At 60.5% G+C, this 115,343-nt stretch carries 95 protein-coding genes, 24 pseudogenes and 1 other annotated feature (1 of these 120 running past the window's edge); of the genes and pseudogenes, 67 read left to right on the top strand and 52 right to left on the bottom strand.

What is annotated here, in order from left to right:
* Positions 1–513, top strand: a pseudogene (gene hmpA, locus H2O14_RS26180) (NO-inducible flavohemoprotein) (it extends 701 nt beyond the left edge of the window).
* Between the two features lie 57 nt (positions 514–570).
* A complete protein-coding gene (locus tag H2O14_RS26175; protein ID WP_246697851.1) occupies positions 571–1,746 on the top strand; it encodes a hypothetical protein in 1,176 nt (391 codons plus the stop codon).
* A gap of 427 nt (positions 1,747–2,173) precedes the next feature.
* Here H2O14_RS26175 and H2O14_RS26170 read toward each other — a convergent pair whose 3' ends face one another.
* On the bottom strand, positions 2,174–3,433 hold the full coding sequence (locus H2O14_RS26170) for an epoxide hydrolase family protein (RefSeq protein WP_409526986.1): 1,260 nt from the start codon (positions 3,431–3,433) through the stop codon (positions 2,174–2,176).
* Positions 3,434–3,757: 324 nt separating this feature from the next.
* On the opposite strand from H2O14_RS26170, the pseudogene H2O14_RS26165 reads away from it, so the two are divergent.
* Both H2O14_RS26165 and H2O14_RS26160 read left to right on the top strand, forming a co-directional pair.
* Positions 3,758–4,164, top strand: a pseudogene (locus tag H2O14_RS26165) (cytochrome P460 family protein); the annotation flags it as partial.
* A 245-nt stretch (positions 4,165–4,409) separates the two neighbouring features.
* A pseudogene (locus H2O14_RS26160) lies at positions 4,410–6,001 on the top strand (ABC-F family ATP-binding cassette domain-containing protein).
* Positions 6,002–6,143: 142 nt separating this feature from the next.
* On the opposite strand, the pseudogene H2O14_RS26155 reads toward H2O14_RS26160, so the two are convergent.
* The 5 genes and pseudogenes from H2O14_RS26155 to H2O14_RS26135 all read right to left on the bottom strand — a co-directional run bounded on the left by H2O14_RS26155 (position 6,144) and on the right by H2O14_RS26135 (position 10,347).
* Positions 6,144–7,514, bottom strand: a pseudogene (locus H2O14_RS26155) (IS1182 family transposase).
* Between the two features lie 11 nt (positions 7,515–7,525).
* Positions 7,526–7,897: a helix-turn-helix domain-containing protein gene (locus H2O14_RS26150; RefSeq protein ID WP_182830227.1), complete on the bottom strand. Its 372-nt coding sequence runs from the start codon at positions 7,895–7,897 to the stop codon at positions 7,526–7,528.
* Between the two features lie 219 nt (positions 7,898–8,116).
* Positions 8,117–8,749 (bottom strand): hypothetical protein, encoded by a 633-nt coding sequence (locus H2O14_RS26145; RefSeq protein WP_182830296.1) that lies wholly within the window; start codon positions 8,747–8,749, stop codon positions 8,117–8,119.
* Positions 8,750–9,381: 632 nt separating this feature from the next.
* Complete coding sequence (xth, locus tag H2O14_RS26140; RefSeq protein WP_182830226.1) at positions 9,382–10,158, bottom strand: exodeoxyribonuclease III; 777 nt, start codon at positions 10,156–10,158, stop codon at positions 9,382–9,384.
* 12 nt (positions 10,159–10,170) lie between these two features.
* Positions 10,171–10,347 (bottom strand): hypothetical protein, encoded by a 177-nt coding sequence (locus H2O14_RS26135; RefSeq protein ID WP_010974312.1) that lies wholly within the window; start codon positions 10,345–10,347, stop codon positions 10,171–10,173.
* A gap of 198 nt (positions 10,348–10,545) precedes the next feature.
* Between H2O14_RS26135 and H2O14_RS26130 the strand changes: the two are divergent.
* The 6 genes and pseudogenes from H2O14_RS26130 (at position 10,546) to H2O14_RS26105 (ending at position 14,599) form a co-directional block, all read left to right on the top strand.
* Positions 10,546–11,443 (top strand): annotated as a pseudogene (locus H2O14_RS26130) (Ku protein).
* 12 nt (positions 11,444–11,455) lie between these two features.
* Positions 11,456–12,270: pseudogene (locus tag H2O14_RS26125) on the top strand (Ku protein).
* Positions 12,267–13,298, top strand: a complete 1,032-nt coding sequence (gene ligD, locus H2O14_RS26120; protein WP_182830225.1) for a non-homologous end-joining DNA ligase — start codon at positions 12,267–12,269, stop codon at positions 13,296–13,298. The pseudogene H2O14_RS26125 and the gene ligD (H2O14_RS26120) overlap by 4 nt, the downstream one beginning before the upstream one ends.
* 170 nt (positions 13,299–13,468) lie before the next feature.
* Positions 13,469–13,942, top strand: a complete 474-nt coding sequence (locus H2O14_RS26115; RefSeq protein WP_182830224.1) for an Hsp20 family protein — start codon at positions 13,469–13,471, stop codon at positions 13,940–13,942.
* 77 nt (positions 13,943–14,019) lie between these two features.
* Positions 14,020–14,319, top strand: coding sequence for a DUF982 domain-containing protein (locus H2O14_RS26110; RefSeq protein ID WP_182830223.1), 300 nt, complete (start codon positions 14,020–14,022; stop codon positions 14,317–14,319).
* Positions 14,320–14,329: 10 nt separating this feature from the next.
* Positions 14,330–14,599: a hypothetical protein gene (locus H2O14_RS26105; protein ID WP_182830222.1), complete on the top strand. Its 270-nt coding sequence runs from the start codon at positions 14,330–14,332 to the stop codon at positions 14,597–14,599.
* 33 nt (positions 14,600–14,632) lie between these two features.
* On the opposite strand, the gene H2O14_RS26100 is transcribed toward H2O14_RS26105, so the two are convergent.
* Both H2O14_RS26100 and ligD (H2O14_RS26095) read right to left on the bottom strand, forming a co-directional pair.
* Complete coding sequence (locus H2O14_RS26100; RefSeq protein WP_182830221.1) at positions 14,633–15,052, bottom strand: DUF4112 domain-containing protein; 420 nt, start codon at positions 15,050–15,052, stop codon at positions 14,633–14,635.
* Positions 15,049–17,705: pseudogene (gene ligD, locus H2O14_RS26095) on the bottom strand (DNA ligase D). Before ligD (H2O14_RS26095) ends, H2O14_RS26100 begins: the two are co-directional and overlap by 4 nt.
* A 586-nt stretch (positions 17,706–18,291) precedes the next feature.
* Between ligD (H2O14_RS26095) and H2O14_RS26090 the strand changes: the two are divergent.
* Positions 18,292–19,200 (top strand): LysR family transcriptional regulator, encoded by a 909-nt coding sequence (locus H2O14_RS26090; protein WP_182830220.1) that lies wholly within the window; start codon positions 18,292–18,294, stop codon positions 19,198–19,200.
* 199 nt (positions 19,201–19,399) lie between these two features.
* Complete coding sequence (locus tag H2O14_RS26085; protein ID WP_182830219.1) at positions 19,400–20,155, top strand: SDR family NAD(P)-dependent oxidoreductase; 756 nt, start codon at positions 19,400–19,402, stop codon at positions 20,153–20,155.
* A 244-nt stretch (positions 20,156–20,399) separates the two neighbouring features.
* Here the strand turns inward: H2O14_RS26085 and H2O14_RS26080 are convergent, their stop codons facing one another.
* From H2O14_RS26080 to H2O14_RS26060, 5 genes are all read right to left on the bottom strand, one after another.
* Positions 20,400–21,107 carry an SOS response-associated peptidase family protein gene (locus tag H2O14_RS26080; protein WP_182830218.1) on the bottom strand — a complete coding sequence of 236 codons (708 nt, stop codon included), beginning with the start codon at positions 21,105–21,107 and terminating at the stop codon, positions 20,400–20,402.
* Positions 21,107–21,421 (bottom strand): hypothetical protein, encoded by a 315-nt coding sequence (locus H2O14_RS26075; protein ID WP_182830217.1) that lies wholly within the window; start codon positions 21,419–21,421, stop codon positions 21,107–21,109. Before H2O14_RS26075 ends, H2O14_RS26080 begins: the two co-directional genes overlap by 1 nt.
* A complete protein-coding gene (locus tag H2O14_RS26070; RefSeq protein ID WP_182830216.1) occupies positions 21,421–21,705 on the bottom strand; it encodes a hypothetical protein in 285 nt (94 codons plus the stop codon). The genes H2O14_RS26075 and H2O14_RS26070 overlap by 1 nt, the downstream gene beginning before the upstream one ends.
* A gap of 8 nt (positions 21,706–21,713) precedes the next feature.
* On the bottom strand, positions 21,714–21,995 hold the full coding sequence (locus tag H2O14_RS26065) for a hypothetical protein (RefSeq protein WP_182830303.1): 282 nt from the start codon (positions 21,993–21,995) through the stop codon (positions 21,714–21,716).
* A gap of 387 nt (positions 21,996–22,382) precedes the next feature.
* Positions 22,383–22,898, bottom strand: a complete 516-nt coding sequence (locus H2O14_RS26060; protein WP_182830215.1) for a hypothetical protein — start codon at positions 22,896–22,898, stop codon at positions 22,383–22,385.
* A gap of 444 nt (positions 22,899–23,342) precedes the next feature.
* Here H2O14_RS26060 and H2O14_RS26055 point away from each other — a divergent pair, with 444 nt between their 5' ends.
* Positions 23,343–23,573, top strand: coding sequence for a hypothetical protein (locus tag H2O14_RS26055; RefSeq protein ID WP_182830214.1), 231 nt, complete (start codon positions 23,343–23,345; stop codon positions 23,571–23,573).
* Between the two features lie 86 nt (positions 23,574–23,659).
* On the opposite strand, the gene H2O14_RS26050 is transcribed toward H2O14_RS26055, so the two are convergent.
* Complete coding sequence (locus tag H2O14_RS26050) at positions 23,660–23,917, bottom strand: hypothetical protein (protein WP_182830302.1); 258 nt, start codon at positions 23,915–23,917, stop codon at positions 23,660–23,662.
* Between the two features lie 35 nt (positions 23,918–23,952).
* On the opposite strand from H2O14_RS26050, the gene H2O14_RS26045 reads away from it, so the two are divergent.
* Positions 23,953–24,537: a hypothetical protein gene (locus tag H2O14_RS26045; protein WP_312858748.1), complete on the top strand. Its 585-nt coding sequence runs from the start codon at positions 23,953–23,955 to the stop codon at positions 24,535–24,537.
* Positions 24,538–24,866: 329 nt separating this feature from the next.
* Here H2O14_RS26045 and mnhG read toward each other — a convergent pair.
* The 7 genes and pseudogenes from mnhG to H2O14_RS29685 form a co-directional block, all read right to left on the bottom strand.
* A pseudogene (mnhG, locus tag H2O14_RS26040) lies at positions 24,867–25,272 on the bottom strand (monovalent cation/H(+) antiporter subunit G).
* A 10-nt stretch (positions 25,273–25,282) separates the two neighbouring features.
* Positions 25,283–25,552, bottom strand: a pseudogene (locus tag H2O14_RS26035) (K+/H+ antiporter subunit F); the annotation flags it as partial.
* On the bottom strand, positions 25,549–26,025 hold the full coding sequence (locus tag H2O14_RS26030; RefSeq protein WP_182830213.1) for a Na+/H+ antiporter subunit E: 477 nt from the start codon (positions 26,023–26,025) through the stop codon (positions 25,549–25,551). The gene H2O14_RS26030 and the pseudogene H2O14_RS26035, both read right to left, overlap by 4 nt.
* Positions 26,022–27,654 (bottom strand): annotated as a pseudogene (locus H2O14_RS26025) (monovalent cation/H+ antiporter subunit D). Before H2O14_RS26025 ends, H2O14_RS26030 begins: the two are co-directional and overlap by 4 nt.
* 2 nt (positions 27,655–27,656) lie before the next feature.
* Positions 27,657–27,988 (bottom strand): annotated as a pseudogene (locus H2O14_RS26020) (Na+/H+ antiporter subunit C).
* Positions 27,988–28,979: pseudogene (mbhE, locus tag H2O14_RS29690) on the bottom strand (hydrogen gas-evolving membrane-bound hydrogenase subunit E). Before mbhE ends, H2O14_RS26020 begins: the two co-directional pseudogenes overlap by 1 nt.
* A complete protein-coding gene (locus H2O14_RS29685) occupies positions 28,973–30,898 on the bottom strand; it encodes a proton-conducting transporter membrane subunit (RefSeq protein ID WP_409526982.1) in 1,926 nt (641 codons plus the stop codon). Before H2O14_RS29685 ends, mbhE begins: the two are co-directional and overlap by 7 nt.
* Before the next feature lie 114 nt (positions 30,899–31,012).
* On the opposite strand from H2O14_RS29685, the gene H2O14_RS26010 reads away from it, so the two are divergent.
* Entirely contained in the window at positions 31,013–31,273 is a 261-nt protein-coding gene (locus H2O14_RS26010; protein WP_182830212.1) for a DNA-binding transcriptional regulator, read from the top strand.
* A 41-nt stretch (positions 31,274–31,314) separates the two neighbouring features.
* Here the strand turns inward: H2O14_RS26010 and secD are convergent, their stop codons facing one another.
* The 5 genes from secD to H2O14_RS25985 all read right to left on the bottom strand — a co-directional run bounded on the left by secD (position 31,315) and on the right by H2O14_RS25985 (position 36,489).
* On the bottom strand, positions 31,315–33,828 hold the full coding sequence (secD, locus tag H2O14_RS26005; protein WP_182830211.1) for a protein translocase subunit SecD: 2,514 nt from the start codon (positions 33,826–33,828) through the stop codon (positions 31,315–31,317).
* 83 nt (positions 33,829–33,911) lie between these two features.
* The gene (locus H2O14_RS26000) at positions 33,912–34,313 is read right to left on the bottom strand and encodes a hypothetical protein (RefSeq protein WP_182830210.1); all 402 of its coding nucleotides are present in this window, start codon (positions 34,311–34,313) and stop codon (positions 33,912–33,914) included.
* A 437-nt stretch (positions 34,314–34,750) separates the two neighbouring features.
* On the bottom strand, positions 34,751–35,275 hold the full coding sequence (locus H2O14_RS25995; protein ID WP_182830209.1) for a 2'-5' RNA ligase family protein: 525 nt from the start codon (positions 35,273–35,275) through the stop codon (positions 34,751–34,753).
* Entirely contained in the window at positions 35,276–35,644 is a 369-nt protein-coding gene (locus H2O14_RS25990; protein WP_182830208.1) for a hypothetical protein, read from the bottom strand.
* The gene (locus H2O14_RS25985) at positions 35,641–36,489 is read right to left on the bottom strand and encodes an exonuclease domain-containing protein (protein ID WP_246697850.1); all 849 of its coding nucleotides are present in this window, start codon (positions 36,487–36,489) and stop codon (positions 35,641–35,643) included. Before H2O14_RS25985 ends, H2O14_RS25990 begins: the two co-directional genes overlap by 4 nt.
* Before the next feature lie 44 nt (positions 36,490–36,533).
* On the opposite strand from H2O14_RS25985, the gene H2O14_RS25980 reads away from it, so the two are divergent.
* Positions 36,534–36,812: a hypothetical protein gene (locus H2O14_RS25980; protein ID WP_182830207.1), complete on the top strand. Its 279-nt coding sequence runs from the start codon at positions 36,534–36,536 to the stop codon at positions 36,810–36,812.
* On the opposite strand, the gene H2O14_RS25975 is transcribed toward H2O14_RS25980, so the two are convergent.
* Genes H2O14_RS25975 through H2O14_RS25965 form a run of 3 tightly spaced genes read right to left on the bottom strand, consistent with a single transcriptional unit; the run spans position 36,787 to position 38,934 of the window.
* Positions 36,787–37,320: a dihydrofolate reductase family protein gene (locus H2O14_RS25975; RefSeq protein WP_182830294.1), complete on the bottom strand. Its 534-nt coding sequence runs from the start codon at positions 37,318–37,320 to the stop codon at positions 36,787–36,789. The two genes, H2O14_RS25980 and H2O14_RS25975, sit on opposite strands and share 26 nt — an antisense overlap.
* A gap of 53 nt (positions 37,321–37,373) precedes the next feature.
* Complete coding sequence (locus tag H2O14_RS25970) at positions 37,374–38,294, bottom strand: GNAT family N-acetyltransferase (protein WP_182830206.1); 921 nt, start codon at positions 38,292–38,294, stop codon at positions 37,374–37,376.
* A gap of 28 nt (positions 38,295–38,322) precedes the next feature.
* Positions 38,323–38,934, bottom strand: a complete 612-nt coding sequence (locus H2O14_RS25965; protein WP_182830205.1) for a CGNR zinc finger domain-containing protein — start codon at positions 38,932–38,934, stop codon at positions 38,323–38,325.
* Positions 38,935–39,223: 289 nt separating this feature from the next.
* Between H2O14_RS25965 and H2O14_RS29680 the strand changes: the two genes are divergently transcribed.
* Positions 39,224–39,478 (top strand): hypothetical protein, encoded by a 255-nt coding sequence (locus tag H2O14_RS29680; protein WP_409526985.1) that lies wholly within the window; start codon positions 39,224–39,226, stop codon positions 39,476–39,478.
* Between the two features lie 86 nt (positions 39,479–39,564).
* Positions 39,565–39,840 carry a hypothetical protein gene (locus tag H2O14_RS29675; protein ID WP_409526981.1) on the top strand — a complete coding sequence of 92 codons (276 nt, stop codon included), beginning with the start codon at positions 39,565–39,567 and terminating at the stop codon, positions 39,838–39,840.
* 549 nt (positions 39,841–40,389) lie between these two features.
* Here H2O14_RS29675 and H2O14_RS25950 read toward each other — a convergent pair.
* Positions 40,390–41,425, bottom strand: a pseudogene (locus H2O14_RS25950) (IS110 family transposase).
* Between the two features lie 115 nt (positions 41,426–41,540).
* Positions 41,541–42,374 carry an IS5 family transposase gene (locus H2O14_RS25945; RefSeq protein ID WP_182830204.1) on the bottom strand — a complete coding sequence of 278 codons (834 nt, stop codon included), beginning with the start codon at positions 42,372–42,374 and terminating at the stop codon, positions 41,541–41,543.
* A 435-nt stretch (positions 42,375–42,809) separates the two neighbouring features.
* Here H2O14_RS25945 and H2O14_RS25940 point away from each other — a divergent pair, with 435 nt between their 5' ends.
* Positions 42,810–42,959 (top strand): hypothetical protein, encoded by a 150-nt coding sequence (locus H2O14_RS25940; RefSeq protein ID WP_182830203.1) that lies wholly within the window; start codon positions 42,810–42,812, stop codon positions 42,957–42,959.
* Between the two features lie 282 nt (positions 42,960–43,241).
* Here the strand turns inward: H2O14_RS25940 and H2O14_RS25935 are convergent, their stop codons facing one another.
* The 7 genes and pseudogenes from H2O14_RS25935 to H2O14_RS25905 form a co-directional block, all read right to left on the bottom strand.
* Entirely contained in the window at positions 43,242–43,994 is a 753-nt protein-coding gene (locus H2O14_RS25935; RefSeq protein ID WP_182830202.1) for an IS6 family transposase, read from the bottom strand.
* A 103-nt stretch (positions 43,995–44,097) separates the two neighbouring features.
* Positions 44,098–44,452, bottom strand: a pseudogene (locus H2O14_RS25930) (transposase); the annotation flags it as partial.
* 93 nt (positions 44,453–44,545) lie between these two features.
* On the bottom strand, positions 44,546–45,319 hold the full coding sequence (locus H2O14_RS25925; RefSeq protein ID WP_182830201.1) for a hypothetical protein: 774 nt from the start codon (positions 45,317–45,319) through the stop codon (positions 44,546–44,548).
* Positions 45,316–47,520 carry a tandem-95 repeat protein gene (locus H2O14_RS25920; protein WP_182830200.1) on the bottom strand — a complete coding sequence of 735 codons (2,205 nt, stop codon included), beginning with the start codon at positions 47,518–47,520 and terminating at the stop codon, positions 45,316–45,318. Before H2O14_RS25920 ends, H2O14_RS25925 begins: the two co-directional genes overlap by 4 nt.
* A 44-nt stretch (positions 47,521–47,564) precedes the next feature.
* Positions 47,565–50,042, bottom strand: coding sequence for a calcium-binding protein (locus H2O14_RS28690; protein ID WP_182830199.1), 2,478 nt, complete (start codon positions 50,040–50,042; stop codon positions 47,565–47,567).
* Positions 49,955–51,565 (bottom strand): calcium-binding protein, encoded by a 1,611-nt coding sequence (locus tag H2O14_RS25910; protein WP_182830198.1) that lies wholly within the window; start codon positions 51,563–51,565, stop codon positions 49,955–49,957. The genes H2O14_RS28690 and H2O14_RS25910 overlap by 88 nt, the downstream gene beginning before the upstream one ends.
* Entirely contained in the window at positions 51,549–53,105 is a 1,557-nt protein-coding gene (locus H2O14_RS25905) for a hypothetical protein (RefSeq protein WP_182830197.1), read from the bottom strand. Before H2O14_RS25905 ends, H2O14_RS25910 begins: the two co-directional genes overlap by 17 nt.
* Positions 53,106–53,509: 404 nt before the next feature.
* On the opposite strand from H2O14_RS25905, the gene H2O14_RS25900 reads away from it, so the two are divergent.
* Positions 53,510–53,752, top strand: a complete 243-nt coding sequence (locus H2O14_RS25900; protein WP_182830196.1) for a hypothetical protein — start codon at positions 53,510–53,512, stop codon at positions 53,750–53,752.
* A 220-nt stretch (positions 53,753–53,972) separates the two neighbouring features.
* Here the strand turns inward: H2O14_RS25900 and H2O14_RS25895 are convergent, their stop codons facing one another.
* The gene (locus H2O14_RS25895) at positions 53,973–54,701 is read right to left on the bottom strand and encodes an AraC family transcriptional regulator (RefSeq protein WP_312858742.1); all 729 of its coding nucleotides are present in this window, start codon (positions 54,699–54,701) and stop codon (positions 53,973–53,975) included.
* Positions 54,702–54,988: 287 nt separating this feature from the next.
* Here H2O14_RS25895 and H2O14_RS25890 point away from each other — a divergent pair, with 287 nt between their 5' ends.
* From H2O14_RS25890 to H2O14_RS25860, 8 genes are all read left to right on the top strand, one after another.
* Positions 54,989–55,765, top strand: a complete 777-nt coding sequence (locus H2O14_RS25890) for a phytanoyl-CoA dioxygenase family protein (protein ID WP_182830194.1) — start codon at positions 54,989–54,991, stop codon at positions 55,763–55,765.
* A gap of 131 nt (positions 55,766–55,896) precedes the next feature.
* The gene (locus H2O14_RS25885; RefSeq protein ID WP_182830193.1) at positions 55,897–56,919 is read left to right on the top strand and encodes an ABC transporter permease; all 1,023 of its coding nucleotides are present in this window, start codon (positions 55,897–55,899) and stop codon (positions 56,917–56,919) included.
* A 100-nt stretch (positions 56,920–57,019) separates the two neighbouring features.
* Positions 57,020–57,940, top strand: coding sequence for a sugar ABC transporter substrate-binding protein (locus H2O14_RS25880; RefSeq protein ID WP_246697849.1), 921 nt, complete (start codon positions 57,020–57,022; stop codon positions 57,938–57,940).
* Positions 57,941–58,004: 64 nt separating this feature from the next.
* A complete protein-coding gene (locus H2O14_RS28285) occupies positions 58,005–58,724 on the top strand; it encodes an ATP-binding cassette domain-containing protein (RefSeq protein ID WP_246697848.1) in 720 nt (239 codons plus the stop codon).
* A complete protein-coding gene (locus H2O14_RS28280; RefSeq protein ID WP_246697847.1) occupies positions 58,664–59,512 on the top strand; it encodes an ATP-binding cassette domain-containing protein in 849 nt (282 codons plus the stop codon). The genes H2O14_RS28285 and H2O14_RS28280 overlap by 61 nt, the downstream gene beginning before the upstream one ends.
* Positions 59,513–59,523: 11 nt before the next feature.
* Positions 59,524–60,474: a ribokinase gene (locus tag H2O14_RS25870; protein WP_246697846.1), complete on the top strand. Its 951-nt coding sequence runs from the start codon at positions 59,524–59,526 to the stop codon at positions 60,472–60,474.
* The gene (gene rbsD, locus H2O14_RS25865) at positions 60,471–60,926 is read left to right on the top strand and encodes a D-ribose pyranase (RefSeq protein WP_182830190.1); all 456 of its coding nucleotides are present in this window, start codon (positions 60,471–60,473) and stop codon (positions 60,924–60,926) included. Before H2O14_RS25870 ends, rbsD begins: the two co-directional genes overlap by 4 nt.
* The gene (locus H2O14_RS25860; RefSeq protein ID WP_182830189.1) at positions 60,926–61,747 is read left to right on the top strand and encodes a 3-methyl-2-oxobutanoate hydroxymethyltransferase; all 822 of its coding nucleotides are present in this window, start codon (positions 60,926–60,928) and stop codon (positions 61,745–61,747) included. The genes rbsD and H2O14_RS25860 overlap by 1 nt, the downstream gene beginning before the upstream one ends.
* Positions 61,748–61,853: 106 nt before the next feature.
* Here the strand turns inward: H2O14_RS25860 and H2O14_RS25855 are convergent, their stop codons facing one another.
* Both H2O14_RS25855 and H2O14_RS25850 read right to left on the bottom strand, forming a co-directional pair.
* Entirely contained in the window at positions 61,854–62,267 is a 414-nt protein-coding gene (locus H2O14_RS25855; protein WP_182830188.1) for a transposase, read from the bottom strand.
* A 55-nt stretch (positions 62,268–62,322) separates the two neighbouring features.
* Positions 62,323–64,803: a TOTE conflict system archaeo-eukaryotic primase domain-containing protein gene (locus H2O14_RS25850; protein ID WP_246697845.1), complete on the bottom strand. Its 2,481-nt coding sequence runs from the start codon at positions 64,801–64,803 to the stop codon at positions 62,323–62,325.
* A gap of 159 nt (positions 64,804–64,962) precedes the next feature.
* Here H2O14_RS25850 and H2O14_RS25845 point away from each other — a divergent pair.
* Positions 64,963–65,130: pseudogene (locus tag H2O14_RS25845) on the top strand (DUF736 domain-containing protein); the annotation flags it as partial.
* A 23-nt stretch (positions 65,131–65,153) separates the two neighbouring features.
* Positions 65,154–65,309: pseudogene (locus H2O14_RS25840) on the top strand (IS5/IS1182 family transposase); the annotation flags it as partial.
* Between the two features lie 215 nt (positions 65,310–65,524).
* Here the strand turns inward: H2O14_RS25840 and H2O14_RS25835 are convergent.
* The gene (locus H2O14_RS25835) at positions 65,525–65,713 is read right to left on the bottom strand and encodes a hypothetical protein (protein ID WP_182830187.1); all 189 of its coding nucleotides are present in this window, start codon (positions 65,711–65,713) and stop codon (positions 65,525–65,527) included.
* Between the two features lie 210 nt (positions 65,714–65,923).
* On the opposite strand from H2O14_RS25835, the gene H2O14_RS25830 reads away from it, so the two are divergent.
* The 8 genes and pseudogenes from H2O14_RS25830 (at position 65,924) to H2O14_RS25800 (ending at position 78,503) form a co-directional block, all read left to right on the top strand.
* Positions 65,924–66,910 (top strand): DUF3991 and toprim domain-containing protein, encoded by a 987-nt coding sequence (locus tag H2O14_RS25830; RefSeq protein ID WP_182830186.1) that lies wholly within the window; start codon positions 65,924–65,926, stop codon positions 66,908–66,910.
* 114 nt (positions 66,911–67,024) lie between these two features.
* Entirely contained in the window at positions 67,025–67,630 is a 606-nt protein-coding gene (locus tag H2O14_RS25825; protein ID WP_182830185.1) for a DUF1419 domain-containing protein, read from the top strand.
* Positions 67,631–67,720: 90 nt separating this feature from the next.
* Positions 67,721–72,825: pseudogene (locus H2O14_RS25820) on the top strand (DEAD/DEAH box helicase family protein).
* 546 nt (positions 72,826–73,371) lie between these two features.
* On the top strand, positions 73,372–75,123 hold the full coding sequence (locus tag H2O14_RS25815) for a ParB N-terminal domain-containing protein (protein WP_182830184.1): 1,752 nt from the start codon (positions 73,372–73,374) through the stop codon (positions 75,121–75,123).
* On the top strand, positions 75,120–75,728 hold the full coding sequence (locus H2O14_RS25810; RefSeq protein WP_409526980.1) for a DUF7007 domain-containing protein: 609 nt from the start codon (positions 75,120–75,122) through the stop codon (positions 75,726–75,728). The genes H2O14_RS25815 and H2O14_RS25810 overlap by 4 nt, the downstream gene beginning before the upstream one ends.
* 96 nt (positions 75,729–75,824) lie before the next feature.
* Positions 75,825–76,013, top strand: a complete 189-nt coding sequence (locus tag H2O14_RS29670) for a hypothetical protein (protein WP_409526979.1) — start codon at positions 75,825–75,827, stop codon at positions 76,011–76,013.
* Positions 76,014–76,715: 702 nt separating this feature from the next.
* Positions 76,716–77,303, top strand: a complete 588-nt coding sequence (locus tag H2O14_RS25805) for a hypothetical protein (RefSeq protein WP_182830183.1) — start codon at positions 76,716–76,718, stop codon at positions 77,301–77,303.
* A 276-nt stretch (positions 77,304–77,579) separates the two neighbouring features.
* Positions 77,580–78,503 carry an ArdC family protein gene (locus tag H2O14_RS25800; RefSeq protein WP_182830182.1) on the top strand — a complete coding sequence of 308 codons (924 nt, stop codon included), beginning with the start codon at positions 77,580–77,582 and terminating at the stop codon, positions 78,501–78,503.
* Between the two features lie 3 nt (positions 78,504–78,506).
* Here H2O14_RS25800 and H2O14_RS25795 read toward each other — a convergent pair whose 3' ends face one another.
* A complete protein-coding gene (locus H2O14_RS25795) occupies positions 78,507–78,680 on the bottom strand; it encodes a hypothetical protein (RefSeq protein ID WP_182830181.1) in 174 nt (57 codons plus the stop codon).
* A gap of 498 nt (positions 78,681–79,178) precedes the next feature.
* On the opposite strand from H2O14_RS25795, the gene H2O14_RS25790 reads away from it, so the two are divergent.
* A complete protein-coding gene (locus tag H2O14_RS25790) occupies positions 79,179–79,487 on the top strand; it encodes a DUF736 domain-containing protein (RefSeq protein ID WP_113462179.1) in 309 nt (102 codons plus the stop codon).
* 290 nt (positions 79,488–79,777) lie between these two features.
* On the opposite strand, the gene H2O14_RS25785 is transcribed toward H2O14_RS25790, so the two are convergent.
* Positions 79,778–80,020: a hypothetical protein gene (locus tag H2O14_RS25785; RefSeq protein WP_182830180.1), complete on the bottom strand. Its 243-nt coding sequence runs from the start codon at positions 80,018–80,020 to the stop codon at positions 79,778–79,780.
* A gap of 218 nt (positions 80,021–80,238) precedes the next feature.
* Here H2O14_RS25785 and H2O14_RS25780 point away from each other — a divergent pair, with 218 nt between their 5' ends.
* Positions 80,239–80,421 (top strand): hypothetical protein, encoded by a 183-nt coding sequence (locus tag H2O14_RS25780; RefSeq protein ID WP_182830179.1) that lies wholly within the window; start codon positions 80,239–80,241, stop codon positions 80,419–80,421.
* Positions 80,378–80,491 (top strand) — a sequence feature (AL1L pseudoknot). Its footprint overlaps the gene before it by 44 nt.
* 60 nt (positions 80,492–80,551) lie before the next feature.
* Here the strand turns inward: H2O14_RS25780 and ampC are convergent.
* Entirely contained in the window at positions 80,552–81,721 is a 1,170-nt protein-coding gene (gene ampC / locus H2O14_RS25775) for a class C beta-lactamase (protein WP_182830178.1), read from the bottom strand.
* Positions 81,722–82,061: 340 nt separating this feature from the next.
* Between ampC and H2O14_RS25770 the strand changes: the two genes are divergently transcribed.
* The 10 genes and pseudogenes from H2O14_RS25770 to cysG all read left to right on the top strand — a co-directional run bounded on the left by H2O14_RS25770 (position 82,062) and on the right by cysG (position 94,673).
* The gene (locus H2O14_RS25770; protein ID WP_182830177.1) at positions 82,062–82,364 is read left to right on the top strand and encodes a hypothetical protein; all 303 of its coding nucleotides are present in this window, start codon (positions 82,062–82,064) and stop codon (positions 82,362–82,364) included.
* Positions 82,361–82,960: an ANTAR domain-containing response regulator gene (locus H2O14_RS25765; protein WP_182830176.1), complete on the top strand. Its 600-nt coding sequence runs from the start codon at positions 82,361–82,363 to the stop codon at positions 82,958–82,960. Before H2O14_RS25770 ends, H2O14_RS25765 begins: the two co-directional genes overlap by 4 nt.
* A 34-nt stretch (positions 82,961–82,994) precedes the next feature.
* Positions 82,995–84,265, top strand: a pseudogene (locus H2O14_RS25760) (CmpA/NrtA family ABC transporter substrate-binding protein).
* A gap of 346 nt (positions 84,266–84,611) precedes the next feature.
* Entirely contained in the window at positions 84,612–85,910 is a 1,299-nt protein-coding gene (locus tag H2O14_RS25755; protein WP_182830175.1) for a CmpA/NrtA family ABC transporter substrate-binding protein, read from the top strand.
* Between the two features lie 157 nt (positions 85,911–86,067).
* Positions 86,068–86,889, top strand: coding sequence for a nitrate ABC transporter permease (gene ntrB, locus H2O14_RS25750; protein WP_409526978.1), 822 nt, complete (start codon positions 86,068–86,070; stop codon positions 86,887–86,889).
* Positions 86,890–86,901: 12 nt separating this feature from the next.
* A complete protein-coding gene (locus H2O14_RS25745; RefSeq protein WP_182830173.1) occupies positions 86,902–87,699 on the top strand; it encodes an ABC transporter ATP-binding protein in 798 nt (265 codons plus the stop codon).
* Between the two features lie 5 nt (positions 87,700–87,704).
* A pseudogene (nirB, locus tag H2O14_RS25740) lies at positions 87,705–90,151 on the top strand (nitrite reductase large subunit NirB).
* A gap of 4 nt (positions 90,152–90,155) precedes the next feature.
* Positions 90,156–90,491 (top strand): nitrite reductase small subunit NirD, encoded by a 336-nt coding sequence (gene nirD / locus H2O14_RS25735; protein WP_182830172.1) that lies wholly within the window; start codon positions 90,156–90,158, stop codon positions 90,489–90,491.
* A 78-nt stretch (positions 90,492–90,569) separates the two neighbouring features.
* A pseudogene (locus tag H2O14_RS25730) lies at positions 90,570–93,226 on the top strand (molybdopterin-dependent oxidoreductase).
* Entirely contained in the window at positions 93,198–94,673 is a 1,476-nt protein-coding gene (cysG, locus tag H2O14_RS25725) for a siroheme synthase CysG (RefSeq protein ID WP_182830171.1), read from the top strand. Before H2O14_RS25730 ends, cysG begins: the two are co-directional and overlap by 29 nt.
* A gap of 222 nt (positions 94,674–94,895) precedes the next feature.
* Here cysG and H2O14_RS25720 read toward each other — a convergent pair.
* Positions 94,896–95,566, bottom strand: a pseudogene (locus H2O14_RS25720) (NnrU family protein).
* A gap of 13 nt (positions 95,567–95,579) precedes the next feature.
* Complete coding sequence (locus tag H2O14_RS25715; RefSeq protein WP_182830170.1) at positions 95,580–95,735, bottom strand: hypothetical protein; 156 nt, start codon at positions 95,733–95,735, stop codon at positions 95,580–95,582.
* Positions 95,736–95,851: 116 nt separating this feature from the next.
* Here H2O14_RS25715 and H2O14_RS25710 point away from each other — a divergent pair, with 116 nt between their 5' ends.
* From H2O14_RS25710 to H2O14_RS25685, 6 genes are all read left to right on the top strand, one after another.
* Positions 95,852–96,397 (top strand): cytochrome c oxidase subunit 3, encoded by a 546-nt coding sequence (locus H2O14_RS25710; RefSeq protein ID WP_182830169.1) that lies wholly within the window; start codon positions 95,852–95,854, stop codon positions 96,395–96,397.
* A gap of 4 nt (positions 96,398–96,401) precedes the next feature.
* Positions 96,402–96,686 carry a cytochrome C oxidase subunit IV family protein gene (locus H2O14_RS25705; protein ID WP_182830168.1) on the top strand — a complete coding sequence of 95 codons (285 nt, stop codon included), beginning with the start codon at positions 96,402–96,404 and terminating at the stop codon, positions 96,684–96,686.
* Between the two features lie 163 nt (positions 96,687–96,849).
* On the top strand, positions 96,850–97,302 hold the full coding sequence (locus H2O14_RS25700; RefSeq protein WP_182830167.1) for a cytochrome c: 453 nt from the start codon (positions 96,850–96,852) through the stop codon (positions 97,300–97,302).
* Positions 97,303–97,323: 21 nt separating this feature from the next.
* Positions 97,324–98,667, top strand: a complete 1,344-nt coding sequence (locus H2O14_RS25695; RefSeq protein WP_182830166.1) for a cbb3-type cytochrome c oxidase subunit I — start codon at positions 97,324–97,326, stop codon at positions 98,665–98,667.
* A 58-nt stretch (positions 98,668–98,725) separates the two neighbouring features.
* A complete protein-coding gene (locus H2O14_RS25690; protein WP_182830165.1) occupies positions 98,726–99,538 on the top strand; it encodes a CbbQ/NirQ/NorQ/GpvN family protein in 813 nt (270 codons plus the stop codon).
* Positions 99,539–99,545: 7 nt separating this feature from the next.
* The gene (locus H2O14_RS25685) at positions 99,546–101,441 is read left to right on the top strand and encodes a nitric oxide reductase activation protein NorD (protein WP_182830164.1); all 1,896 of its coding nucleotides are present in this window, start codon (positions 99,546–99,548) and stop codon (positions 101,439–101,441) included.
* Positions 101,442–101,522: 81 nt separating this feature from the next.
* On the opposite strand, the pseudogene hemN reads toward H2O14_RS25685, so the two are convergent.
* Positions 101,523–102,871, bottom strand: a pseudogene (gene hemN, locus H2O14_RS25680) (oxygen-independent coproporphyrinogen III oxidase).
* A 188-nt stretch (positions 102,872–103,059) separates the two neighbouring features.
* Here hemN and H2O14_RS25675 point away from each other — a divergent pair.
* From H2O14_RS25675 to H2O14_RS25660, 4 genes are read left to right on the top strand one after another with little or no spacing between them, the layout of a single operon-like run.
* Entirely contained in the window at positions 103,060–103,329 is a 270-nt protein-coding gene (locus H2O14_RS25675; RefSeq protein ID WP_182830163.1) for a DUF2249 domain-containing protein, read from the top strand.
* Positions 103,330–103,338: 9 nt separating this feature from the next.
* Positions 103,339–104,685, top strand: coding sequence for a hypothetical protein (locus H2O14_RS25670; RefSeq protein WP_182830162.1), 1,347 nt, complete (start codon positions 103,339–103,341; stop codon positions 104,683–104,685).
* A gap of 11 nt (positions 104,686–104,696) precedes the next feature.
* Positions 104,697–105,212 (top strand): DUF2249 domain-containing protein, encoded by a 516-nt coding sequence (locus H2O14_RS25665; RefSeq protein ID WP_182830161.1) that lies wholly within the window; start codon positions 104,697–104,699, stop codon positions 105,210–105,212.
* The gene (locus H2O14_RS25660) at positions 105,209–105,490 is read left to right on the top strand and encodes a metal-sulfur cluster assembly factor (protein WP_182830160.1); all 282 of its coding nucleotides are present in this window, start codon (positions 105,209–105,211) and stop codon (positions 105,488–105,490) included. The genes H2O14_RS25665 and H2O14_RS25660 overlap by 4 nt, the downstream gene beginning before the upstream one ends.
* A 62-nt stretch (positions 105,491–105,552) precedes the next feature.
* Here H2O14_RS25660 and H2O14_RS25655 read toward each other — a convergent pair whose 3' ends face one another.
* Positions 105,553–106,770 carry an NnrS family protein gene (locus tag H2O14_RS25655; RefSeq protein WP_182830159.1) on the bottom strand — a complete coding sequence of 406 codons (1,218 nt, stop codon included), beginning with the start codon at positions 106,768–106,770 and terminating at the stop codon, positions 105,553–105,555.
* A 188-nt stretch (positions 106,771–106,958) separates the two neighbouring features.
* On the opposite strand from H2O14_RS25655, the gene nirK reads away from it, so the two are divergent.
* From nirK to cobA, 5 genes and pseudogenes are all read left to right on the top strand, one after another.
* Positions 106,959–108,092, top strand: a complete 1,134-nt coding sequence (nirK, locus tag H2O14_RS25650; RefSeq protein WP_182830158.1) for a copper-containing nitrite reductase — start codon at positions 106,959–106,961, stop codon at positions 108,090–108,092.
* A 27-nt stretch (positions 108,093–108,119) separates the two neighbouring features.
* Positions 108,120–109,028, top strand: a complete 909-nt coding sequence (locus H2O14_RS25645; RefSeq protein WP_182830157.1) for an SUMF1/EgtB/PvdO family nonheme iron enzyme — start codon at positions 108,120–108,122, stop codon at positions 109,026–109,028.
* A 70-nt stretch (positions 109,029–109,098) separates the two neighbouring features.
* Positions 109,099–109,793: pseudogene (locus tag H2O14_RS25640) on the top strand (Crp/Fnr family transcriptional regulator).
* A 106-nt stretch (positions 109,794–109,899) separates the two neighbouring features.
* The gene (locus tag H2O14_RS25635) at positions 109,900–110,346 is read left to right on the top strand and encodes a pseudoazurin (protein WP_182830156.1); all 447 of its coding nucleotides are present in this window, start codon (positions 109,900–109,902) and stop codon (positions 110,344–110,346) included.
* A 97-nt stretch (positions 110,347–110,443) separates the two neighbouring features.
* A pseudogene (cobA, locus tag H2O14_RS25630) lies at positions 110,444–111,460 on the top strand (uroporphyrinogen-III C-methyltransferase); the annotation flags it as partial.
* Between the two features lie 93 nt (positions 111,461–111,553).
* Here cobA and H2O14_RS25625 read toward each other — a convergent pair.
* On the bottom strand, positions 111,554–111,955 hold the full coding sequence (locus H2O14_RS25625) for a response regulator (protein ID WP_182830155.1): 402 nt from the start codon (positions 111,953–111,955) through the stop codon (positions 111,554–111,556).
* 366 nt (positions 111,956–112,321) lie between these two features.
* On the opposite strand from H2O14_RS25625, the gene H2O14_RS29135 reads away from it, so the two are divergent.
* On the top strand, positions 112,322–113,953 hold the full coding sequence (locus tag H2O14_RS29135; RefSeq protein WP_312858746.1) for a sensor histidine kinase: 1,632 nt from the start codon (positions 112,322–112,324) through the stop codon (positions 113,951–113,953).
* Positions 113,954–114,039: 86 nt separating this feature from the next.
* On the opposite strand, the gene H2O14_RS25615 is transcribed toward H2O14_RS29135, so the two are convergent.
* Positions 114,040–114,363, bottom strand: coding sequence for a WGR domain-containing protein (locus tag H2O14_RS25615; RefSeq protein WP_409526984.1), 324 nt, complete (start codon positions 114,361–114,363; stop codon positions 114,040–114,042).
* Between the two features lie 134 nt (positions 114,364–114,497).
* Between H2O14_RS25615 and H2O14_RS25610 the strand changes: the two genes are divergently transcribed.
* Positions 114,498–114,719 carry a hypothetical protein gene (locus tag H2O14_RS25610; RefSeq protein WP_182830153.1) on the top strand — a complete coding sequence of 74 codons (222 nt, stop codon included), beginning with the start codon at positions 114,498–114,500 and terminating at the stop codon, positions 114,717–114,719.
* A gap of 169 nt (positions 114,720–114,888) precedes the next feature.
* Here H2O14_RS25610 and H2O14_RS25605 read toward each other — a convergent pair.
* On the bottom strand, positions 114,889–115,343 hold a 455-nt coding region (locus H2O14_RS25605), incomplete at its 5' end, for a type IV secretory system conjugative DNA transfer family protein (RefSeq protein ID WP_182830152.1).

Here is a 115,343-nt window from a genome sequence, read left to right as displayed (position 1 = left end):
TCGCGGTTCCTGCACGATACCGCGCGGGTCGGAGACACGATCGAGGCGACGCCGCCGGCTGGAGATTTCTTCCTGCCAGAAGAGCCCGTCCGGCCGGTGATTCTGCTCTCCGCTGGTGTCGGTCTCACCCCAATGGTCAGCATGGTGGAAACGATCGGCGCGCATTATCCTGACGTGCATGCCCATTACGTTCATGCTGCATTGAACAGTTCGACCCATGCCATGGATCGCCACGTCAGGTCGATCGCCAGAGACCACGGACGCATTTCGGTCGCAACGTTCTATAGTGAACCTGCTCCGAGCGATATGGTCGGTTTTACGCACGACCATGACGGCTTTATTCACGTGGACTGGCTCAAGCACAATACGCCGTTTGCGACGGGAGATTTCTACCTTTGCGGCCCGAAGCCGTTTCTGAAGTCGCTTGTGACTGGCCTCTGGAACGCGGGTGTTGAAGCCGATCGCATTCACTTTGAATTCTTCGGACCAGCCGACGACTTACTGGCAGCCTGATCTTCGAAAGTGGGGCAAGCCCTAACCCGCCCCACACGCTCCACGAAAGAAACCGCCATGTTCGATAATCTCAAACGCGCAGCACCTCTCATTATCGCTCTCCTGCTTCTCCCGGCCAGTGCATCCGCGCACGTCAAATGGTTCGCGCCCTATATTGTCGGAGCGCCTCCAGAGCCGATCGGGAAAACGCTTACTGACACATGGTTCTGGGTTGGCCTCGGATTGGTGTTGTTGTTCTTCTTGTTGACCCGCCTTGTTGAGCTGAGCAAATGGGGTGGCGCAACGATCGCGGCCTTGAACAAGGCAACGAACCCCATATGGCTGCGGCAGGACGATTACATCCGATGCATCATCGCCGCGTTTTTCGTCGCTATATTCTCTGTCGGCAACGTCTACCTGACGCCTGATTTGAAGACGCCGCACGAATGGGTATCCTGGCTGCAACTCGTCATCGCGTGCTGCATCTTCTGGCGCGCGACGATGCCGCTTGCAGGCGTTGGAATCATAGCTCTATGGGTGCTCGCCCTACGCGACTATGAACTGTTTCATCTTTTCGACTATCTTGCCCTCGGCCTGGGCGTTGCCGCGTATCTCATCCTCGAACCCCAGAAGAACGAAGCCCTCAGGGAACGCCGCTTTGAAGCCCTGCGATGGGGGCTTGCCGTTGCGCTGATGTGGTCAAGCCTCGAGAAATTCGCCTTTCCAAGCTGGTTCTATCCGCTGGTCGTAGAAAAACCGTTCCTGACATTTGGTATGCCACGCGACGTCTTCATCCCTATGGCTGGGGTCACCGAGTTCACCCTGGGATTCGGGCTCCTCTGGACGCCTCTGATCCGACGCCTCTCAGCGATAGCCCTCCTCGTGATCTTCACGGCCGCCGTGTGGCCCTTCGGGCGAATAGATCTGATAGGCCATGGCCTCATAATGGCGATCCTCATTGCGGTGGCTGCCGAACAGCGTTCAGGCCTTGATCTATTCACAGGGCTGAAGCGCAAGTTGATCAACGTGCCCGTCGGATTGTCAGGCGCTCTGATTGTCTTTTGCACTGCCTACTGGGGACTGCATGTGGCATTCTTCGGCATTAACGGAATTGACCCGAACGAGTTTCAGACGAAGACGACCCACTCCTACAGCAGCGAACATCCACACGGTCCGGGGGACCGTCGGACACGCAAACGCATGGACACTGACGACAGAAGAGAACTGGATTATGCAGCTTCACCCGCTATGTGAAACATCGATTGAACTGCTCGGTTCGATCGATGTTGTCGCCTGCAACGGACGTCTTTTGCAGGTGAGAGAGTACCAATACCGATTGAGACAGCAAACCAAACAAGGCGAGCGCTGGTTTCCCCGGCGCTCGGTTTTGGAAGACGAGCGAGGGTGAGAAGGTGAAGGTGGTGGATCTGACGATGTTTGAGGTCATTGCAACCGGCGAGATTTTGTTCTCATTGGGCTAGGGTGCAATGTTTCGCTCAAAGTGATAGCCGACTGGTAACAAATCTGAACAACGTTTTGCCACGAAGCAGAAACTCCGCCTAAGCAATGAGAGGTCTGCGGTTCGTGTACCTTCAAGAGCGTTGGATTTGACGCAAAGTGCCATCAGCTGGATGAGATGTTCATGCGATGCCATCTGTCACCGCATGAACGAGGTGCGCGATCAGCGCATGGATTTGAACGCGGCGCGCAGCTCTTCGGCGAAAATCTGGGGCTGCTCCCACGCTGCGAAGTGACCGCCTTTCGCCGCCTGGCTGTAATAGACCAGAGAAGGGTAGGCCTGTCTGCTCCAGCTTTCAGGTGCTTTGTAGATTTCCTTCGGAAAGGCCGTGATGGCGACCGGGACCTTGATGTCCTTTGTCTTCTGCGTCTCCGAGCTGAAATTGTTGTTGTTGTTTTCCCAGTAGAAACGCGACGAGGACGCACCAACATTGGTCAGCCAGTAGAGCGTAATGTCGTTGAGCATGTCGTCTCGGGAGAGGACCCGCTCAGGGACACTGTCGCTATCGCTCCATTGCGCAAACTTCTCGTAGATCCGGGCCGCGAGACCGGACGGGGAGTCGGCCAGCGAGTAACCAATGGTCTGTGGACGGGTAACCATCATCGCACCATAGGCGGCATTCCGGCCAAAGAACGTGCTAAGCGACTGGTAAGCGTCGCGTTCAGGCTGCGACAGGCTCGCCGGAGCCGGATCGCCGGCATTGATACCCTTCATGAGGTCGCCGGGGACGGTTGCCGGCATGTTCAGGTGAATGCCGAGCAGGCCTTGTGGGGCTTGCCGGGCCAGCGCATCCGAGATGACCGAACCGTGGTCGCCGCCCTGGGAGACATAGCTTGTGTAGCCGAGGCGCTTCATCAACACGTCCCAAGCCTTGGCAACACGATCCGGTCCCCAGCCGAGTTCAGTCGGCTTACCCGAAAACCCATGTCCGGGAATAGAGGGAATGACCACGTCGAAAGCATCTTCCGCGCGACCGCCATATGCAGTCGGATCGGTGAGCGGGCCAATGGCCTTGATGAACTCGAACTGCGATCCAGGCCACCCATGGGTCAGAATGAGGGGCAAAGCGTTTGGATGGCGCGACCGAACGTGAATGAACTGGATATCCACGCCGTCTATCGTCGTGATGAATTCCGGCAGCGCGTTCAGTTCCTGCTCCGCCTTGCGCCAGTCATAGTCGGTTCCCCAGTACCGAACCAAGTTCTGGACCCGTTCAAGCTGAATGCCTTGAGAGATATCCCCGACAGTCTCCTTGTCGGGCCAACGCGTGCCGGCGATGCGGCGACGCAGGTCGTCGAGCTGTGACTGGTCGACATGGATCTTGAAGGGCCTGATACTTTCATCGGCCTTCTGCTCGGTGGCAGTAATTGCGGCCGTTTCCGCAGCGCTTGCTTGCCGTGGCCCCAAGACCGGTAGCAACATCAGAGAGCCGATCGCAAAAGCCGAGACGAGATGCAGATTGCGGCGGGATAACGTGATAATCGAAGTCATTCAACCCTCTCCTTCTTAAAGTCGTCGGTGACGACATCTGGGTGCAGGAGGGATTTACGGAGCCAACGTATCCGGCATGCATCGTGAACAAGCCGAATTGTATCGAGACTGTAGGTGTAATTTTGGCCGATACAATCCAGTGGCCGCAACGCCGAGGCTACAGTGAGATACAAAGAAGGGTATCCGTGGAAACATGCCAGATACATGGACCGACAAATAAGGTCTGATCGAAATCAGAACGTGAAGGCTGAATCCATGAGAAGCGCACTCTTCTGTTCCATCGCACTGTCGCTTGCGGCGACCGGCGGACGCGGCGACATTCTCGGCCGCAGCTGGCAGCGGCCCTGAAAATGCCTCTCCCATATACGGTGTCACCATACCCGAAGGCTATCGGGACTGGAGATTTATCGCGCCGGCACAAGAGGAGCCGCCGCTCGATGAATTGCGAGCGGTGTTGGGGGAACGATATTGCGATCAACGCCTATAAAAGCGGTACGCTCCCTTTCCCCGATGGCTCGATCTTGGTGAAGCTCGCTTACAAACGAAAACAATCGACCGAGTTTACCCCTGCGACGGTTCCCGGCGCGCCGACCACTGTTCAAGTCATGGTGAAGGATACTAAAAAATATCCTGACAGCCATGGATGGGGTTTCGGGCGCTTCGATACGCGCCGTAACGGTTCCAAAAGCTTATTTGGGGAACCGCGATCATACGCGAACATAAGCCCAGGTGACCTCCAGTTCCGTTTTGGCTCTTCCATCGCGTCTCGTCGCGACTGTCACGGAACTTGAGCGCATCGCATATTGCGCTTATATAGCAGCCGTGAATTTCAAAACAGGATCATCGACAATGGATTTCAACCCGATCGCAACGCCACTTTGCCTTGCCATACGGGAAAACCTTGTCCATGCCTTACATCACTCTTTCCAACCTATCCTGGTCCACGCCTGACGGGCGCCCACTTTTCTCCAATCTGAATACCATCTTCGGTCCTGAACGCGCTGGACTTGTTGGCCGCAACGGCATCGGCAAGACGACGCTTCTGAAGCTGATATCAGGCGAATTGTCGCCGTCTCAGGGATCTGTCACTGCGCCGTCATGCATCCATGTCCTGCGGCAAAGTGTGCAGGTGGCCGAGGAGGAAACGGTTGCCGACCTCTTCGGCGCGCGGCATGCGCTGGTTCTGCTCGCGCGGGCCCAGGCAGGGAGTGCAACGCTGGAGGAACTAGCGGACATCGACTGGATGCTTGAGGCGAATATCGAGGCGGCCCTGGCGCGTTTCGGCTTGTCCATGCCCTTGACCGCGCCGCTTGCAAGGCTCTCAGGTGGACAGCGGACGCGCGCTGCACTTGCTGCCCAAGTTTATCACGCGCCCGATTTCCTGATCCTTGACGAGCTCACCAATAATCTCGACCGGGATGGCCGGGCGGCGGTGATCGAGCTTGTCGCGAGCTGGCGACAGGGCGCGATCATCGTCAGCCATGACCGAGAATTGCTCGAAATCGTCGATGCCGTGGTCGAACTGACCTCGCTTGGCATCAGCCGCTACGGCGGCAACTGGAGCCATTACCGCGAGCGCAAGGCGCTGGAGCTTACTGCCGCGCGTCATGATCTGGCCGACGCCCAGAAGCGGCTCGGCGAGGTGGAGCGCAAGGCGCAGGAAACGGCAGAGCGGCAGGCCCGTCGCAGTGGCGAAGGCAAAAAGAAAGCGGCGGAGGGAGGAATGCCAAGGATATCGGCTGGGGCCGCGCCATGCGTGCCGAGCAGACAGGCGGCGATAATGCCGCCGCTGCACGTCGAATGACGGGGGAGGCCAAGGCAGATGTGGCTGACGCGCGGCGGCGAATCGAGGTTCTTGATCCCTTCACGGTTTCGCTGCCATCCACGGGTCTTGTGGCGTCAAGGACGGTGCTGCGGCTGGACAAGGTGACTGCGGGTTATGCAAGCGATGCACCAGTCCTCTCTGATCTTTCGCTGACAATGACTGGTCCCGAGCGGCTTGCCATCATAGGCTCGAACGGCACGGGCAAAACGACGCTGCTGTCCGTCATCACTGGAGGCCTGGCACCGTTTTCAGGGTCCGTCAGGGTCGAGGTGCCATGCGCCTTTCTCGACCAGAAGGTCAGCCTGCTTCAGCCGCAGCTGTCGATCCGGGACAATTTCATGCGGCTCAATCCCGAAGCCAGCGAAAATGCCTGCCGGGCGGCTCTCGCCCGTTTCATGTTTCGTGGCGATGCCAGCCTCAGGCAAGTGGGACAATTGTCGGGTGGGCAGATGCTGCGCGCCGGCCTGGCCTGTGTCCTCGGTGGAGAAAGGCCGCCGCAACTGCTTATTCTCGACGAGCCGACCAATCACCTCGATCTTGACTCCATCGCCGCTGTGGAGGCGGGGCTGGTTGCCTATGATGGTGCGCTTCTGGTGGTCAGCCATGACGAGGCTTTCCTCGAGGCCATCGGCATTACTCGGCGTTTTCTGCTTGGCGCGCCGCTCGGAGCGTAAAAAAGCCGCGCCTTTTTGGGCGCGGCTCAGACCGCTGACAAACCCGCCGATTTTTCACGGCGGGTTTTTGCGTTTTACGGTCCGCTCGTTCAGGTGGTGTTTCTTCGAGCGTTGTGGCGTGAGCGCAAGGTGGTCGAGACCCTCATCCCCAGGCTGGGGCCGGGGCTTTGGTCATTGCAGTGGCGATCTTCTTGATATTCTGGGCGCTCGCGGCCAACAGGCATTGCCATTGAACCTTGATGAGGCCCCGGAAGCGCGCGTAGCGATGGCCATGCAACTGCTTAGCATCGGCGAAGGAGCGCTCGACCGTCTCCTTTCGTCGTTTGTAGATCGCCTTGCCCTTGGCCGTCTTGCGGTTGGCGTCGGTGCGATCACGGGCTTCCTGCCAGACATGTCGGGTGATGGTCCGCTCCGCCTTGGCGTTGGTGGTGCAGGTGGCGAGAAGCGGGCAGTTCTTGCAGATCTTGGGGTCGGAGCGGTAATGCTTGTAGCCGTGCCGGTCGGTGGTGGCGTAGGCGAGGAGTTGACCCTGCGGGCAGCGATAGCCGTCGTTTCCTGGCTCGTAGACGAACCTGGACTTGCGCATCATCCCCTCCTTTGGCGGGGTGGGGTTGCGATAGCCTGTCACGCCCATGACGCCGCGATCCTCCAGCCCCTTGGCGATGCCGGATGTCGCATAGCCCGCGTCCAGCCCGACCGCCCCGACATTGAAGTCGAAGCGCGCCCGCTGCCGGTCCAACCGGTCCAGATAGACGATCGAGTCATGGACATTGGCCGGCGTCACATGCGTGTCGGTGATGATGGCGAAGCGACCGTCGACGATGCGATGATCGAGGTAGAAGAAGCCCTTGGGCTTGCCGTCGCGCACCACATAGCCGCTGTCGGGATCGCTGCGCGACACCTTGGTTTCCTTCACCTCCGGCTCGCGTTCCTTCTCCTTGAGCGGCTTCTGGCCATGCGCCGCCTGCTCGGCCTCGATCGACCGGTCGAGATCGTCCCAATAATCGGCGCGCGACTTCTGCAGCATCTGGAGGTCGTATTTGCCCTTATTGGCGTTGGCCTTCAGATGGGTCGAGTCCGTATAGAGAACGGTCCCATCAACCAGGCCATGCCGGATCGCCTGCTCCACGATCGCATCCAAGATGTTCTGGGCCACCGAGGCGTCCTTGAAGCGACGGCGGCGTTTCTAGGAGAGCGTGGAGGCGTCGAAGACCGGATCGGTCAGCTTCAGGCGCAGAAACCAGCGATAGGCGACATTCACCTCGATCTCGCGCACCAACTGCCGCTCTGAACGCACGCCGAACAGATAGCCGATGAACAGCGCCTTGAACATCCGCGTCGGATCGAGCGCCGGACGGCCGTTGTCGGCGAAGTACAGCCCGGCGACGCGATCATGGATGAATGAAAAGTCGATCACCGCGTCGATCTTGCGAAGCAGATGATCCTTCGGGACAAGCCCGTCGAGCGTTACAATCTCGAGAGCCGTTTGTTCGGGAGCGGGTTTCTTCAACATGTCCCAGTGAATCACAAACCCCTGGATGTGGCCAGGGGTTTGTCAGCAGTCTGAACCCGCCTCGCGGCCTCTTTTTGTTTTTCCTCGACTCGGCACACCACGTGGTGGTTGCCATCCAGCGATGGCTTGAAGCGGTAACCAAGCGTCGCGAGGTAGCCAAAAAGTTTTTGGACTGACAGTACCGCAATCTTGCCGCGGACGAGTTCACTTACCCGGGACTGTGGGATATTAAGCGCCGCTCCGATGTCGGCGTTTTTCCACCCTCGTTCTTTGAAGATCGCAACCAGCGTGTTGACGAGGTCGGATCGCAACGTCAAATCCGCAGCCTCAATCGGATCGTCTGTGATCGAGTCGAAAATGTTGTCGTATTCGAGCTGTGTCATATCGAATTCCAAACTTTAAAATTACAGAATTCTGTAAATAGGTCAAAATGACGGACCCGTCAAGTTCGCAATAACGGGATCTTATTTGCGCCGGGCGGGTCGGACCTATCGCGTCTCGGTGAGCGGTAGACGTGTCGCTTGCGCGCGTACGTATGGTGGTTGCAAAATGCGGGCAGTCATGCCCAGCGGCCTGTTATCACTGCGCATGTCGGACTACCGCTATCGCAGCAGCCCATCGACGTCGAACTCGTCCCAGCCAAGCAGCTTGCTGGCCGCGGCATCAATCTCGCTCCCGACCGTCTCTGGCTTCTTCGCCGCCTTCTTGAGCGAACGGGTGAGTTTCGCCCGGTAGGCCGCCTGCCTTCTGTTCTCAGCTCTCGCGGCGATATCCTCTTCACGCCATTCATCGACGACGGCCCGGTCAAGCAGATCCTCCACCACGCGGGGATCGAACACATGGAAGGTGATCTGCCTTGCGCGGCCGCTCAGTCGCACGGTACGCGTTCCGGCGCTCGGAAGACGGCCGTCCTTCAGCCACCGATGCCGTTCGGTCGTGGAGATGGCGAGGATGTCCTGAATTTCGCGTGGAATGACCGGCAGGCTTTCGATCCCTCCGAGCGCCGCGGTGACGGCTGCTGACGTCGAGGCGAACTCTCGCTCGCCTTCTGTCGCCATCCCCAAAACGAGAGCCATGCCGTTCACGTCGAGAGATTTCCGAACGGCCAGGGGCAGACGGGCCCGGACTTCCAGAAGAATACCTTTGGCGCGGACGGAGGAGCCGAACGTGGCGGCCGGCGACAGTGTCCAGGTCTCCACGAGCGCGGGCGCGATGATGATCTTCTGTTTCGGCATCCAGCGTAGATGGGTTGGGCGTTGCTCGGGATCAACAAGAAAATGCGGTCGTTCCGACAGGCGTCGCATGCTGGCGCAACAAAAAGGCCGGGGCGAATTCGCACCGACCTTCTCATGTCGCTCCTCACACCAGTGCCAGTACATCCGTGGTCAAAGGCAGAAAGCGACTTCGGCGATCGCGAACATCCCTTCGGACACTCACCGGCGACGCCTGTGCAACATAGATAGCCACCGATTGTGTTCGTATCAAGTTCGCGGCGGTACACGCGCGGATTTCAACAGAGAGCATATCAATACGCCCATCTTGAGATCGCCGCCCGCGTAACTATCTCGAGTCGAAACCCTCGACCTGGAGCATCGAGATGGAAGAAGACATCCTACACCTCTTCGCAGACGCCGACATTGAGATCCTGCCGCCGGAGACCGTTTCGGCTGATCCGGCGACGCCCCCTTGCGCGTGTTGCGGACGGTCCGCATCGACCGAGGAAGACTGTTACGGGATCTGCGAAGAATGTCTGTCGCCGTGATTGGCTCGCCGCGAGCTTCACGCTGCCGCCGCCTCGGCGCGATCAGGCAGACAAGCGGCCTCTCAAGGCATTGCGGGCAAATCACACTTCTTCATCTGAGGTGAGCTAATCATCATGCAGCTCAATCCAAGCGGGGGCGTGATCGCTGGTGTGCTCCCATGCACGGGCGAACTTGTCCACCCCACAGGACTGTAGTCGTTCCCGCAGTGACGGGCTGAGCAGGAAATGGTCGATGCGAAGGCCGGCGTTTCGAGCGAAGGCTTTGCGGAAATACTTCCAGAACGTGTAGATCCACTCTTCCGGATGCAGCAGCCGAATGGCGTCCGTCCAGCCCATAGCGATGAGTTCGGCATAGGCGGCCCGCACTTCCGGCCGGAACAGGGCATCATCCCGCCAGCGCTCCGGGGCGTAGACGTCGAGGTCGGTCGGCATGACGTTGAAGTCGCCGACAAGGGCGACCGGCACCTCGAGTTCGAGCAGCTCGGTGGCATAGGACTTCAGGCGTTCGAACCAGCGGAGCTTGTAGTCAAATTTCGGACCGGGGGCCAGATTGCCGTTCGGAAGATAAAGGCAGCCAATCACCATTCCGTCGATCGCTGCTTCGATATAGCGGCTATGGCTGTCGTCGGGGTCGCCTGGAAGGCCGCGGCGTGTCTCGCGCGGCTCCTGATCCCGGACAAGGATCGCCACACCATTCCAGGATTTCTGACCGTGCCAGATGGCGCCATAGCCGGCACGCTCGATCTCGCGGCGGGGAAACTTCTCGTCCGGCGCCTTTAACTCCTGCAGACAGACGACATCAGGCTTCGCCTCGGCAAGCCAGCGGAGCAGGACCTCAAGCCGGCCGTTGATGCCGTTGACGTTATAGGTGGCGAGCTTCACTAAGCGTTTCCGTCAGTGCTTGCGGTCGCCCTTGTCGCCCTGACCTGGCTTGGCATCATGCTTCGCGTCATGGCGAGCATCGGCAGACAGCGATCGCGAGACGTCGACGCTCTCCTTGAACTTGCCTTCCTTGTCACGCCGGACATAACGCTTGTCGGTTCCAGTATCGATCAGTTCACGTTTGCTCATGGCAGGACTCCTCTTTGGTTGCTGCATGAGGAAACGCGCGCGGCCCCGAAAAGATGCACCGGAATCAAGCGTCTAGCGCAGACTCGCAAAACGAGCGGCGCTATCGGCCTAAGTCCTTGAAAAATGATTCGTTTCGACTCGGAACAATTGCCTGCTGATTCGCTTGAATCGCCTAGGTTGCGTCAGGAGTTTTGCGTCATGGTTGCCCCAAGAGCGAATTGGAAAGGCTTCATCAAATTCGGAGAGGTCGCTTGCCCGGTTGCCCTCTACACCGCGGCATCATCCTCGGAGCGGATCGCCTTCAACACGCTGAACCGCAAGACGGGCAACCGGGTGAAGCGCGAGTTCGTCGACATCGAGACCGGCGATCCGGTCGAACGTGACGATCAGGTGAAGGGCTACGAGATCGAAAACGGGCAATACATCGTGCTCGAGCCAGAGGAAGTGGCAGCGGCCGTGCCCGAAAGTGACAAGACGCTCAAGATCGATGCCTTCATCCCCTGCAACGAGATCGATGACGTCTATTTCGACAAGCCGTACTATCTGGCGCCGGACAAGATGGGCACCGACGCCTTTGTGCTTTTGCGCGACGGCATGAAAAAGCCAAGGTCGCCGCGATCGCCTGCACCGTCCTCTTCCGCCGTGTGCGTACAGTTCTCATCCGGCCACACGGCAAAGGGCTGATCGCGACCACGCTGAACTTCGATTACGAGGTGCGCTCGTCCGAAGAAGCGTTCGAGGAACTGCCCGATCTGAAGATCCAAGGCGAGATGCTTGAGCTCGCCGAGCACATCATCGGCACCAAGAAGGGCAGCTTCGACGCCAGCACGTTCGACGATCGCTACGAAGCTGCCGTCGCCGAACTGGTGAAGGCCAAGATCGAGGGCAGGGCGCTTCCGAAGAAGAAGGCTCCGCCCGCCTCGAAACCCAGCGATCTTCTCCAGGCTCTCAGGAGAGCGCCGGCATTGGTGGGAAGAAGGCCGAACCGAAGCGGACGGCGGCCAACGCCAACAAGGGCACGTCGCGTCAGAAGGCGGCCAAGCCCGCCGCTGCCAAAACCAAGTCTGCGGCGTCGCAAACCCGCCGCGCCGGTTGATCGGAGGAGACCATGGCAGTTCGTCCCTATTGGAAAGGCTATCTCAAACTGTCGCTGGTCACCTGCCCGGTGCAGATGATGCCGGCGACCTCCGAGAGCGAGAAGGTTCGCTTTCACACCCTCAACCGCGAAACCCAGAACCGTGTGGTCAGCCACTATGTCGACAGCGTCACCGGCAAAGAGGTCAAGGACGAGGACGAGGTCAAGGGCTACCAGCGTGGCGAGAACGACTACGTCATGCTGGAAGACGAAGAGCTGGAGAATGTCGCGCTCGATAGCACGAAGACGATCGACATCTCGACCTTCACGCCGCGCGACAGCGTGGAATGGATCTGGCTCGACACCCCTATTACCTGTCGCCAAACGATCCCGTCGGGCAGGAGGCCTTCTCCGTCATCCGCGATGCGATGGAAGCGCAGGACATGGTCGGCATCTCTCGGCTGGTAATCTCCCGCCGGGAACGCGCCGTCATGCTGGAGCCACGTGGCAAGGGTATCGTCCTCTGGACATTACGTTATGGGGATGAAGTCCGTGACGAGGATACCTATTTTGCCGGGATCGATGACGGCGAGACGGCGGACAGCGAGATGATGCCCCTGGTACAGCAACTGATCAAGCAGCAGACGCAGCACTGGAACCCGAAGATGGTGATAGATCCGGTGCAGGATCGGTTGCTCGACCTCATTGCCGCCAAGAAGAAGGCACTGAAAAAGCCGTCGAAGGCCAAGGCGAAAGCCCCGGCCTCGGCACCCGCCCCGAACAACGTCATCAATATCATGGATGCGTTGAAGAAGTCGGTCGCGGCCGAGACCCGGGCCGGCAAATGAAGAGACCGGCGAAGCCCCTTCTACAGGACGACAGTCTTTCCGCCAAATCGCAGCCGCGCCGGAAGCGCGACCCGGCGCAGCCGAATCTTCCCTTCGATCCAATGCCAGACCGGGTCGAGCCATGCCTTGCCTTGCTGAAGTCAGCTCCACCGACCGGTCCTGATTGGGCCTATGAGGTCAAATGGGACGGATACCGTCTGGCGATCCACATCGAGCCAAAGGGCGTCCGCATCATCACGCGCGGCGGCCATGACTGGACGCATCGGTTTCCGGCGATCGCAGCAGCTGCCAAAGAGCTTGGGGTTGGAACCGCGATTCTGGATGGCGAAGCTGTGGTGCTGAACAGCGAGGGACGATCCGACTTTGGAGCCTTGCAGCGCTCGCTCGGCGGACGCGGCGGCGAGCGTGCCTCCACGGAATCCATTCTTTACGCCTTCGATCTACTCTATTTCGACGGGCACGATCTGACGAAGACCGAACTGTCGGTCCGCCGCCATCTCCTCACCGACCTGCTCGACGGCGCCGTTGGCGCGATACAGCTTTCCGAGGAGGTGCAGGGTGACGGGGCCGAGCTCCTGGAGAACGCCCGCTCGCTTGGACTGGAAGGCATTATCGCCAAGCACCGGGACCGTCCCTATCGATCCGGCCGGACTGGCGACTGGCTGAAGATTAAATGCATTCAGAGCGAGAGTTTCATGATCGTCGGCTACGAACAGTCCGCCACCGCCCGAGGCGGGATCGGCAGCCTGCTGCTTGCCGCCCGGCGTGGCCACGACTGGATCTATGTCGGCGAAGTCGGCACAGGCTTCAAGGAAAAGGATGCAGCCTACCTGAAGAAGACGCTCGACACGCTGAAGACGAGGACGCCGGTCGTGCCGCTCAAGGGCAAGAATTACGTCTTCGCGCAGCCGACCCTGATCGCCGAGATCGAATTCCGCGGCTGGACCGACGACGGCAATCTGCGACACGCATCCTACAAAGGGCTGCGTGAGATCCAGGACAATGCTGCAGTCTACGAGCTCGATTGAGCTGATCCTGGCGGCCCTTACCGCCTTCAATTTTTTCTGCTGACTCTCTTGAAACGAAAATTCTCAAAAACCAAATCGGTTGTCGCCAGCTGCTGAAGACAGGGCTGGACTTGCTGGGAGCGCCGCTTTCGGCGCTTCCGTACCCATGTTGCTTCAAGGAGGATATGGCTATGGCAACATCTTACGACTACGCACCCCTGTTCCGCTCGACCGTCGGCTTCGACCGGGTTTTCAATCTTCTGGAAAACGCCCAGCGCGCCCGTTCGATTAGCGACTGGCCGCCTTATGACATCGTCAAGACTGGTGACGACAGCTACCGCATTTCGATTGCGGTGGCCGGCTTTGCTCAGGAAGATCTCGACGTGACCTTCCAGTCCAACCTTCTGACCGTCAGCGGCAAGAAGCAGGAGGCCGCCAATGACGGCTACCTGCATCGCGGCATCGCCGGCCGGCCATTCGAGCACCGCTTCGAGCTCGCCGACCATGTCCAGGTAAACGGCGCCGATCTGCAGAATGGTCTTCTGTCGATCGATCTCGTGCGCGAGATCCCCGAGGCTTTGAAACCGCGCAAGATCGACATCCAGACCAACGCTCTCTCGCAAAAGGTCGCCCTGGCGCAGATCGAAGCGCAGAAAGCCGCCTGATTTCCAGGCCTGTTCAATAGATCAGGGCGCCACGGCGGTGGCGCCCGTCAACATTCCGGGTTGGGAAGGAGAGAGCGATGAAACCCGATATGTTCAGAGAACCTGTGACCATCCTTGTCGGCCTCGGTTTTCCGACGAAGGTCCACACCGTCATGGACGCCTACCGGCACCTTGCCGATTGGCCCGCCTCGTCTGGGGACACGGCGCATTCCATCGCCCTGAAGGCATGTCAGGCGGCCCTTCGCGGAGAGATCGAAGCCGAGACCGCGCGCGGCCTGTTCGCTGCCTTTGCTGCGAAACACGATCTGCTTGCGCCGGAAACAGACGTGATCGTCGCTTCCCGTTGTAGGCACGACAAAGATCCGCACGTTCGCTAAAGAGGCCGACATGCACGAGATGTTGCAGCAGGCCGCAAGTTGTGCCGCTGCGACTGGTCCGACGATCCTGCTTCGGGGCATGGAGATTGAGCGGCCGGTCGACGTGGTGAAAGCGACCGCTCTGTCCGCGGACGACAAACGGACCATCCTGGGGGCATCGGCTTCGGACTTCTATGCGATCGACTCGAAGCCGGCGTTCCGCCATATGCCTGGAACACCGGAGCCGGTTTCCATTGATGAAGTTCAGGCTGCCCTTGAAGAACTCGATCGATGTTATTGAGAGTGAGTGAGCGTGCCGGCCGAGCGGGCCGATTCATTCCGATATCGGTCGTTTGCGATCGAGATCGGAATGGTCGAGATTGAAATGTTCCAGGACAAGGGCGAGGTTACGGCGGTTGGATTTGAAGTAGACGTCGAACAGGTCCCCGACCAATGGGACACTGCCGGCCGCCGCATCGAAACCGATATTGATGAGCATCTTAAGAAGCTTGTCATTCGGCACGCCAAGGCGTCGCGCCTCGTTGACGATGTAGAGACTGATGGCAGCGCCGGCCAAGTCACCGACACCTGGGATCAGTCCCATCACCGAGTCAGCGCCGAACGAAAATCGTGTTCCGGGAATGCGCAGCGCCGTGTCCATGAGGCGCGCCAACCCCCGTATGCGGCGAAGGCGGACGATCCGATCAATGTCCCCGAAATCCGTGTAGTGGGTATGTGCTCGCTCGTATGTCATGCCGCCGCTTTCATCATCTTACCTAAACGCTTAATCGCCTGCTCCAGAGACCTTTGCCCGTCGCAGTAGTCCTGCCAGGCGCTGGTTTTTGCCAGAAGCGCGGGCACGGTGCGGATGGTGAAGCGTTTCGGTTCGAGATCGGTCTTCACCTGGCTCCAGGTGAGGGGCATCGATACCGTCGCTCCCGGCCGGGCGCGTGGAGATAGGGGCGCGACCGCCGTCGCCATGCGATCGTTGCGCAGGTAGTCGAGGAATATCCGGCCATTGCGCTGGTTCTTGGCCATCTTGATCAGATAGAGGTCGGGGTTCTCGCGGGCCATCTGTTGGCAGACATCGTGGGCGAACCCTTTCGCCTCCGGCCAGGTTAGCTTTTTGCCTTTCGCTACCGCGAGCGGCGTGACGACGTGTAGGCCCTTGCCGCCTGTGGTCTTGCAGAAACTGACGAGGCCGAGTTCTTCGAGCCGGTCACGCATCTCGCGGGCGGCTTCGACCACGGTGGAGAAGGGAACGTCCGGACCCGGATCAAGGTCGAAGACGAGACGACCGGGAACCTCCGGTTGGCCCGGTTCGCAACTCCAGGGATGCAGCTCAACGCCGCCGATCTGGGCGATGGCGGCGAGGCCCTCGACCCTGTCGATCTGCAGATAGGGTTTCTTGTCGCCGAACACTTTGACCAGTTCGAGCAGGTTCGACGTTCCAGGCATAGCATGGCGTTGGAAGAACTGCTCCCCGCCAATGCCGTCCGGCGTTCGGATGATCGAGCATGGCCGACCCTTGATATGGTCAATCAGCCATGGGCCGACAGCTTCATGATAGCGGGCGAGATCCTCCTTGGTGACCGGCTCTCCGTCATTGGCATCCGGCCACAGGGGTTTGTCCGGACTGGAAATCATCACGCCCATCACCTCGGCCTTCGCATTCTTGCCGCGCGACGGTCTGGGGGCTTTGTCACGGCCGGCGTCGGGGTCTCTGTCTTCGCCGGCGATGCCGGCTTTTCGGCCTCGACTTCGGCTGCAGGCTTGTCTTCGCGCAAGCCCTTGAAGGCCGCCTGACGGACGAGGCCATCCGCTGTCCAGCCTGCGAACTCAATCTCCGCGACCAGTTCCGGCTTCACCCAGACGACATTGGGGTCCTTTTTCGGCGCCCCAATACCGGTAAACGGGGACTTAGCCGTTTCCAGCGCGCGCAGCTTGGGAAGCAGCACACTGACCTTGCCAGCGCCGTAACCCGTGCCGACACGGCCGACATAGACGAAATGGCTGCCGCGGTTGACGCCGACCAGCAACGAGCGGAACTTGCCGTTGGTCGTGGCATAGGCACCGATGACGACCTCATGGCCGGCGCGGCATTTGGACTTCGCCCAGGTCTCGGTGCGGCCCGATTGATAGGGCGCTTGGGCCTGCTTTGAGACGATGCCTTCCAGCGAGAGCTTGCAAGCAGACTTCAGGACGGCATCTCCCCCAGTCTCGAAATGCTCGACGAAGCGCAGGCCCGGATCCTCGCCGGCATCCTCGAGCAATTTCTGCAGCCGTTTCTTGCGCTCGGTTAGCGGCAGTTGTCGCAGATCCTCGGCACCCTCGAACAGCAGGTCGAAGGCAAAGTAGACCAGGGCGTCGGTCTTTCCTTCCGACAGCGCCGCCTGTAGTGCTGCGAAGTCCGGCACCCCGTTTTCGTCGAGGGCGCAGATCTCGCCGTCGATCATGGCATCCGGCAGGTTCGCGACTGATGTTGCGATCGCCGGATACTTTGCTGTCCAGTCCAGGCCCTTGCGGGTCTTCAGCGTCACCTCGCCGTTTTCGATGCGCGCCTGGATGCGGTAGCCGTCGAACTTGATCTCGTGAATCCACCCGGGGGCCGACGGCGGCCGCTCCAGCGTCTCGCACAGTTGGGGCGCGATGAAGTCGGGGATTGCGGACTTCGCTGGCTTGGCAGCTTTGACCGTGGCGGATTTCCTTTTAGTTTCGGCTTTGCGTTCATCCGCAGCAAGCCCGTGGTTGCTGTCCCAGACCGCATCCGCTTGAACGTCGCCGCTCTGCACCATGAACGGCTTCGGCTTCCTGCCTTTGCCGGCGGCAATCGCTTCCATGGTTCGGCCGGAGGCGACCGAGGTTGCGTTCTCCTCGAGGACCGCAGCACCGTTTTCCTCGACCGAGAAATCGTCATGATGCTTGATCAGCAACCAATTGGTCCGGTTGCCGCCTTCACGATCGTTGCGCATCCGCACGAGGACAAAGCTGCCATGCAGCCGCTCGCCTTCCAGGGTGAACTTGAAGTCGCCCTTGGCCAGCGCCTGCTCGGGCGTCTTGTTGCCTTCCGGCTCCCAGTAGCCGCGATCCCAGAGCATCACAGTTCCGCCGCCATACTGTCCCTTGGGTATCGTCCCTTCGAAGTCGCCATAGTCGAGCGGATGATCCTCAACCTCGACGGCAAGGCGCTTGTCGTGTGGATCGAGCGAAGGCCCCTTCGTCACCGCCCAGGACTTGAAGACACCATCGAGTTCGAGCCGCAAATCATAATGCAGCCGAGTGGCGTCGTGCTTCTGGATGACGAAGCGCCTTCGGTTCGATACCTTCAGCTTCGCTGCGCCGCTCGGCTCCTGCGTCTTTTGAAAATCGCGCTTCTGCTTGTAGGTCGAGAGCTTGTCGCTGGCCATGGCAGTCCCCAATACAACTCCACTCCCCGCCTCGGATGAAGACGGGATGAGGCGCGGGCTGGACACGTGATACGATCAAATCCGTGTTTAACTGGCCCGATGAGAGACACTGGAAACTTCATTTCCTTCGTCATCCCTGTCACGTCCTGTTAGCACACGCTACCTCAACAAACAAAAGACACCAGATAATCGTTTTGTTCCATGGAGTTGGACAGCTGGCAGGAGCGCCATAACCTCGGAATGACCGACCTGGCCGTCGGGAATTGATATGCGCTTTGGGCATCTGCACTGCAGCAAAGTCTATGTAATAGGCGACGAGAACCCGTAAGATGTGGCTATCGAAGCGATGCACCTCCTCCCGCGTGGGTCCGATATGCAGACCTCCTCTCCTCCTCCCAAAGGCGATTGCGGGAACAGCAGCACTCCTCCTCCCAGTTGCTGTTCGGTTGTTTTCGACAGCCTGCCGCACCTCATCCGCGGCAGGCTTTTTCGTTTTATGCTTGGAATATGTCTGCATGGTCGAAGGTTGTAAAGGCATGCTTGTTATAATCCGTCCACCCACAACCTTCAGATACAAAGACAACCTTTGGACCAACTCCTTGCTATACGCACATTTGTGCGCGTCTCAGAGGCCGGCTCTTTTGCGAAGGCCGCAGACTCGCTTAACCTGCCGCGGTCCACTGTCAGCAAGCTGGTGCAGGACCTGGAAACGCATCTCGGCGCCAAGCTTGTCGAGCGCACGACAAGATCTGTCACCATTACCGCGGAAGGTGCTGCGTATCGAGAGCGAGCCCTTCGTCTTCTCGTCGATCTGGAGGACATGGATGGGCATATTGCCGGAACCCGCGCTTCGCCGAAGGGGCGGTTGCGTGTGGATATCGGTTCTGTCATGGCCAACAAAATCCTCATCCCGCGGCTCCCAGAGTTCCAGGAACTCTACCCGGAGATCGACCTGATGTTCGGCGTCAACGATCGCTCTGCCGATCTTATCGGCGAAGGCATAGACTGCGTCATCCGCGGAGGTCCGCTGGCGGACTCGATGCTGAAAGCCCGCAAGCTCTGCGAATTCGATTTCGTCGCGAGTGCTGCGCCGACCTATCTGGCCGGAAGGCGGCTGCCGAGACATCCGGACGACCTCGCGGAGCATCGCATTACAAGCTATTTCTCGGCATCATCGGGAAAGCGCTTCGCCCTGGTCTTCCAGAAGGGCGACGAGCGGCATGAATATATGCCGGTCACCCCGGGCATTTCGGTCAATGAAAGTATGGCGCACCTGAACTGCATCCTCGCCGGTCTCGGCATCGGCCAGACCTTCGGCTTTCTCGTGAGGCCATATCTGGAAGACGGCTCTCTCGTGGAACTGCTTCCGGAGTGGAAGCCCGCACACCGTCTTCTCCACCTCGTTTACCCCGCGGAACGCTTCCCGAACGCGAGGCTGCGCGCTTTCGCAGACTGGGCGGCCGAGATCTTCAAGCCATTCGACATGCATCGATAATTAGACGCCATTATCCATCCGGCTGAATAGTCTCTCCAGAAAGACCGTCTTCCGGCGGCAAGTCCCGGCGCCTATCTTCTGATCATCGGACGGCGACGACTGGCTAAGCGCCACGCCTCTTCCCGAACAAACCAGCCGTTCAACAGGCCGCACGCGCTCGGGCTGCGCCCTTTCGCGCGGCCAGACATAGGAGATCGAGATGACCAACCGACTTCAGGACAAGATTGCCCTCGTCACGGGCGCCACCAGCGGCATCGGCCTTGCAACCGCCAAGCTCTTTGCAACAGAAGGCGCGCGCCTCTACATCACCGGACGGCGCAAGGACGCCCTGGGTCAAGCGATCGCCGAAATCGGCCATGGGGCCGTGGGCATCAAGGCGGATTCCAGCAGCAACACCGACCTTGACCGCCTCTTTGGTCAGATCAAGGCCGAGCAGGGTCGGCTGGATGCTCTGGTGGTCAATGCCGGCGGTGGCAGCATGCTCCCGCTGGGCCAGATTACGGAAGAGCAGATTGACGACACCTTTGGCCGAAACGTCAAGTCGGTCATCTTTACAGTCCAGAAAGCCCTGCCCTTGATGGGCAAGGGCGCATCCATCGTGCTCACCGGCTCGACTGCCGGAACGGAAGGCACTGCTGCATTCTCCGTCTACTCCGCATCCAAAGCCGCGGTTCGCAACCTCGCCCGTTCTTGGGCGCTCGATCTGAAAGGAACCGGCATCCGCGTCAACGTCGTTTCACCCGGTGCAACCCATACGCCGGGTCTCGTGGAACTGGCCGGCGACGACAAGGCGCAGCAACAAGCATTGCTCGACTTCCTCGCGAGCCGCATACCACTTGGCCGCGTTGGCAATCCCGAAGAGATCGCCAAGGCCAGCCTGTTCCTCGCGTCCGACGATGCAAGCTTCGTCAATGGCGCCGAGTTGTTCGCAGATGGAGGCCAAGCGCAGGTCTGATTTGAAAGGAGGGAGCGGTAAGCCGCCCCCTCTCATTTCCGTCGTCAGCTTTCCACACGACGCAAGTTATTGCTCAATGTGCTGGCGAGGCACATTGCAGATCTTCGTAAACAGGAGCATATGCCAGCGGCCTTCTGGCGTTTCCTCTTAATGGCCGGCTTCGGGGCCACATAACGCACATTAGCCCATAGCATCTTCGAACCAATCGCTTGCAAATGCCGCTGCATACTATTCGGCAGATTGGCTAACTCAACCGCCCCATCTGCGTATCCAGCAGCGGCCGCTGCAACGCTTTCGCCCCCGCCCAGGGCGCAGTCAGCCAAACCTCGACTTCCTCATCTGTCGTGAGCATCACCGGCATCGCCTTCTCATGCACCGGGCGGACAACGCCATTGGGCTCGGTCGTCAGGAAGCCGTAGAGGTCGGCCTTGATTAGCCCCTCCTTGACCTTCCTCACGCTCTCCCACTGCGGCACCCAAATGCCTGCAAACCAGAAGACGGGGCAGTCCTCGTTGAGGGCAAACCAGGCGTTCGGCGTGCGTCCGCCTTCTGGCTTGTTGGCGGGGTCCGGCTCGGCGAAGCTGGTGACGGGGACCAGGCACCTGTGTTCGATGCCAAGCCAGCGGGTCCAGTGCTTGCTCGCCGTGTTTCGCACATTCGTCGTGCCGCCGTCCGGCTCCATCTTCAGTAGAGCGTCGAAGTCGACATCCTTGCCCTTCGCCCGAAGCTTGTCGGCGCGTTTGGCTGCCGCCTGGTAGAGCGCCTGGGAAGAACTCGGCAGTCCCCAGCGGACATTCGCGAACTGTCGCTTGCCGTCAGCCGTATTCCGCAGGACCGGCGCCGTCTGGTCCGGATAGACTTCATAGGAAGGCATGAGGTTCACCAGGTTCTCGGCGTCCTGCAACCAACGGTTCGGCCAGTCCTTCGGATTGAAGCGATAGAGATTGCACATCAGAGCGTTCCATCCTCCCAGTCGTACACGCGCACCAGTCTTACACCGACGAGACGCCGAAGGCGAATGCCCTTGAAGTCTCCGCCTTGCGCCGTCAGCCAGTCGGCGGACAGGAACGCCTTGCGACCACAGGATTCGCAGCGGAAGAAGCCGGCGATCTCATCAAGCTGGACATCGCCGCAGATGGTGATGAGGTCGGCAGGCCGATAACAATGAGTGATCGAGCAGGCATGACACTTGATCTTGACCAGCATGCCGTCTGTGTTGGCGTCTGAGAGGCCATATCGGGGTGCGCCGATGCGAATGCGCCGCATCAGTCCCTCGCCATCGCGCCGATGATGAAGCGGTTGCCGCCCTTGCTCTGGCATCGGGTGCAGCGGAGCAACGGCTGAAGACGGATCAGTTGCACCGCGCCATAGCGGCGTTCCAGATCGTATCGATCAAGCCAGCCCTCATGAGCGCAGCGGCAACAGAGACCGCCCAGTCGCTGCCACTGACGCAAGGACTGGAAGTCTGCCTGAGGCGCGCCCTCGCCGTTCTCAATGCGACCGTCATCAGAACTTTCGGGGATGAGCACAATGGAGCGCGCGTGCCGCATGACGCTCCTCACACACGCTCATAGCGAGGCCTCCATCCACGGCCCATGCCGTGGCTGATGAGGCAGGAGGCGGTGTAGAGCTGATCGCGCAGGAAGTCGGCGTCGAGCAGCAGTTCCTCAATCGCCTTGCGGTAGTCGCCCTGGTAGAAGTCGATGACGCTAGATCGAGCAAATCGCGTGATCGACGTAGCTTGTGGCGGAAGGAGAGAAAGTATAGGGCGTCCTGGTTTTAGCCAACTCCGAAGCCAGTTTTGACTGCAAATCCAACTGATATCTGCTTTAAATGCCATCTAGGCACGACGCCGCTTGTTTTGCACGCGTTGGCGATAAGTCGTACGTCTCTGCTACCTCATGAATTCAGAGAGTTAGATAATTCTGGGACGAGAACGAAGGTTCACGTCCTTATCAAGGCGAGAAGAACGGTTAAAAGCCTTACCGATTTCCGGACATTTGATTTCCACACATAGTTTCCTGACCTTGGCCGCCTTGGATAGGGTGCGTGTGGACCGAATATTTTAGTGTAGGGAAAACGGTCGTTTACCGGGAACCTCCTGATAGCACTTTCAGCGAGGACAGAGAGTTGCAGTGCGCTAGGCAACTGCGCACAAATAGCGGAACAGAATACTCGGCCAATTGGCAGGAGGAAGCCTTTCATCCTCACGGTTGTCGCAACAACATCAACAGACCTCGTCATCAATGTAGCCATCGATAATAGATTTCAATATATTTCCGTCATAAACCATGTAACGTCGATCTCGAGCAGATGTGATCATCCCTGCAAATCCGAAGTAAGCGTCATGCTCCGGAGTCTTTCCGATAAAGAATACCGGTGATCCGCTCATTCCGTCGGGGTCGATCGTCTGCTGGTCAGCCCGATCATCTTGGATCATTGGAATACGATTTTCAGTGTCGAGGAGAGCAGGCCGGTCCACTTTAAGGTATAGTTTCACCCACCTCGATAATGGTGACCAGCTCTTTATTATGCCGTCCTCATCGTACGTTATGTCCGCCTCCCTTGCGAATGTGGGATACCCTATGGCGAACACCGCTAAAACCTCGTCATGAGGCACGGAATGAAGATTTACTCCAAGGTCCATGCTCAGAAACATGCCGCGGACATCACGTCCATTTCGGATGTCCTCGTATTCGACAATAAGCAAATCTTGGAGATTAGCGTGGTCGGCATTCGGCATGAGCACCCTGCTGATACTATTGGGCGAGATCCCTTTTTGCCCCCTTCAATAATAACAGTGAAATCCTCGTGCTTAACGTTCCCGTCGACTTGATGAGCCGTGCAAATCCCGAGATTTTTCCCTCGGTATCGGAACAGAAAGGCGGTACCTAGCACGCTGAGATCGAAGTCCGAATTCTCGTGGTGAAAGTATGCCGGTGTGCAAAAGCGGCGTATCGCGGTGGGAACATCCCTAATCGACTGCAGGAAACCATTGATCGGCACAGAAAGCTTTGCCCTGGCCTTGAAAGACGTGAAAACCATTGCCTGAACCTATATTCGGAAACTGCGGCCGCGCGGCCGAGACAGTCTCGCACATAGCTGTAAGGTTTCCAGTCATTTCGATCATAATGGAACATACGCAACAGCTTTGCTATCCTGTTATTAACACTAAGAAAGCGAACCGATGGAAGAAGAAATCTCTCATTACATGCTTCGTGCAGCGAAGTTCGAGTTTTTCCTGGTCAATACGGATATCAATCTCGCTCACGTGAGTGGACCGAAACAAGCCATTTCGGGCGTAAACTGGACACGGCTCGCCCAGCTTGTCGAGCACCATTACCCGTTCGCACAATTCGATTTCGATCATCCTCCCATCCGGATGTGTTCAAGGAAACAGCACCCCAGTTTCTCGTAAAGTCTGACCATGGCAGGATAAAATGGGACAGTGACGACGTGGTCATCGACTCATGGGAGAGGCTATTTACGAGAAGCTTTGCGCAGTTACGAAACAATATCGCGCACGGCAACAAGGCCTTGATGCCCGCCGCTTTCACTTATGAAAGAACCGCCCAGTTCATATCTGCGGGCCACGCGCTTATGGATTTCGTAGGGCAGGCCATATTCAATCGCGGCGATTGGGACGGCCCGATTGCGTTCAGCTGATCCGATAAGGATATGGGAGCGGGAGAGATATCGTTGAAAGAGCAGATCCAAAGCAACTATGAAAACCGGCTTCGGAGTTATGCCGCGCTTATTCACGGAAATGAGCCCCGGGCCTCGTTGCTAAGCTTGCTATCTATTCATCGCTCCTGGTGCAGGAGCACAAACGTGGTGAAAGATTTCTGCGGATTGAACCGCTTCTTTATCCACTATCTCAGGCGGTAGAAGTCGATCTTCATTTAGCAACGGCGAAACTGCTTGAACCCAATGGTAATAGGAGCGAGCGGAGCATATTTGCTTTTCTCGACTTTTGCGAAAAAAACTGCCCAAATATCACATGGAAGTCGGGTTCTATGCCCGCTGATGTCATTCAAAAGCAGCGCGCCGACCTCGAAGCTCACCGAGTCACCATTCAAACTATTCTGGCGCGACGCGACAAGTTTTTCGCTCATCTAGATAAGCAGTACTTCAATGATCCGACTGCGATCAATCGAGACTACCCGCTAGATGGTCAAGCCGTTATTGCGCTAGTGAATTGCATCATAGCTATCATTTCGGATCATCAGATCGCGCTTGAAGACAAGGCCAATTTTCACATCGCAGAATTCTACGAAATAGCGGTCGACAATATGCTCCGTAATCTGGAGGAAGGCCGGACAAGGAATTTTCCTGGTCAGCTTGAACAGCAGGTCCCGACTGCCCAATGCCCCGAACTGTGATCTAGTGATTTGGAACCACGGATTCTATCCATGATAAAGGACATTATCATGGATATTCAGCGAGATGAGCGATTGGGAGATCTGCGGGTCGCGGGTTCAAACCCCATCAAGGCGAAGACGCCGGCCAGACAATTCTCTTGATGCGACCTACAAAGGACAATGACCGCTTTGCGCCTCCATGTCGGACGTCGACCCACTTCAACGAAGTACTCAAAAGCGGCCATCCATGCGTTCGTTGCATTGGGCACGCATTTGAATTGGCCGATAGTTTGGTCGCATCGCACGAGGCTAACAGGATGACAACCGAAACTTCGATTTTCGCCAGCAGCTCAGTTATCCATGCGACTGGTCTGACTTGCAACAACGGGCTCGAACGAGGACGTTGGCACACTCTCCTCCGTTGGAACCGATGGATTGCCCTCTGTGCGATCGCGATGAAGCGCTGCTCTGGCAAGCAGGATCAGTGTAATAGGTGTGGTCACGGTGATGAAAGTGCCGATGAGGATTTTCGTGCAGGACGGCGCGGGAGCCGACGACAGAGAAGTAGACGATCGACGCCAGCATGATCGCGCCAACGCCCCAACTTGTTCCGAGCGTGGGCGCATGGATTCGTTCGTAAAATGTCGGCAGCCGCAAGAGGCCGATTGCGCCGAGCAGCGTCAGGCCGGAGCCGATAAGGAGCAGCGCGGAGACGATGATGGCAACCCAGATCGGCAGATCGGCGACAGGCGTGATCATTCGATGACTTCCCCCGCATTAGAAATTTGGCCAGCGCGACCGTTGACACGAAGCCGAGAAGGCCAATTACCAAGGCCGCTTCGAAATAGACCGTGCGCCCGCTGCCGATCCCGAAGGTGACGAGCAACAGCATGGCTATGACATAGGACGCATCGAGCGCGATGATCCGGTCTTGGGCGCGCGGACCAATGACGATGCGCAGCGCCGCGATCATCAGAGCAATGGCCAACAGCACTTTGGCGATCGAGATGGCGGTGAAGAGAATGGTGGCGTTCATTCTATGATCTCCAGCAGCAGGTTTTCGTAGCGGTCCTTGGTGTTCTTCACCCAGGCGTCCTCATCGGTCAGGTCCAGCACATGGATCAGCACGGTCCTGCGACGGCTGTCATAGGCGAGCCAGGCAGAGCCCGGCGTGCTCGTCAAGATCACCGCCAAGAGGGCGAGCGCCGTCGGATGCTCGATCTGAAGCGGGAGAGAGATGAAGCCGGCAGTCCGCGTCCGGCGCTTGCCGCGCAGGATGAGAAGCGCAACCGCGATGTTGGAGCGGATGATGTCCGTGAACACCCGCCAGAAGAGCTTGGGCAGCAGATGCCATTTCTTGATCCTCGGCTTCTCCGGCCGGAGCGACGCCATGGCCCAGCCGGCAAAGATGCCGACCACAGCGCCGAGGATCAGATGGCCAAGCGTAAGGTCGTTGAGCAGCAACCACATCAGAAGGAGCGACAGGCTCAGGAGAGGATAGGGCATCATGGCGCGTCGCCTCCCTCGCTTTCGAAAGCCGGGATCGGCGCCTTTACCGCCGACGCGTCACGCACCGCATCGACATAGGCGGACGGCGTGGACAGCGACCGGATGGTGTTGTCCAAATAGGTCATCGCAGGGCCTGCCTGGATGGTCAGGACGAGCGTCAGCGAGAGCAGCAGCATCACCGGAAACAGTTCCACCACGAGCACGCGGGGCACGGCGCCCTCGATCGAGCCCCAGAACGTCCGGATGCCCACGCGGGTCATTGAGATCAGGGCCGCAAGCCCGGACAGGATGACCAGCACGATCAGCGCCCAGACGGCGGGGTCCGGCGTCGCGCCCATGGACCCGACGCCCATCATCGCGGACAGCATGGCGAATTTGGAGATGAAGCCCGAGAGCGGCGGGAGGCCGGCCAGCAGGATGCCACACGCGGCAAAGCAGATGCCCAGGATCGCCTTCGCGCCTGGCATTGTGGCCCCGTCGCCATTCTCGACATCGGCCTCTTCTCCGTCGCCATAAGCCTCCATGGTGACGGCGAGAACATTGGCGCCGGCGTCCTGTCCTCGTTCGACCAGTTCGATCAGCATGAAGAAGGCGCTGATCGTCAGGGTCGAGCTGACGAGATAGAGCAGCGCCCCGGAGGAGACGACGCCGTCATTGATGCCGAGCACCATCAGAAGCGTGCCGGAGGAGACGAGCACCGAATAACCGGCAAGCCGGCCGAGCGCCTGGGACGCCAGGACGCCGATCGTGCCGAAGACCAGCGTCGCCATGCCGCCGAACAGCAGCACTTCGCCGCCGAAGCCCGCCGACGGCCCCTCCCTGAACAGCAGCATGGTCAGACGCAGAATGACGTAGATGCCGACCTTGCTGAGGATTGCGAACATGCCTGCGACCGGCGCGGAGGCGGCGCTATAGGCGGTCGGAAGCCAGAAGCAGAGCGGCCACATGCCGACCTTGATGAGGAAGGCGACGCCCAGAACCGCCGCGCCGGCTTCCATCAGGATCAGCCGGTCGGGCTCCATCTCCGGCATGCGCATAGCCAGGTCGGCCATGTTCAACGTTCCTGCCGTGCCGTAGACAAGGCTCACCCCGATGAGGAAGAACAGCGCCGCGACGAGATTGACGGCGATGTAATGCAGGCCCGCCTTGACGCGCAGCGTTCCGTTCCGTGCAGCAACAATCCGTAGGACGCCGCCAACATGACTTCGAAAAAGACGAAAAGGTTGAACAGGTCGCCTGTCAGGAGTGCGCCGTTGACCCTGCCAGCAGAAGCTGGAACAGGCTGTGAAAATGCGCGCCGATGGCGTGCCATTTCGCAAGAGAGAAGATCAGCGCCGCAAGCGCTAGGATGGATGTCAGCAACAGCATCATCGCCGACAGGCCATCGATGACCAGGACGATGCCGAATGGAGAGGCCCAATTACCCAGCAGGTAGACGTTGTCGAAGCTGTTCGGTCCGCTTTCCACCATGAACAGGATAGCGGCGTTCGCCAGCAACAGGACGATTGCGGCGAGGCTGACCAGCGCCTTCGTGGTCCTGTTGCGCTCGTCGATGAACAGCAGAAGCGCCGCCGTGATCATCGGCAACAGGATCGGCGTGATGATCAGATGTTGGCTCCAGGCAGTCACGGTTACTCGTTCCTCCCGTCGACATGATCATTGCCGGTCAGACCGCGGGCGGCCAGCAGCACGACGAGGAAAAGCGCGGTGGTGGCGAAGCCGATGACGATGGCGGTGAGGACGAGAGCTTGTGGCACCGGATCGGTGAGCGTCGTCGCCACGACCCTTCCTCCAGGATCGGCGGCATGTTGCTCTTCACACCGCCGACGCCGAAGATGAAAAGGTTGACGGCGTAGGACAGCAGCGAAAGGCCGACGATTACCTGATAGGTGCGCGGGCGCAGGATCAGCCACACCCCGCAGGTGGTCATCAGACCGATGGCGAGGGCAAGTACCATTTCCATCAGCGTTTCTCCCCTCTGGCTTCGAGCGCCCGGAGGCGGTTGATGCGGATAGACTGGTGGGCGAGCGCCACGAGGATCAGGACGGTCGACCCGACAACGAGCGAAAACACGCCGAGATCGAAGAGGAGCGCCGTGGCGGCCGGAACCTTGCCGATCAGCGGGATGTCCAGATAGCTGAAATGCGAGGTGAGGAACGGATAGCCCAGCAGCCAGGCGCCCATGCCTGTCACGGCCGCCGTCAGGATCCCGATCCCCATCCAGCGCAAGGGCAGGATGCGGATGCGATCTTCCGCCCAGCGCGTCCCGCCCGCGAGATACTGGAGAAGAAAGGCGATCGACATCGTCAGACCGGCCGAGAACCCCCGCCGGGCATGTCGTGGCCGCGCATGAAGAGGTAGACTGCAAAGGTGATGATGACGGGGAAAAGCCATTGCATCAGCACCGACGGCACCAGCAAATAGTCCCGCATTATGTCTCCAGGCGAACGCTCCGGTTGTTCGGCGTCGAACTGGTTTTGTGTCTGCTGCTGCTCCGGCAGTTCCATGCTGTCCTCCGCGGGCCGGAAACGGCGCAGAAGGCCATAGACAGTCAGGCCGACAATGCCGAGCACTGCGATCTCGCCGAGCGTGTCAAAGGCGCGAAAGTCGACGAGGATCACGTTGACGACGTTGCGGCCGCCGCCTTGTGCATAGGCGTTTTCCAGGAAGTAATTGGCGATGGCGTCCGGAACCGGCATGGTCATGACTGTAAAGGCCACCACCGCCATGCCGACGCCGCAGAGGATCGCAAGAGTCAAATCGCGGAAGCGCCGGAAGCGGCTCTGCAGCGTCGTCACCACCGTCATGTCGAGGCTCCGTTTTGGAAGCCAGCGCAGGCCGAGAAGAATAAGCACGGTGGTGACGATTTCGACCAGCAGCTGGGTAATCGCAAGATCGGGCGCAGAGAGCCATACGAAGGTCATGCAGACGACTAGCCCAACGCCGCCTAGCATGATGAGCGCCGCCAGGCGATGATATTTGGCTGAGACGGCCGCGCCGATCGCCAGTCCCATACCGATCGCCCATAGTAAGCCGAAAGTGGGATCGACCTCCGAAAAACAATGGGCCTGCGCTCAAAGCCGGAGAGATAAAGCGGAAGCGTCGCGGCAACGAAGCCGGTCACGACAATCCATCGGAGTTGCGGCTGGAGACTGCGGGTTCCGAGCCTGCTCTCGGCAAGACGCGCCCATCGCCAGGATACGGTGACAAGAACGCGCTCGAACAGGCGCTGACCGCGGAGCCTGCGCAGATAGGGCGGCCCATCCTCGGAACGGGCGAGGTACGTCCGCATCGCGATATAGAGCAAGAAGCCGCCAATCAACGCGATGACGCTCATCAACAGCGGTATGTTGAAGCCATGCCAAATGCTGAGGCTGTATTCCGGGGTCCGGTCGCCGAGGACGCTCTCGACCGCCGTCTGCAGGAAGGGTCCGATGGACATGGCGGGAACGATGCCGACGACCAGGCAGACGACCACCAGGATTTCGATTGGCAGGCGCATCCAGCGCGGCGGCTCATGCGGGTTTTCCTTGGGCAGTCCGACCGGCGGCGGCCCGAAGAACACGGTGTGGATGAAGCGCAGTGAATAGACGACGCTGAAGACGCCGGCGAGCGTCGCCACATAGGGCAGGAACACATCGAGATAGGAATCCGCATGGGTTTCGACGGCTTCGGCAAAGAACATCTCCTTGGACAGGAAGCCGTTGAGCAGGGGAACGCCGGCCATGGCGGCGCTCGCGACCATCGCCAGCGTCGCAGTCGCCGGCAGGAAGCGATAGAGCCCACTCAGCCGCTGCATGTCGCGCGTGCCGGTCTCGTGATCGATGATCCCGGCTGCCATGAACAGCGAGGCTTTGAAGGTGGCGTGGTTGAGCATGTGGAAGATCGCGGCCACGGTGGACAGCGGACTTCCGAGGCTGAGAAGCGTGGTGATGAGGCCAAGATGGCTGATGGTCGAATAGGCGAGAAGCCCTTTCAAATCACGCTGGAACATGGCCAGGAAGGCGCCGAGCAGCAGCGTGGAAATGCCTGCGAGACCGACGAGCATGAACCATTCATAGGTGCCCGAGAGAACCGGCCAGAAGCGGACGAGCAGGAAGACCCCGGCCTTCACCATGGTCGCGGAATGCAGGAAGGCCGATACCGGCGTCGGCGCCGCCATCGCATTCGGCAGCCAGAAGTGGAAGGGAAACTGGGCGCTCTTCGTCAGCGCTCCCAGCAGGATCAGGATCAGCGTCGGCAGATAGAGCGGATGCGCTCGCACAGCCTCGCCCGAAACAAGCACCTTGTCGAGATCATAGCTGCCGACGATCTTTCCGAGAAGCAACATGCCGACGAGCAGACAGAAGCCGCCTATCCCGGTGATCGTCAACGCCATGCGCGCGCCGTCCCGCGGCGGCGCTCTTATGCCAATAGCTGATGAGCAAAAGGAAAAGATGCTGGTCAATTCCCAGAAGATCGACAGCAGGATGATGTTGCCCGAAAGGATGATGCCGAGCATGGCCCCCATGAAGGCCAGAAGGAACGAGAAGAAGCGCGGTATGGGGTCATCCTTGCCCATGTAATAGCGGGCATAGAGGATGACGAGAAAGCCGATTGACGTGACCAGCATGGAAAATATCCATGCAAAACCATCAAGCCTGACCGCAAAATCGAGCCCGAACTGCGGCAACCACTCCGCGCTGAACCGGAGCACGCCATGCTCGACAATAAGGGGATAGGTGGAGGCTGTGATGACCAGGGTCATCAGCGTCACCGCCCCTGCCACAAAGACCGGCAGATCACGGGACGTCGTGTTGAGGATGAATGCCGAGGCAATGCTGCCGACAAAAGGCAAGACCAGCAGCGACAACAACAGGGTCGAACCGTCCACCGTTATCCCAAATCCATATCCTCCGACACATAGCGCCTGCGAAAACCGCAGACTGGAAAAACATCTCAAGTCATCCTAAATAGGCAATATCATTCTATATGGGCAATATTGACCATGGTTCAACCCTCACACGTCACTGTTTTTACGCCGGCGCTCTGCCGCGCGGCGCGAGGCTATCTGGGATGGACGCAAGACGATCTGGCGGCTCAATCGCTCGTCTCTCGCAGCACCATCAAGGATTACGAGGGGCAGCGGCATGGTGTGCATCGCTCCACCGAAGCGCAACTGAGGCTGGCCTTCGAGAAGGCCGGCCTTCGCTTCACGCATGAAAACGGCTTCCCTGGACTGTATTGCTGCAGTCTGGCCGAGGAGTAGCCGAGGCTGAGCCATCAATGGGCCCCGCCTCGAGCGCCTCGTCAAGCCGGCTGCTTCTGCGCGACGACCTCCATTCTCTTTCTCCGACGAGTGCGCCAGTCTCCCAGGAATAGGAGGATCGGCGCCGCGATGAAGATGGATGACGACGCGGCGATGAAGATTCCGAACACCATGGGAACGGCAAAGCTCTCGACGGCGCTGCCGCCCCAGATCGCCATGGGGAGCATCGCCAGGAAGGCGGTGGCGGAGGTGTAGAGGCTCCGCGCCAGCGTCTCGTTGATCGACAGGTTGATCAGGTCGCGGAACGGCATCGCCTTGTAGAGACGCATGTTCTCGCGCATGCGGTCATAGACAACGACTTTGTCGTTGACGGAGTAGCCGACAAGCGTGAGCAGGGCTGCGATTGCAGTCAGGTTAAAGTCGAGCCCCGTCAAGGCGAAGAACCCGATCGTCTTCGTGACGTCGAGGATCAGCGTCGCGATCGCCCCGACCGCGAAGGGCCAGTCGAAGCGCACCCAGATATAGACGAGCATCGCCAGCGAGGCGAGGATCACCGAGGTGAGCCCCGCCTTGGCGAGTTCCCCGCTGACCTTCGGCCCGACGACTTCGGTCCGCTCGATCTTCGCCGAGGGATCGATTGTCCGGATCGTGTCGCGAACTTTCGAGACAGCCTCGGTCTGAGCTTCTTCCCCGCCCGGCTGGCGTTCGAGGCGCAACATGACATGATTGCTGTCGCCAAATTCCTGCAGCGCAACCTCTCCGAGCTTCAAACCTTCGATGCTGGAGCGGAGGCCCGCGAGATCGGCCTGTCCGCTCGTCGACAGTTCCAGCTGAATCCCGCCCTTGAAATCGACGCCGTAATTCAGGCCGGGCGTGAAGAACAGGATGACCGACGAGATTGAGAGAAATGCAGAAACGCCGATGCCGAAGAGCCGGGCCTTCATGAAGTCGATCCTGACGCCGTCCTTGATCAGCCTGAACGGCAGGAGCGGCCTGATCGTGATGGTCTTCAGCTTGAATCGATCCGTGATCGCGATCATCGCGACGCGCACCACCGACACCGCCGTGAACATGGAAATGGCGATGCCGAGACCCATGGTGACGGCAAAGCCGCGCACGGGGCCGGAGCCGAACCAGAACAGGAGAATAGTGGCGATCAGCGCCGTCACATTGCTGTCGATGATGGTCGAATAGGCTTTTGAGAAGCCATGATCGATGGCGGCGAAAGCCCGTCGCCCCTTGCCGACTTCCTCGCGTATGCGCTCGTTGATCAGCACATTTGCGTCGACCGCGAGACCGATGCCCAGCACGATGCCGGCAATGCCGGGCAAGGTCAGGGTTGCGCCGAGCAGGGTCAAGCCGGCGAAAGTCAAGACGACGTTGAGCGTCAACGCGACGACTGCCAGCAGGCCCCAGGCGCCGTAAAGGGCGATGATGAAGGCGACGACAAGACCGAAGCCGACAAGCCCCGACATGACGCCCATGTCGATGGCATCGCTGCCGAGATCCGCGCCCACGGTGCGCTCCTCAATCACCGTGAGTTTTGCCGGCAGCGCGCCCGCCCTCAGCAAGGCCGCAAGCGTGTTCGCCTGCTCCACGGAGAATTGACCGGAGATCTGGCCGGCGCCGCCGGTGATCGGCTCGCGGATCACCGGCGCGCTCAAGACTTTATCATCCAGCACGATTGCGAAGGGACGGCCGACATTGTCTCGCGTGATCCGGGCGAAACGATCCGCCCCGACACTGTCGAAGCGGAAAGACACCACGGGCTGGCCGCCCTGTGGGTCGAACTGCACACGGGCGTCGGTCAGCCTGTCGCCAGCCAGTAGAGCCGTCGTCTGCACCGGATAAGTCTGTCCTTCGTCATCCTTGAAGGTCTTAACGCCGGCGGCTCCGGCCTCGCCCAGGAGATGGAAGCTCATCTTCGCCGTCGTGCCGAGAAGAGCGCGTAACCGCGACGGATCCTGTTCGCCGGGAAGCTGGACGAGAACCCGATCGGCGCCGACGCGCTGGATGGTGGGTTCCGCCACACCCACCTGATCGACGCGCTGGCGAATGACCTCCAGGCTTTGTTCGACCGCTTGCGTCATGCGGGCGGCAATGCCTTGATCGGTTGGCGCTATGCTGAGCGCATTGGGGCCGGTCGTCGTTACATTGAGCTCGCGGGCCGCCGCTCCGCTCATCGCCACGGTCTGATTGTCGAGAACGGCGAGCGCCTTGGTCGCGGCGGAAAGCTGCGCCGGATCAGTGAGCGTGACGGCGACAGCGTCGCCATTGCGACGGACGCTGCGCGTTTGGATGCGCGCTTCGATCAGGGTGGAGCGGACCTCCTGGGTCAGGCTCTGCAGCCATTCGTTCACCAGGGCAGGTCGATCCACCTCAAGCACGAGATGTGAACCGCCGCGGAGGTCGAGGCCCAGTGACACGCGCTGATGCGGCATCCAGGACGGAAAACGGGACAGGGTTTGGTCGGACAGCACATTCGGCAGAGCGATGACGAGACCGACCAGGATGACGAGCACATAGCTCATCACCTTGGACAGGGAATTTTTCATAAGACAATCCAGCATGTTGCGACCGCGGCTGTCGGAGCCGTGGCGCAACGGGTCGAGCCATCGGTTTGATGGCGGCGAAACGGTCAGGCGTGCTGGAGTGTCGGGGGTGCGCGCGACCGGTAGGCAAGCGCGAGCTGGAAAACCATACGGTCTGCAAGGGGCCGCCAAACCAGTTTACCATTGCGGCACATCCACAAGGTCTTGATATCAGGCGCAAGGCAGCCGTCGCCATCGACGCCTGGTCGCAACTTCAGCCGTGAAGAATGGTCGACGGGGCTGAGATGCCTGGTCTCGCTGACGCCGGCGGCCACTTTTCCGTGGTCGGCGCGCGACAACGAGGCGGAGCCGAAGGGCGCAGTGTGCAGACGACCGAAAACATCACCGCCGAACACCAGCAGCAGAAGCGCAAACAGACTTGCAATGACGGGGGCAAGCGGCGCGCGCTTCAGGAGCGTCGCTTCATGCCTTTGGTCGCGATCGGTCATACTATTCCTTCCACAGAGGCATGTGACACAGATCAACCGCTTTTTCCACCCGTATCGAAAACAGAGGACAAGACTCCGCCTGTCGCAGAAGGCTCGTCACCAAGTCGCTGCGACAAAGTAGGCGATGAAGAGGCATGGTCGCTGCAGACGCAGATCTGAAATGCGAGACAAGTATGATTGAAGTTACAGGGCCTTCGCGGCCATACCAGTGAACTTCCGTTCCAGCCCTTTCTGGTGGAAATATCTGACAGTCTGCTTCCGGCCCCAAATCTGCCACCCCGGCCTGTAAACTGTCGCCCGGATCAGGAAGGTGCTGCCAATAAAATCCACTGAATTACGGTCGGCCGTGCGACTCCTTATAAGAGCTTGTATGGCCAGAAACTGACGCTCTTCGATCAACATGGGGTTGTATCGCTAACAGATCCGGTGAAAGCCGTTCACAATTCAGCCTTGGGGACGCATGGCACAAGCGCCTTGTGCTCCCACGGGCCGCCAAGATATGCCCAGAGGTCTAGGCGAACGATCTCGATATGCCACGGCTTGAAGCTTGTACTCAGATCGCGATGGAGTGCGTCTGCCTTCGGTCTTTCCACCTTGTTCTGGATCGTGATGTGCGGCCGCCAGGGCTGCATGTACTGTGGGCCGAGCCAGGATAGGAATTGGCTTTTTAACCTTGCGCGAACGCTTTCGAGTTCCGGGCTTTCAATCGCGAAGGCGACGCCGGCGCCGAGATGTCTGACGCCACCGACTTCGGCAATGACCGGCTGCGCGGCTTCGATTACGCGGTTGAGGCGATCGACAATCTGCGCCTCATATTCACCGGGTAGCCGGTGAAACATCGTCAGGTGCGCGCGCAGGAAGTTTCGATCGGGCGGAAAGTGTGCCCGCCGTAGTCGATCAAAAGGCTCAAGGTCCTCGTCCTTAAGCCGAGCGGTCAGAATGAGCGGATGGCGCGTCTTCAATCAGGCCTCCCACTTTGCGGATGACGGGTTGAGTTTGCATTCCGTGAGCTCCTCAAACCAGTCAGCATAGAGAGTGTTCTTCACCAGATGCCTGTTGAGGTCCGGCGCGCCATCGTCCCACCAGACAGGCCCACGCTCACCCAGCGCGACCTTCGCGTCGTTCACCCTCTGCCGTGCCAGTCGCATTTCGGACGGATGGTTCTTTGCTTCCCGCACCGCGCGCCTTGCCGACATCAGCTCCCTAACCAATCCTTCTCTCGCTTCTTCGTCAAGAGCCGGATTGCTTTTACGCCAGAGCCGTCCGCGCACCACGAAATACCGACCATCGAGCGTGTCTGGATAGTGTGGAGGCGATGCGCCTGTCTTCACAGGAATGACCCCTGTGCTGGCTTGTCGGCGTCCGCCTCTCCATTCTCACCACGTCTTGCCAATTCGCTCTGGGCGCTGAAGCGAATGTCTGCATCGCGGTCGCGAAGATAGTCCTGCAGCGCATCCGTTCCGAGCCGATCCCAACTTTTGCCGCGATCCGGTCCTGACGGAACGCGCGGGAGTAGGCCGGGTTCGGTACTCCACTGCAAGAGCTGCTCGATCGAAGCGGTGTTCAACAGGTCGCGCAGGTGATGCGCCGTAACATAGGCATCCGGCATGGCGCGATGGGCAGGCAGCCCCAGTTCATGGACAAGACCTTCGGGCCTGCGCTGATAACGCAGCATCTGGTTGGAAAATCGCGTGAGGTCTGGCCAGACACGCAGCGCGCATTTCCAGGTGCAGATCCACGGGGCGCCTCCGCTGAGGCGCGGTGTGCAATAGCGCTGCTCGAATGCGGCACGGTGAGCCGCCAGCGCCGTAACGCCGCCATCGGGGCTCAGGATGGCTGGCGCGACGTCTTTCCAAAAGGGCGCGTCAGCGACCTGCTCGTCGAGAATGTGGTGGATTGCCATCGTCTCAGCGGAGATTGGCCGCCCCGGATTAACGAAGTGCGCGCCCCGTTCCTCGGTCAAGATCCATTGACCATCTTCATTGAAAACCACATCCTGCCAGCCGATCTCGCAGACGTCGTTTGCGCCATTTCCGGCGGTTTCGAGATCAACGACGCGGACGCGGGGTTTCGGCACTGTTGGTGGTTCTTTCCGTTGTTCCAATAACCACAAATCAAGACCGAGCTGTGGAAGTTCCCCGTCGTCAACAATGCGCGCATTGGTCAACGAAGACAAGGTCACGCCGAGAAGGCGGACAGGGAGCCTGAACAGGGTAGCCTATGGCCAACAGGCTGGCTGTCGCTCAAAGCATCATCGCCATCGACAAAAGGCAGATTGCTGCTCCGGGACCGCTTCGCCTCTATAAAGCCGGAATCTTGAATTTTTGCGTTCAACGTCTTGCCGTCGAACGCTTTCGCTCCACAATGAGGCTAAACCTTCTCGACGAGAGGCTTCAACTCGCTTGCCGCAAGATCGGGATCGTCGATATCTGCCGCAAACCTATCTTCGGCGCCGCCAGACTTTCTGATCCGGTCATGGCACATAGGTCAGCCGTATAACGTCCCCATCAAAACGCTGCGTGTCGACGAGTCGAAGCGGCGGTACGGCGGCGGCAAAGAACGGCGCCCCGTGTCCGAGCACGACGGCATGGAGATAGATGCGATATTCGTCGATCAATCCCCAATTGCTTAGGCTGCGGGCGAGCTCAGGTCCCCCGACTTCGATCTCGCCGTCCACATTGGTCTTGATGCGCCGGATCTCGGCTTCGACATCAGCGCCCAAAAGTGTCGCGTTTGGTCCAACCGCCTCAAGCGTCCGGGATACGACCCATTTCGGGTTCTTGCGCCAGGCGCGTGCGAATTCGTGCATGTCAACCGTCCAGTCTGGCTGGTCGTTGTCCCAGTAGCGCATACTCTCATAGAGACGGCGACCATAGAGACTTCCTGACAGCTTCTCCGTCTGGTCGATGAATTGCCGAAACAGCATCGGGCTGGGCGCCGAGGGAAAACGTTGATGATCGATGTAGCCGTCAAGAGACTGGTTCATTCCGAATACGAATTTGGCCATAGGAAATTCCTTTTGCATAAGAGCCTTCTGTAGGTCGCCGGCTCTTCTTGGCGTCAGGTCCACTTTCGGAGTTCAAGCCGCACAGTACGAGCGCACAGCCCGAGCTTGTCGTTGATGCGCAACGCCGCGGCATTATCCTCACGGTTGTCGATTGATACGTGTTGGCAGCCGGCCAGCGACGCCTTTCTGATCAACTCCTGCATCAGAGCCGGCCCGATGTTGCGGCCGCGGAATGCCGGCGTCACCCCAACGAAATAGAGATAGGCGTCGCTTGTATGCTGATGCATGACGCTGACGCCGACCGGGTCGCCTTCACAGAGAGCGAGGATGATCCAGTCGGGGCGGGCGTTTGGGCTTCGCCTGAAGATTTCATCGATCCTGTCTATCGTCCAAGGCGGCATGTCCCGAAGATCCGGGGTCTCCGACAGCCTGTTCTGCAGGAACTGGAAGAGCAGCTCCCAGTCGAGACCGCTGCTGGAGAAATCCACCAGGCTGATGCCGACCGGCGGCATGGTCGGGGGTGGACGATTGGGCTCTTCGAAGTCCAGGCAACTTTCCCGGCGGCGGACAGCCACTTCAAACCCCTGTTGGCGAAGCCACCCCACGGTCTCTTTATTCCCTTGATCCTGCTCGCAATAGATACCGCGGAAGCCATTTGCGACGACCTGTGTTTCCAGCGCCGAAAGCAATTTTCCGCCCAAACCGATCTTGCGGTGTCTTTCGTCGACGATGAGGTCGAGGCGAAGAAACTCCTTGGGGACATATGGCGAATAACTCAGCTGCCCGATCGCGGCTACGGTGTCGCCAAGACGCAGAACAAGCCTTGACTGGACGTCCTGTGGTGACCGCGAACCTTCTCGTTCCAGAAACGCTTCAACCCCCAACGGTTGTCTTCTCACGGTGTTCAGCAGAGTGACCCACGCATGCGCGTCGCTCGGTCTATAAGGATCAATGACGCCGCTGCCGCCTTGCATTTCGATCTCCTCCTGTCGGGTGCAAGGCTCAACTAGCCTTTCCGGCCGGCTCGCAGGTGAAGGCTTGTGCTGCGCTCTTGAGCCGCGCTCGATGGCCGCGAACCTTGGCTCGATTTCCGCAACTGTCCATCGAGCACCAACGCCGCGGTTTGGTTCGACTTGAATCGATGAAATATCCGCCGCAGGGATCTCCCTCGCAGCGTCCGATCCTGCGTCCGGCGGGGATCATCGCCAGGCTCGCGACGGCGATGCCGATACGGACCAGCGGCAGCGCAAGGAAATCAGCAGTCTTATGGTTGCCGTCTTGCTCGACCTGCATCAGGCGCTCGGAAATCGCAAAAATCTGAACGAGTTCGCGACGAAGATCGTCACTCTCCATTCGCCTGCCGGGATTGCCGACCACGTTGTCCAAGGTGTTGCGCCAGGCTGTTCGGAGCATGATCGCCTGACGGTGGGCTTCATCTGCTTTGTCAGGGGAGGCGGATGCGCAGTCGAGCAGAGTTTGGCATTCACCCGCCGACAGCAGCGCTGCAGGCACAGACCATTCCACCAGTGCGCGATAGTCCGGCAGGAAGTCGACCTCGCAGTCGTCGCGCCAGTGCAGCGTGTTGACGAAATCGAGGGCCGGATCACCGGCCAACATGCGTATCCGCCCGATCGAGGAATGATAGGCCGGCGTCTCGGGTGTTGCTGTTTCTTTATCTCTCATGTAACCACATAAACAGTTACAGATTCAGTTTGCAAGGTTGACTCATCATGCGGCGTCACGAACTTGCCCTCTGCCTCTTCGCTTTCTTCCACGCCGCTTCATCTGAAGCCCCGGCAGAGGGGCTCGGCTCGCTCTACGTCTCGCAGGCGATCGTGACCGGGCAGGGGAGGCCAACAGGGAGTTCGGCTTTCGGGATTGCCTCGAAAAGGTATTGGTCCGTGTGTCCGGTGATCAGCGTCTGCTCGCTCATCCGCGACTGGCTGAACTTCGACAACGAGCCGCCTCCTTCATCAGCGGGTTCAGCTATCGGGATCGACTGGCGGGAAAACCTATTCACGACGAGCAGGGGACTTACGATCGACCGCACGATCTCATCTGCCGTTATGATCCCCCGTTGTCGATCACCTGCTGTCCGACCTTGGCGCCCGACCATGGCTGGCCCCTAGGCCGACCCTCAAGGTATTCTTGGAGGTGAAGCGCAATGCTCAGGACTATTGGATCGACGCTGTCGCAGCGCGTGATCAGGCCATGCGAGAAGCGTTCCAACAAGCGGCCTCGCCGATGGCGATGACAATCGCCTTTCCGTCTCCAGCCGACGCAGCCGCGGCTCCCGATGAAATAGTTTCGAGCCCGGACGGCGAGCCTTCTGGAGGCGCCCTTCTCATCTCGGGGACGCTGGTCTGGAGCGACCCCGATCTCGGCTGGGTCGCGACCTGGCGCTTCCGCCAAGACGGCAAGCGCTATCAGTGGCAGGTAAAGGGTGTTAATTTCGATGAGGCCTTCCGTGTCGCCATCCGCGGCACCGCGCAGATCCTATCCGGCAATGGGGCGCCGTAGTTGGAATATGGTTCTTCAGACGGCAGTCTACCTTTGAGATACTCCCGTCCATTGTAAGGGACAGTGCGGTCTTCGTGTACGGTATACCAATGCGGTTTGGTTGCAGAAGGCTTCTCTCCTAATGTAAATTATCCATGTGTTTTTAAGTTCGTTGTGATATACGAATAATGTCTTTGAAGTTTTTTGCACTGATCCAACGGAATCAAACCCGCTGCGATTGTAGATCTGAGCATGAGAAAGCGGGAGCCTATTTGCAGTCTAAGAGTCTTCTCTGATTGGGGTCGTTGAAGTCAAGCTGCTCCCGATCTAAATTTCGGATCATACCGCCCCGCAGGTCACTCGCTTCTCTTCGCGGTCGGCGCGTGGCCGCCGCATGATGGGGTCAGGAAGGCAAGGTGTCCCAATCTGTTTCACGACCTCGGGGTTTTCGCCCTCAGGTTCGAGACTCTAAACGAGATCAACCTTGCCCATCGTCCCCACGGGAACGATCCGATTTGCCCTTTCAGGCAGAACTTGCTGTTTGCGCCTTTTCCCTCCGGTTGTTCATCATCAGGCTGCTGCGAGGTCGACCTGCTTTCCGAAACGGAATTCGGAACCGTCGCACCACATGCGATGCAGGATCACGGCAAGTTTGCGGGCGACTGCGACGCGGGCCCGCGCCATGCCGCGACGCTTTGCAATGCCCATGCCCCAAGCCCTGAGGCTCGACCATTGTTTCGATCGCACGAGCAGCGAATGAGCTGCTTCATATAGCGCAGTTCGTGCTATCTCGTCACCACATCGGCTGATCCGGCCCTGGATGTCGGTCTCGCCGGATTGATAGCGCGACGGCGTCAGGCCGAGATGGGCGCCGACATCTCGCGATCGACGGAAGCGATCGGGGCGATCGATGGTGGCGCGGAAGGAGAGCGCGGTGATCGGCCCGACGCCCGGCACGCTCATCAGTCGGCGGCATGTCATCTCACCTTTGGCAACGTCGAGCACCTGTTTCGTCAGTTGGGTGAACTGCTCCAGCATCGTGGCAAGCACGGCCAACAGCGGCTCGACCAGCGCCATCACCAGCGGATCGCTGGTCGCCATCTGGCGCGCCTTGCCTGCAAAGTCTGCCCGGCTTGGCGTTCCAAGCGATTCCGCCCTCCCGCAGAATGGCGCGCACCACATTCTCGATCGAGCGCATCTCGTTCATCACCGTCCGGCGCGCGACCAGAAGCGAGCGCCACAGCCGGCATTGGCGGCTCTTGACATGCACCTGCCGGAACCAGCCCGTGCGCATGATCTGCGCCAAGGCGCGTGCATCATGGCGATCGGTCTTGTTCGGCATCGTCTTCATCGCCGCATTGGCCTGACGTGTCTCAATGCAGATTGCCGGCAGGCCGGCGGCCCGCAAGCCGTCATGCAGCCAGGCCGTCAACGAGCAGGCTTCAAGGCCGATGCGCTCCATTGGCAGGCCGATATCCTCAAGTGCTGCGATCAACGCCTGCGGCTCGCTTGCCGCCCGCAATTCTTTCACGATCCGGCCCGTCTCATCGACAATACAGATCGAAGTTTCTTCCAAAGACACATCCATTCCCGCATAGTAGTTCATGGCTGCTTCCTTTCGATGCTTGTGGCCGATCAACACGGACCACGTTCTAACATCCTCAGGGAGCAGCCACACCCGCGGCGCAGACCCCAATCACCCCATCTGACTCGAAAAGCCTTCAACGATATCCATACCTTGCAAGCCGTCTGGTGATCATGCGGATGTGGGCGATCATGATCCATGCCTCGGCTGAGGCGATGGACTTTTCGACGTCCTTTGCCAGTCTGCGGCATCTTCCGAGCCAGGCGAAGGTTCGTTCGACGACCCAGCGGCGGGGTAGGACTTCGAAGCCTTTCGCCTTGTCCGAGCGCTTGATGATCTCAATCGTCCAGCGCCCGATCTTCTTCAGCCGCCGCTTCAGCTTGTCGCCCGCATAGCCGCCATCGGCGAAGACATGCAGCAACCACGGCCACCTGTGACGGATGGATTTCAGGAGATCAGGAGCACCGTCGCGATCCTGGATGTCGGCGCTGTGAACCATGAGGCCGACCATCAGGCCGAGCGTATCAACGATGATGTGGCGCTTGCGGCCCTTGATCTTCTTGCCCGCGTCATAGCCTCGGATACCACCGCTTTCCGTGGTTTTGGCGCTCTGGCTATCGATCACGCCAGCCGTCGGACTTGCCTCTCTGCCCTCCAGCTCGCGGGCTTCCATGACAAGATGATGGTTGATGCGTGTCCAAAGCCCCAATGCCCGCCAGTCATAAAAATAGCGCTGAACGGTCGAGCAAGGTGGAAAATCCTTCGGCAGCATCCGCCACTGGCAACCGGTCGTGGCGATGTAAAGCAGGGCGTTGACGACCTCCCGCAAATCCGTGCTGCGCGGACGACCAAGGCGACGGTGTCTGGGCAGAAAAGGTTCAACCAGTGCCCATTCTCGATCTGTCATATCGCTTGCGTAGCGTCCGGTTCGCCGGGCATAGTGCCGACGGGTGATTTCGCTCCAGGCCATTGTGAACTCCAACGAATCTCGCAAATCCGAAGGAATCATAACCTCTTGAAATCACCCACCTCTTTTTGAGGCAGCCTCTAACCTGAACCAGATAACGGCCGAGTTACTACACAAGTTGCTCGAGAACTATTCCGCCCTTGGTAGCCGTATGATCGCTCTGGAAGCTGTGTGCGCAAAGATGCTCTAGGAGGTGGCGCTATTGTCAGCCACGCCACCCGAAGAGATGGTCAGGCTGGCATCAGAGATCCGGGGCATGGGAGACGCCATCGCGCAGGGCACCAGCCACTTGGCTGCGTTGGAAGGTTTCGATCCGTCAGAACTGACCCGCGCCCTCGAAAGATTATGCGAAATGGCGGAAACAGACTTTCCTCACACGTGAGTTGCTCGTTCATCTGCGGTCATCGTTTTCAATCATCGCTCTTCCTGGAGCAGGCTATGGATGACAACAAAATCCAACTGGCGATTTCCATATCTGTCGCGGCTGCTGTTATCCTCTTCGGCATTCTTTTCACCAAAATATATCGAGCTGAACACGTACAGGCGACCGTCGATATTCAAGTCGATGATGCCGAACGCAGTGGCTGATTGTTGCGCCGTTATAAGCCCCTCAATCTGCTGAGTCTGAGTTCGCGCCTCTCTGGCAGCGGATACATGACGAATCTAGATATGCCGCGGTGTACATTTAAATTTAGACTTTGGTCCGAAGATCTGTTCAGAAATCTCGTATATAAGCTCACCTGCAAACAGCCTTTCTTCGGCCATCGCCCGGTCCAGTCCATGGTCCGCTCCCTGACTGATCCAAGACTTGTTCGGGGCTTGTCGCAAACATTTTCGGAGCGCGCGATTATCCCGTGAGCATCTGAGGTTTCATGCTTTATTAACCTTTTGCAGTCCGAAGAGGTGCGCGAGCGGATCGTTCTGATCATTTACGGTCCACACGCCGGAAAAGCCGAAGCCCTTCTTCAGCCAGAGCATGGCTTCGAAGCCTGCGATTGTCCGACGCGCCGTTTTGAAGGATTGGAAGCCGCCGATCTTGGGCATGTTCTTCTTAACCCGAAAATGGTCACTCTCGATGCGTTGTTGGAGATGCTTTGTGACGTAGTGCACAGGGTTGGGCTGAAGCAGACCATCATCTACCGATGCTTTAATCGCGGATGGGAAGGTATTGGCTCCATCCGTGCCGATCTTCTTAGGCGATAACAGGGGCTCGTCTTTGAGCATTTTGCGGAAGAACCTCTTTGCAGCATCCAGGTCGCGCTTGGCTGTCAGCAGGAAATCCATCGGGTTTCCATGCTTATCGATCGTCCGGTACAGATAGCGCCACTTGCCGCGGATCTTCACGTACGTTTCGTCGATCCGGATCGAACCACAATGCGGGCGTCGGAACTGGCGAAGCCGCTTCTCGATCATCGGCGCATAAGCCAAAACCCAGCGGTTGACAGTGCTGTGATCGACCTCGAAACCACGTTCCCGAAACATCTCCTCAAGGTCTCGATAGTTGAGCGGATAGCGCAGATACCAGGCCACCGCCTGCATGATGAGCCATGCCTCGAAATGCCGACCTTTGAAGTCGTCCTTTGATTGGCGCTTCAGCTTTTCGGCAATGGCATTCAGAATCATGGCTACGCTCCGCTACATTGGGAGCGGCAATTTCTCCGCTGGTGGTCAACAGCCCGTTAACCAAGAAAATTTGCGACAGGCCCGGGATGCTCGTATCTGGACGCTTGTTTGGCGCTCTCGGTCTATTTGCACGACGGCTCAGGGGCATGATCGCGAACGGCGAGATCCAGCCCAATCAGCTTCAGCAAGGAGGTCAAAAAGCCCTCCGTCTGACGTAGCCGAAGGCCGAACACCAACCCCAGCGTCAGGGCAGTCTCGATCGCCAGATCGGAGTAGCGCGGCTGTCCACCGCGCGTCGTCCGCTTCGGGGCCTGCCAGGAAGACTGTGCCTCCGGCGTTATCCAAAGTGTCAGGCTGCCACGCCTACGAAGGCTTGCCTCGTATTCCGCCCAGTTCGTGACCCTGAACTTCATCTTGCCGATACAATGGCGGCGGGAGGCATTGTGTTTGAAAGGCATCGTGGCGGAAACCAGTTATGGGGCTGGCCCAGCCAACTACGACACCCCCGATGAAGGATCCGTGCACCAAGGCACAGTTTCAGACAAAATGATCTAGAACTGAAAGTCATTTTTCTGAAGCTCTCGGAGCTCGATATCAACGAGCACGATTTTAGATCCGTCAGTCGCTGTAATAAGAAGATCGTCACCGATATCGTCGATGTGATTGTTCTTCAAATCCTTGAAGCCTGTGATTCCTTCTGCATCCGAGAGATCGATGACATCGCCATTCACGCCTCTGCCTGAAAAGTCTGTAATTGTATCCTTCCCATATCTTGCACCGAATATGAACAGGTCACTGCCGCGTCCGCCGGTGAGGATGTCGTTGCCTTTTCCGCCATCGAGTTCATTGTCATCCTTGTCGCCCGTGAGCTTGTCGGCGAAGTTCGACCCGAGAAGGTTTTCTATGCTTATATAGCTGTCTCCGTCGGCGTCTCCTGTATTCTTGCCCGGACGAGAAAGATTAACGGTGACTCCGGTTTTTGCGAGAGCGTAGGATGCGGTATCTGCGCCGTTGCCGCCGTCGAGTTCGTCGGCTCCGCCCAATCCCTCAAGAATGTCGTTGCCCCTGAGGCCCCGGAGAATGTCGTCACCGGATGTACCCTTCAAGCGATCATTCTTGGCCGTACCGACGATGGCCTCCTCGACGTCGAGCACCTTGATGGTGAAGTCCTTGTCGAAAGACAGGCCGCCCGAGTCGGTGACCCGCACCGTGATCGAGTAGGACTTCTTTGTTTCGAAATCGAGGGACTTCCCGTCGGCCAAGATGATTTTATCCTCGACGAGGGCGAACATGTTCTGTGCGCCGCCAACAATGCTGAAGCTCAATGTGTCTCCGTCGTCCGGATCGACCCCTTCAACGTTCCGACGAGGTCCCCACCTTCGGCGTCCTCGGCAATCTTGCCGCCGGTGAGCGTGATGTTGGTGGGAGACGCGTTCGGAGATGCGATGTCGATGTCGAACGTATCTGTCGCAGACGCGGAGCCGTCAGACGCCGTCACCATGACGGAAACCGTCCCAACATCGTCTTCGTCAGGTGTTCCGCTGAACACCCCGGTTTCAGTGTCGAAACTCAACCAGTCCGGCAGTTCCGAACCGTCCGGCAATGTCGCCGTATAGGTGAGCGCGTCGCCGTCCACATCGACAAAAGCGTCGCCGGGCAGGGAGAAGCTCCAGGCAACTCCCGCTGTCGTCGCCTGGTCTTCAATCGCGGTGAAAACGACAGGGAGATCGTTTTCCGGCGTTACGCTCAGCATGAATGTTGTGGAGATGGAGGATGAACCGTCGGAGGCGGTCACGACGAGACTAATCTCGCCGTTGAAATCGGCCGGGGGCGCGCCGGTGAAAGTTCCGTCCTCGAAGGAGAGCCAATCCGGCAAGGCGCCGCCGCCTTCCAGCGAAGCGGTAAGGGCGAGCGCGGCGCTATCGACGTCGGCAAACGTGTCCGCCGGCACCATGAAGCTCCAGGAACCGTCTTCTACGACCGATTGGCCCGAAATTGTATTGGCCACGACGGGCGCATCATCGACTGCGGCGATCACGATATTGCGGCTGCCGTTAACTGTGCCGCCGAAGCCATCGGAGACGGTGTAGGTCAGAACGAGTTCGCCGTTGAAGTTGGCGGCTGCCTTGATCGTGAATGTTCCGTCATCATTGTCGAGGATGTCCGCGCCGGTGGACGCGACTAGATCGGTGACAAAGAGGCCGTCGCCATCAGCGTCGGCGAATCCCGCCAGCAGATCCGCAGCGGCGACGAGGTAATCCTGATCCTCGACGCCAGCGGCGAGAGCGGCCGTCGCCGCCCCGGTCGGCGCGTTGTTCGCGACAATATTGAACGTAAACACGTTCGGCGTTTCATCCGTGTCCTTTCCGCCAAAGGCAGTTCCGCCGTCATCGACAACGGCGAAACTGAACCCCACGTCGTCTCCCACCGCAAGCCCCGGAGGCGCCGACCACATAAGCCCGGAAATATCGCCAACCGCTACGACCTGGTTTTCCGTCACCTCTACCCCGTTGAGCAGCAATGCGCCGACCGACGGCAAGCCGACGATTTTCAGCCCCTGGAAGGCGTTGCCATTAGCGTCGGCAAAGGCGAAGTCCTCGCTGGAGAAGTGATAGACTTCGCTTGCCCTGATGTCGATGCTCGTATCGGAAGAGGACGGAGCGTCATTGTTGTGAGTGATGGTCACAAGGCCAGTTGTTGTAACTCCCTCGTCGTCGCGAACCACGTAACTCAGGCTGTCCGAATAGAAACCGGAGCCTGCATGGGTGTAGACGATCTTGCCATCGACAATGGTGGCGGTCCCCTGTGTCGGGTCTGCGCCGATCGATTCCAGCGTCACGGTTCCGGTGTCGGGATCATAGTCGTTGGCCAGAACATCGATCACGACAGGCCCGGCGCCATCAGCGAGATCGACGACGTCCTGAGCTGCGACGGGAGCGATGGCCACAGCTCCATTCACTACGTCGAAGCGCCAGATGCCGACCGAGCCGGTGTTGCCGGCATTGTCGTCGAGCCCCAACATCTGGTCTTCGATCCGAGACTGGGGCAGTTCAACATAATGCACCCCGTCACCGGCAGAATAGCCGGCGCTGGCGATGGCGCCGCTGTGGCCGTCGACGCCCCCGCTCGCGTCGCCCGTGGTCCAGTTGACGTCTTCATAACGGAATACGACCGAGAAATTGCCGTCGCCAGTGTCGATCAACTGCATTTGGAAGGCGTTGAGACTGTCGGTGTTGTTAGAATAATAGCCGACATCATCCCAGGTGATGGTCACGACGCCTGCGGCGGCGTCCAGATCATACCAGACGAGATTGGAACCGGTGCTGGTCCCTCCCTCCGTGGGCGTAACGCTGCCGCTTCTCGTATCCACATCCGAGAAGAAGGCGGCGATGATGGGAATGGATGAGCCTGCGATGCCGAAGGGCGTAAAGGTGGACAGGCCGCCATTGAAGGTGATGTTGCCGTTGTTGTTGATATAGATGCTGTCGAAACGTGTTCCGAAGAAATTGATGCCGTCTTGGAACACCGAGGTAATATCAACGGCGGAAGACGAGCCGTCGTCATTGCGCGTCAGCGCGTTTTCGCCGAAGCCGGAGTCGCCCCCAGGCCGTTCACCAGCGCCGCCTGCCCCGTCGAAGGCAGTTCGTCCACATCGCCGATGGAAATATCGAACGTCTTTTCGGTGACATTGCCTAACGCATCCGTCGCCGCCACCACGACTGCGAGCGACGATGTCAGTTCGTAGTCGATCGCCCCGGCGACCCGCAATTCATTGCCGACGATGGTGAAGCGTCCGCCAGCGTCGTCCGCCAGAGAATAGGTGATGGCGTCGCCTTCGTGGTCGCTGGCCGCGATCAGCCCAACCACCGTGCCAATGGCGGCGTTTTCATCGACAGCATTGGCGCTCAGCGTGAGATCTTCAGGCGGCGAGTTGATGTCTTCGACGGAAATTTCGAAGGATTCGAATGCGGACAGTCCGGTCGGATCGGTCGCTTTTATGATGATAGAGATAGGAGGAGCGCTGGACGGATCGAGATCGATGTCTTCCTTGATGCGCAATTCGTTGCCAACGATCTCGAAAATGCTGGCGGAATCGCCCTCCAGCGTAAATGTCAACGGATCGCCGTCGGCGTCATAGGCCGAAAGCAATCCGACCACGGTCCCGGCGCGCGCATCGGCGTCAAGCACCGTACCGCTGAGCTGAAGATCTTCGGGGGCGCTGGCGCTGCCCTCAGTTTCGTCGGAGAATTTCAGGATCTCGACGCCAGTGAGTTGATCGGTCCCGTCATAACCCTCGCCACGAAGATCGACGATCGTCGTGCTCCCGTCCGCATTCTCGGTGATCTGATAGTCAGCGCGCGTTCCCGAGAAGATCGCAGTGTCGATGCCCAGGCCGCCATCGATCTTGTCGTTGCCTTTGCCGCCGGTGATTTCGTCATTGCCGCCGCCGCCGGCCAAGGTGTCATCCCCCTCGTCGCCGTCGAGATTGTTGTCGATGACGGTTCCGGTGATCTGATCGCCGAAGCGGGTGCCGACGACATTTTCGATGGTCGACACACCCGTCACGAAGCCGACCGATGACTGGATGACATCCACGATATTGGAGCTGTCGGAGTTCAGGGTCACCACAGCGCCGAAGCCCGCATCCTCAACCATTTGCTGATAGACGGCTTCGGAACCATCGGTCACAGCATAGATTGGCGTGATGCCCGCGGCCCGCAGCGCATCGGCCAGTTGGCTGAACCCGGGATAATCTTCTCCCGTCGACGGGGGTGTTCCGTCGAGAACCGTGTCGCCGTCATTGGGTGTGCTGATGCCCTCGCTCGCGCCGTCGCCAGCCACGTGAGGCGGCGCGTCGGTGAGGATGACTGCGATTTTCACGCCGTCCGCCGTCCAGCCGATCTCCGAAGTTCGCAGAGCGATCTGCAGCGCCGCTTCGAGTTGCGATTCCGGACCATCCGCGCCTCCGCCCAGGGTGAGCGCATTATAGGCCTGCAGGAAGTCGATGATATCAGACGTCAGCGCCAGGTTCGTCGCATAGGCGTAATCGGTTCCCTCGTCACCGAACGACCCGATGGGCTTGTCCATGAAGGAGGTCAAGCCGAAGGTCGCGGAGGGATCGAACGCCCTGATCGCATCGATGATCTGGGGCACGAGATCGAGAACCATCGGCAGATCGTCCGCGAAGGAGCCGGTGAGATCCTGCGAGAAGACGACCTGCAAGGGGCCACCCGTCGCGCCGCCGACACTGCCGCCGACCAATGTCACCATCTTTCCGTTGACGGTTCCGCCGGTTGACAGGTCGATGATCGCGGGACCTACGGCGCCGGACAGGTCCAGCGTGTCCTCGCCGGACGAATCGGTGATCTCCGCCGTTCCATCCACATAAACATAGGTGTCGTCGCCAGAGCCGCCATCCAAATCATCGTCGCCGGCCGACTGGACCAGCGTGTCATTGCCGGAGCCGCCAAACACGGTGTCATTGCCTGCCGCGCCATCCAGACTGTCGTTGCCGCCTTCTCCGTAGATCAGGTCATTGCCGCCGCGCCCGTCAATCGTGTCGTCCGCAGCCGAACCATAGACCGTATCGTCGCCCTCGGTCGTGATTCCGGCATGCTGGGGAAGGTTCCAGACGGTTCCGTCCTCAAACCGCAATTCCTCCACCTGGTTGGACAGGGCATCGACATAGTCCTCGATGATGATAGCATCGTCACTGCCGATCTTGATCACCAGATCGCCATCCGATTGCGAGATCGCAACATCATCCTCCGTGATGCCGTATCCGAGCACGATCGCATCGGTGTCGAGGTTGACACCGGAGCTTTCCGCGCCGGCATCGGTTTCCGATATTGTGTCGACTCCATCGCCCCATTCGAAGTAGTAAGTGTCCGATCCATGGCCGCCCTGCAGGTCGTCATCGCTTTCGCCGCCGCGAATGGAGTCGGTGCCATCGCCGCCGCTCAAGGCATCGTCGCCCAAGCCGCCGTCGAGCCTGTCAGCGCCCGCGCCGCCCGAAAGCGCGTCCGCGCCGTCATCTCCATACAACATCTGTCGTCGCCCGATCCGCCGGTGATCGTGTCGTCGCCATAATTTCCGTAGATCGTCCAGCCGGTGTCGGCGACGGAGATATCCACCAGGTCATTGCCCGAAGAACCTTCAACATATCCTTCCAGGCCGCTTTCAATCGCGCCGATTGCGAAAGACCCTTCGGAGCTCAAGGTAATTTCGGCGCTGTCATATCCATCCGCGCCCATCAGCGTCTGCGCGCCGTCGAAAAAGTCGGCGTCGGCGGTGACGTAACCGACCTTCACGATTTCGACATCGATCGTGGATCCGTCCGCGATCGAGCCTCTAACAAATGCGGTGTCCACGCCGTCGCCGCCCAGAAGGGTGACGGTGGAATGGTCTCCCCAGACATCGAAGAGATCATCGCCCGCGCCCCCATCTGCATAGATCGATTGTCCGCTGTCCCAAGCGTCGCCGGTAATCGTATCGTTGCCCTCGCCGCCGAAGGCTGTGTCGCTTGCACCCGTTGTATAGTCCCGACCGACATCGATCTGGTCGTCGCCGTCGCCGCCAGAGATCACGTCGCTGCCGTCGCCGCCCGAGAGACTGTCGTCGCCCGACCCACCGGTGATCGTGTCCTCGCCACTGCCTCCGTAAATTGTCCAGCTCGCGTCTGCAGCCGATACATCGATCGTGTCCACGCCCGCTGAACCGCTGACATATCCGGTCAGCCCGCTTTCGATTGCACCGATTTCGAAGGAACCCTCGGAACTCAGATAAATGTCAGCAGTATCATAGCCATCTGCGCCCATCAGCGTCTGTGCGCCGTCAAACAAGTCGGCGTCGGCAGTGATATAACCAATCTTGACAATCTCGACATCGATTGTGGAGGCGGCCGAAAATGAACCGTAGAGAACAGCCGTGTCCACGCCGTCGCCGCCCACAAGCGTGACGGTGGAATCGTCTCCCGAAACATCCAGCAGGTCGTCGCCGGCACCTCCATCGAGATACATGGAATGCTCAGGATCCCAGGCGTATCCGGTGATCGTATCGTTGCCCTCTCCCCCGAAGGCCGTGTCTCGCGTAGTCTGCAGAGCGTTGGAACCAATATAAATCTGATCGTTTCCGCCGCCGCCGGAGATTACGTCGCTGCCGTCGCCGCCCGAGAGACTATCATCGCCAGATCCGCCGGTGATCGTATCGTCGCCACCATATCCATAGACAGTCCAGCTGGCGTCGGCGGCGGAAACATCGATCGTGTCCGAGCCGGAAGAACCAGAGACTTGTCCGGTCAGCCCGCTTTCGATCGCCCCCATTGCGAAAGAGCCAGCGGAACTCAGGTCGATATTGGCGCTGTCATGTCCATCCGCGCCGACCAGCGTCTGCGCGCCATCGAAAAAGTCGGCGGCGGCGGTGACGTAACCGACCCTCAGGATTTCGACATCGAGTGACGAGGCGGCCGAGAATGAACCGTCGAGAACAGCCGTGTCCACACCGTCGCCGCCCAGAAGCGTAACGGTGGAAACGTATCCCGAAACATCCAGCAGGTCATCGCCCGCCCCCATCCGCATAGATCGCTTGCCCGCTGTCCCAAGCGTCTGCGGTGATCGTGTCGTTGCCCCCGCCTCCGAAGGCTGTGTCGTTTGCCACTCCTGAATAGCCCCACCCCATATCGATCTGATCGTCGCCGTCGCCGCCAGAGATCACGTCGCTGCCGTCGCCGCCTGTGAGACTGTCATCGCCCGATCCGCCGGTGATCGTGTCGTCGCCGTCATTTCCGTAGATGGTCCAACTGGCGTCGGCGGCGGACACATCGATCCCATCCGCGCCGGAAGAACCGCTTACATATCCTGACAAGCCGCTCTCGATCGCGCCGATCTCAAACGACCCTTCGGCGCTGAGGTAAATGTTGGCGCTGTCATATCCATCCGCGCCGACAAGCGTCTGCGCGCCGTCGAGGAAGTCGGCGTCGACGGTGACGGAACCGACTTTCACGATCTCGACATCCAGCGACGAGGCGGCTGAAAACGAGCCGCTGGCAATGAACATATCTACACCATCGCCGCCCGTGACGGTGATGGTGGAATTCGTTCCTGTTATATCGATCGTGTCATCATCCGAGCCACCGTCGATCGAAACGGATTGGCCTTCATAGTTCACGTATCCGCTGAACGTATCTGCTCCGCCGCCGCCGAAGGCGATGTCGACGGTACCGTCAGTGTAATTGCTACCGATATCGATCTGGTCGTCGCCGTCGCCGCCATCAATCACGTCGCTACCATCGTCACCCGACAGAACATCGGCGCCAGATCCGCCGGTGATCGTGTCGTCGCCGCCATTGCCGTAGATAGTCCAACTGGCGTCGGCGGCGGACAAATCGATCCCTTCCGCGCCGGAAGAACCGTAGACCTCTCCGGCTAGGCCGCTTTCAATCGCGCCGAATTCAAGAGATCCTTCGGAATTCAGGGCAATGTAGGCGCTGCTGTACCCATCCGCGCCGACCAGCGTCTGCGCGCCGTCGAAGAAGTCGGCGTCGACGGTAACGGAACCGACTTTCACGATCTCGACATCCAGCGACGAGGCGGCTGAAAACGAGCCGCTTGCAACGAAACTATCGACGCCGTCGCCGCCCGTCACGGTGACAGTGGAATTTGTTCCCGCAATATCGATCGTGTCATCGCCCGAGCCGCCATCGATGGACACCGATTGGTCCTCATAGAAAATTGATCCGCCGATCGTATCTGCTCCGCCGCCGCCGAAGGCAATGTCGACGGTCCCATCGGTGTAATTGCCGCCGATATCGATCTGGTCGTCGCCGTCGCCGCCAAAAACCACGTCGCTGCCATCGTCGCCCGACAGAACATCGGCGCCAGATCCGCCAGTAATTGTGTCGTTGCCGTCACCGCCATAGAGAGTCACGGAAGAGCCGGCGAAAGCACCGCCATCCAAGCCGCTTGAAATAATGTCGTCACCGGCGTCGGCATATATATTGTCGTAAACATAATAGACTGTATCGTTCGGATCTGAGCTATCAACAACAACCTTTGCTTCAAGGATTTCTGATGAATTATCACCATACTTAGCTTGTCCGGTGAGAATGGTCATTTTTTGTTCCCCCACTGATATTAAACAGGCGCTGAGATGAGCGCGCTGGCGTCCTGATCCGAGTGTCTTTTCGAAGCGAAGCAGAGTTTTGTATTCGTTTCACCCCCATTTGGGGGAGATTTACGATTTATTTATAGAAATATTCCACGATGACATGTTATTGTAGCGTGACAATAGCCGATTATACGCTCCCTTAATGCCAGCGAACTACCTTGCTAGCATTAACTTTGTTGCTGTCTCAATGCTGGATAACTCGATTACCTCCACATTGGTGACCGGCAGGGCGGTCAGGTGCTCCTGGCAGAATTTCCCTCTTTTTAGGTTGGCTTTGGTCGAGTGATGGCCCTTTCGGGGCGGCCAGCGTAATGCGTGGCGCGGCGGACCCATGGAGGACGTATTGCAGCATGTCGTCGGCAACATTGGCCATGCTGATCTTAACCCTGGCCCTTCTAACCCCGATCGTCCGGATGAAGAGCTTCATCTTGTCCTTCTGTCAGGCAAAGACATGTGACAAGTCGGACCGCATCTTTGATCCTCGTCCATTGGCCTTCGACATCGCTTTGGGCATCGGCCAAGCGCTTCGGATTCTTGTAGCGGAGATCCGACGTCAGGCCTTTATGATCCAGCCATTCCTCGTTGGCCTTTGAGCGATAGGCGCTGTCGGCCCTGACGATCGAGGCCGTGTGTCTTCCTCTTTGACTGCAATAAATAGTTGTATGCAGCCTTAGGGAGCGGCACGCTTCACCTTTGATCAGTGAATGATGCCGTGCGCCCGTTCGATACCGGCATGGTTATTGTTCCCAAACATCCGAATAGCGATGGTAACAATTTCCATGGTGTCAAAAGAGAATGCAGACGCGACGATTGTCATCCGCCGCGCCCGTGCTCCCGCTTGCGCCATGCAGCGGGTGATGTTCCCACCGAGCGCTTGAATTCGCGGCTGAAGTGATAGACGTCGCAGAAGCCGCATATATGGGCGATCTGGCCGATTGACATGGTGCTGTCCGCAATCAGCGTCTGGGCCTTGGTCAACCGCTCGCGCAGCAGCCATTGATGCGGGCTGATTCTGAGATGCTTTCTGAACAGCCGGCGGATCTGAGACGGGCTGACCCGCATCAGGCTCGACATTGCGATGCTGTCCCAGCTTTGCCCGAGATCCGAGCGCATGGCCAGCAATGCCTGGTCGAGCTGTTGCGGCAGTCTGCCTTGCTCGTCACCGCGAATGGCGAGGTCGACCAGCGTCAGGAATTCGGCCACCATCTGGTTGAGCCGCAGGTCGAGCCCCGCGCCACCGCCGCGCATCAGCAGAAACAGTCGATCGAACCAGGCCGGAAGCTGCAATTCTTCGGGTATTCGCACCAGGGGTTCGGCTTCGCCGAAGATTTTCTCGCGCAGCGCTGTGAGACTGGGTCCATCGAAGCGAAACCAGAGCAATGTCCATGGATCGTCAGGATCGGCGTGGTGGGCATGCGGCGCCTCGTTGGCGATCCAGACAAGTTCCCCCGCCCGTATGGACAGCCTTCGCCCCAGCGTCTCCACCACGCCGGCCCCTTTCATGCAGAACAGAACATCTTGGCCAACGTGATGGTCGCGCACGATTCTGTAGTCCGCCGCTGCGGAAACCTTGCCTGAGCGTATAATCCTGTGGGCCGCAGCCGCCCACCCGGGCTGCGGAAAATAGTGCAGGCTTTCGAGAAACGAGACTTTGGCGTTCATGAGCGGATTATACAAAAAACGAGTGCCATTTGTCCATTTGACTTTTGTCAGCTTCCTCTATCGTCGGATCAAAGACGTCGCCCGCACGGTCTGGCCGGCCCCCGCAGCGGTAGGCGTCTTTGAAAAGCCGTCCGGAGGATGGCGGCGAGAGTCGAATGGAGATCGAGATGCTGACGATGAATGATGCAGAAGCGGCTGCCTATGCTCGCGACGGATACATCATCCGCAAGGGCCTGCTGAATATCGAAGAAGTCGATACGTTCCGGGAGCGCGCACGCGCGCAGCTCGAAGCCGAGAACAAGGCCGGCGCCGTGATGGCGAAAGGCGACAAGGAAGGGAAGACCACCCTCCTGAAAATGTGGAACACCGCCGAAGAGGACCAGTATGGCTACCTCGCCCGCGACGAGCGCCTCGTCGATCTCGCGGAGGATGCGATCGGCAAGCCGATCTATCTCTACAGCCACAAGATGACGATGAAGCAGCCCAACGAGGGCGGCGCCTGGGAATGGCACCAGGATTTCGGCTACTGGTACAATTACGGCTGCCTGGCGCCTGAAATGATGAGCATCTATGTCGCGCTCGACAAGGCGACGAAGGAAAACGGATGTCTTCAGGTGCTCAAGGGCACGCATAAGCTCGGTCGCCTCAATCACATTCGTGAGAACGATCAGACGAATGTCGAGCAGGAGCATCTCGAGGCCGCATTGAAGCGCTACGAGCATATCTATGTCGAAATGGAAGCCGGCGACGCACTCATCTTCGACGGAAACCTGCTGCATCGCTCGGACGCCAACCGGTCCGACACCTACCGATGGGGCTATATCAGCTCCTACAACGCGGTCGAGAATGCACCCTTCAAGCGCGTTCGCGACTACGGCAACTACGAGGCGCTTGAAAAGGTTGCGGCCGGTAGCTTCATGACCATCGCCGACAAGGCCGCCTGAGATTTAAGGCCGAAGAATTGCCGGCGGCGGAATGTGAGGAGCGCAACCGCCGCCGGTCTCGCCGCCTGAAATGGGTGACATGGAATGAGGATTTGACCGGTCGCGCGAGCCCGGTTATGGGAGGAGACGCAATGGCCGAAACGGTCAGGGCTGGCGCCGCGGCGCCGAACATGGACAGATTGGGCCTCGGACGCCTGTTGCGGGCCCGCGAAGCGGGCGTATTTATCGCACTCGTTGTGCTCTGTCTTTTCCTGTCCTTAGCCACGGACGGGTTCCTCACATCGATCAACCTTCTCAATGTCGGCCGGCAGATATCTCTGCTCGGCATCATGGCCGTTGGGATGACGTTCGTGCTGATCTCGGGCGAGGTGGATCTCTCGGTCGGCTCGATCTACGCCTTCTCGGGCCTCGTCGCCGGTATGACGATCCTTGCCGGCTGGGGGCTGCTGCCCGCTTTGGCCGCCGGCGTTGCCGCAGGCGGCGTGATCGGTCTCTTCAACGGATTGCTCTCGACCTATGGCCGGCTACCCTCATTGATCGCCACGCTCGGCATGCTCAGCATGGTGCGTGGCGCCGCGTTGATCATGACCAATGGTCAGCCGGTCACCGTCAACCTGCGCAACGGCGCCGATCCGGGCGTGCTGAGCGCCTTTACCGGGATGGGCCAAGGCTACCTGTTTGGCGCCATCCCCATGCAGCTGGTCTTCTTCGTGATCATCGCGCTAATTGCCTGGTTCATCCTGTCCTACACCAATTTCGGCTTCCGCATCTTTGCGGTCGGCGGCAGCGCCAAGGCGGCGCGCGTCTCGGGCATTTCGGTCAGTTCGGTGAAAATCTGGGCTTTCGTGCTGATGGGCGTGCTCGCCGCGATTGCCGGCATTCTAGGCCTGGCCTTCCTACCGTCCAGCCAGGCCGGCCGCACCGGCATCGGGCTTGAACTCGACGTCATCGCGGCGACCATCGTAGGCGGCGCATCGCTGTCGGGCGGCGAGGGCACGATCCTCGGAACCATTCTGGGCGTGCTCATCATCGGCGTCATGCGTAACGGATTGGTGCTGATGGGCGTGTCGCCCTTCGTACAGGAACTGATGATCGGCTTGGTCATCCTTATCGCGGTCGGAATAGACAAATGGACATCGCGCAAGACCGCTTGAGGAGAGCGGTGCGATATCCAGGGAACTGACATCAACTGGGAGGAAACAGACTATGAAACTAAGAAATTTACTGATTGCCGCGGCAATAGCAGTGCTGCCGATGTCGGCTCATGCAGAGCAGAAGCTGGCCGACTTCAAGCTCGCTGATCGCATAAAGGCCAAGCTCGATGCCGGTCAGAAGCTCGACATTTATGTGTCGTTCCACGATGTCTCCAACGAATTTGCGCCCTTCATCAAGGCGGGCGTCGAGCGCGGCGGCAAGGAGCTCGACGTCAACGCGAATTTTGTCGGCCCGGTCGGCTCCGACGCCGATGGCCAGATCAGCGAGATCGAAACATTGATGGGCAAGATGGATGGTCTGGCGATCTCGTCGGTGTCGACGGATGCGCTGGCGCCGGTCATCGACCGCGTTCTCGCCGCCGGCATTCCCGTCGTGACCTACAATACCGACAATCCGGATTCCAAGCGCCTCGCCTTCGCCGGCCAGGATCTGGTCCAATCCGGCGTCGAGGCCGGCAAGCTGATGGGCAAGGTGCTCGACGGCAAGGGCAAGGTCATGATCACCACGATCGACGCTGCCGCCCAGTGGTCGCTGGATCGCGAGAAGGGCGCCCGTGAAGGCCTCAAGGAATTCCCCGGCATCGAGGTCGTTTCCACGCTGAACACCGGCACCGATCCTCAGAAGATCTATTCCTCGATCGAAAACGCCATGCTGGGCGATCCGTCGATCACCGGCATCCTGTCGCTGGAATGCTGCTCCACTCCCGCTGCCGGCGAGTGGGCGGCGCGAAACGGCCAGACCGGAAAGCTGAAGATCGTCGGTTTCGACCTGCTCGACCAGACGGTGGATCTCGTCAGCAACGGCAACATCCAGGCCACGATCGACCAAGCGCCCGAAAAGCAGGGCTTCGCCGCCGTCGACCTGCTGGTAAAATTCCTGCGCGGAGCCCCGATCGACAATCTCGATACCGGTGTCGGCGTCTATACGCAGGAAAACATCGCCGAAATCGCCAAGAAGTAACCTCCCCAGCGCATATGACCGCCGGCGCGCAGCGCCGGCGGTCCATCATGGACAGGTGGTGCACATGCAGACCAATAGTTCAGACATCGTCGAAATCGTTGGGGTGACCAAGCGGTTTCCCGGCGTCGTCGCGCTCAACGACGTGTCGCTTTCATTTCGCCGGGGCGAAGTTCATGCCGTGATCGGTGAGAACGGCGCGGGCAAGTCGACGCTGATGAATATTCTCGCCGGCGACCTCAATCCGACCGAGGGCGAGGTGAGGGTCAATGGCAAACCGGTGCGCTTCCGCACCGCCATCGACAGCCGCGCCGCAGGCATCGTCGTCGTCTACCAGGAACTGGCGCTTTGTCCGACGATGAGCGTCGCCGAGAACATCATGATGTCGACGGTGGCCGAAAACTCGGTCGTCTCGCTGGTGCCGCGCTCCGAGATGCGCCGTCAAGCTCGCCAGGCGCTGTCGCGGCTGGGAATGACCAATGTCGATCCGGACACCAAGGTATCCCGCCTGTCGATCGCCGAAAAGCAACTGGTCGAGATCGCAGGCGCGATCCGCCAGAATGCCCGCGTGCTGGTGCTGGATGAACCCAATTCTGCGCTCTCCAAGCGCGAGAGCGCGAGCGGCTGTTCGAAATCGTCAAACAGTTGCGCGCCGACGGCGTCACCGTCATTTATGTCTCCCACCATCTCAAGGAAGTGCTCGCGATTGCGGACCGTATTACTGTCATGCGCGACGGCCGCAGGATCGAGACCATCGACAATGTCGATCTCGACGAAGAGCGGCTGATCCGTGGCATGGTCGGCCGCAATCTCGGCGCCGCGCGTCCCTGGGCGCTGGATGCGCCGGAGCCGTCGGGCGATGTGCTACTTGATGTCCAAAACCTCACCGCGGCGGGCTTGGACGATGTCAGTTTTTCCGTGCGCGCTGGCGAAATCCTTGGTATCGGCGGCCTGCCTGATTCCGGCAAGGACGGGCTTGGCGAGGCGCTGTTCGGACTGGTCATGCGCCAGGGGCTTGTGGTCGTCGAAGGCAAGGAAATCCGGCCGCACGATCCGGTCGGCGCGATCCGCAACGGCATGTCCTTCGTGCCCGCCGATCGACGCGGCGCGAGCGGCCTGCTGACGATGAGCGTGGCCGACAATGTCGTCTCCGCTTCGCTGCCGCGCTTTTCGCTGGCCGGCGTGCTCCGGCGCGGCGCAATCCGCCGGGAGGCTCGCGCCCAGGTGGCGCGGCTTGATGCGCGTATATCGCATCTCGCCCAGAAACTCGGCACGCTGTCGGGCGGTAACCAGCAGAAGATCATTCTCGGCCGCAGCCTGATCACCAATCCGCGCGTGCTGGTTCTGCACGAGCCGACCCGCGGCATCGACGTCGGCGCCAAGGCGGAGATCTACCAGATCCTTCGCAGTATCGCCCAGGAAGGTGTCGCCGTCATCCTGATTTCCTCCGAGATTCCCGAACTCATCATGAATGCCTCGCGCGTGTTGGTGATGCGCGGCGGTCGGATTTCAGGCGAACTCGCCGGATCCGATATTGACGAACAGAAAATATTGGCTCGGGCCATGACGTCATGACTGGAGAGACAATGAAGAAACCCGAAGTGACCGTCGTCGGCTCATTCGCTGTGGGCCTGACTATGCGCGCGCCCAAGCTGCCGATTTTTGGCGAAACCATGCTGGGAACAGATTTCGATATGGGACCGGGTGGAAAGGGCTCCAACCAGTCCGTCGCCACGGCGCGGCTCGGTGCGAGTTCGGCATTGATCGGCCTTATCGGCGCCGACAAGCTGGCCTCGATCGCCACCGATCTTTACGCCGCCGAGGGTGTCGATGCCGGACTTGTCAAGGTGCGGGAAGAGCGCGCCACCGGCGTCGGCTTCATCATCCTCAACGACAAGGGCGAAAATTTCATCATTCTCGACATGGGCGCCAACGAGTTGATGGACGCCGACGCCGTCGATGCCGGAGAAGCGCGGATCAAAGCCAGCGACGTCGTCATGACCGTGCTGGAAATCCCGACCGTGGCCGCCGCCCGCGCTATGGAGCTCGGGCGCAAACATGGCGCCAAGACCATCCTCAACCCCGCCCCCGCCCGTGCGCTGCCAGACGACATCTTCGCCAATGTCGATTACCTGACCCCCAACGAGAGCGAATTGCGCATCCTGCTCGGCCTGCCGGCGGACGATCCGCGCTCGTCCCGCGAGCTCGCCGGGGAGTTGCGCCGCCGCGGCGTGCGCAATGTTGTCGTCACCCTCGGTCGCACCGGCGCGCTTGTTTTGACCGACGAACTCGACATCATGGTGCCGGCCGCTGCCGTCGAGGTCGTGGATACGACGGGCGCCGGTGATGCCTTTAATTCGGGCTTTGCCGTTGCGCTGGCCGAGGGCAGGGACATTGTCGACGCCGTGCGCTTCGGCGTGGTCTGCGGCGGGCTGGCCTGCACGAAGCTCGGCGTCATTCCCGGCCTGCCGCAGCGCGAGCAGGCCGACGCACTCTTCGAAAAAGCCAAGTCAACGATATGGAAGGACGACAAGTGAACCGCAACAAGCTGCTCAACGCCGAACTCTCCCACGCCATCGCCTCGATGGGCCATGGCGACCTGATGATCGTCTGCGACGCGGGCTTTCCGATCCCGTCCAATGCTTGGCGCATCGATCTGGCGCTTTCGCCCGACGTGCCGGATCTCGAAACCGTGCTCACGCCGATCGCCGCGAATTTCATCGCCGAGAAGGTTTCCTATGCCGAGGAAGTGCCGAGTTACAACAAGCCGCTGATGGACAAGATCAAGCGTCTGTTCCCGGATGCGGAATTCGAACCCATCCAGCATGCGAAAATCCTCAGCGAGATGGCGGCCAAGGCCAAGGTCATCGTCCGCACGGGAGCCTTCGATCCCTGGGGCAACATTCTTCTCTATTCCGGCGTCGACGTGCCGATGTTCTTCAACCGAGAAGGCGTTATCGCGCCCGACTACTACGCCAAGAAGCTCTGATGCCGCGTATTTTCGATTTCGGCGGCCGCGATGTGCACCGGAGCCAGACGGTTGCCGGGCTGAAGGCCCTCAAGGGTTTAGGCCGGCAGGCGGCGCAGGTTACGGCGGAAACCGCCGACGAAGCCGCCGCCGCCGAAGCCGCGGGAATCGAAATGGTGGTTTGCCGCGCGGCAAGCGTGCCGCGCGTGCGGGAAGGCTCCAAGGCGGTGTTCGTCACCGCGGCCCTGGGCTTCGCCGATGCGATCACCTCGGAGGAGATCCTGCGCACCGCTTTCGACGCCATTCTCAAGGGCGCCGACGCTGTGCTCTGCAGCCGCGGCTACGAGACGGTCCGGATGCTCGCGGACGAGCAGGTTCCGGTCATGGGTCATCTCGGCTTCGTGCCGCGTAAATCGACCTGGGTCGGCGGTGTGCGCTCGGTCGGCAAGACGGCCGAGGAGGCGCTCGATCTCTGGGATCGCTTCCGACGTCTGGAGGATGCCGGCGCCTTTGCCGTGGAATGCGAGATCATCGCGGCGCCGGCCATGGCCGAAATCTACAAGCGGACCAATCTCGTGACCGTGTCTCTCGGCTCCGGGGCGGATGCCGACGTTCAGTTTCTCTTCACCTCGGACATATGCGGCGAGTCCGGCCGCCTGCCGCGTCATGCCAGAGCCTGGGGTAATCTGGCGCGATTGCACGATCAGGTTCGGAAGGAGCGCGTCGAAGCGCTCACGGCTTATCGCGCTGCGGTCGCCGAACGCACTTTTCCTGTAGCAAACGAGTTTAGTGCGATGAGTGATGTTGAGCTCGAACGGCTGAAGTCCGCGCTAGATGTATAGTTTGCCACTCCAAGCCGGGTAGCGCCGCCAGTCAGGCTGTGCTGACGCTTGGATCGGAATCCGATAATGTTGCATCATATCCTGCGGCGGCGAAATAGTTGTGGCATCAGGTTGGCGTGAAGAGTTTGAGGAGGCGACCGATTGCGTTCCAGAAGCCGCCGATGGAGCGTTCAGCGGCCCTACGCAACATCGCCTCGAGTTTCGAGAAGGCGTCTTCGTTCGGGTTGAAATCCGGGCTGTAGGGCGGCAGGTATTCGAGCCTTGCGCCGGTGTAATTAAGTACGGAACTCTGATCGCCTTCGGCGCGGAAGAATGACCCCAAATGTTGCAGACTAAATGCGGGGTGACCTTGTGTTTCTATGGAGAGCCTCGTGTTTAATGGCAAAGAATCCGCACGTACTCTGCGCCTGCGCTGTTCCATAAATCGCCTTATCAGGATTGGCTTCTCCAGCTCGACGATCCGTTCTTCACAGCGCCGGTCTACGCCTTCCCTGGTCCAGGGCGATAAGGGCGAGCACAAGCTGATCTGGTTACGTTGACCAGCACCACGGCGCTCCGCTCATAGCGGGGCGTCCTCATTCGATCACATAACCTAGCGCGCGATAACCCAATCGTCGCTTTGCGGCCATCCGGGCCAGAACCGGAACGGTGCTGTCGACATAATCAACGACCAGGACGTCCCGCTTTCCATCATGCTGACGATGCAGACGGCCGACATACTGCGCCAAAGTGCCTTTCCAGGCGATCGGCATGGTCAGGAACAACGTGTCAAGACGCGCATCATCGAAGCCTTCCCCGATGTAGCGGCCTATCGCAAGTATCAGGCGCTCCTCATCGACTGCGACATTCAACGCCGCGGTGGCTTGCTTGCGATCCTTCGCCGACATGCCACCGCGCAGCACCACCAGATTTTTCACGAACGGCAAAAACTTCTGTTGGAAATAATCGAGGTGATCCTTCCGCTCCGTCAGCAGGATGGGCGAACGTTTGGCCTCGAGAGATTTCAACACGTCATCGAATATCAGGTCATTTCGGCCTTGGTCCTGCGCAAGGGCCGCATAGATCGCCGGCATTGACGGGCGCTCTGCCAAGACGAGTGACGCTGGCAACTCAAACTTGGTCGAACGGTCGCGGGCACGGTGGCGAATGCCACGTTCGGCGGCCTGCACCCTCGCATCGACCCGATGGCGAACGGGGCCGCATTGCATGAAGATGATCGGATGATGACCGTCCTTTCGGGCAACGGTGGCAGATAGGCCGACGACATATCGCGCCTTGGATCTGCGAGCGACAAGCTCAAAGCTCGCAGCGGACAAATGGTGGCACTCGTCGACAATCAGATGACCGTAATTGCCCACGACGTCATCGACCTCGCCATTCCGAACCAGGCTTTGGATCAGCGCCACATCAATGATCCCTGTCGGCTTCCTTTTCCCGCCACCGATGATGCCTATCTGCTTCGGGTCGATGCTCAGGAAGGAGCTCAGACGCTCTACCCATTGGGTGAGAAGCTCCCTGCGGTGAACAAGAACCAGCGTGTTGCGGCTACGATGTGCTATGAGTGCCGCTGCGACAACTGTCTTGCCGAAGGCGGTCGTGGCGGCGAGCACGCCGTTGTCGTTGGCGACAAGAGCATCAAAGGCCCGCGATTGTGGGCGTCGCAGTTCCCCTTGGAACGAGATGCCGGCGGGTAGAGCCTCTCCATCTTCGCGGAGATCCTCCAAAATGGCGGTCGCGCCATGGCTCTTGATGAGTTCAATCGCTTCGTCGAAGCAGCCTCGTGGCAGCGCGACATGGCGCGGGTGAAGCTCGGCACAGGAGATGATCCGAGGCTTGCCGAATGTCGGCAATCGCATTGCTTGTGCGCGATAGAATTCCGGGTTCTGGAATGCTGCCAGGCGCACGAACTGCGCAATCAGTGCGGACGGAAGCTCGGTCCTATCAATGTAAATCTGATCTGCGATCACGACCTTGATGCTTTGTGGGATCGCAGCCTCTATTCGCCGCGGCTCGCTACGACGCGACGGTAACATCTTCCAAGGCTCGTCGGCATGTTCGTCATCGACCGGCATCCGAACGCCTAAGACCCGCCCGGACAATTCGGCTTCGTCGGCGACCCTGTAGACTTCGTCCGCCGATAACCTGGGTTGAGACGACAGGTACGCCCACTGGTCATCGTAGGGTCGCAAGTCGTCATCGACAAAAACGCTGTTGCCATTTTCACGAGCTTTCTTTTGCAGGGGAAGCGCGATCAGATTGCCGAAGCCGCCAAGCGGCATGGTATCCTGGTTGGGAAAGAAACGGTCGTAAGACGTGAAGCCGATCTCGGGACGGTTCTCCATCGTCTCCGTTATCAGTGCGGCACCAAGTTGTCGGGCGATCTTTGCGGGAACGGGTTCTGAGAAGAATATCCACAAATGGCCACCGTTTCCCGACCTCGACCGTTCAAGGGCAGCGGAAATTCCTTTTGCACGACAAGTGGCCAGCAGAGCTCTGGTGTCGTCCACCCAGCTTTCCTTGTCGAAGTCAGCAGCAAGGAACCAGCATGTCTCGTCCTGCAGCAATGGATATACGCCGGCAACAAAGTCGCTTGAACAGGCATCGCCGCCACGAAGGTGCTTCTCGATGATATCCTCGGAATATGGGATGAACGCCTGATGCGGGCAGTCCCCACATTTCACCTTCGGCTTGCCGCAGATTCCTTTCGCCCACTCATTAGAACAGGCCGGTGAATAGCCGGAGCGTCCGTCCTTCTTGTTGTTCCAGCGAACCGGGAAGACGTCGGGGCGCCCGGCAAACAGCTGCCGGAATAACTCCACCTTCTCCATCGACGGTGAGCTGTTGGTAACAGGGGCGTCGACGAACGCTGGCTTCTCTGCGTCGGCCTGGCTATCGGAAATCAGCTGTTGCTCAACCGCTTCCAGTTCACGCTCAAGCGCCTTCCGCTCATCATTCAGATCAACCAGCCGCCGTCGAATGCGAGCAATGTTTTCCCATGCATCATTCTTTTCCGCCAACTTTGCAGCTTTCACCAAAATGATCGTGGGGATCAGCATAGGCCAAAGGCGTCCGTTTTTAAGGCGCACTATCCATCTCAGCCTCCGGGATTATGCGGAGCAGAATCCGCCGCAATCACCGGCAAATCCCGCCTTCAGCGACCGACACTCTGCATAATCACGTTCTCAGCATAATCAACGTTTTGCGGTGCACCGCAAAACGTTGAACTCGGCGCGGCCTGGCAGAAGACCTCTGAGCAGGGCCGCGACTACCTTTCGGTCAAGCTCGACGATCCGAGCTTCCCGGCCCCGATCTACGCAACGCTCGCCGAGGTGGAAGGCGAGGATGGCCTCCAGCTCATCTTGTCCCGCCCGAACCGGGGCTGATTAATATCAGGAGGTTCCGCCACCGATGGGTCTATCGCCAGCGCAATTTGGTGGAGCGGTTCTTCAATCGTATCAAGTAGATGCGTAGCTTGGCGACCCGATATGACCGACGGGCCGATAACTATCTCGCTGCCCTCAAGATCGTTGCCGCGAGCATATGGATCACGTCCAACTTATGAGTCTGCGTCCTAACTGTTGAGATCCCCAAACGTCGAAAGTCTACCGCCGAGATCTCGCTCCATTGAAAGGAGACCAATCCCGCTTCTTGTGATGGCGCCCTGAACCAGGTCCGGATCTCCGTCGATCAACCCTCAAGGGGTCGGCTAGCAAGCTGCCGCCGCTCCGTCTTCGTCTCCGCGGTGATCGCGACCGCCCCTGTTCCTTTGAGGAGCCATCAGCGGGAATTGGCCCGCTTCCGATGGAGCACCTCAAGATGGCACACGATCTTTCTCTCGCCCAGTCTCACGCCTTCCACCTCTGCAACAATCTGATGGTCCCAATCACCCTGTTCAGATCCGGCAACGAATTCGGCGTCCTTCCGTCCGACGAACTCGATGACGAAGACGATCTTGAGATCGTGCACGAATACTTCCCGCGTGGGTCTCATTGAGACCCACCTGTTCCTGCCGCTGGCGACCTGTCGGCTGCAAGGGAAGCTCCGCCGCAGCGCTCTGCTGCAACTTTTGTCAGTTGCACCCTGCGCCCTTGCCCCCTCCGCTCTTCGCGGCGGGACGAAGGTGGCCCGCAGATTGCGGGAAAATGAAGGGACGGCCGCTGTGCGGCCGAAGAAAATATGAAACGAGAAGAATTGGAGGCGCTGCGCGCCAATGTGAGTTGCGAAGCTGTGCTGGAGCAGACCGGATACAAAATCGATCTGAAAGAAAGCAGCCGTCGAGCCGTCAAATACCGGCACGGTGGCAACATCATTATTGTCACCCATCACGGAAGAGGCTGGTTCGATCCGCTGGGTGATGAGAAGGGTGACGTCTTCGGTCTTGCGATGTTTCTGGAAAGGACCACGTTTCCGGCCGCCGTGGACGCTGTCGCAGCGCTCGTCGGGTTTCAGCTTTCCCGGCCGGAATGGCGCCCGGCGCGGTCTGCAGTGTCAGACGAGGCCATTGCTGAGCGTTGGCGATGCCGGCGCTCGCCTTCGCCGGGATCGGGCGCGTGGCGCTATCTATCTTGGCAGCGCTTGATCCCGCCTGCCATAATCCGGCAGGCCATTCGGGAAGACGTCCTGCGGGAAGGACCTTTTGGCAGCATGTGGGCGGCGCATGTTGATAGCCATGGCCGAGTGGTCGGCTGGGAAGAACGAGGACCCGAATGGCGCGGATTTTCGACCAGGGGATCAAAGCTTCTGTTCCGATTGGGTCCGAGTGATGCCAATCGCATTTGCGTCACCGAGGCCGCGATCGACGCGATGAGCCTCGCAGCGCTCGAGGGTTCACGTGAGGGCACGCTTTATCTCAGTTCAGGAGGCGGGTGGTCACCGGCGACAGATGCAGCGCTCTGCGAACTCGCCCTCCGGCCGGGGCTGACACTGGTGGCCGCGACGGATGGCAATTCCCAAGGAGACAGCTACGTAGCGCGTTTGCGTGCGCTCGCCGAGGCGTCCAGCTGCGATTGGCAGAGGCTACGTCCGCCGGCGGACGACTGGAACGAGGTCTTAAAGAACAGAGAAAAGGAGAGACGGGAAAGGAAAATGGAGAAGAAGATGAGGCCTGCCGCATGCGCGCCGGCCGCGTCAAGGAGGCTTCGCCCGGCCAAGGCCGGCCCTTGACCCGCCCGGACGCGAGGCCGGCCGATCGGGAAGGGTCATGAAGGACTGAAGAGGATAGTGAGGTCGAAACGACGGTGCTGCCTTCGGTCCGCAAACCCCGAAAGGACCACGCTGATGACGTCGATATCCCTCCCCCGCAAAGTGTTTCAGGGTGTGGCCAAGCGCGCCGACATGTTCCGCATGTTCGATCGGCACGCCAAGCGCCCAGACCGTTTTGGCGGCGATCAGTCTGCCACCTATGCCGGCGAATGGTTCGAGATCGATGAGACCTCCTACAGTTACATGCTCGACATCCTGCCGCCGCTTTGGATGCGGGGCCCTATCTTTGCGATGCGCGAGTTCATGACGGGTTCCGTAACCTCGGTGTTCTACGCGATCCGGATCGATGACGCCGTCCGCTATTTCCACACATACTGCGACCTATCCGATTCAAACTCTGTCGAGGCGATGCGCTCGGCGATCCTTGACCGCGAAACCCGGCCGGTTCGGGCGATGAGCAGAGAGGAACGGCTCGAACATATCTGGAGCACGACCGCGGACGACTATCGCGGTTATGCCGGAGATCTATGGCCGAAGCCGGTGCAGGGCCGTCGCACGGTCATGCTTTATGGCGGCAAGGAAGGCACTCTCCTGAAGCTGCTCGAAACGCTGACCGACGACGAAATCGCAGCCAAGCTGCCGGTTCATCTGCGCCATCTCCCCACGGTCCTGGCGGCCTAAGCCAGAACCAATCCCCCACCATCCGAGCGCTGCAACCGTTCGAACCCTCGACTGGACGATTTCGTACGCCCGCTTTCCAAGGAGATTTCCATGAGCCACGATCCATTTTCACTCGATAGAGCTGGCACCTTCGACATGTTCGGTTCAGGCGCCCTTTCATCCGGGCTCAGCCTGGGCGTCACCGCCTTCGGTGACTTTTCGCCTGAAGCTGCCAATGATGACGATCCCGATCCAGTGCCGCCGGCTCCGGCTCCCGCCCTCCCCGTTTCTGACACCCCCGTGCGGCGGGCAGGACTTCGTGCAAATTTCTATCTCGATGGCGACCGCGAACTGGGCGCCACCTGGAAGGATCGCGCCCGCGCGAATGTTGCGGCGATCCTCGTTGCCGACGGAATTGCTAAGCAACACCGGCCCGCAACGCCCAAGGAGCAGGCACAACTGATCCGCTTCACAGGCTTCGGCGCCAGCGAACTCGCCAACGGCATGTTCCGCCGCCCGGGGGACGTCGATTTCCGCACTGGCTGGGACGATCTCGGCAACTCACTCGAAACAGCTGTCTCCGAAGCGGAATACGCGTCGCTCGCCCGCTGCACCCAGTATGCCCATTTCACGCCGGAGTTGATCATCAGGGCGATCTGGGCCGGGATCGCAAAGCTCGGCTGGCGCGGCGGCCGCGTGCTTGAACCCGGTATCGGAACAGGTCTGTTTCCAGCCCTAATGCCGGAGCGCTATCGTGACGCCGCCTATGTTACCGGGATCGAACTCGATCCGGTCACCGCCCGCATCGTCGGTCTGCTCCAGCCGAAGGCCCGGATCATCAATGGCGACTTCGCTCGCACCGATCTGGCGCCGATCTACGATCTCGCCATTGGGAATCCCCCTTCTCCGATCGCACGGTCCGATCCGACCGGGCCTATCGGGCGCTCGGCCTCCGGCTGCACGACTATTTCATTACCCGGTCGATCGATCTCCTGAAGCCCGGCGCGCTGGCCGCCTTCGTCACCTCGCACGGGACGATGGACAAGGCCGACACGACGGCCCGTGAGCAGATCGCCAAATCCGCTGACCTGATCGCCGCGATCCGCCTGCCCGAGGGCAGCTTCCGCCGCGATGCCGGCACGGATGTCGTCGTCGACATCCTCTTCTACCGCAAGCGAAAGCTCGGGGAGCCGGAAGGCGACCAGCTGTGGCTCGATGTGGATGAAGTCCAGCCGGCTACCGAGGAGAATGGCGCAATTTGCATCAATAGGTGGTTCGCCCGGCATCCGGATTTCGTACTCGGCACTCATGCCCTGATGTCGGGGCCGTACGGCGAGGCTTATACCTGCCGGCCGCGCGATGGCGAGGATCTCGAAACGGCGCTCGCCGCTGCCATCGATCTCCTGCCCGCCGATCTCTACGACGGAGAGCCGACGCCGATCGATTTCGATCTGGAAGACGAACTCGCCGAGATTGTCGATTTACAGCCGAAGGGCGGGCCTGTTCGCGAGGGCAGCTTCTTCCTCGATCGGTCGAGGGGCTAATGCAGATGCTCGACGGCGCTGCCCTCCCGGTCACGGTCCGGAAGGGCCGCACCGGGGATGGTATGCCGGAGAAGCATGTCCGGATCATTTCAAAGTTGATCCCGATCCGCGATGCGGTGCGCGAGGTGCTGAAGGCGCAGGAAACCGATCGCCCCTGGCGTGATCTTCAAGTGAGGCTGCGGGTCGCCTGGTCGAGTTTTGTCCGTGATTTCGGGCCGGTCAACCATACGACCGTTTCCATTCAGGAAGACTCCGAGACAGGGGAGGTCAAGGAAACCCATCGTCAGCCCAACCTCGCGCCGTTCCGCGACGATCCGGATTGCTGGCTGGTTGCCTCGATCGAGGATTACGATCTGGAGACCGACACGGCGAAGCCCGGTCCGATCTTCTCCGAGCGTGTGATCGCGCCGCCGGCCCGCCGACCATCACGTCGCCGGCAGATGCGCTGGCCGTCGTGCTGAACGAGCGCGGACACGTGGATATCGACCATATCGCCGAGTTGCTGCACCGCGATCCCGCTGATGTGGTCGACGAACTAGGTGAGGCTATCTTCCGTGACCCTGCGGATGGATCGTGGCAGACAGCCGACGGATATCTTTCCGGCGCCGTCCGCACCAAGCTGTCCGCCGCTCAGGCTGCGGCCGAGCTCGATCCGACCTATGAGCGCAACGTTCGCGCTTTAACTGACGTCCAGCCGGCCGATCTTCGACCCTCCGACATCACCGCGCGTCTCGGCGCGCCATGGATTCCGGCCGGCGACGTTGTTGCCTTCGTCAAAGAGAAGATGGATGCCGATATCCGCATCCACCATATGCCGGAGCTTGGCTTCTGGACGGTGGAGGCCCGCCAGCTCGGCTATACCGCCGCCGGCACGTCCGAATGGGGCACCAGCCGCCGCCATGCCGGCGATCTGCTCGCCGATGCGCTCAACAGCCGGGTTCCCCAAATCTTCGACACCTTCAAGGACATCGACGGCGAACGCCGAGTCCTGAACGTTGTCGATACGGAAGCTGCCCGCGAAAAACTGCAGAAGATCAAGCAGTCCTTCCAGGATTGGGTCTGGACCGATCCCGACCGCACCGATCGGCTGGCCCGCGATTACAATGACCGCTTCAACAATATCGCGCCGCGCAAATTCGACGGCTCCCATCTCAAACTTCCCGGCGCCTCTGACGCCTTCGTTCTTTATGGGCACCAGAAGCGCGGCATATGGCGGATTATCGCCGATGGATCGACCTATCTCGCCCATGCCGTCGGCGCCGGCAAGACGATGACCATGGCTGCCGCGATCATGGAGCAGCGCCGGCTTGGTCTGATCGCCAAGGCCATGCTGGTCGTGCCCGGCCATTGCCTGGCACAGGCCGCCCGCGAATTCCTCGCGCTCTACCCCAATGCCCGCATTCTCGTCGCCGACGAGACGAATTTTACGAAGGACAAGCGGGCTCGCTTCCTGTCGCGCGCGGCAACCGCCACCTGGGATGCGATCATTATCACCCATTCCGCTTTCCGCTTCATCGCCGTGCCCTCGGCCTTCGAACAGGAGATGATCCAGGACGAACTTCAGCTTTACGAGGATCTGTTGACCAAGGTCGACAGCGAGGATCGCGTCTCGCGCAAGCGCCTCGAGCGGTTGAAGGAAGGATTGCAGGAGCGTCTGGAGGGGCTCGCCACCCGCAAGGACGATCTGCTGACCATCTCGGAAATCGGTGTCGACCAGATCGTCGTCGACGAGGCGCAGGAGTTCCGCAAGCTTTCCTTCGCAACCAACATGTCGACGCTAAAGGGCATCGACCCGAACGGCTCGCAGCGCGCCTGGGATCTCTATGTCAAATCCCGCTACATCGAGACGAAAAACCCCGGCCGCGCGCTGGTACTCGCCTCCGGTACACCGATCACCAATACGCTGGGCGAGATGTTCTCGATCCAGCGGCTGCTTGGCCATGAGGCACTTGCCGAGCGCGGGCTGCACGAATTCGATGCGTGGGCATCCTGCTTCGGCGATACGACGACCGAACTCGAAATCCAGCCGTCCGGCAAATACAAGCCTGTCAGCCGTTTCGCCAGCTTCGTCAACGTGCCCGAGCTGATCGCGATGTTCCGATCCTTCGCCGATATCGTCATGCCCGATGATCTCCGCCAATATGTGAAGGTGCCGAACATCTCCACGGGGGCCGGCAGATCCTGACGGCCAAGCCGACGGCGCTGTTCAAAACCTATCAGCAAATGCTCGACGGCCGGATCAAGGCGATCGAGCAGCGCGAGGGACCAGCCAAGCCCGGCGATGATATTCTGCTCTCGGTCATTACCGATGGTCGTCACGCGGCGATCGACCTGCGCTTCGTGATGCCGGCGGCCGACAACGAGGCGGACAACAAGCTCAATCTACTGGTCCGCAATGCCCACCGGATCTGGAAGGAAACCGGCGAGACCGTGTATCAGCGGCCTGACGGCAAGGACTTTGATCTCCCCGGCGCCGCACAGATGATCTTTTCCGATCTCGGCACGATCAATGTCGAGAAATCGCGTGGCTTCTCGGCCTATCGCTTTATCCGCGATGAGCTGACCCGGCTTGGCGTGCCCGCCGCGCAGATCGCGTTTATGCAGGACTATAAAAAGACCGAGGCCAAGCAGCGGTTGTTCGGCGATGTCCGCGCCGGCAAGGTCCGCTTCCTGATCGGGAGTTCCGAGACGATGGGGACCGGCGTCAATGCACAGCTGAGGCTCAAGGCTCTCCACCATCTCGATGTCCCATGGCTGCCGTCGCAGATCGAGCAGCGGGAAGGCCGGATCGTTCGCCAGGGCAACCAGCATGACGAGGTCGATATCTTCGCCTATGCCACCGAGGGAAGTCTCGATGCCTTGATGTGGCAGAACAACGAGCGCAAGGCCCGGTTCATTGCCGCCGCGCTGTCCGGCGACACCTCGATCCGGCGGCTGGAGGACGTTGGCGAAGGTGCGGCCAACCAGTTTGCCATGGCGAAGGCCATCGCGTCTGGCGATGAGCGATTGATGCAGAAAGCTGGGCTCGAGGCCGATATCGCTCGGCTCGAACGCCTGCGCGCTGCCCACGAGGACGACCAATATGCCGTCCGCCGGCAAATGCGCGACGCCGAGCGCGAGATCGAGGTCTCGACGCGGCGCATAGGTGAAATCGGCGAGGACATCGCACGCCTCCGGCCGACCAATGGCGATGCCTTCACGATGACGGTACTGGGTCAGGACCATACCGAGCGTAAGGAGGCCGGTCGCGCGTTGATGAAGGAAATCCTCACGCTGCTTCAACTTCAGCAGGAGGGCGAGGTGCATCTAGCGACGATCGGAGGCTTCGATCTCGTCTATGAAGGGGAGCGCTTCGGAAAGGGCGATGGCTATCGTTTCGAGACGCTGCTCCAGCGCACCGGCGCGGAGTACGAGATCGACCTCGCCATTACGGTGACGCCTCTTGGCGCGATCTCACGGCTGGAGCATGGGCTTAATGGCTTCGACGAAGAGCAAAGCCAGTATCGCAGGCGGCTCGACGAGGCCGAGCGCCGGCTGAATTCCTATCAATCGCGCATCGGTGGCGCCTTCCAGTTCGCAGAGGAGCTCGGCGCGAAAAGGATGCAACTTCGCGAGATCGAGGGAGAACTGGCTGCTTCCGCCATTGCTGAAGCAGACCAGATGGCCGCATGACAAACTTAAAACCGTGCTGGTCTTGCGGCTTGGTCCTGCTCCCGCCATAGCCATCGCCGGATGGCGGGGCCGATACTTGAAATCCCTCAACCTCGATAATATCTGAGGATCACTTCCCGTTCAGATAATGTCCTGCCGCCGCAATCGCTGTGGCTTTCGATGTCGTCCGGGATCAGCAAAGGGCGCTCCCCTCGCGGGTTAAGCGCCCTTTTTGCGTTTCTGCTTCCAGCCGAGGTCTTCACGTGCCGTTCTGGCCGCGGCGTTTGCGCGCCGGGTATTCAAAAGAGAAACTGAAGAGAGGGAGGAGGACGGAACCGGTCGCCGATCGGTCCTCCTGCCGCCGCGTCGCTCAACCACCACCTGCGCCATCTCGGCCACTCGTCCTTCGCAGGGCCCAAAAGCCCCGCTTGTACTTCGCGGCAGGGATGCTCGGTCGCAGTTGCGTCAGTCCGGCCGATCGGCGGTCCGGGAGGTGTCTTCGAGAAAAAATGAAGACAGGAAGGGCTGGCGAGGCGCTGGTCCGAACTCCCCGAAAGGAGCAATCCCATGCAGATCATGAAAGTTGACCCCCGCGCTCTGAAGGAAAACCCAGAGCGGATGCGCCAGTCGAAGTCCTCACCGCAGGCCGATGCATTGATGCTCGCCACCATCAAGGCCGTCGGTATCGTCCAGCCGCCTGTCGTCGCGCCCGAAGCCGATGGTGGTAACGGCTACATCATCGACGCCGGCCATCGTCGCGTCCGGCTCGCCATTGCCGCAGGTCTCGAAGAAATCGAGATCCTGGTCGTGGATGCGGCCAATGACAATGGCGCGATGCGCTCCATGGTCGAGAACAGTGTTCGCGAAGCACTCAATCCCGTCGATCAATGGCGTGGCATCGAACGGCTCGTGGCTCTCGGCTGGACCGAGGAGGCGATCGCCGTCGCTCTCGCCCTTCCCGTCCGCCAGATCCGAAAGCTGCGCCTTCTCGCCAATGTGCTTCCGGCCATGTTGGAACAGATGGCGCTAGGTGACATGCCGTCCGAGCAGCAGTTGCGCGTCATCGCGGCCGCGGGCCAGGTCGAGCAGAAGGAGGTCTGGAAAGCCCACAAACCGAAGAAGGGTGACACCGCGCCTTGGTGGCAGGTAGCCAATGCGCTGACCAAGAAGCGCATGTATGCCAAGGATGCGAGCTTTGGCGATGATCTCGCTCAGGCCTATGGCATTGAATGGGTTGAGGATCTCTTCGCGCCTGCTGACCAGGACGGCCGCTACACCACCAATGTCGAGGGATTTCTCGGTGCGCAGCATGAATGGATGACGAACAATCTGCCGAAGAAGGGTGCGATCGTCGACGTCAACAGCTGGGGCCAGCCGGAGTTGCCGAAGAAGGCCTCTCAGGTCTACGGCAAGCCGTCCAAATCCGACCAAGCTGCGATGTACCTCGATCGCGATGGCAAGGTGCAGACGGTGCACTACCGGATGCCAGAGGCCGCGAAGCCCAACGGGATCGCTGGCGACGGCTCTGTCGGTGGCGGTGATGACGCTGACGCGATCGCCACGCCGAAGGTCCGGCCCGACGTGACCCAGAAGGGCCACGACATGATCGGCGACTATCGCACGGATGCGCTGCACGATGCGCTCGGTCGCGCGCCGATCGAGGACGACATGCTGATGGCGCTGATGGTGCTGGCCTTCGCGGGACAGAACGTCCGCGTCGACTCCGGTGCGGATGGGACCTTCTATGGCGGCAAGCGTTTCTCGCGCCATGCGGTCGGCTTGTTCGATGAGCATGGCAAGCTCGCCTTCGATCAAGATACGCTACGCGTTGCCGTTCGCTCGGTCCTCATCGATGTTCTGTCGTGCCGCCGGGGCATGTCGAACAGCGGCATGGTCGCGCGCATCGCAGGGGAGGCGATCGGCGCTGATGAATTCCTGCCAAACATGGGGTCGGAGGACTTCCTGTTGTGCCTGTCACGCCAAGCGCTGGAAGCATCTTGCGCCGAGGCATCGGTTCAGCCACGGCAGAAGGTGCGCGAAACCCGCGCAGCGCTCGTCGAGCATTTTGCGACCCAACACTACGTCCATCCGGTCGGCCGCTTCGCACCGCCGGCTGACGAACTACTCGAATGGATCCGCGCAGGTGCTGCCGCTCACGTCATCGGCACGGGCTCCCAGGATGACGAAGACGGCGATACTGGCGGCACCACTGAAGAGCATGAGGGGCCGGTCGAAGAGGAGGCGGGTCAGGATGATCTGCACGACGCCGAGGTCGCCGATGGCCACGACCAGGATTTCGATCAGAGGGCGGCCGCATGACCGGCGCACTCAAGTCAAGCTCGGCAACACCCACCCCCGATCTTTCGGGGGTGGAGTTTGCCACAAGTGCGGACGGAATTCCCGTTGCCCGCATCGCTGACTTGGTCCTCGCCATGGTCATGTCGCCAAGCGGCTTCGCATTCCTTGCAAGCGCAGCCTTCGTTCGCCGGCCGCTCGCTGAGCTGACCCGCGCCGATTTCATCGGGCACGATGGCCGGCTAGCGGGAGAGGCCGAGTTTCGAGCGCGTGTCGCCGAGACGGCTGGTCACAAACGTGACCTCGCTGCGCTGAACCGCGTGCAGACGCGCATATCGGCGAGCACGCCCTGGGGCGGTTCGCAGATGGCGGTCATCTATGCCGATGGTGTCGTTGCCCATAGCACGGCCGGCCACGGTGGTTTTCACCTTTCTTCCGACCGCAATGCCAAGGTCCATCCGCTCTTGCGCAAGGATACTTCCTGGTACGAGGAAGATTGCGAATGGGCGATCGTGGCCTTCAGCTTTCCAGAGCTTTTCACCGGCTACGAGCGGTCCACTGCCGAAAAGACCATTCGCAATACCTGGCCTGATGAATGGGAGGCGATCCACGGCGCCAAGCTGACCTAAGGCGAAAGCTGGGCCAGGGATCGACGGGCGTTCGATCAGCTCCATGCGGCAGACTATATCGTCACTTCGGCAATCCTCTCCGTTCAACACCCCGGCATGACCGAAGTCGTGGCTGTCGTCGGTGGTGACCGGAGATCTGACGACGATGAGCGTCGCTTCCTGGTGCCGAGCGACGAGTATGCTGGGCGCGGCCGGTTTGGCTTTGTCATCGATCCCGACCGTCACGCCGAATATCATGGGCTGTCCTCCTTCATCGGCTGGCGAGGTCAGGAGGATGGGTCATGATCGACATCCTCGCTCCGAAGCCGTTGGACAAGGCAATAGGCGCCCGTCTGGAAACCCTGCGGCACCTTGATTGTCTGACCCGGCAGATTGCGGCGCGCGCCGGACGGCAGGCGATTACGATGAAGGTCCGGAGCCGGGGGCGACGCCGATCGGGCCCGCGTCTCTATCATCAGGGGCTGGCTGACCGCCTTGCCTTCGAACGCTGGGGCGAACTCGACACGCTCGCATCTAGGCTGGCGGTGCAGGAGCAGATCATCGACACGCTCGAGCATTGCGGTGATGCGCCTGTTTCGCCGGTGGCGGGGATAGGCGGACCTCGAATGGGCTCTGCGCTGGATGGCATCTGGTCATCTTGCGGGCACGACATCTCCGAAGGTGGCGGGCTTGGCCATGTCGTCCCTCGTCGGCGTGCATCTGATATCGGACCCGTGCTGGACTGCCCTTCTTCTCGTTGCGTTCTGAACCGGCGGCCGGTCGTTTCAAGGCCGCTTGCGCGCCGCGGGGCGGCCGATCCAACCTCTCTGCGTGAGGGCAGGCTCGCGGACTGCTCAGGTCAAGACCTGCTGGCCCGCAAACCTGCCCTGCTGGTTCAGTCGGACCGGACCTATGAAGCCGCCCGTCCTATGCCGGTCCTGGTCGTCCGCATCGAAGGGCAGACCGGCACGGGCCGGAACCGCTTCGGCAGCCACGGAAGGAACAGACATGGCCAAGCCCACCACTCCCAATCGCTCCACCGCCCGATCGGCGCAATCCCGCCGAGGGACCACCCTCGAAATGGTCCGCCTCTCCTGCCCCGACGCCATCCAGGCGCACAAAATCGCCGAAAGCTTCGGCACGGCTATCGTCGACAGCGATGGCATCCGCAGCCTGCATGAGCGGCTGATCGTCGAGACGGCCGAAAGCCTTTCCGAAGGCCTGGGCGAAAAGGCCATGCAGATCCATCTGCAACGCATCGTCGGGGCCTTCGTCGGATCGGCGCATGGCGCCGGACAGTTCTATTCACGCGCCGTCACCGAAGCGCGCGACGCAACGGCCAAAGCTTCGAACGATGCCCGTGACGAGGATCTCGACGGTCCGGTCGGGTATGACAGCGGCGCCCAGCGCAAGCGGGAGTTCGCGGCCGACATGGGTGTCCAGTCCCATGCGCTGCGGATGGCGGCCGAGGGAGCAGTGGCCGCCTACGAACAGGTTGTCGGCGAAACCTGGAAGCCTTTCGACCGGCCGATCGAGAATCCCGGCGCTTCGCTCGACCGCAAGGCGGCCGAGGCTCAGATGGCGGCCTTCGGATAGCCCCATCGGCGGGGGCGACCCCGCCATCTCCTCTGCTCTCAGGCTGGCGCCTGCACGCGCCGGCCATTTGTCATCTCGAAATCAAGGGTTGGAGAAGCGCCTGTCGCGGCCCGTCCCGCTCGGCGGTCCTGCAGGAGCCGGGCGCCCATGCAACGGCTTTGCCGTCCTCCACGCTGTTGCGGCCGTTTCGGTGCATGGGCTCGACCTCCGGCTCCTGACTTCGGACCTCCGTGACGGACCGCGATAGGCGCGGTTTTTAGAAAAGGAGAAGAAGTCATGGCCAGGAAAACGGACATAGATCGAATCGACATCTACACGCGCATCACCGACCGGATCGTCAAGGATCTCGGACAGCGCGTGCGCCCCTGGATGAAGCCGTGGAGCGCCGCCAACACCAGTGACCGGATTACCCGGCCGGTGCGCCATAACGGCCTGCCCTACTCTGGCATGAACGTGCTCCTGTTGTGGTCGGAGCAGCTGTCGCGCGGCTTCTCCTCCTCGATTTGGATGACATTCAAGCAGGCTCTCGAACTGGGCGGAGCGGTGCGAAAGGGCGAAACGGGCTCGACGGTGGTCTTCGCGAGTCGCTTCACCAAATCGGTGGCCGACGGGAGCGGCAACGATGTCGCTCGGGAAATCCCGTTCCTGAAGGCCTATTCGGTGTTCAATATCGAGCAGATCGATGGTTTGCCTGACACCTATTATGCCCCGCCAGCCAAGGTGCGGGATACTGTCGAGCGCATCGAAAGCGCCGATCGCTTCTTCAAAGCGACGGGCGCAGTCATCCGGCATGGCGGCAACCAGGCCTACTACTCGCCGGTCATGGACTATATCCAGATGCCGCCCTTCGAGGCGTTTCGCGATGCCGCCGGTTATGCAGCCGTCCTCAGCCATGAGGCGACGCACTGGACGGCGGCGGAACATCGCGCTGGCCGTGACCTGTCGCGCTATGCAAAGGATAGGACGGAACGGGCTCGTGAAGAGCTCATCGCCGAGCTCGGCAGTTGCTTCCTTTGCGCCGATCTCGGCATTGCGCCGGAGCTTGAGCCACGGCCCGACCATGCGTCCTACCTGCAGTCATGGCTATCGGTCCTTGCCAACGACAAGCGGGCCATCTTCCAAGCGGCGGCTCACGCGCAACGCGCGGTCAGTTTTCTGCATTCCCTGCAGCCGGAAGCGGATTTCAAGGCTGCGGCCTGAACGTCAGGCGCGGTCGTCACCACCGGTGGCGGCCGCTTCTTCCATATCACGCTGATCTTGGAGACCTTGTGCGATGTCATTACCCAGCCTTCCCCAGATCGACAGTTTTGTAGTGTCGGGCTTCGGTTTGCGGGATGGCTTGCGCTCAATGATGAACGGCTTGGTCTGCTGACGCATTGTTCCTCCAGGCTGCGATTCGCGAGCGCAACGATATCGCACCGGGCATGGCAGGCAAGCCGGACCGCCGCTGTACATGACCCACTCCCCAACCGAAGCAGGCTCCGACGACGGGACAAGCGGAGCATGATCCAGGTTGCCATTCTTCCCACGGGCAAATGCGGTGAGCGCCATTGCCATATCCCTTCACGACAGAGTTTCCGGCAACCCATCTGCGGGCTCGATGGGGCATGTCTGACCGGAGACCGGCTGCGCCTCGATCGTCTTCCCGCAACGACAAGGCTTAAGATTTCTTACCCCGGATCCCTCACGGGCTCCTCCTCTCCCACTAACAAATCTGCGACTTGTCGCCCTCCATTGCATTGCGGCCCAATCGCCACCCCAACGCGCAGGCGCGCTGGGGACCCCGGCTGGGTGCGGTCCGATCGTCCCCAGTCTTTGCGACTGCCATCGAGGCCGCGATGGGCGCGGCCCGAACACGAGAAAAGGATTACGACAATGGCGACTATCGGCACCTTCACTTCCGAAAAGAACGGCTTCACCGGCTCCATTCGCACTCTCGCCCTCAACGTCAAAGCCCGCATTGCCCGGGTCGACAACCCCTCCGACAAGGGTCCGCAGTTCCGCGTCTATGCCGGAAGCGTCGAACTCGGCGCCGCCTGGCAGAAGACCTCCGAGCAGGGCCGCGACTACCTCTCGGTCAAGCTAGACGATCCGAGCTTCCCTGCCCCGATCTACGCAACGCTCGCCGAGGTCGAAGGCGAGGAAGGCCTCCAGCTCATCTGGTCCCGCCCGAACCGCGACTGATCGGGATCACAAGGCTCCGCCACCGGCGGAGCCCACTCTCTGCCGAGGGTCAAAGCCGGATCTGGCATCGAGCCAGGCCCGGCTTTTTTAGGTGGCATACGGTGAGCGGGGAAGCTGCTCAGAATGCCTGATCCTGCCAAGCGGCGACGCCGGCTTCAAGGATGAGCGGTTCCCCTAATTTGCTCCACCTGCCCTCAAGGGCAGTTTCCGCAAATCGGCTCCCCCACTCACCGGCTCTGCCGGTCGCTGGCGCGATCCCTGACCCCGTCATCCCCTCTCGGACCCGGCTGTCATCTCTCACAAACGTCAAGGAGACGAAGATGACCTAAGAACTTGAAATTCAGATCGAAGAACTGCGGGCCGAGCTGCGCAACGCTGTGGATGGCGCCGAGCGTCGCCAGATCCAAGCCGAGCTCGACATCGCCCAGGCGGAGATGATCGTCACGGCTACCGAGATGGAGGGCCTGGCTGAGGCAGAGCCGCCTTTCTGAGGTAAATTCCATCGCCTGTGGTCTTCCGACCAGAGCTGCCACAATTCTCTCGATCCCATTTCATCGACATTGGGAATGATGCTGATCGTGCATCCCGCCGCAACCTGACGCCGGCAGAATTTCCCCGCCTTCGGCTCCTCGCGCATCAAAATTCAGCCGTCATCAGGTCCTCCGCTGCGCTGCGGCCGTCACCGGTGCGGCACTCCTTCCCGATCCGCAATTCATCCCCGCGAGGAAACGCAATCGACAGGAGAAATCATATGCAACAGCTCGCTAAATTCCTCAAAGCAACCGGCCGCCGTCTTCGCATCCTCGCCAATGTGATCTGTCATTTGATATCTGCGATTCGGATCTTCTGTCCGTTCAGCGATGGCCCCTTTTTCGGCGAATACAATCATAAGCCTGTCTTGCAAGAGAAGCTCGATCAACCCTTCAAGCGATGATCTCGTTCATCGACAAACACCGTAGTTTGTTTGGGTCGAGTCGATTTGCAGGCTGCTGCCTATCGCCCCGACCTAAGATGAGAATGTCGCCAAACGCCTGGACGTGTATCACCTGCTCAGGCGTGCCCGTTCACTTCCGTGAGATCTCTTCGAGCATCTTGATCAAGTGCTGAGTTGCTTGGACCCTGACCTCGTTTGGATAATTGCGGTTCGCCAGCACGACGATTCCGAGTTTTTCTGACGGCAAAAGGGCGACATAGGAGCCAAAGCCGTTAGTTGAGCCGGTTTTGTTGAGGAATACGGCTTCGGATGCAGGTGCCGCAGGCGGAGCCAAACGCTTCACAGGCTGCGTCTTCAAGGCCATGTCACTCGAGTTGCCCGCCTGCAAACGACGGGCGTCGACCGGCCAGGGATACTGCTCCCAGATGAGATCCTGGGTATAATAGCGGGTCTCGAAAAAGCCGACGCGCGTGCCTGCGAGCGCATCAGCGATCTCCTTTGGCGCTTGCACCGCGCCGAGATTTGCGCCCAGGAACCGAGTCATGTCCACCACGGTCGATTTCACGCCATAGGCTTCTGCATCGAGTACGCCGGGGTTTAGCCGGACTGGCCGGTCGTCCTTCTTGGAGTAGCCATAGGCATAGCGGCCAGCGGCTGCATCAGGCACCGACACGTAGGTGCTGGAAAGTCCCAGTCGGCGAAACACCTGGGCTTCAAGAACTTGACCATATGGTTTCTTAAATTTCTCAGCAGTGATCTTGCCGAGGAGACCTATGCTGACATTCGAGTAGGAACGCAACGTGTTCGGATCGCCCTGAGCCTTGAACGCTCTCAAATATTCGGTAAGTTCTTCTCCGGCATCGGTGACGCTCTCCGGCGCCTGGAGCGGCAAACCAGCTGTTGTATGGGTCGCAAGGTTGAGAAGGGTGATGCCGTCAAAAGCAGTTCCTCTTAAGGCGGGAATATGGGCCGAGACGCTGTCGCTCATAGACAGGAGGCCTCGCTGCTCCGCAAGCTCCGCCAATGTGACGTTGAAGAGCTTGCTCACGGAGCCAAGCTCGAAAATAGTGTCTTTGGCGACCGGCTGATGCGTGGCGCGTACGGCTTCGCCATGCGTGAAATAGTACTCATGACCGTCTAGCGTCAGACCGACAGCGACACCCGGGATGCGGTACTCCTTCATGACCGGGATGAAGACCTTTGTGGCGATGGCTTGGAACTCAGCATCCGTCAGCGCGTGAGCGGCGGACGAACCGAAAGCGAGAGCTAGGGTGGACGCGGCAATAAGGCAGGATCTCAATAGAAGACTCCGAGATGAATTGCGAAGCCCATTCTCTGCGGGTTTGTGGCATTGATGCGTCCGCTCTCGGAATTACACTGAAAGACCTGAGGTCTTGGCGGCGCACCAAAAACAGAAAAATTTCAGAGCAACTGTCGAAACCAGCCGTCCTCGGCCGTCACTGTCTCGCCAGGGCAGTTCCCAACTGATGGGAAATACTGACAATGAGCCTAAATACGACTGGGGGCGCTGGGACGCGCCGCCACGCCTCATTCAAGCCAGCACAGCCTTAGGGGTGCCATGGGAACGCATATGGCGTAAAAATTGCTTGCTTCTGACCCAGATGGTTCAGGAGATCTCATTGCTTGCCTATCCGCCTATCCTCAGCATCGTCATCGGATTGTGCTGGACTGACTTCGTTGCGATGTTCTCGGCGCAGGCCGGCGCTTCGCGCGGACGTTTGATCCGGATGACGATTGCCTCCAGTCTGCTGCTGACCTCACTGGCGTTGGTGTTTTCCGAGGCGGATTCGGTGTTGAGTCTGGCGCTTTTGCTGGCAATTGCGGCCGCCGCCCTCCTGGCGAGCCGCAGTCTGAGTTCCAATTCGGCGTTGAGCGTCGCGGGTGTCGGCTTCGCGCTCTATTTCTCCGGTGCAACGCCTTGAATGAATCGAAGAATACGGTCGACCTCACCATTCTCGTCATCGACGAGAACGCAATCCGCGCGTCGATCATCGAAGAGGGGTTGAACGAGGCGGGCCACCTCAATGTGAAGGTGATCCACGAGATGCGAGGGGTGGCGCGGCTGATCGAGACGCTCGATCCCGACGTCATCATCATCGACATTGAAAACCCGAACCGCGACATGATGGAGCATATGTTCCAACTCAGCCGGACAGTCTCGCGCCCGATCGCCATGTTCGTCGACCGGTCCGACACCGCTGCGATCGAGGCCGCAGTCGATGCGGGCGTATCCGCCTATGTGGTCGACGGCCTGAAGAAGGAGCGCATCAAACCGATCCTCGACATGGCCGTCAGCCGTTTCAACGCTTTCAGCCGGCTGCAGCGGGAACTCACCGAGGCGCGCAATGCGCTGGAGGAGCGCAAGGTTATCGAACGCGCCAAAGGCATTCTGATGAAGATGCGCGGACTGAGCGAAGAACAGGCTTTCGCGCTGTTGAGACAGACCGCCATGAACGAAAAGAAAAAACTGGCGGACATCGCCCAGAGCGTCGTCACGGCAGCGGGACTGCTGCTGTGATGGGAGCGTCGGACGACACAGGCTGGGGAGAACCATGATGGCCACGACACAAAACGGCCACGCCGTGAAATCACCAGCGCGGATTGGCGGCCGCGACAGGAAGGTCGTCAGGGCGGGCTTCATCCCCTTGATGGACGCTTCAATTCTCATCGTCGCCGCAGAACTCGGTTTCGCCGAGAAAGAAGGCCTCCGCCTCGATCTTGCGCGTGACGTCTCCTGGGCCAATGTGCGGGACCGGCTCGCATTTCGCCAGTTCGACGTCGCCCATATGCTCTCGCCGATGCCCGTCGCCTCCATGTTGGGGCTGGGATCGAACCCCTCGCCGACCATTGCGCCCTTCTCCTTCGGCCGGGGCGGCAATGCGATCACTCTCTCCGCGCGCATCTTTGAACGCATGAAAGCCGCAACGGGCCTGACCGACGACGCCGGCGCGCTCGCAAACGCCCAGGCGCTCGCATCGCTTCTCGCCGACATGCGGTCTCGGGGGAGCCCGCCCCCACGCTCGGCATGACCTATCCGTTCTCGTCCCACAATTATGAATTCCGCTACTGGCTGGCGGCTGGCGGCATTCATCCCGATCGCGACGTCAAGCTGGTCGTGGTTCCTCCGCCTCTGACCTCGGATGCGCTGGCGGCAGGCGAAATCGATGGATTCTGCGTCGGCGCGCCCTGGAATATGGTCGCATCCGAACGCGGCGCGGGGCGTATTGTCGCCGCCAAGCAGGACATCTGGCCGCTCGCGCCCGAAAAAGTGCTCGGCATGCGCCCCGATTGGGCCGAAGCCAACATCGACACCGTATGCCGGTTGATCGTCGCGCTGGACCGGGCGGCGCGCTGGTGCGACGACACCGCCCATCATAACGAACTGGCGGAAATTCTTGCAGCTCCCGCCTATATCGCTGCGCCGAAAACCATCATCCGCCGCGTTCTCAGCGGCGAATTCAGTCTGGATGCTCAAGGCACGACCCGCGTCATCCCCGATTATTTTCTGTTTCATCGTGGCGAGGCGAACCATCCGCGCCTTGATCAGGCAAGTTGGATCTACAGCCAGATGATCCGCTGGGGGCAGACGAAGTTCAGCGCCGAAGGCCTGATGCGGGCGCAAAGCGCCTTCCGCCCCGATCTCTACAAATTGGCGCTCGGCGCCGACGCCCTCGAGCCGCATGATGTCGATGAAGGCGGGGCCCATGGCTATGACGGCTTCATGGATGGCCAGCGCTTCGACCCGAACGACATCGAGGACTATGTGCAGCGCTTTTCAGTGCGTTCGAACGCGCCTGCCAAAACTGAAGCCCATGAGGACTGATGAAGTGCAATGCACAATCCGAGGGCATTTGCATGGAATGCGAGTCCGCTGAACGTGCAATGTCCTGCCTCTTGCAGCGATCGATGCCCAGGCCGCCATCCGCGAAAACACCTATATCTGTAATGGCTTGATCAACCTGTGCCTGATTTGGCACGGCGTTTGCTTGACAATGTCAGTCCGCGGTCAACGGCGACCAAGGACGGATGAGCGCCCTGTGAGGCGCAGATAACCATCAGACACCGACGTCGCAGGCTTTTTGCCGTCCGGCCCTCCCGCCCGGACCTGGCAGATCAGCTCGCGGCGTTTTTTTTTCCCCACTCCGTCGAACTCCAGAGGGACACGACCCATGACGATGATCACAGGAATGACCATCAGCCGCCGACAGCTTCTCAAAGTCAGCTCCGCAACGGCTCTTGTCGGCGCCGCGCGTCTCGCTTTCCCCTCCGGCGCGTTCGCCGCGTACGCCGGACCTGAGGTTACCGGCGTCAAGTTCGGCTTCATCGCACTCACCGATTCTGCGCCGTTGATCGTCGCCAAGGAAAAGGGCCTGTTCGCAAAGCATGGCATGCCCGATGTCGAGGTCCTGAAGCAGGCCTCCTGGGGCGCCACCCGCGACAATCTCGTGCTCGGCGGCGAGGCCAACGGCATCGACGGCGCGCATATCCTGACGCCGATGCCCTATCTGATTTCGACCGGCAAGGTGACGCAGAACAACGTCCCGGTGCCGATGTCGATCATCGCTCGCCTCAATCTCGACAGCCAGGGCATATCGGTCGCAAAGGAATATGCCGAGACCGGCGTCCAGCTCGATGCGTCCAAGCTGAAGGAGTCTTTCGCGGCCAAGAAGGCGGCCGGCGGCGAGGTCAAGGTCGCCATGACATTCCCCGGCGGCACGCATGACCTCTGGCTGCGCTACTGGCTCGCAGCCGGCGGCATCGATCCCGACAAGGACGTCTCCACCATCGTCGTGCCGCCGCCGCAGATGGTCGCCAATATGAAGGTCGGCAATATGGACGCCTTCTGCGTCGGGGAGCCCTGGAACGAGCAACTCGTCAATCAGGGCATCGGCTTTACCGCCTGCACCACAGGCGAACTCTGGAAGGGCCATCCGGAAAAGGCGCTGGCGCTCCGCTCCGATTGGATCGAAAAGCACCCGAACGCGACCAAAGCGCTGATGATGGCCGTGATGGAAGCCCAGATCTGGGCTGACAGCATGGACAACAAGGAGGAACTCTCCGCCATCCTCGGCAAGCGCCAGTGGTTCAACGTGCCGCCGAAGGATGTGGCGGGACGGCTCAAGGGCACGATCAATTACGGCAATGGACGCATCGTCGAAAACACCGGACTCGAGATGAAGTTCTGGAAGGACCACGCCTCCTACCCCTTCAAGAGCCACGACGCCTGGTTCCTGACTGAGAATGTCCGCTGGGGCAAGTTTGCGCCTGATACGGACATCAAGGGGCTCCTCGACAAGGTCAACCGCGAGGACATCTGGCGCGCCGCCGCCAAGGATCTCGGCGTGGCCGCAGCCGATATTCCGGCTTCGACATCGCGCGGCAAGGAGACCTTCTTCGACGGCAAGGTTTTCGATCCGGAAAATCCGAAAGCCTATCTCGACAGCCTGACCATCAAAGCCAGCACGTGATGCGGTTTCGCCCTTCGTCTCCGGGGCGAAGGGCGCGCCCCAGCGCCGCCGACATCACTCGGAAGAGGACCTAACCATGACTGCCACCGCTCGAAAAAGCACCCCTCAAACGATCACTGCCATCGCCGGCGCGAAAAGCGGGGGAGCCGTTGTCCAGATGACGCCACGTCCCTCGCCACGGCTCAAGCTCGGCTCCGTCCTTAAAACGATGATGCGCTCGGTCCTGCCTCCGCTTGTGGTGCTGATCGCCCTTGTCGGCCTCTGGCAAATCCTCTGTTCCGGCCCGGGAGCCACGCTTCCGCCGCCGTCCCAGGTCTGGATCGACAGTTATGATCTGATCGCCTCTCCATTCTTCGACAACGGATCGCAGGATATCGGCCTTGCCTGGCGGGTGCTCGTGTCCCTGCAAAGGGTGGCTGTCGGCTTCGGGCTTGCGGCAATTGTCGGCGTCGCTCTCGGCGCTGTCGTCGGCCAATCGGTCTGGGCCATGCGCGGTCTCGACCCGATCTTCCAGATCCTTCGCACAGTGCCGCCGCTCGCCTGGCTGCCGCTGTCGCTTGCCGCCTTCCAGGATTCCAATCCCTCCGCCATCTTCGTGATTTTCATCACCTCGATCTGGCCCGTCATCATCAACACAGCCGTCGGCGTTCGGAACATTCCCGACGACTATCGCAATATTGCCCGCGTGCTCAGGCTCAACCCGCTGGAATTCTTCCTCAAGATCATGATCCCAGCCGCAGCGCCCTACATCTTCACCGGCCTGCGGATCGGCGTCGGCCTGTCCTGGCTGGCCATCGTCGCAGCTGAAATGCTGACTGGCGGCGTGGGCATCGGCTTCTTCATCTGGGATGCGTGGAATTCCTCGCGCCTCTCCGACATCATCGTGGCGCTCGCCTATATCGGCGTGACCGGCTTTGTCCTCGACAAGCTGGTCGCCCTTGTCGGCAGCGTCGTCACCCGCGGCACGGCCAAGAACTGAGGAGACGAGCACATGACCGCCTATCTCAAGATCGACCACATCGACAAAAGCTACGAACGCGGCGGCGTCCGCACCGACGTCCTCAAGGACGTGACGCTGACCATCGACAAGGGCGAATTCGTCTCCATCATCGGCCATTCCGGCTGCGGAAAATCGACCCTTCTCAACCTGATCGCTGGATTGACGCGGGTCTCTGCCGGGGCCGTGCTTCTGGAAAACCAGGAGGTCAACGCCCCCGGTCCCGAACGCGCCGTGGTCTTCCAGAACCACTCGCTGCTGCCCTGGCTGACGGTCTATGAAAACGTCAATCTCGCGGTGTCCAAAGTTTTCGCCGGCAAGAAGAGCAAGGCCGAAAAGCATGACTGGGTGATGCGCAATCTCGATCTCGTGCAGATGGCGCATGCGAAAGACAAGCGCCCGACCGAGATCTCCGGCGGGATGAAGCAGCGCGTCGGCATCGCCCGGGCGCTGGCCATGGAGCCGAAAATCCTGTTGCTCGACGAGCCGTTCGGCGCCTTGGACGCGCTCACCCGCGCCCATCTGCAGGACGCGGTGATGGAGATCCATACACGCCTCGGCAATACGATGATCATGATCACCCATGACGTCGACGAGGCCGTGCTGCTGTCTGACCGGATCGTGATGATGACCAATGGGCCCGCCGCCCGCATCGGCGAGGTTCTGGAGGTCCCGATCCCGAGGCCGCGCGATCGCATCGCGCTTGCAGCCGACCGAACCTATCTCAAATCCCGCGAAGCCGTGCTGAAGTTCCTCTACGAACGTCACCGCTTCGTCGAAGCTGCGGAGTAACCACCATGACGCAGAAACTTGTGATCATCGGCAATGGCATGGCCCCCGGCCGCATGCTGGAAGAACTGTTCGAAAAGGCGCCCGGCCTTTATGACGTGACGATTTTCAACGCCGAGCCGCGGGTCAATTACGACCGCATCATGCTCTCGCCGGTCCTCTCCGGGGAAAAGGCTTATGAGGATATCGTCATCCACAATGACGACTGGTACGCCGCTCACGGCGTGACCCTGCACAAGGGCGCAAGAGTCACGGAAATCGACCGTCACGCTAGGACAGTCTCCTCCGCCAATGGCGTGACGGCGTCCTATGACAAACTCGTTATCGCCACAGGCTCCCTGCCCTTCATCATTCCCGTGCCCGGTCATCAACTGCCCGGCGTTCTGCCCTATCGCGACCTCGACGACGTCGAGAAGATGCTGGAGATCGCCAAGGGCAAGGGGCGTGCGATCGTTATCGGCGCCGGTCTGCTCGGGCTTGAGGCCGCCTATGGCCTGAAGCGGCAAGGCATGGAAGTCACCGTAATCCACCTGATGCCGACGATCATGGAGCGGCAGCTCGATCCGGCTGCGGCCTATCTTCTCGAAAAGGCGCTGACCGAACGCGGCATCGAGATCATCACCAAGGCCAACACCAAGCAGATTCTCGGCGCGGACAAGGTCGAGGGCATCGAACTGGAGGATTGCCGCATCATCTCGGGCGACATGGTGGTGATGGCTGTCGGCATTCGTCCGGCCTCGAGCCTCGCCAAGGAAGCGGGTCTGGCCGTCAACCGCGGCATCGTTGTCGATGACGGCATGATGACGTCTGACCCCAACATCTTTGCGCTTGGCGAATGCGCCGAACATCGGGGGACCTGCTACGGTCTCGTCGCGCCGCTTTATGAAGCGGCCCGGGTTCTGGCGGATCGCCTGACCAGCGGCGCAGCAGAATATCATGGCTCGGTCGTCAACACGAAGCTGAAGGTCACGGGCATCAACCTGTTCTCCGCAGGCGACTTCGCGGAAGCGCCCGACCGTGAGGAGATCGTGCTGCGCGACGCCTCGGCCGGCGTCTACAAACGCCTCGTGCTCAAGGACAACAAGATCCTCGGCGCGGTTCTTTACGGCGACACGGCGGATGGATTCTGGTTCTTCGACTTGATGAAGAAGGGAACCGATATTTCCGCCATGCGCGAAACCCTCATTTTCGGCCAGTCCTTCCAGGGGGAGCGCCGCTGGACCCTATGGCGGCCGTTGCAGCCTTGCCGGATGATGCGGAAATCTGCGGCTGCAACGGCGTCTGCAAGGGCAAGATTACCTCGACGATCACATCCAAAGGCCTGACGACGCTCGATGGCGTCCGCGCCCATACCAAGGCGTCCGCGTCCTGCGGCAATTGCACAGGCCTGGTCGAACAGCTCATGTCGCTGACGCTTGGCGACGCCTATAATCCCGCCGCAGTCACGCCGATGTGCGCCTGCACGGAACTCGGCCATGACGATGTGCGCCGTCTTATCAAGGCGAAGGGCCTGAAGACCATTCCCGCCGTCATGCAGGAACTGGAGTGGAAGACGTCCTGCGGCTGCGCCAAATGCCGTCCTGCGCTCAACTACTATCTCGTCTGCGACTGGCCGGATGAATATGCCGACGACTACCAGTCGCGTTTCATCAACGAGCGCGTCCACGCCAATATCCAGAAGGACGGCACCTATTCCGTCGTGCCGCGCATGTGGGGCGGCGTGACGAGTTCTGCGGAGCTTCGCGCCATCGCCGATGTGGTGGACAAGTTCGAAATCCCGATGGTGAAAGTGACGGGCGGCCAGCGCATCGACCTGTTGGGCGTCGAGAAGGAAGACCTTCCCGCCGTCTGGGCCGATCTCGGCAAGGCCGGCTTCGTCTCAGGTCAGGCCTACGCCAAGGGCTTGCGCACGGTGAAGACCTGCGTCGGCTCCGACTGGTGCCGCTTCGGCACGCAGGATTCGACCGGGCTCGGCATCCGCATCGAAAAGTTCATGTGGGGCTCCTGGACGCCGGCAAAGCTGAAACTTGCCGTATCGGGCTGTCCGCGCAACTGCGCCGAAGCGACTTGCAAGGACATCGGCGTCGTCTGCGTCGATTCCGGATTCGAAATCCATTTCGCGGGCGCCGCCGGCCTCGACATCAAGGGCACGGATGTCCTGGGGCTCGTAAAGACCGAAGACGAGGCGATGGAACATATCGTGGCGCTGACGCAGATGTATCGCGAGCAGGCCCGCTATCTCGAGCGCATCTACAAATGGGCCAAGCGCATCGGCCATGACGAGATCCGCCGCCAGATCATGGAGGACCACGACAAGCGGCGCGCCTATTTCGAACGCTTCGTCTTCTCTCAGAAATTCTCCCAGGCCGATCCCTGGTCGGAGCGCGTCTCCGGCAAGGACAAGCATGAATTCAAGCCGATGGCGACCATCGGTTTCCATCAGGCGGCGGAGTGAGATTATGGACAGCAATTGGATCGCCATCGGCCACATCGACGACATTCCGCTGCGCGGCGCCCGCTGCGTAAAGACGCCCGAGGGCAAGATCGCCGTTTTCCGCACCGCTGAGAACGAGGTCTTCGCCATCGAGGATCAATGCCCGCACAAAGGCGGGCCGCTCAGCCAGGGCATTGTGCACGGCAAGTCCGTTACCTGCCCCCTGCACAACTGGATCATCTCGCTCGAAAGCGGCGAAGCGCTCGGCGCGGATGACGGCGCAGTGCGGACCACGCCGGTGCGCAACATCGACGGGCGACTGTCGATTTGCCTCAGGCCAGCGATGATGGCGGCGGAGTGAAGGTGATGGCGGCATCTGACGCACTCCCCTTCGGCAAAGCAAAGCGCTGTACCTCCGCGCAAATCGAAGGAGGCATCCATGTTCGCTGAAACCCGCACCACCTGTCCCTATTGCGGCGTCGGCTGCGGGGTCATTGCGAGCGTCGAGGATGATGGTCGCATCAGCGTCAAAGGCGATCCGGAGCATCCAGCCAATTACGGCCGTCTCTGTTCGAAAGGCTCGGCGCTCGCCGAAACGCTCGATCTCGACGGCCGGACGCTCTATCCGGAAGTCGGGGGCGTCAGGACCGGCTGGGATGAGGCTCTCGATCTCGTCGCCAGCCACTTCCGCCAGACCATCGCCGAGCATGGCCCGGACGCGGTCGCTTTCTACATCTCGGGTCAGATGCTGACCGAAGACTATTACGTCGCCAACAAGCTGATGAAAGGCTTCATCGGCTCGGCGAATATCGACACCAATTCACGGCTCTGCATGGCGTCTTCGGTCGCCGGCCATCGTCGCGCTTTCGGCTCGGACACCCTGCCCGGTTGTTATGAAGATCTCGAATTGGCGGATCTCGTGGTTCTCGTCGGCTCGAACATGGCCTGGTGCCATCCGGTGCTTTACCAGCGCCTGTCAGCGGCGAAAGCCAGCCGGCCCAGGATGAAAGTCGTCGTCATCGACCCGCGCCGAACCGCCACTTGCGACATCGCCGACATGCATCTCCAGATGCGCCCGGACGGCGACGTCGCCTTGTTCAATGGTCTGCTTGCCTATCTCGCTGAGAACGGCGGGATCGACGAAACCTTCGTCGGCAAGCACACGTCGGGGATTGGCGAAGCGCTGGTGGCCGCCGCCCGTTTGGACATGGCGGAGCTCGCCGAGGCGACCGGAGTTTCCATGCCGGCGCTCCGTCAGTTCTTCCGGCTTTTCCGAGCCACCGAACGGGTGGTGACCTGCTACAGCCAGGGCGTCAACCAGTCGGCCTCCGGGACGGACAAGGTCAACGCCATCGTCAATTGCCACCTGGCGTCCGGCCGCATCGGCCGGCCGGGCATGGGCCCGTTTTCCCTGACTGGCCAGCCCAACGCCATGGGCGGGCGCGAAGTCGGCGGGCTCGCCAATATGCTCGCGGCGCATATGGCCATCGAAAATCCCGCGCATCGGGATCTCGTCAAGCGCTTCTGGAAAGCCCCGGCGCTCGCCGACAAGCCTGGGCTGAAGGCCGTCGACATGTTCAAGGCGGTCGCCAACGGTCGAATCAAGGCAATCTGGATCATGTCCACCAATCCCGTCGTGTCCATGCCCGAAGCCGATCTCGTGCGGGATGCGCTTCGAGCCTGTCCCTTTGTCGTCGTGTCCGACATCCAGAAGAATACAGATACAGCCCGGCTTGCGCATGTGCTCTTGCCCGCAGCAGGATGGGGCGAAAAATCGGGCTCCGTGACCAATTCGGAGCGACGGATCTCCAGACAACGCGCATTCCTGGCATCGCCGGGCGAAGCGCTGCCGGATTGGCGGCAATTGGCCGAAGTCGGCAAGCGGATGGGGTTCGGCGCGGCGTTCGATTATGCTTCTCCGGCGGAAATCTTTGCGGAACATGCGGCCTTGTCGGCCTTCGAAAATGACGGCGCGCGCGACTTCGACATCGGCGCCTACGCTGAAATTGATGAATACGCGTATGAGGAACTGACGCCGTTCCACTGGCCTCGCTTTAAAGATGGATCATCGCGCAAGCGCTTTTTCGGAGATGGCCGCTTCTTCACGGAAGACGGCAAGGCGAAGCTCGTTCCTGTTCACGCCCCGGCTCGGTCTGAACCGGACGATCTGTACGCCTTCACCCTGAACACCGGCCGGATCCGCGATCACTGGCACACGATGACGCGAACCGGAAAAAGCGTGCGACTGTCGGCGCATATTGCCGAACCCTTCTGTGAAATTCATCCGCACGACGCGCGTCATCATCACATTGGGGACGCCGATCTCGTTCGCCTTCGAAGCCCCGAGGGCGCCTCGATCGTCGTGCGGGCGCTGATCACCGATCGCCAGATGCGCGGCTCGGTTTTCGTGCCCATGCATTGGACGGCAGAAACCGCGCCAAGCGCCCGGGTCGATACTCTCATCCCGTCCCGCGTCGATCCGGTCTCGGGTCAACCCGCCCTCAAGATGGGCCGCGTCTCCGTGAGCCGCTATGCGGCGCCGGCTCATGGCTTTCTGGTGTCCGCCGGCCGCCCCACCGATTTGCCGTTCTCGTATTGGGCGATTGCCAAGGCGGATGCGGGCTATCGTGTCGAGTTCGCAGGCGACCCACCTGCCGAAGGCTGGGAGGCCTGGTTGCGGCGCAGTTTGTCTCTTGAGGATATCGGCGATCTCGTCGGCTATCACGACGCCGATGCGGAAGATCACCGATTTCTCGCCTTCGACGGTGAGAGTCTCCTCGCCGCATTGTTCGTTTCAAGCGGTCCCGTCGAAGTGTCGCGCCAATGGGCGGCGGAACAGTTGCAGGTCCGTCATGCAGATTTTCGCGCCCGGACGGCGCTGATCGCGGGCGCCCCGCCGCGGCCGGCTCGGACAAAGGCGCGATCGTCTGTTCCTGTTTTTCGGTCGGCGTCAACGACATCTTGGCTGCGGCGCGGAGCGGTTGCCGCTCCGTCGACGCCATCGGCGCGGCGTTGAACGCTGGAACAAATTGCGGCTCCTGCCGCCCAGACATCAGGAGGATTCTCGATGCGACCCATATCCTTGCTGCCGAATGAGACTGCGTCCCGTATCGCGCCCCTGGCCAAACTGCCAGTCTTCTGGAATCTCGCGGGAAAACGCGTGGTCATGGCAGGCGGCTCGGACGCCGCGGCGTGGAAGACCGAGCTGCTCCTCGCCTGCGGCGCGGCCGTCGATCTCTATTGCGAGATGACCGAACTCGGCGATGCCATGATCGCTTTGCTCGATCGGGCCTCGTTACGACATCACGCGCAACCGTGGTCTTGCGGCGTCTTCTCCGGCGCTGCGATGGCGCTTGCGGATTGCGACGACGAGGCCGAAGCGCAGGCATTCTTTTGCGCCGCCCGCGCGGCCGGCGTTCCGGTCAATGTGATCGACAAGCCTGAATATTGTCAGTTCCAGTTCGGCTCAATCGTCAACCGCTCGCCGATCATCGTCTCCATCTCGACGGATGGAGCGGCGCCGGTGCTGGCGCAGGCGATCCGCCAGCGGATCGAAACATTGCTGCCGCCGGCGCTGAAGCAGTGGGCCCAACTTGCTCAGTCGCTCCGGGAGAGCATCAATCGTCGGCTGGCGCCGGGTCTGCCGAGGCGAGCGTTCTGGGAGCGCTTCGCAATCCGAAGCCTGACGACCAATGAGCCGCCGCCGGACGGCGCGGGCGAAGCACTGCTTGCGTTGACTGACGAGATGTCTGGGCAAACTGGCTCGGTGACTCTGGTCGGCGCCGGTCCCGGCGACGCGGAACTCCTCACGCTCAAGGCCATGCGCGCCTTGCAATCCGCCGATGTCATCCTGTTCGACGATCTCGTGTCGCCGGAAGTGCTTGAACTGGCGCGGCGGGAGGCAAAGCGATTTCTGGTCGGCAAGCGCGGCGGCCGTGAAAGCTGCAAACAGGACGACATCAACGACATGATGGTTCGCTTCGCCAAGGCAGGCAATCGGGTGGTTCGGCTGAAATCCGGCGATCCGATGATCTTCGGGCGCGCCGGCGAGGAAATCCAGCTGCTGCAGCAGGAGGGGATCGCTGTCGACGTCGTCCCCGGCGTCACGGCCGCCTCGGCGATGGCGGCTGCGCTGAAAACCTCCCTCACGCATCGCGACCATGCCCAGCAAGTACGTTTCGTGACAGGCCACTCCAAGAACCACGACCTGCCCCGGACCATCGACTGGGCGTCGCTGGCTAAGCCGCATCAGACGAGCATCTTCTATATGGGCGGACGCATGGCCGGGCAGATCGAACAACGCCTGCGTGAGGAGGGGATGCCGGCAGATATGCCGGTTGTGATCCTGTCTTCGGTGAGCAGGACGACAGAGCGGCGCTGGGCTGGCCGGCTCGAGGATCTCGGCGCAACCATGGGCAGGATTGGCGTTGACGAACCAGTCTTGATCGGTGTCGGCCAGGTGTTCGGAGCTGCCGCAGCAAGTCGCATGCCCACTAAAAAAACCGCCGCGCCGACAACAAACTTTAGGACTTTGGTCGGCTGAGCGACCATCAACCCACGAAGAGGGAGGCGTCATTGATGAGGAGGGGAGGTCGGTTAGATAGATGTGGTGGGCTTCCATATTCTAGAAATTGCCGCCGGCGCGGCTGACATCCCTTGCCACCGTCGTGCCATGATACTGGGTCTCAGATCGCGGGCGATGTTGACGAACTTTTTGGCTTTGGCGTCATGCCCGAAGTTCCTACCTCGCCCGATCATTTCAAACTCAACCCGTTGCCATCGCCATTGGATCGACACCGAAGGTCTCAGATGGCCGCCGGCCAGCAGAAGCGCGACCGTCAGTGTCGCAAGAGCAAACGCCAGCCAGGCCGAGGCGTCCCAACGGATCTTGAGAGGATTGCGAAGCACAAGGGACGTGCCCTCCGAAACGATCGTCCATCGCGCACCGGGACGCTTGCGACCGCGGCGCTCCTGCATGGCGACGCCGCCCAGGGAAAACAGCGCGAAACCGCCGAACAGCAGCAGCGACCGCAGATCGCCATTCGGCGCGATATGGCCGATAGCCCATAGGAAGAAACCCCAGAGCACCGGATGGCGGGTGAAGCGGACGATCGCCCCCATCTTGCCCGTCTGTCGTCTGAGCGTGACCGAATACGGGTTCGGGCTGATCAGTCCGGCGGTGACCAGGAAAAGGCCGACCGGAGCCAGCAGGAAGGTGATCCAGGCCTGCCAGGGCGCGGGCTCCCAAAGCTCGATGTAATCCGTCTGCAGCGCCTCATAGAACAGCCAGCCGAGCACCAGCGACGAGACGATAGAATAGGCGACGAGATAGGTCCGGCGGCCCATCCTTTCGATCAGCCGACCGCGCAATGCCGGGATCGCCGGAACCGAATGCAGCGCGATGAACACGGCGAGCGCGAGGAGGAGGCGCGACATGGTAGCCTCCGCCCTATTGCTGGAAGAACAGCACGCCGGCGATCACGATCGACGCCGTCACCGCGACCGCCGCGCTATAGCGTTGCAGCACACCCATTCTGTAGAGCGCGATCGAAAAGCCGATGATCACCGGCGTCGCCACCGCAAGCCCTGTCTGCGCATCCGTCATGGCCAAATCTCCTTTTCCCAATCTATCCGCTCTCCAAGCCTCCTGCTCTTTGTCAAAGAGCAAAGAAGAGAAAATTTCGCCGCGCTACTCCAATTTAACGAAATGGAGAGACGGCGATGGCGGCGAGCACAGACAGCATTGCAGTGGAGGACGAAGGCGGAGACCTTATTCTGTGGATTTTGGTGTGGAGCGAATTGGCGGCCTTCGGCGTGCTGCTCGGCGGCTTTCTGGTGATGTCGTTTCTGCATCCGGAGGATTTCGGCGTCGCCAAGCTTCATCTCGACACGCGGCTGGCCAGTCTCAACACGCTGGTCTTACTTGCAAGCGGCTGGCGGGCGGCGGCGGCGGTGCGGGCCAATTCCGAGCTGGGCCGCAAGATCGGTCTGTGGTCGGCGGCCTTTCTCGGCCTCGTCTTCGCCGCGATCAAGGCTTGGGAATATCGGGGCGATCTGCATTTCGCAGGCGAAGCGAGCTTCAACGCTTTCTTCGAACTCTATTTCCTCATCACCGGCTTCCATCTCGCCCATGTCGTCTTTCTGAGCTTGATCATGTTGCTGGTGGCGCGGCGGCCGCAGCCGGGCAATGTCGCCCTTGTCGCCACGCTCTGGCACGCGGTCGATCTCGTCTGGCTCGTCATTTTTCCCATCGTCTATCTCGGGTGATTTCATGCGCAATATGCAAACGCGCTGGCTGTTCGGCTGCGCCATCTGGCTTTTCCTCATCGCCATCACCGCCTCGCTGATCGTCTCGCAATGGAAACACGAGACGTTGCCGCTCTGGGCGCTCGCCGCCGTGATCGGGCTGACGATCATCAAGGCGCGGATCGTCATTCTCGATTTCATGGGACTGCGCGGGGAGAGGCCGCGACTGGCCGCGGCGCTGATCGCCTGGCCCGCGCTGTTCACGGCGCTCGCGGCCGCCAAAGCCGCCATTCCCTTTTTCCTGAGCTGACGCGGAGGCCCTTCGGGGCGTCTCATTTTTGGCGTCAGATTTATTTGCCTTTCGACAAAGAAGGCGCGCGTCTCTTCCGGCATCCCTAAACTCAGAGGCTGGCGCGCCGGCCTCCGCATCATCCGATCCCGCGCCTTGTCCGCGGGAAGCGAGAGGGACAGACATGTCGGACTATTTGACCAAAACAGGAGCGCGGAACGTCTTCTACGGCGGCTCGGCCTTCTTCTTCGCCATCTTCATCGGGCTGACCGCGCACAGCCACTACTACATGCGCACCACCTCGACAGACGAAAGCACACTCACCTCTGCGGTCGAGCGGGGCAAGCGGGTCTGGGAGAAGAACGCCTGCATCAACTGCCACACGCTGCTCGGCGAAGGCGCCTATTTCGCCCCCGAACTCGGCAATGTCTGGACCCGCATGGGCGGCGACGATGATGTTGAGACAACGCGCGAGACCTTCAAAGCCTGGATGGCCGCCCAGCCTTCGGGCATCGAGGGTCGCCGTCAGATGCCGCAGTTCCATCTCAACGATCAGGAACTCAACGACCTCTCCGAATTCCTGCGCTGGACCAGCAAGATCAAGACCCAGAATTGGCCGCCCAACGAGGCCGGTTGAGAGACGGGAAGGAGCATCATCATGAAATATCAGACCCAGAAGGTCGCCATGCTGTATTTCTACGGCGCGCTCGGCCTCTTCCTCGCCCAGATCCTGTTCGGCGTGCTCGCCGGAACGATCTATGTCCTGCCCAACACGCTGTCGGAGCTCCTGCCGTTCAACATCGTGCGCATGATCCACACCAATGCGCTGATCGTCTGGCTGTTGATGGGCTTCATGGGCTCCACCTATTTCCTGCTGCCGGAAGAGGCGGAGACGGAGCTTTACAGCACCCGCATCGCGGTCGTGCAGTTCTGGCTGTTCCTCGTCGCTGCCGCGGTCGCCGTGGTCGGCTATCTCTTCCACATCCATGAGGGCCGCGAATTCCTCGAACAGCCCTTCGCCATCAAAGTCGGCATCGTCGTCGTCGCGCTGATGTTTCTGTTCAACGTCACGCTAACGGTGCTCAAGGGCCGCAAGACCGTGGTCACCAATATCCTGATCTTTGGGCTCTGGGGCGTGGCGATCTTCTTCCTGTTCGCCTTTTTCAATCCCGCCAATCTCGCGCTCGACAAGATGTATTGGTGGTTCGTCGTCCATCTCTGGGTGGAGGGCGTGTGGGAGCTGATCATGGCCTCCGTCCTGGCATTCCTGATGATCAAGCTCAACGGCATCGACCGCGAAGTTGTCGAGAAGTGGCTCTATGTGATCGTCGGGCTCGCGCTGTTCTCGGGCATTCTCGGCACCGGTCATCACTTCTATTGGATCGGCGCGCCCGGCTACTGGCAGTGGATCGGATCGATCTTCTCGACGCTCGAGGTCGCGCCCTTCTTCACCATGGTCGTCTTCACCTTCGTGATGACCTGGAAGGCCGGCCGCAAGCATCCCAACCGCGCCGCCATTCTCTGGTCGCTCGGCTGCTCGGTCATGGCCTTTTTCGGCGCCGGCGTCTGGGGCTTCCTTCATACGCTGTCCTCGGTGAACTATTACACCCACGGCACACAGGTCACCGCCGCGCATGGTCATCTCGCCTTCTTCGGCGCCTATGTAATGCTGAACCTCGCCATGATGGCCTATGCCGTGCCGGAACTCCGGGGACGGGCGCCCTATAACCAGATGCTGTCGATGATCAGCTTCTGGATCATGTGCTCGGCCATGTCGGTGATGACCTTCGCGCTGACCTTCGCCGGCGTGCTGCAGGTGCATTTGCAACGGGTTCTCGGCGAAAGCTACATGGATGTGCAGGACCAGCTGGCGCTGTTCTACTGGATCCGGCTTGGCTCGGGCGTCTTCGTGCTGATCTCGGCCGTCATGTTCCTCTGGGCTCTGTTCGTGCCGGGACGCGAACGCGAGACCCGCGCAGCGAGCCTCCAGGCGGCTGAATGACCTTCCTTCGGCCTCGCCTCGGGCGGGGCCGCTTTACTTCCCATTCCGGAGTGACGTCATGAACATGCTCTCGACCGCGCGCGAACGCGCAAGCATCGAAATCCCGCCCTACATCCCGAGCGGCCGTGAATGCGAGCTTTTCGAATCCGCCTGGACCCGTCAATTGCCTCTGCTCCTCAAGGGGCCGACCGGCTGCGGCAAGACCCGGTTCGTCAGCCATATGGCGGCGCGGCTGGGACTGCCGCTCTCCACCGTGTCCTGCCACGACGATCTCGCCGCCGCCGATCTGACCGGGCGTTATCTGCTCAAGGGCGGCGACACCGTCTGGGTCGACGGGCCTCTGACCCGCGCCGTGCGCGACGGCGGGATCTGCTATCTCGACGAGATCGTCGAAGCGCGCAAGGATGTCGCCGTGGTGCTGCATCCCTTGACCGACGACCGCCGCATCCTGCCGCTCGAACGGACCGGCGAAACGCTCGCCGCGCCGGCGGGCTTCATGTTGGTTGTCTCCTACAATCCCGGCTATCAGACTATCCTGAAGGCGCTGAAACCCTCGACCAAACAGCGTTTCGTCTCGATCGAATTCGACTTCCTGCCCAAGAAGCAGGAGATCGCCATCGTCTCGATCGAAAGCGGGCTGGACGAAGCCCGCGTCGCTCCCCTGGTGGAACTGGCGAGCCGGCTGCGCAAGTTGAAGGGCGCAGACATCGAGGAGGGCGTGTCGACCCGGTTGCTCGTCTATTGCGCCGCCCTCATCGACAGCGGCATGGACCGGAAGGATGCGATCCGCGCCGCCATCATCGAGCCGCTGAGCGACGACGCCGACGTCAAGGCCGCACTGACCGAAGTCGCCGCCGCCATCATCGCCTGAGGCCGCCATGTTCGAATTCCTGGAACTCGAGGAGAGCGTCGGCAAAGTCTGGCACCGGCTGGTGGGCTCTACCTCCAGCATGCCGCGCTATTCGCAGGCCGCCGTCAGCTTCGATGACGTCAAGCCGGTATTGACGACCTGCTTTCGCGGCTTCGGCGGCGAGCCTGCAGCCCAGCTCGGGCCCGCCCATGTCAGAGCCAGCGGCCACCGGCTGCGCCTCCGCCAACTGGTGGGGCTGGGGGAGGAAAAGACCGCGCCGGCGGCGCGCGATCGCGGCGCTGTGCAACTGCCGCCGGTGATCGATCTCTTCCCAGAAGCAGCGCTCAATCGTGATCTCTATATCTGGCTTGCTGCCTATATGGCGCAGATGGAGCTGACCGCCACCGATGCGAAAGACGCGCTGAACGCTGATGTCGCTGCGCTGGACGCGTCCAAGCGCGCGACGCGGCGGACGCTGCAGGCCTTTCCGGGACTGGCGTCCCGCTACGCCGCGCTCTGCCGCGGCATGCTCGCTGGCCGCCGGCGCGGCGTGCTGCCGCCGGTGGAGCAATTGGTGGAGAACGAGGCGCTCGCCATGCTCAAGGCCGGCGCGGGTCTGCCGATCGATTGTCCGCCGTCGATCTTTCCATGCAGCGCGCCGGCAGGCTATCAGCCGCTGATGCCGATACCGCTCTGGCCGCGCTATGAGCCACGCGCCGAGGCGTCTAGCGACTCCGAGGCCGACGAGGACACGGCGACGATTGGCGACGGTCTGGGCTCCGCCGGCCGCTACCGCGCCGATCGCGAAACCGAGCGCGGCGCCAGCGACCGCTCGCCCTTCATCCTCAACCGTTTTGAGAAGATCCTGGCGATGGCCGAGATGGTCAATGTCGACCGTCCCACCGACGACAATGACGAGGCCGATCGCGATGCGGCCCACGACCTCGACGAGATTACACTGGGCCGGCGCAAGGAACGGCCGTCCTCCAAATTCCGCTTCGATCTCGACCTGCCGCCTGAAGCGGTCGATCCCGCAGCCATCGAGGCGGATATCAGCTATCCCGAATGGAACTACCGGACCGGCGCCTATATGCCCTCTTATTGCCGGGTCGTCACCGCTGCCGCGAGCGAAGCGGAGACGAGCGTCTTGTCCACCGAGGAGACGCGCGCCCATACCCGTAAGGTGCGGCGGCAGTTCGAAATGCTCCGGCCCAAAAACGAGACGCTCAAGGCGCAGCTCGATGGAGCCGAACTCGATCTCGACGCGCTGGTGCGTCGGCAGACGGACCTCGCCGCCGGCGGCGAGGGCAGCGACCGCATCCATCTTCTCTCGCGCCCGCAAGGCCAGGATCTCGCGGTGACCATTCTCGTCGATGTCTCCCTCTCGACAGACGCCTGGCATGACGATCATCGTGTGCTGGACGTCGAAAAGGAGGCGCTCGCCGCGCTGGCCCATGGCTTGTCGGCCTGCGGGGTCAACCATTCCGTCCTCACCTTCACCTCGCGCCGTCGCGCCTGGGTGCGGATCGAAACGGTGAAGGCCTTCGGCGAGCCGATGAGTGACCGGATCGAGCGGCGCATCGCAGGTCTCAAGCCCGGCTATTACACCCGTATGGGCGCGGCGATCCGGCATGCGTCGGCGGAGCTCGCAAAGCAGCCCAATCGGCGCAAGCTGCTGCTGGTGCTGACGGACGGTAAACCCAACGATATCGATCACTATGAAGGCCGTTTCGCGCTGGAGGACTCGCGCAAGGCAGTGGCGGAGGCGCGCCGCAGCGGCGCGGCCGTCTTCGCCGTCACCGTCGACAGGGAGGCGCAATCCTATCTGCCCGTCATGTTCGGCCGTCATGGCTTCACCGTGGTCGGCGATATCGGTAAACTGCCGCGGGCGCTGCCCGCCATCTATCGCGGCCTGACTCGCTGACAGACAGGTCGACGAAAAAAGACCCGGCGGAGCTGGTCTCGGCCAGGTCTTTTTATGCGCGTGAGGAATGTTGTTCCTGCTTTACGCCGCCTTGCTGAAGGTGCGCCCGAGATCACTGAGATAGGCGTCGAAAGCGGCCGCCACGGCGCGGATCAGAAAACGCTTGGACGCATCGACCCGAACGACTCCATTGGCGATCGTCGCGATCCCGTCTTCGGCCAGAGCAGTCAGCGCGGCGTTGCCGCTCAACAGCATGTCGGGCTCAAAACCGTGAAAGACGGAGATTGCTGCGACATCAGCCGCGAAATCGCACATCAGCCGCTCGATCACATGCGCCCGCAGCCGGTCTTCGGCGGTGAGGCGATAGCCTTTGCCGTGGGCAGGCGGCCTGCCATGACCTCGCGGGCATAGACGCCCGGCGGCGTTGCGTTTTGCACATATCCCTCGGCGAGCCGACCGATGGATGAAGCGCCGAAGCCGATCAAAGCGTCGCAGCTGTCCGTCGTATAACCCTGGAAATTGCGGCGCAGCAGGCCGCCGTCGGCGGCTTTCGCCAAATCGTCTTCGGGCAGGGCGAAATGGTCGAGGCCGATGCGGCGATAGCCGCCGGCTTCGAGCGTCTCGGCGATGGCTTCGGCCTGCTCATGGCGGGCGGCGGCGTCGGGGAGGGCAGCCTCATCGATCAACCGCTGGTGCTTCTTGAAGCTCGGCACATGCGCATAGCCGAACACGGCCAGCCGCTCCGGCCGCATCGCCACGCAGGCGCGGGCGGTCTCTTCGCAGGAGCGCAGGGTCTGGTGCGGCAGGCCGTAGATCAGGTCGAAATTGATGCTGCCGACGCCATTCGCCCTCAAGCCCTCGGCCGCTTGCGCCGTCTCCTCTTCCGACTGGATGCGGTTGATGGCTTTCTGGACGCGCGGATCGAAACTCTGCACGCCCAGGCTCGCACGGGTGACGCCGGCTTCCCCTAAAGCTTGCGTCATCTCCCGGGTGAGCCGGCGCGGGTCGATCTCCACCGATACATTGGCGTGGCTGTGAACGCCAAAGCTGCCACGCAGCCGCGTCATCAGGCCGATGAATTCTTCGGGCTTGATGATGGTGGGCGTACCGCCGCCGAAATGGATCTCGCGGACATCGAGATCGCCCTCTGTCAGCCGCGAGACCAAGTCGATTTCCCGCGTCAGCGCATCGAGATAATCGACGATCGGCTGGTCGCGCTCGGTGATCGTGGTGTGGCAGCCGCAATACCAGCACATCGACCGACAGAAAGGGATGTGCAGATAGAGCGATGTCTGGCCTCCCCGCGCGCCCTTCAGCCATTCGGCATAGTCTGCAGGGCCGATCGCATCGGCGAATTTCGGCGCGGTGGGATAGCTGGTGTAGCGCGGCAGGCGCGCCTCTCCATAACGGGCGATGACGGCGTCGGACATGGCGTTTCCTCTGGTTTTGCTGCCCGAGGCCTAAGCGTTTCCTGCGCCGCCTTCTTTGCCCCAACGCAAGCCGGCCTGACGAAATGCAAGCAGTTTGTTCCGGAACAAGGTGTGCGAGGCTGCTTCAGCCTATCCAATCGTTGTCGGGCGAAAACCCGGCGCGACAGCAACATTGAAGCGGAGACGATATGTCGAGCGCCATTCCAGAAATCGACGTGCGGGTGATCCCGCCCAGCCAACGCCATCCCTCCATTTTCGGCATGCTCGCCCAGCTCGAGCCGGGACGCGCCATGCAGGTAACCAGCGACCATGATCCACGGCCGCTGCATCACCAGATCATGACCCGCTTTCCCGACGAATTCGGCTGGGACTATGTCGAAGAAGGTCCCGAGGTCTGGAAAGTGCTGATCACCCGCGCCGAAGGCGGCGGCTGCGACTGCTGCTGCGGCGGTCACTGAGGACCGATCATGCCGGGAGCTCCCTTGTCGCGCTGGACCATGAGCTATTTCGCGGTCGCTCTTGCCTGCCTGTTGTCAGGGCTTGCGCTGATGGGCTTCGGCTTCGGCTATCCGTCCGCCGATGCGGGAGCTCCCGACACGCTCGTCCTCGTGCATCTCATCGCGATCGGTTGGCTGGGCCTTTTGTTTCTCGGCGCGCTCTTGCAATTTGCTCCTGTCTTGGCGGCCGCGGCGCCGCGCTGTGCCTGGGTCGCCGCGCCGGCGCTTCTAATGCTCGTTCTCGGCCTGCTTCTGCTTCTTACTGGCTTTCTGTCGCTGGGAGGACGACTGGAGATCAATCTCCACGTCCTGCCGCTCGGCGGGTTGCTGCTGTTTCTGGGCTTCGGCGCCCAGATCGTCTCGATCGCCGCCACACTTTGGGCGCGGCAGGAGTGCGATCCGCCGGGACGGCTTGTGCTTCTCGGGCTCGTGGCGCTGGCTGCGACCGCTGGTCTCGGGCTCACTTTTTCCACGCTGCTGTCCGGCGTCTTCATCCCTGATTGGGCGGAGGCCTTCCTCGCCTATGGTCTTACCGCGCATGCCTTTTCGGGTCTTGTCGGCTGGATGACGCTCACCGCGATCGGCGTGAGCTATCGGCTGTTCTCGATGTTCATGCTGGCGCAGGAAAAGAGCCGCTTCGGACGGTTGCTAAGCGTCCTGGCCTTTGCCGGTCTTATGTGTCTCTGGGGCGGCGCCGTGGCGGATGGCTTGCTTCCGCCGCTTCAGCCGTTCGCTTTCTTTGCGGCTACGCTTTTATTCTCCCTGGCGCTTGCCTGTTATCTTGCCGATCTCGTCGCCATGACCCGCGCTCGCCGCCGCAAGGCGCTGGAGCTCAACACGCTCGCCGGTCTTGCCGCCGTACTGCATCTGCCTGCTGGTCTCGTGCTGATCCTATTGTCGCAAACGATCACGACCACTGCGCCGCTGCTTGAAGCCGGCGTCTATAGCCTCGCCATGGGTTGGCTTTCCGGCCTCGGCCTCGCGCAACTCTACAAGATCGTGCCGTTCCTGACCTGGCTCGAAGCCTATGGGCCGGTGATGGGCCGCAGCGCCGTGCCGCGCGTGCAGGATCTCGTCCGGGAGCGGAGGGCGCGGATGCACTTTGCGCTGTATCATGTCGCGGTCATCGCCGGCGGTCTATGCCTGCTCTTGGGGCCCGATTTCTGGTTCCGGCTCGCCGCCTGGGCGCAGTTTGCGACGGTGGCGGGGCTTGGGCTGGAATTCTTCCGCGCCCGGCGCCTGAGTTACGCGCCCGAGCCCGTGCGGCTTCCCTCGGGCGCAGTGCGCCCGCATCTCGTAACAGCCAATCCGAATTGAAGGAGATCATCATGGCCGTGGAGTACAAGGACCTCGATGTGAGGCCGATCCTCAAGGCGGGCGTCGAGCCCTTCGCCGAGATCATGGCGAGCGTCAATGCTCTCGGCCCCGATCAGGGGCTGAGGCTGATCGCGCCATTCAAGCCGCAGCCGCTGTTTTCAGTGATGGCGCGCAAAGGCTTCCGCCACGAAGTGCTGGAGCTGGAGGACGGCGATTTCGAAGTCCGCTTCCTTCCGGAAACCATCGCCGTGCGCGCCTCTGACGACGACGCCGACGGCGCCGATGCCTGGCCGGATCCGGCCGTGGAGCTCGACCTGACCGATCTCGACCCGCCGCAGCCGATGCTGCGCATTCTCCAGACGCTGGAAACGCTGCCCAAAGGCGCGGTGTTGTTCGCAGCGCTCGGCAGAGAGCCAATCCTGCTCTATCCCGAACTGGTCAAGCGCGGCCATCAATGGGTCGGCAATTACGACAAATCGGGCGAAGCCTTCCGGGTCATGATCCGGCGCGGCGAGACGGCGGCATGACCGCCGATCTCGCTCCCGACATGGCCGCAGCGCTCTCAGAAGTCATCGATCCCGAGCTCGGCCTGAGCGTCGTCGACATCGGCTTGATCTATGGCGCCGAAACCACAGCGCAAGGCGGGCTCCGCATCGTCATGACCACGACGACGCGCGGCTGTCCTGCGACGGGTCTTCTGGTCGAAGCGGTCAGGGAGAGGGCGCTGGCGTCGGGTCTGGCCGCCTCCGTCGAGGTCGAACTGACCTATGATCCGCCTTGGACGCCGGACCGCATGCGCGTCTGACCCAAGGCAAAGAAAAAGCCGGGAGGAGCCAGATCGGTTCCCCCGGCTTTTTACATGTCCCGTCAGCCACTTATCGGCTGCCGGCGGCGGGCGACAAGCATCGGGCCATATTCCAGGAGATAAAGGCCGAAGCCGGCGATCCACAGCAGCCCCGTTACCGCATAGATCAGCGCCAGATGATCGGGGAAAAGACCGGCGAGCGGGCGGATCAACGCGCATGAGAAGAGGGCGGCGTAGCTCATGCAGGTCATGCGCGAGGCGGTCAGCGCCCGGCCGGTATGGCCGCGGGTGGCGCGCGTCATCACCGCCAGCATCATCGTCGCGACGCCGCCCACCGTCAGCGCATGCAGGCTCGATATGGGGTCGAGAACATCGAACGCCGCAGCGGCGATGGCCAGGAAGCCGAGCGGAATGAAGGAATAGGCGAGATGCAGCACGCTCACCAGCGGCTCCCGGCCTGTGGTCCAGCCTTTCCAGCGGAAAAGCCTGGCCGCGTGAAGCGCTGACGCCGCGAGCGCTGCGGTGCCGGTGATCCTCTCGTCCGGCAGCGCGATCCAGAGCGCCAGAGCGGGAAGCGAGGCGAGGATCACGGTCGTGTCATAGCGATTGTAGGGAACAGGAAAATTCGTCCTGCCGGCTTTGGCCAGCCAGTTGCGGGTGAAGCTCGGCAGCATACGGCCGCCCACCACGATGATCATTATCAGATAGGCGGAGACCGCCAGCCGGGCGGCATGATCAGGACCGCCTTCGGCGATGACTTCATAGTGAAAGCAGAGATTGGCGACCGCCAAGGCTCCAAGTCCGGCCATGACCTTGAGATCCGCCCATTTGCGGCCGGCGATGATTTCGCGGACGCAGACGATGGTCATGACCGGCAGGAAAGCGGCTTCGATGGCGAGGGATGGAATGACGCCGAGCGCATCGGGAAACAGAAGCGCGAGCCGGCCTATCGCCCAGAGAAGAAAGAGCAGCATCAAGGGTGGACCCGAAATCGGCAGCCGCCCCGTCCAGTTGGGCGTGGCGGTCAGAAGAAAGCCCGCGACGATGGCCGAACCGAAGCCGAACAGCATTTCATGCGCATGCCAGGCGCGCGCGCCATAGTCGCCGCCGATTTCCAGACCTGACGACAGCGAGGCGATCCAGAGGAGCATGGTCAGGCAGGCCCAAATCGCTCCGCCCAGAAAAAAGGGCCTGAAGCCATAGGAAAACAATGTTGGGCCCAGCGCCGAAAGACCGCGCGGGGTCTGTCTTTTATCAATTGCGTCTCGTGTCAGCGTCATAACAATCTCCTGTTTGATCAGGCGATAGTAAAGACGGCTAAACCTGCGCTCTTTGCGAAAACACAAGTTCAGAGAAAGCGCGCAAAGCCTGAGGATATTGTGCTGGCGCAAAGAGACCGGAGCCATCATCGATTAGGTTCTTCTTCGACAGGACGGAAAGACAGCCGTTCAGACCAAGGAGATGTCCGATGAGCAATGAATTCCAGATCACAAGACGCTCGATCCTCGCAGGCGCCGCTTTTGCCGGGGCCATGGCCCCGCTGGTGGCCGCAACCGTCGCGCATGCCAGTGAACAACCGGTCGCGAAGCCCGCGCCTGCCGACCTCTCGACCCTCGAACGGGTGAAGCTCGAGCTGGTGAAGCCGCCCTTCGTGCATGCCCACAGCCAGAAGGCTGAAGGCGCGCCGAAGATTTACGAGGTGACGCTGACCATTCAGGAAAAGAAGATCGTCGTCGACGACGAAGGCACGGAAGTCCACGCGATGACCTTCGACGGCTCTGTTCCCGGACCGATGATCGTCGTTCATCAGGACGATTATGTCGAACTCACCCTGATCAATCCCGAAACCAATGAACTGCAGCACAATATCGATTTCCATGCCGCCACCGGCGCCCTGGGCGGCGGCGCGTTGACGCTGGTCAATCCGGGCGAGAAGGCGGTCATGCGCTTCAAGGCCACCAAAGCGGGCGTATTCGTCTATCACTGCGCCCCTCCCGGAATGGTGCCCTGGCATGTCACCTCGGGCATGAACGGCGCGATCATGGTGCTGCCGCGCGACGGGCTGAAGGATCATCAGGGCCGCGATCTCGTCTATGACCGCGTCTATTATGTCGGCGAACAGGATTTCTATGTGCCGCGCGACGAAACCGGCGCCTACAAGAAATACGAAAGCCATGGCGACGCCTATGCCGATACGCTTGAAGTGATGAAAACGCTGACGCCCAGCCATATCGTCTTCAACGGCGCCGTCGGCGCGCTCACCGGCGCCAATGCGCTCAAGGCCAAGGTCGGCGAGAAAGTGCTGATTCTGCATTCGCAAGCCAATCGCGACACTCGTCCGCATCTGATCGGCGGTCACGGCGATTATGTCTGGGCGACCGGCAAATTCGCTAACCCGCCGGAGCTCGACCAGGAGACCTGGTTCATCCCCGGCGGCGCGGCAGGGGCGGCTTTCTACACATTCCACCAGCCCGGCATCTACGCCTATGTGAACCACAATCTGATCGAAGCTTTTGAGAAGGGCGCGGCCGCCCACTTCAAGGTCGAGGGCGAGTGGAACAACGACCTGATGACGGCGATCGTCTCGCCCAACACCCACTGAGGAAGCGGAGAAACCGAGGAGATCGCCATGGCAGGCAAGAGAACCATGAGCAAGAGCGTTTCGCTTTTCTCGGTCACAGCGCCTGCGGCGCTTCTCCTCGCCTTTTCGCTCGGCGTCGCCCATCAACTGGGCCTCGGCGAGCACAAGACGGGCGCCGATCCGGCGCTCGCGCCGGAGACGGTGATCATTCCCGATCATGCCTTCCGCTACCGGGCGGACGGCGAATTCTACCGGAGCGGCTTCGCAGTCGACGCGCCCACGGTTCAGAAAGAGGGTCTGGGCGCGCTGACGGTTATGAAATACCAGGTCTCGGAAGCCGACTATCGCCGTTGCGTCGACGCCCATGCCTGCGCCGCGACTTCGCAGGCTGACCGCCATGGCGACGATCGGCCCGTGACCGGCGTCAGCTTCGACGACGCCAGCGCCTATGCTCGCTGGCTGAGCCGCGTGACCGGCGAGGTCTGGCGGCTGCCGAGCCATGAGGAAATCGCCTATGCGGCTGCCGACCGCTTCCCCGACGATGCGCTCGGCGTCGACGAGAAAAGCGACAATCCCGCTCTGCGTTGGCTGGCGGATTACGATCGCGAGACCGCGCGCAAGGCGGCCAGCGATCCCGAGCCGCGGGAACGCGGCCATTTCGGCGAAAATGCCTATGGCCTCGCCGATTTCGCCGGCAATGTCTGGGAGTGGACCACCACCTGCCATCGCCGCGTCGATCTCGCAACTGACCAGACCGCATCCGCTGTCTCGGCCTGCGGCGTCTATGTCACCGTGGGCCAGCACCGGTCGCCGATGAGCGCCTTCGTGCGCGATCCCAAGACCGGCGGCTGCTCGGTCGGCGCGCCGCCCGCCAATCTCGGATTTCGGCTGATCCGCGATGATCGCTGGTACGCCAAGGCCTTGATGCGGTTGAGGGAGCGCGGGCTTATTTCGTGACGGTTTGCTCTATGTCAATTGCGGAGGCTCTCCATCGGTTATCGTCGCGCCAAAGACCGGGGAGAATTCCGTGAAGATCGATAGAACCGTCCTGCGCCGTTTTTCCATGTTCGAACGCATGCCGGACGGCGATCTCGATGCGCTGATGGCGCAGGCCATTCCCAAGCGCGCGGACGCCGGCGAAGCCTTCTTTGAACAGGGCGCGCCGGCGACGCACTTTTTCTCCTCATCAACGGTCGGCTGAAGGTGACGCAGGTCACCCAGGACGGCCAGCAGATCATCGTGCGGGTCGTTCATCCCGGCGACCTTTTCGGCTTCGCGCGGGCGCTGCGGCGCAATGACTATCCCGGCACCGCGCTGACGGTGACGGAAAGCTTGGCCATGTCCTGGCCGACCGATGCCTGGCCGCAATTCATCGACCGCAGCCCGCATCTGGCCGTCAGCGCGCTCAACACGATCGGCCAGAGGCTGGAAGAGGCGCATACGCGCATTCGCGAAATGTCGACCGAGGAAGTCGAGCGGCGGGTGGCGCATACCGTGCTGAGGCTCAGCCAACAGGCGGGCAAACAGGCCGACAACGGCGTGCGCATCGATTTCCCCATTACTCGCCAGGACATCGCCGAGATGACCGGAACGACGCTCCATACCGTTTCGCGCATTCTCAGCGCTTGGGAATCCAAGGGACTCGTGGAAGGAGGACGGCAGAAATTACTGGTGCGCGACGTAAAGGGCCTGCAGTCCCTGGCCGACGCCGCCGATCGCTGAGGGCGCATTTCGTTCCGCTCTTTGACGAACCGCAAAGAGCCTCCGGGCGAAACGACTATGGTCTTGCCAACAGAGCCGAACGGGCTCTCGAACCGGAGCAAGACCCATGACCAAGACAATTTTCTCCCTCGCCGGCGCAGCCGCTCTTTCGCTCGCCATGGCCTTCGCCGCCCAGGCGGCCGATCATGAAATCCACATGCTCAACAAGGGCGCGGATGGCGCCATGGTGTTTGAACCCGGCGGCCTGAAGGTCGCGCCCGGCGACACGGTCACCTTCGTTCCGACCGACAAGAGTCACAATGCCGAAAGCGTCAAGGATCTGATCCCCGCCGGCGCCGAGCCCTTCAAGGGCAAAATGAACGAGACGATCAAGGTCACCTTCACCGTACCGGGCGCCTATGTGGTGAAATGCGCGCCGCATTTCGGCATGGGCATGACCGCCGTCGTGGTGGTCGGCGACGCCCCCGCCAATCTCGACGCCGTCAAGACCGCGAAGCTGTCGAAGAAGGCACGCGAGCGTCTCGACAAGGATCTCGGCGAGCTGGGTCTCTGACATCCATAGAGGTTATGCGCAACAGAGCGGTCGGTGGTGACAGCCCCGGCCGCCTTCTGCGCCGCCACGTGGCCGGTTTTTACTCCGCCGTTGACAGGCGCAGGCAATCCGCCAGCGGATCGAAACATTGCTGCCGCCGGCGCTGAAGCAATGGGCCCAACCTGCTCAGTCGCTCCGGGAGAGCATCAATCGTCGGCTGGCGCCGGGTCTGCCGAGGCGAGCGTTCTGGGAGCGCTTCGCAATCCGAAGCCTGACGACCAATGAGCCGCCGCCGGACGGCGCGGGCGAAGCACTGCTTGCGTTGACTGACGAGATGTCTGGGCAAACTGGCTCGGTGATTCTGGTCGGCGCCGGTCCCGGCGACGCGGAACTCCTCACGCTCAAGGCCATGCGCGCCTTGCAATCCGCCGATGTCATCCTGTTCGACGATCTCGTATCGCCGGAAGTGCTTGAACTGGCGCGGCGGGAGGCAAAGCGATTTCTGGTCGGCAAGCGCGGCGGCCGTGAAAGCTGCAAACAGGACGACATCAACGACATGATGGTTCGCTTCGCCAAGGCAGGCAATCGGGTGGTTCGGCTGAAATCCGGCGATCCGATGATCTTCGGGCGCGCCGGCGAGGAAATCCAGCTGCTGCAGCAGGAGGGGATCGCTGTCGACGTCGTCCCCGGCGTCACGGCCGCCTCGGCGATGGCGGCTGCGCTGAAAACCTCCCTCACGCATCGCGACCATGCCCAGCAAGTACGTTTCGTGACAGGCCACTCCAAGAACCACGACCTGCCCCGGACCATCGACTGGGCGTCGCTGGCTAAGCCGCATCAGACGAGCATCTTCTATATGGGCGGACGCATGGCCGGGCAGATCGAACAACGCCTGCGTGAGGAGGGGATGCCGGCAGATATGCCGGTTGTGATCCTGTCTTCGGTGAGCAGGACGACAGAGCGGCGCTGGGCTGGCCGGCTCGAGGATCTCGGCGCAACCATGGGCAGGATTGGCGTTGACGAACCAGTCTTGATCGGTGTCGGCCAGGTGTTCGGAGCTGCGATGGAAGACCGGTCCCCTATCGATTTGCCTGCCGGCCAGCAGGATCGAGCAGTCCGCTACGCATCCCTCTAATAATGCGAGCGCGCATGAACCGCCTAGATCGCCATGCACGGTCTTGAACATAACCTGTACAGAAAACTGAACCCTATGGGGAAGGTAAGCAGTCTAAAAGCTTGGACTGGAATCCTGTTCATTCATTTTCGTTGCGATCGCTGTGATCAACTGCGCCGTCACGAACGGCTTTTGCAACATGATGCTTCCAGGGACCCCGAGAGCAGCCCAGTCTGATGCCGATCGGCCGGTCATGTAGATCACCGCAACGGCCGGATTTGCCTCGCGCGCTCGTCTAGCGACATCCCATCCCGTCAGATCGCGGCCAAGGTCGATATCTGTCACGATGACTCTGATACGGTCGGTCTGCTCCTGGGCCTGCTTGATCGCGTTTGCCCCATTCCCGACCGCCAGCACCGAAAAACCCGCCGTGTGCAACTCTTCCTGCAGGAGATCCAAAATCAGAAACTCGTCGTCAACCAACAAGACGACAGGATCCGGCCGTTCATTTTCCATTGTGCCCTCAGTCGCGATGTAAGCGCCGCCAAACCTGCAAACATTACGTGGTTATAATTTACTCACTCTTGAAAGCTGCAACATGTCATTTCTGGGTGCATATATCCCTTCTGCGCGCCGGTTCCAGCAGCATGTCAGCGTTTAGCAAGCGCCTTTAATTCCACAGTGTCGACGTCACTGTTCGTAATCGCAGGGACCTCACTGTTCATGATGAAGACCTCGCATCTCTTGCGCAGCCTGCAAGACTCTGGATTCAACGCCGGCTCGGCAGAGACCGTTGCAATCTGGAAGTTAGGCATTATGGTGCTGATGACGTTATAAGACAGGGGCAGGGGCACGGCGCGAGAACATGAAGCTGTCACGGCGATTGCTGGTCTTGTCGATGACGGCGGTCCTTCCACTGACGGTCGTGCTTTTTACAATCTCTATATCCTCTATGACAGCCGTCGAGAAGAAGTCCACGCTCAGGCATTCCGCCAGAGCCAACTGATCGCTCTAGAAATTGCCAGGGTTGTCAGCGGGATGGAAAGCGTTTTGCTGACAGTCGCATCTGCGCCTGCCGTCAAGGATTTTGAGATTGATCGGTGTAACGCGTTTCTCTCGCAGACGGCTGACCGTCTGGCCGGAGTGGCGGCGATCGGGTTGTTGGATAAGTCCGGAACTGTTCGTTGCCGCAACGCGGCGGCAGGACTGGGCATTTCACTGGCTGACCGCCCGTATTTTCGGGAGGCGATGAAAACTGGCCAATTGGTGGTCGGCGACTATACGAAAAGCCGCATCGATGGAAAAACCGTACTGCCGATGGCCATTCCCCTGATTGATGCCCAAGGTCTGGCTTCAGGCGTGTTGGCGCTATCCGTCGACCTTGATTGGCTCCAGGGCCTCTTGACTCAGAGGCAATTCGAAGCAGGTTCGGCGATCACCATTGCGGATCGACACGGCGTGATCCTGGCGCGCTACCCTGATCCGAGACGGTTTGTCGGCACCACCATTCCGGACCAGTATCAATATCTGGTCAATGCGGCGGCGGCGGGAACAATCGAGCTGACGAGCCAGGATGGAACCCGGCGTGTCCTTGCCTATTTCCCGGTCGATTCGATCGCGAAAGGGCTCTATGTCAGCAGCGGGAAGTCTGTTCAGACCAGCTTCTACTCCATAGAACGCGCTGCTATCTTCGGCTTTCTGGCCACGATCGTGATCATGGCTTTCACACTTGCTCTGGCCTGGCAGACAAGCCGCTACGCAATCGAGCTTCCGGTGCGCCGTATTTTGGCGGCGCTTGCGGCTTGGCGCAACGGCGAGAGCGAGGTGCGGACCTCGATGCAATCCGGCAAGGACGAATTCAGCGAAATCGGCTCCGCCATCGACACTTTCATGGACGAACTGACAGAAAGTCGCCGCCAGAAACAATTGCTCGAAGATGAGATGGGACATCGGATCAAGAACCTGATGGCGATGATCCAGTCCGTCGCATCGCGCACCTTCACGGACCAACGTCCACGCTCGGAAGCCTTGCAAATCTTCAGCCATCGGCTTCGCTCGATGATCGACGCCTTCACGGTTCTCGGCAGCGGCGTACAAACGGCGGCGGATCTCAGGTCGCTCGTAGTCTCGGCCATTCAACCCTTCGACAATCCTGAGAAAACGCCTTTTTCAGTTGCTGGGCCTGTGCTGGAGGTGAATTCCAAAGCAGCGCTTTCCATCAGCATGGCGCTCCACGAGCTCTGCACGAACGCCGTCAAATATGGAGCTCTCAGCAAAGACGGCGGTGCTGTAGCAATTTCATGGGGCGTCAGGGCTGAAGACAACATGCTGGTCTTTTCCTGGGAAGAGCGCGGCGGTCCGGAAGTGACGCCACCCGCCAAATCAGGCTTCGGATCGCTGATGATCCAGACTGCGCTGGCCTCCCAGACGAACGGTGAAGTTGACACTCAATTTGCCCCTACGGGTCTGAAGTTCCGCCTAACTGCTCCCCTATCTGAACTTGCGGAGTCGTGATAATCGCACGACATTGCAACAATAGGAGCGAGTAGTGCACGCGGCGCGACGACTTTGTCCGGCGTCATTTCCCACTTGCCGATGCACTATTTTCGAATGACCGGCATGTATCCGCGACGCCTCTTCTGACGTAGGAGATCGAGGAAAAGGGCAACAGCTTCTCGTTCAGATTTAAAATGATGGCTCATTGACTGGCCTCTCGTTCCGATACGTCCCCAACGCCGCATCAGGCAAGCTTCCTCAAACAGGTTGAGCTCGATGGCCATTGCATAGAAGCGGGCCATGTTTTTCCTGACGTCGGTCTTCTCAACATAGAGGTGGTAAGGCTGGGTGATCATGCCGACATGATCATGCTTCTTGAATTCGCCGTCCAACGAGAGTTCTGAATCGTTTCGGCGTGATCGATTCAAATTCGTGATGCATCGACGTATAACGGCATGTCTTTGTCCATGTGGACGAGATCCAGCTCCACATGAGCGTCCGGCGCTTGTCATGGCGTAATGCCTATGGAATGAAGCGGTCCCACTAATGTTGAGAGGGACTGATGGAAGACGCGATTCAGATCGATAACCGCGGCGACTTTGGCCTATGGGCAATAGAAGTGGCCAAGCAAATTGTTGCGGCTGAGGGGTTTGAGCTTGCCCGTGCTGCCCGCGATGGTTCTGAAGACGACGTCCGCGTGGCTGGCAACGCTCTCGGTCAGGCGATAACCGACGCGATGATGGAAGTTTTCGACGGACTCATGGACGGGGTTTCCGGCGAGTAGGCAGCCGTTTGAAGCGGAATGCTTCTGTCGGGGGCAGTCGATCCCGGCTTCCGCTGACGCGGCGCGATGCTAAGCCCCCTGCGGCTGCCCGCCTTCCGACCGAAGCATGACGAGAATTCCCGAAATCACGCCCTGGCGGTCGTCGCTATGCTGATTTCTCCGATGCTCTTCATTGTTCATGGGCGGACGCTTCGCGCCGTGAGAACCTGCCCTGCTCAACGCAAGCTTTCATATCGTTTCGCCGGAACCAGATGGCGCGACCGCACCTCAGCGGCGGGTTACCCGCAGTGAACACAATCTGCTCGTCCGCCCTCATGCGCAACACTTCGTACGGCTGGATGAGCGGCCGGGCGGCCAACTGTTTCGACCGGGTCCGCGACGAGCCGCGCGACTGGAAGCTCCGACTGACCTGCTCGATCTCGACCGTCGTCATGCCGCAACGACGCGAGATGTAGTCTGCTGTTTCCGGATCGTTGATGGCTGCAAAGCTGATCCAGCTCGCGCTTTCGAACCATTTGCTAGAGGCGTCGCGCCCGCCATAGGTTTCGCGTAGCTGGCCGATCGACTGATAGATCATCGTCAGCGTGATGCCATATTTGCGACCGGCGTCCCGCGCGGTCTCCA

The sequence above is a fragment of the Rhizobium sp. G21 genome (assembly GCF_014158035.1).
Lineage (GTDB): Bacteria > Pseudomonadota > Alphaproteobacteria > Rhizobiales > Rhizobiaceae > Rhizobium_E.
This window is presented reverse-complemented; position numbering and strand designations above follow the sequence as displayed.

Excerpts from the sequence above, each read along its gene's own strand:
- H2O14_RS26175 (WP_246697851.1), top strand. The coding sequence starts at position 571 with ATGTTCGATAATCTCAAACGCGCAGCACCTCTCATTATCGCTCTCCTG.
- H2O14_RS26170 (WP_409526986.1), bottom strand. The coding sequence starts at position 3,433 with ATGTTGCTACCGGTCTTGGGGCCACGGCAAGCAAGCGCTGCGGAAACG.
- H2O14_RS26150 (WP_182830227.1), bottom strand. The coding sequence starts at position 7,897 with ATGACACAGCTCGAATACGACAACATTTTCGACTCGATCACAGACGAT.
- H2O14_RS26145 (WP_182830296.1), bottom strand. The coding sequence starts at position 8,749 with ATGCCGAAACAGAAGATCATCATCGCGCCCGCGCTCGTGGAGACCTGG.
- H2O14_RS26135 (WP_010974312.1), bottom strand. The coding sequence starts at position 10,347 with ATGAGCAAACGTGAACTGATCGATACTGGAACCGACAAGCGTTATGTC.
- ligD (WP_182830225.1), top strand. The coding sequence starts at position 12,267 with ATGAAGAGACCGGCGAAGCCCCTTCTACAGGACGACAGTCTTTCCGCC.
- H2O14_RS26115 (WP_182830224.1), top strand. The coding sequence starts at position 13,469 with ATGGCAACATCTTACGACTACGCACCCCTGTTCCGCTCGACCGTCGGC.
- H2O14_RS26110 (WP_182830223.1), top strand. The coding sequence starts at position 14,020 with ATGAAACCCGATATGTTCAGAGAACCTGTGACCATCCTTGTCGGCCTC.
- H2O14_RS26105 (WP_182830222.1), top strand. The coding sequence starts at position 14,330 with ATGCACGAGATGTTGCAGCAGGCCGCAAGTTGTGCCGCTGCGACTGGT.
- H2O14_RS26100 (WP_182830221.1), bottom strand. The coding sequence starts at position 15,052 with ATGACATACGAGCGAGCACATACCCACTACACGGATTTCGGGGACATT.
- H2O14_RS26085 (WP_182830219.1), top strand. The coding sequence starts at position 19,400 with ATGACCAACCGACTTCAGGACAAGATTGCCCTCGTCACGGGCGCCACC.
- H2O14_RS26080 (WP_182830218.1), bottom strand. The coding sequence starts at position 21,107 with ATGTGCAATCTCTATCGCTTCAATCCGAAGGACTGGCCGAACCGTTGG.
- H2O14_RS26075 (WP_182830217.1), bottom strand. The coding sequence starts at position 21,421 with ATGCGGCGCATTCGCATCGGCGCACCCCGATATGGCCTCTCAGACGCC.
- H2O14_RS26070 (WP_182830216.1), bottom strand. The coding sequence starts at position 21,705 with ATGCGGCACGCGCGCTCCATTGTGCTCATCCCCGAAAGTTCTGATGAC.
- H2O14_RS26065 (WP_182830303.1), bottom strand. The coding sequence starts at position 21,995 with ATGGCATTTAAAGCAGATATCAGTTGGATTTGCAGTCAAAACTGGCTT.
- H2O14_RS26060 (WP_182830215.1), bottom strand. The coding sequence starts at position 22,898 with ATGCCGAATGCCGACCACGCTAATCTCCAAGATTTGCTTATTGTCGAA.
- H2O14_RS26055 (WP_182830214.1), top strand. The coding sequence starts at position 23,343 with ATGGAAGAAGAAATCTCTCATTACATGCTTCGTGCAGCGAAGTTCGAG.
- H2O14_RS26030 (WP_182830213.1), bottom strand. The coding sequence starts at position 26,025 with ATGATGCCCTATCCTCTCCTGAGCCTGTCGCTCCTTCTGATGTGGTTG.
- H2O14_RS26010 (WP_182830212.1), top strand. The coding sequence starts at position 31,013 with ATGGTTCAACCCTCACACGTCACTGTTTTTACGCCGGCGCTCTGCCGC.
- secD (WP_182830211.1), bottom strand. The coding sequence starts at position 33,828 with ATGAAAAATTCCCTGTCCAAGGTGATGAGCTATGTGCTCGTCATCCTG.
- H2O14_RS26000 (WP_182830210.1), bottom strand. The coding sequence starts at position 34,313 with ATGACCGATCGCGACCAAAGGCATGAAGCGACGCTCCTGAAGCGCGCG.
- H2O14_RS25980 (WP_182830207.1), top strand. The coding sequence starts at position 36,534 with ATGGCCAACAGGCTGGCTGTCGCTCAAAGCATCATCGCCATCGACAAA.
- H2O14_RS25975 (WP_182830294.1), bottom strand. The coding sequence starts at position 37,320 with ATGGCCAAATTCGTATTCGGAATGAACCAGTCTCTTGACGGCTACATC.
- H2O14_RS25970 (WP_182830206.1), bottom strand. The coding sequence starts at position 38,294 with ATGCAAGGCGGCAGCGGCGTCATTGATCCTTATAGACCGAGCGACGCG.
- H2O14_RS29675 (WP_409526981.1), top strand. The coding sequence starts at position 39,565 with ATGGCGATGACAATCGCCTTTCCGTCTCCAGCCGACGCAGCCGCGGCT.
- H2O14_RS25945 (WP_182830204.1), bottom strand. The coding sequence starts at position 42,374 with ATGGCCTGGAGCGAAATCACCCGTCGGCACTATGCCCGGCGAACCGGA.
- H2O14_RS25940 (WP_182830203.1), top strand. The coding sequence starts at position 42,810 with ATGGATGACAACAAAATCCAACTGGCGATTTCCATATCTGTCGCGGCT.
- H2O14_RS25935 (WP_182830202.1), bottom strand. The coding sequence starts at position 43,994 with ATGATTCTGAATGCCATTGCCGAAAAGCTGAAGCGCCAATCAAAGGAC.
- H2O14_RS28690 (WP_182830199.1), bottom strand. The coding sequence starts at position 50,042 with ATGTTGTATGGAGATGACGGCGCGGACGCGCTTTCGGGCGGCGCGGGC.
- H2O14_RS25910 (WP_182830198.1), bottom strand. The coding sequence starts at position 51,565 with ATGGGGGCGGGCGATGACCTGCTGGATGTTTCGGGATACGTTTCCACC.
- H2O14_RS25905 (WP_182830197.1), bottom strand. The coding sequence starts at position 53,105 with ATGACCATTCTCACCGGACAAGCTAAGTATGGTGATAATTCATCAGAA.
- H2O14_RS25900 (WP_182830196.1), top strand. The coding sequence starts at position 53,510 with ATGTCGTCGGCAACATTGGCCATGCTGATCTTAACCCTGGCCCTTCTA.
- H2O14_RS25890 (WP_182830194.1), top strand. The coding sequence starts at position 54,989 with ATGCTGACGATGAATGATGCAGAAGCGGCTGCCTATGCTCGCGACGGA.
- H2O14_RS25885 (WP_182830193.1), top strand. The coding sequence starts at position 55,897 with ATGGCCGAAACGGTCAGGGCTGGCGCCGCGGCGCCGAACATGGACAGA.
- H2O14_RS25880 (WP_246697849.1), top strand. The coding sequence starts at position 57,020 with ATGTCGGCTCATGCAGAGCAGAAGCTGGCCGACTTCAAGCTCGCTGAT.
- H2O14_RS28285 (WP_246697848.1), top strand. The coding sequence starts at position 58,005 with ATGCAGACCAATAGTTCAGACATCGTCGAAATCGTTGGGGTGACCAAG.
- H2O14_RS28280 (WP_246697847.1), top strand. The coding sequence starts at position 58,664 with ATGCGCGACGGCCGCAGGATCGAGACCATCGACAATGTCGATCTCGAC.
- H2O14_RS25870 (WP_246697846.1), top strand. The coding sequence starts at position 59,524 with ATGAAGAAACCCGAAGTGACCGTCGTCGGCTCATTCGCTGTGGGCCTG.
- H2O14_RS25860 (WP_182830189.1), top strand. The coding sequence starts at position 60,926 with ATGCCGCGTATTTTCGATTTCGGCGGCCGCGATGTGCACCGGAGCCAG.
- H2O14_RS25850 (WP_246697845.1), bottom strand. The coding sequence starts at position 64,803 with ATGCTGATCCCCACGATCATTTTGGTGAAAGCTGCAAAGTTGGCGGAA.
- H2O14_RS25830 (WP_182830186.1), top strand. The coding sequence starts at position 65,924 with ATGAAACGAGAAGAATTGGAGGCGCTGCGCGCCAATGTGAGTTGCGAA.
- H2O14_RS25825 (WP_182830185.1), top strand. The coding sequence starts at position 67,025 with ATGACGTCGATATCCCTCCCCCGCAAAGTGTTTCAGGGTGTGGCCAAG.
- H2O14_RS25815 (WP_182830184.1), top strand. The coding sequence starts at position 73,372 with ATGCAGATCATGAAAGTTGACCCCCGCGCTCTGAAGGAAAACCCAGAG.
- H2O14_RS25810 (WP_409526980.1), top strand. The coding sequence starts at position 75,120 with ATGACCGGCGCACTCAAGTCAAGCTCGGCAACACCCACCCCCGATCTT.
- H2O14_RS29670 (WP_409526979.1), top strand. The coding sequence starts at position 75,825 with ATGACCGAAGTCGTGGCTGTCGTCGGTGGTGACCGGAGATCTGACGAC.
- H2O14_RS25805 (WP_182830183.1), top strand. The coding sequence starts at position 76,716 with ATGGCCAAGCCCACCACTCCCAATCGCTCCACCGCCCGATCGGCGCAA.
- H2O14_RS25800 (WP_182830182.1), top strand. The coding sequence starts at position 77,580 with ATGGCCAGGAAAACGGACATAGATCGAATCGACATCTACACGCGCATC.
- H2O14_RS25795 (WP_182830181.1), bottom strand. The coding sequence starts at position 78,680 with ATGCGTCAGCAGACCAAGCCGTTCATCATTGAGCGCAAGCCATCCCGC.
- H2O14_RS25790 (WP_113462179.1), top strand. The coding sequence starts at position 79,179 with ATGGCGACTATCGGCACCTTCACTTCCGAAAAGAACGGCTTCACCGGC.
- H2O14_RS25780 (WP_182830179.1), top strand. The coding sequence starts at position 80,239 with ATGCAACAGCTCGCTAAATTCCTCAAAGCAACCGGCCGCCGTCTTCGC.
- H2O14_RS25755 (WP_182830175.1), top strand. The coding sequence starts at position 84,612 with ATGACGATGATCACAGGAATGACCATCAGCCGCCGACAGCTTCTCAAA.
- ntrB (WP_409526978.1), top strand. The coding sequence starts at position 86,068 with ATGACGCCACGTCCCTCGCCACGGCTCAAGCTCGGCTCCGTCCTTAAA.
- H2O14_RS25745 (WP_182830173.1), top strand. The coding sequence starts at position 86,902 with ATGACCGCCTATCTCAAGATCGACCACATCGACAAAAGCTACGAACGC.
- nirD (WP_182830172.1), top strand. The coding sequence starts at position 90,156 with ATGGACAGCAATTGGATCGCCATCGGCCACATCGACGACATTCCGCTG.
- cysG (WP_182830171.1), top strand. The coding sequence starts at position 93,198 with ATGCGACCCATATCCTTGCTGCCGAATGAGACTGCGTCCCGTATCGCG.
- H2O14_RS25715 (WP_182830170.1), bottom strand. The coding sequence starts at position 95,735 with ATGACGGATGCGCAGACAGGGCTTGCGGTGGCGACGCCGGTGATCATC.
- H2O14_RS25710 (WP_182830169.1), top strand. The coding sequence starts at position 95,852 with ATGGCGGCGAGCACAGACAGCATTGCAGTGGAGGACGAAGGCGGAGAC.
- H2O14_RS25705 (WP_182830168.1), top strand. The coding sequence starts at position 96,402 with ATGCGCAATATGCAAACGCGCTGGCTGTTCGGCTGCGCCATCTGGCTT.
- H2O14_RS25700 (WP_182830167.1), top strand. The coding sequence starts at position 96,850 with ATGTCGGACTATTTGACCAAAACAGGAGCGCGGAACGTCTTCTACGGC.
- H2O14_RS25695 (WP_182830166.1), top strand. The coding sequence starts at position 97,324 with ATGAAATATCAGACCCAGAAGGTCGCCATGCTGTATTTCTACGGCGCG.
- H2O14_RS25690 (WP_182830165.1), top strand. The coding sequence starts at position 98,726 with ATGAACATGCTCTCGACCGCGCGCGAACGCGCAAGCATCGAAATCCCG.
- H2O14_RS25685 (WP_182830164.1), top strand. The coding sequence starts at position 99,546 with ATGTTCGAATTCCTGGAACTCGAGGAGAGCGTCGGCAAAGTCTGGCAC.
- H2O14_RS25675 (WP_182830163.1), top strand. The coding sequence starts at position 103,060 with ATGTCGAGCGCCATTCCAGAAATCGACGTGCGGGTGATCCCGCCCAGC.
- H2O14_RS25670 (WP_182830162.1), top strand. The coding sequence starts at position 103,339 with ATGCCGGGAGCTCCCTTGTCGCGCTGGACCATGAGCTATTTCGCGGTC.
- H2O14_RS25665 (WP_182830161.1), top strand. The coding sequence starts at position 104,697 with ATGGCCGTGGAGTACAAGGACCTCGATGTGAGGCCGATCCTCAAGGCG.
- H2O14_RS25660 (WP_182830160.1), top strand. The coding sequence starts at position 105,209 with ATGACCGCCGATCTCGCTCCCGACATGGCCGCAGCGCTCTCAGAAGTC.
- H2O14_RS25655 (WP_182830159.1), bottom strand. The coding sequence starts at position 106,770 with ATGACGCTGACACGAGACGCAATTGATAAAAGACAGACCCCGCGCGGT.
- nirK (WP_182830158.1), top strand. The coding sequence starts at position 106,959 with ATGAGCAATGAATTCCAGATCACAAGACGCTCGATCCTCGCAGGCGCC.
- H2O14_RS25645 (WP_182830157.1), top strand. The coding sequence starts at position 108,120 with ATGGCAGGCAAGAGAACCATGAGCAAGAGCGTTTCGCTTTTCTCGGTC.
- H2O14_RS25635 (WP_182830156.1), top strand. The coding sequence starts at position 109,900 with ATGACCAAGACAATTTTCTCCCTCGCCGGCGCAGCCGCTCTTTCGCTC.
- H2O14_RS25625 (WP_182830155.1), bottom strand. The coding sequence starts at position 111,955 with ATGGAAAATGAACGGCCGGATCCTGTCGTCTTGTTGGTTGACGACGAG.
- H2O14_RS25610 (WP_182830153.1), top strand. The coding sequence starts at position 114,498 with ATGGAAGACGCGATTCAGATCGATAACCGCGGCGACTTTGGCCTATGG.